Annotated in this window: 83 protein-coding genes and 9 pseudogenes (1 of these 92 running past the window's edge); 35 read left to right on the forward strand and 57 right to left on the reverse strand. The window is 70.7% G+C overall.

Annotated elements, in window-relative coordinates; all coding sequences use genetic code 11:
* The coding region (locus tag AC067N_RS25655; protein ID WP_478681230.1) for a type I polyketide synthase at window positions 1–1829 on the reverse strand (1829 nt) is incomplete at its 3' end.
* Window positions 1830–2221: 392 nt separating this feature from the next.
* Between AC067N_RS25655 and AC067N_RS25660 the strand changes: the two genes are divergently transcribed.
* Window positions 2222–2509: a hypothetical protein gene (locus tag AC067N_RS25660; RefSeq protein ID WP_478681231.1), complete on the forward strand. Its 288-nt coding sequence runs from the start codon at window positions 2222–2224 to the stop codon at window positions 2507–2509.
* Between the two features lie 105 nt (window positions 2510–2614).
* Here the strand turns inward: AC067N_RS25660 and AC067N_RS25665 are convergent, their stop codons facing one another.
* The gene (locus tag AC067N_RS25665; RefSeq protein WP_478681232.1) at window positions 2615–3193 is read right to left on the reverse strand and encodes a helix-turn-helix transcriptional regulator; all 579 of its coding nucleotides are present in this window, start codon (window positions 3191–3193) and stop codon (window positions 2615–2617) included.
* A gap of 914 nt (window positions 3194–4107) precedes the next feature.
* Window positions 4108–4317 (reverse strand): hypothetical protein, encoded by a 210-nt coding sequence (locus AC067N_RS25670; protein ID WP_478681233.1) that lies wholly within the window; start codon window positions 4315–4317, stop codon window positions 4108–4110.
* Between the two features lie 202 nt (window positions 4318–4519).
* Here AC067N_RS25670 and AC067N_RS25675 point away from each other — a divergent pair, with 202 nt between their 5' ends.
* On the forward strand, window positions 4520–4771 hold the full coding sequence (locus AC067N_RS25675) for a hypothetical protein (protein ID WP_478681234.1): 252 nt from the start codon (window positions 4520–4522) through the stop codon (window positions 4769–4771).
* A 66-nt stretch (window positions 4772–4837) separates the two neighbouring features.
* On the opposite strand, the pseudogene AC067N_RS25680 reads toward AC067N_RS25675, so the two are convergent.
* Window positions 4838–5598: pseudogene (locus AC067N_RS25680) on the reverse strand (transposase).
* A gap of 178 nt (window positions 5599–5776) precedes the next feature.
* Between AC067N_RS25680 and AC067N_RS25685 the strand changes: the two are divergent.
* Together AC067N_RS25685 and AC067N_RS25690 are read left to right on the forward strand one after the other, a co-directional pair.
* Window positions 5777–6265 (forward strand): GNAT family N-acetyltransferase, encoded by a 489-nt coding sequence (locus AC067N_RS25685; protein WP_478681377.1) that lies wholly within the window; start codon window positions 5777–5779, stop codon window positions 6263–6265.
* 230 nt (window positions 6266–6495) lie between these two features.
* On the forward strand, window positions 6496–6990 hold the full coding sequence (locus AC067N_RS25690) for a hypothetical protein (protein ID WP_478681235.1): 495 nt from the start codon (window positions 6496–6498) through the stop codon (window positions 6988–6990).
* Window positions 6991–7096: 106 nt separating this feature from the next.
* Here AC067N_RS25690 and AC067N_RS25695 read toward each other — a convergent pair.
* Both AC067N_RS25695 and AC067N_RS25700 read right to left on the reverse strand, forming a co-directional pair.
* Window positions 7097–7927 (reverse strand): annotated as a pseudogene (locus AC067N_RS25695) (transposase); the annotation flags it as partial.
* A 288-nt stretch (window positions 7928–8215) separates the two neighbouring features.
* Window positions 8216–8932, reverse strand: a complete 717-nt coding sequence (locus tag AC067N_RS25700; protein ID WP_478681236.1) for a TetR/AcrR family transcriptional regulator — start codon at window positions 8930–8932, stop codon at window positions 8216–8218.
* 102 nt (window positions 8933–9034) lie between these two features.
* Between AC067N_RS25700 and AC067N_RS25705 the strand changes: the two genes are divergently transcribed.
* The 3 genes and pseudogenes from AC067N_RS25705 to AC067N_RS25715 all read left to right on the forward strand — a co-directional run bounded on the left by AC067N_RS25705 (window position 9035) and on the right by AC067N_RS25715 (window position 11339).
* The gene (locus AC067N_RS25705; protein ID WP_478681237.1) at window positions 9035–10216 is read left to right on the forward strand and encodes an FAD-dependent monooxygenase; all 1182 of its coding nucleotides are present in this window, start codon (window positions 9035–9037) and stop codon (window positions 10214–10216) included.
* 184 nt (window positions 10217–10400) lie between these two features.
* A pseudogene (locus AC067N_RS25710) lies at window positions 10401–10562 on the forward strand (zinc finger domain-containing protein); the annotation flags it as partial.
* A gap of 78 nt (window positions 10563–10640) precedes the next feature.
* Window positions 10641–11339: a recombinase family protein gene (locus AC067N_RS25715; protein WP_478681238.1), complete on the forward strand. Its 699-nt coding sequence runs from the start codon at window positions 10641–10643 to the stop codon at window positions 11337–11339.
* Here AC067N_RS25715 and AC067N_RS25720 read toward each other — a convergent pair.
* Window positions 11259–12689, reverse strand: coding sequence for an endo-1,4-beta-xylanase (locus AC067N_RS25720; RefSeq protein WP_478681239.1), 1431 nt, complete (start codon window positions 12687–12689; stop codon window positions 11259–11261). The two genes, AC067N_RS25715 and AC067N_RS25720, sit on opposite strands and share 81 nt — an antisense overlap.
* A gap of 1050 nt (window positions 12690–13739) precedes the next feature.
* Between AC067N_RS25720 and AC067N_RS25725 the strand changes: the two are divergent.
* From AC067N_RS25725 to AC067N_RS25740, 4 genes and pseudogenes are all read left to right on the forward strand, one after another.
* Window positions 13740–13889: pseudogene (locus AC067N_RS25725) on the forward strand (non-reducing end alpha-L-arabinofuranosidase family hydrolase); the annotation flags it as partial.
* A 557-nt stretch (window positions 13890–14446) separates the two neighbouring features.
* Window positions 14447–16387 (forward strand): ATP-binding cassette domain-containing protein, encoded by a 1941-nt coding sequence (locus AC067N_RS25730; RefSeq protein WP_478681240.1) that lies wholly within the window; start codon window positions 14447–14449, stop codon window positions 16385–16387.
* Window positions 16388–16447: 60 nt separating this feature from the next.
* The gene (locus AC067N_RS25735; RefSeq protein ID WP_478681241.1) at window positions 16448–17587 is read left to right on the forward strand and encodes an NUDIX hydrolase; all 1140 of its coding nucleotides are present in this window, start codon (window positions 16448–16450) and stop codon (window positions 17585–17587) included.
* Window positions 17588–17889: 302 nt separating this feature from the next.
* A complete protein-coding gene (locus tag AC067N_RS25740) occupies window positions 17890–18972 on the forward strand; it encodes a DNA polymerase III subunit beta family protein (protein WP_478681242.1) in 1083 nt (360 codons plus the stop codon).
* A gap of 271 nt (window positions 18973–19243) precedes the next feature.
* Here the strand turns inward: AC067N_RS25740 and AC067N_RS25745 are convergent, their stop codons facing one another.
* The 20 genes from AC067N_RS25745 to AC067N_RS25840 all read right to left on the reverse strand — a co-directional run bounded on the left by AC067N_RS25745 (window position 19244) and on the right by AC067N_RS25840 (window position 47807).
* Window positions 19244–20320, reverse strand: a complete 1077-nt coding sequence (locus tag AC067N_RS25745) for a hypothetical protein (RefSeq protein ID WP_478681243.1) — start codon at window positions 20318–20320, stop codon at window positions 19244–19246.
* Between the two features lie 159 nt (window positions 20321–20479).
* Complete coding sequence (locus tag AC067N_RS25750) at window positions 20480–22141, reverse strand: hypothetical protein (RefSeq protein WP_478681244.1); 1662 nt, start codon at window positions 22139–22141, stop codon at window positions 20480–20482.
* A gap of 335 nt (window positions 22142–22476) precedes the next feature.
* On the reverse strand, window positions 22477–24183 hold the full coding sequence (locus tag AC067N_RS25755) for a VanW family protein (protein WP_478681245.1): 1707 nt from the start codon (window positions 24181–24183) through the stop codon (window positions 22477–22479).
* Between the two features lie 706 nt (window positions 24184–24889).
* A complete protein-coding gene (locus AC067N_RS25760) occupies window positions 24890–26428 on the reverse strand; it encodes a sensor histidine kinase (protein WP_478681246.1) in 1539 nt (512 codons plus the stop codon).
* Window positions 26425–27168 (reverse strand): response regulator transcription factor, encoded by a 744-nt coding sequence (locus AC067N_RS25765; RefSeq protein WP_478681247.1) that lies wholly within the window; start codon window positions 27166–27168, stop codon window positions 26425–26427. The genes AC067N_RS25760 and AC067N_RS25765 overlap by 4 nt, the downstream gene beginning before the upstream one ends.
* 51 nt (window positions 27169–27219) lie before the next feature.
* A complete protein-coding gene (locus AC067N_RS25770; protein WP_478681248.1) occupies window positions 27220–29427 on the reverse strand; it encodes an ArnT family glycosyltransferase in 2208 nt (735 codons plus the stop codon).
* 17 nt (window positions 29428–29444) lie between these two features.
* Window positions 29445–30734 carry a bifunctional glycosyltransferase family 2/GtrA family protein gene (locus AC067N_RS25775; protein ID WP_478681249.1) on the reverse strand — a complete coding sequence of 430 codons (1290 nt, stop codon included), beginning with the start codon at window positions 30732–30734 and terminating at the stop codon, window positions 29445–29447.
* 153 nt (window positions 30735–30887) lie between these two features.
* The gene (locus tag AC067N_RS25780; RefSeq protein ID WP_478681250.1) at window positions 30888–31715 is read right to left on the reverse strand and encodes a fumarylacetoacetate hydrolase family protein; all 828 of its coding nucleotides are present in this window, start codon (window positions 31713–31715) and stop codon (window positions 30888–30890) included.
* A gap of 44 nt (window positions 31716–31759) precedes the next feature.
* Complete coding sequence (locus AC067N_RS25785; protein WP_478681251.1) at window positions 31760–33361, reverse strand: sensor histidine kinase; 1602 nt, start codon at window positions 33359–33361, stop codon at window positions 31760–31762.
* A complete protein-coding gene (locus AC067N_RS25790; protein WP_478681252.1) occupies window positions 33358–34104 on the reverse strand; it encodes a response regulator transcription factor in 747 nt (248 codons plus the stop codon). Before AC067N_RS25790 ends, AC067N_RS25785 begins: the two co-directional genes overlap by 4 nt.
* Window positions 34105–34193: 89 nt before the next feature.
* Window positions 34194–35909, reverse strand: coding sequence for a CotH kinase family protein (locus tag AC067N_RS25795; RefSeq protein ID WP_478681253.1), 1716 nt, complete (start codon window positions 35907–35909; stop codon window positions 34194–34196).
* A complete protein-coding gene (locus tag AC067N_RS25800; RefSeq protein ID WP_478681254.1) occupies window positions 35909–36586 on the reverse strand; it encodes a DUF4956 domain-containing protein in 678 nt (225 codons plus the stop codon). The genes AC067N_RS25795 and AC067N_RS25800 overlap by 1 nt, the downstream gene beginning before the upstream one ends.
* Entirely contained in the window at window positions 36583–37425 is an 843-nt protein-coding gene (locus AC067N_RS25805; protein ID WP_478681378.1) for a VTC domain-containing protein, read from the reverse strand. The genes AC067N_RS25800 and AC067N_RS25805 overlap by 4 nt, the downstream gene beginning before the upstream one ends.
* A gap of 651 nt (window positions 37426–38076) precedes the next feature.
* Entirely contained in the window at window positions 38077–39507 is a 1431-nt protein-coding gene (locus tag AC067N_RS25810; protein WP_478681379.1) for a glycoside hydrolase family 43 protein, read from the reverse strand.
* A 58-nt stretch (window positions 39508–39565) separates the two neighbouring features.
* The gene (locus tag AC067N_RS25815) at window positions 39566–41212 is read right to left on the reverse strand and encodes a glycoside hydrolase family 27 protein (RefSeq protein WP_478681255.1); all 1647 of its coding nucleotides are present in this window, start codon (window positions 41210–41212) and stop codon (window positions 39566–39568) included.
* Window positions 41213–41494: 282 nt separating this feature from the next.
* Window positions 41495–42340, reverse strand: coding sequence for a carboxylesterase family protein (locus AC067N_RS25820; protein WP_478681256.1), 846 nt, complete (start codon window positions 42338–42340; stop codon window positions 41495–41497).
* Window positions 42231–42743: a carboxylesterase family protein gene (locus AC067N_RS25825; protein WP_478681257.1), complete on the reverse strand. Its 513-nt coding sequence runs from the start codon at window positions 42741–42743 to the stop codon at window positions 42231–42233. Before AC067N_RS25825 ends, AC067N_RS25820 begins: the two co-directional genes overlap by 110 nt.
* Before the next feature lie 389 nt (window positions 42744–43132).
* Window positions 43133–44590, reverse strand: a complete 1458-nt coding sequence (locus AC067N_RS25830) for a carotenoid oxygenase family protein (RefSeq protein ID WP_478681258.1) — start codon at window positions 44588–44590, stop codon at window positions 43133–43135.
* Between the two features lie 36 nt (window positions 44591–44626).
* Complete coding sequence (locus tag AC067N_RS25835; RefSeq protein WP_478681259.1) at window positions 44627–46090, reverse strand: benzaldehyde dehydrogenase; 1464 nt, start codon at window positions 46088–46090, stop codon at window positions 44627–44629.
* A 73-nt stretch (window positions 46091–46163) separates the two neighbouring features.
* Window positions 46164–47807 (reverse strand): MFS transporter, encoded by a 1644-nt coding sequence (locus AC067N_RS25840; RefSeq protein WP_478681260.1) that lies wholly within the window; start codon window positions 47805–47807, stop codon window positions 46164–46166.
* A 218-nt stretch (window positions 47808–48025) separates the two neighbouring features.
* Here AC067N_RS25840 and AC067N_RS25845 point away from each other — a divergent pair, with 218 nt between their 5' ends.
* From AC067N_RS25845 to AC067N_RS25860, 4 genes are read left to right on the forward strand one after another with little or no spacing between them, the layout of a single operon-like run.
* Window positions 48026–48520 carry a VOC family protein gene (locus tag AC067N_RS25845; protein ID WP_478681261.1) on the forward strand — a complete coding sequence of 165 codons (495 nt, stop codon included), beginning with the start codon at window positions 48026–48028 and terminating at the stop codon, window positions 48518–48520.
* Window positions 48521–48546: 26 nt separating this feature from the next.
* Window positions 48547–50262, forward strand: a complete 1716-nt coding sequence (locus tag AC067N_RS25850; protein WP_478681262.1) for a bifunctional 3-(3-hydroxy-phenyl)propionate/3-hydroxycinnamic acid hydroxylase — start codon at window positions 48547–48549, stop codon at window positions 50260–50262.
* Complete coding sequence (locus AC067N_RS25855; RefSeq protein ID WP_478681263.1) at window positions 50259–51101, forward strand: fumarylacetoacetate hydrolase family protein; 843 nt, start codon at window positions 50259–50261, stop codon at window positions 51099–51101. Before AC067N_RS25850 ends, AC067N_RS25855 begins: the two co-directional genes overlap by 4 nt.
* Before the next feature lie 55 nt (window positions 51102–51156).
* A complete protein-coding gene (locus AC067N_RS25860) occupies window positions 51157–51945 on the forward strand; it encodes an IclR family transcriptional regulator (RefSeq protein ID WP_478681264.1) in 789 nt (262 codons plus the stop codon).
* Between the two features lie 507 nt (window positions 51946–52452).
* On the opposite strand, the gene AC067N_RS25865 is transcribed toward AC067N_RS25860, so the two are convergent.
* From AC067N_RS25865 to mhpA, 5 genes and pseudogenes are all read right to left on the reverse strand, one after another.
* Window positions 52453–53205: an EthD domain-containing protein gene (locus AC067N_RS25865; protein ID WP_478681265.1), complete on the reverse strand. Its 753-nt coding sequence runs from the start codon at window positions 53203–53205 to the stop codon at window positions 52453–52455.
* Window positions 53206–53254: 49 nt separating this feature from the next.
* Window positions 53255–54310, reverse strand: coding sequence for a maleylacetate reductase (locus tag AC067N_RS25870; RefSeq protein WP_478681266.1), 1056 nt, complete (start codon window positions 54308–54310; stop codon window positions 53255–53257).
* Entirely contained in the window at window positions 54307–55176 is an 870-nt protein-coding gene (locus AC067N_RS25875) for a dioxygenase family protein (protein ID WP_478681380.1), read from the reverse strand. Before AC067N_RS25875 ends, AC067N_RS25870 begins: the two co-directional genes overlap by 4 nt.
* A 330-nt stretch (window positions 55177–55506) precedes the next feature.
* Window positions 55507–56283 (reverse strand): annotated as a pseudogene (locus AC067N_RS25880) (alpha/beta hydrolase family protein); the annotation flags it as partial.
* Window positions 56280–57836 (reverse strand): bifunctional 3-(3-hydroxy-phenyl)propionate/3-hydroxycinnamic acid hydroxylase MhpA, encoded by a 1557-nt coding sequence (gene mhpA / locus AC067N_RS25885; protein ID WP_478681267.1) that lies wholly within the window; start codon window positions 57834–57836, stop codon window positions 56280–56282. The pseudogene AC067N_RS25880 and the gene mhpA, both read right to left, overlap by 4 nt.
* Before the next feature lie 191 nt (window positions 57837–58027).
* On the opposite strand from mhpA, the gene AC067N_RS25890 reads away from it, so the two are divergent.
* From AC067N_RS25890 to AC067N_RS25900, 3 genes are all read left to right on the forward strand, one after another.
* Complete coding sequence (locus AC067N_RS25890; RefSeq protein ID WP_478681268.1) at window positions 58028–58675, forward strand: TetR/AcrR family transcriptional regulator; 648 nt, start codon at window positions 58028–58030, stop codon at window positions 58673–58675.
* Between the two features lie 1187 nt (window positions 58676–59862).
* The gene (locus AC067N_RS25895; protein ID WP_478681269.1) at window positions 59863–61815 is read left to right on the forward strand and encodes an alpha-L-fucosidase; all 1953 of its coding nucleotides are present in this window, start codon (window positions 59863–59865) and stop codon (window positions 61813–61815) included.
* Between the two features lie 159 nt (window positions 61816–61974).
* Window positions 61975–63405, forward strand: coding sequence for a glycoside hydrolase family 43 protein (locus tag AC067N_RS25900; protein WP_478681270.1), 1431 nt, complete (start codon window positions 61975–61977; stop codon window positions 63403–63405).
* Window positions 63406–63530: 125 nt separating this feature from the next.
* On the opposite strand, the pseudogene AC067N_RS25905 reads toward AC067N_RS25900, so the two are convergent.
* Window positions 63531–64112 (reverse strand): annotated as a pseudogene (locus AC067N_RS25905) (glycoside hydrolase family 6 protein); the annotation flags it as partial.
* Between the two features lie 666 nt (window positions 64113–64778).
* Here AC067N_RS25905 and AC067N_RS25910 point away from each other — a divergent pair.
* The 4 genes and pseudogenes from AC067N_RS25910 to AC067N_RS25925 form a co-directional block, all read left to right on the forward strand.
* Window positions 64779–65123, forward strand: a pseudogene (locus tag AC067N_RS25910) (cellulose binding domain-containing protein); the annotation flags it as partial.
* Between the two features lie 4 nt (window positions 65124–65127).
* Window positions 65128–65358, forward strand: a pseudogene (locus AC067N_RS25915) (glycoside hydrolase family 48 protein); the annotation flags it as partial.
* Window positions 65359–65599: 241 nt separating this feature from the next.
* On the forward strand, window positions 65600–66622 hold the full coding sequence (locus AC067N_RS25920; protein WP_478681271.1) for a LacI family DNA-binding transcriptional regulator: 1023 nt from the start codon (window positions 65600–65602) through the stop codon (window positions 66620–66622).
* A gap of 287 nt (window positions 66623–66909) precedes the next feature.
* The gene (locus tag AC067N_RS25925) at window positions 66910–68049 is read left to right on the forward strand and encodes a glycoside hydrolase family 12 protein (RefSeq protein ID WP_478681272.1); all 1140 of its coding nucleotides are present in this window, start codon (window positions 66910–66912) and stop codon (window positions 68047–68049) included.
* Between the two features lie 202 nt (window positions 68050–68251).
* Here the strand turns inward: AC067N_RS25925 and AC067N_RS25930 are convergent, their stop codons facing one another.
* Window positions 68252–69214 carry an expansin EXLX1 family cellulose-binding protein gene (locus AC067N_RS25930; RefSeq protein ID WP_478681273.1) on the reverse strand — a complete coding sequence of 321 codons (963 nt, stop codon included), beginning with the start codon at window positions 69212–69214 and terminating at the stop codon, window positions 68252–68254.
* Between the two features lie 725 nt (window positions 69215–69939).
* Between AC067N_RS25930 and AC067N_RS25935 the strand changes: the two genes are divergently transcribed.
* The gene (locus tag AC067N_RS25935) at window positions 69940–70629 is read left to right on the forward strand and encodes a hypothetical protein (protein WP_478681274.1); all 690 of its coding nucleotides are present in this window, start codon (window positions 69940–69942) and stop codon (window positions 70627–70629) included.
* Window positions 70630–70778: 149 nt separating this feature from the next.
* Here the strand turns inward: AC067N_RS25935 and AC067N_RS25940 are convergent, their stop codons facing one another.
* The 6 genes from AC067N_RS25940 to AC067N_RS25965 all read right to left on the reverse strand — a co-directional run bounded on the left by AC067N_RS25940 (window position 70779) and on the right by AC067N_RS25965 (window position 75850).
* Complete coding sequence (locus AC067N_RS25940) at window positions 70779–71501, reverse strand: PaaI family thioesterase (protein WP_478681275.1); 723 nt, start codon at window positions 71499–71501, stop codon at window positions 70779–70781.
* A 147-nt stretch (window positions 71502–71648) separates the two neighbouring features.
* On the reverse strand, window positions 71649–72020 hold the full coding sequence (locus AC067N_RS25945) for an ArsR/SmtB family transcription factor (protein ID WP_478681276.1): 372 nt from the start codon (window positions 72018–72020) through the stop codon (window positions 71649–71651).
* Between the two features lie 213 nt (window positions 72021–72233).
* Window positions 72234–72608, reverse strand: a complete 375-nt coding sequence (locus AC067N_RS25950) for a roadblock/LC7 domain-containing protein (protein ID WP_478681277.1) — start codon at window positions 72606–72608, stop codon at window positions 72234–72236.
* Between the two features lie 302 nt (window positions 72609–72910).
* On the reverse strand, window positions 72911–73753 hold the full coding sequence (locus AC067N_RS25955) for an RNA polymerase sigma factor SigF (RefSeq protein WP_478681381.1): 843 nt from the start codon (window positions 73751–73753) through the stop codon (window positions 72911–72913).
* Window positions 73754–74060: 307 nt separating this feature from the next.
* Window positions 74061–75296, reverse strand: a complete 1236-nt coding sequence (locus tag AC067N_RS25960; protein WP_478681278.1) for a PP2C family protein-serine/threonine phosphatase — start codon at window positions 75294–75296, stop codon at window positions 74061–74063.
* Between the two features lie 107 nt (window positions 75297–75403).
* Window positions 75404–75850, reverse strand: a complete 447-nt coding sequence (locus tag AC067N_RS25965; RefSeq protein ID WP_478681279.1) for an ATP-binding protein — start codon at window positions 75848–75850, stop codon at window positions 75404–75406.
* A gap of 212 nt (window positions 75851–76062) precedes the next feature.
* Here AC067N_RS25965 and AC067N_RS25970 point away from each other — a divergent pair, with 212 nt between their 5' ends.
* From AC067N_RS25970 to AC067N_RS25980, 3 genes are all read left to right on the forward strand, one after another.
* Complete coding sequence (locus AC067N_RS25970) at window positions 76063–76425, forward strand: STAS domain-containing protein (RefSeq protein ID WP_478681280.1); 363 nt, start codon at window positions 76063–76065, stop codon at window positions 76423–76425.
* A gap of 150 nt (window positions 76426–76575) precedes the next feature.
* Window positions 76576–76731 carry a hypothetical protein gene (locus AC067N_RS25975; protein ID WP_478681281.1) on the forward strand — a complete coding sequence of 52 codons (156 nt, stop codon included), beginning with the start codon at window positions 76576–76578 and terminating at the stop codon, window positions 76729–76731.
* A 226-nt stretch (window positions 76732–76957) separates the two neighbouring features.
* Window positions 76958–77545: a TetR/AcrR family transcriptional regulator gene (locus AC067N_RS25980; RefSeq protein WP_478681282.1), complete on the forward strand. Its 588-nt coding sequence runs from the start codon at window positions 76958–76960 to the stop codon at window positions 77543–77545.
* 53 nt (window positions 77546–77598) lie between these two features.
* Here the strand turns inward: AC067N_RS25980 and AC067N_RS25985 are convergent, their stop codons facing one another.
* The 10 genes from AC067N_RS25985 to AC067N_RS26030 all read right to left on the reverse strand — a co-directional run bounded on the left by AC067N_RS25985 (window position 77599) and on the right by AC067N_RS26030 (window position 95129).
* Window positions 77599–78579, reverse strand: a complete 981-nt coding sequence (locus AC067N_RS25985) for a LacI family DNA-binding transcriptional regulator (protein WP_478681382.1) — start codon at window positions 78577–78579, stop codon at window positions 77599–77601.
* Window positions 78580–78766: 187 nt separating this feature from the next.
* Window positions 78767–79696 carry an anti-sigma factor RsbA family regulatory protein gene (locus AC067N_RS25990; RefSeq protein ID WP_478681283.1) on the reverse strand — a complete coding sequence of 310 codons (930 nt, stop codon included), beginning with the start codon at window positions 79694–79696 and terminating at the stop codon, window positions 78767–78769.
* Window positions 79693–80052: an STAS domain-containing protein gene (locus AC067N_RS25995; protein ID WP_478681284.1), complete on the reverse strand. Its 360-nt coding sequence runs from the start codon at window positions 80050–80052 to the stop codon at window positions 79693–79695. The genes AC067N_RS25990 and AC067N_RS25995 overlap by 4 nt, the downstream gene beginning before the upstream one ends.
* Before the next feature lie 280 nt (window positions 80053–80332).
* A complete protein-coding gene (locus tag AC067N_RS26000; RefSeq protein WP_478681383.1) occupies window positions 80333–82840 on the reverse strand; it encodes a SpoIIE family protein phosphatase in 2508 nt (835 codons plus the stop codon).
* 124 nt (window positions 82841–82964) lie between these two features.
* Window positions 82965–87227: a HAMP domain-containing protein gene (locus tag AC067N_RS26005; RefSeq protein ID WP_478681285.1), complete on the reverse strand. Its 4263-nt coding sequence runs from the start codon at window positions 87225–87227 to the stop codon at window positions 82965–82967.
* A gap of 1204 nt (window positions 87228–88431) precedes the next feature.
* The gene (locus tag AC067N_RS26010) at window positions 88432–89271 is read right to left on the reverse strand and encodes a carbohydrate ABC transporter permease (protein ID WP_478681384.1); all 840 of its coding nucleotides are present in this window, start codon (window positions 89269–89271) and stop codon (window positions 88432–88434) included.
* A 2-nt stretch (window positions 89272–89273) separates the two neighbouring features.
* Window positions 89274–90632 carry an ABC transporter permease subunit gene (locus AC067N_RS26015; protein WP_478681286.1) on the reverse strand — a complete coding sequence of 453 codons (1359 nt, stop codon included), beginning with the start codon at window positions 90630–90632 and terminating at the stop codon, window positions 89274–89276.
* Window positions 90633–90637: 5 nt separating this feature from the next.
* Window positions 90638–91966 carry an ABC transporter substrate-binding protein gene (locus tag AC067N_RS26020; protein WP_478681287.1) on the reverse strand — a complete coding sequence of 443 codons (1329 nt, stop codon included), beginning with the start codon at window positions 91964–91966 and terminating at the stop codon, window positions 90638–90640.
* Window positions 91967–92016: 50 nt separating this feature from the next.
* Complete coding sequence (locus AC067N_RS26025) at window positions 92017–93663, reverse strand: glycoside hydrolase family 13 protein (RefSeq protein WP_478681288.1); 1647 nt, start codon at window positions 93661–93663, stop codon at window positions 92017–92019.
* A 197-nt stretch (window positions 93664–93860) separates the two neighbouring features.
* A complete protein-coding gene (locus tag AC067N_RS26030) occupies window positions 93861–95129 on the reverse strand; it encodes an ABC transporter substrate-binding protein (RefSeq protein ID WP_478681289.1) in 1269 nt (422 codons plus the stop codon).
* A 125-nt stretch (window positions 95130–95254) separates the two neighbouring features.
* Between AC067N_RS26030 and AC067N_RS26035 the strand changes: the two genes are divergently transcribed.
* From AC067N_RS26035 to AC067N_RS26045, 3 genes are read left to right on the forward strand one after another with little or no spacing between them, the layout of a single operon-like run.
* Entirely contained in the window at window positions 95255–95770 is a 516-nt protein-coding gene (locus tag AC067N_RS26035; protein WP_478681290.1) for a PadR family transcriptional regulator, read from the forward strand.
* Entirely contained in the window at window positions 95767–96516 is a 750-nt protein-coding gene (locus AC067N_RS26040) for an ABC transporter ATP-binding protein (protein ID WP_478681291.1), read from the forward strand. Before AC067N_RS26035 ends, AC067N_RS26040 begins: the two co-directional genes overlap by 4 nt.
* Window positions 96517–96519: 3 nt before the next feature.
* Window positions 96520–98811, forward strand: a complete 2292-nt coding sequence (locus AC067N_RS26045) for an ABC transporter permease (protein ID WP_478681292.1) — start codon at window positions 96520–96522, stop codon at window positions 98809–98811.
* 409 nt (window positions 98812–99220) lie between these two features.
* Here AC067N_RS26045 and AC067N_RS26050 read toward each other — a convergent pair.
* A pseudogene (locus tag AC067N_RS26050) lies at window positions 99221–99454 on the reverse strand (DUF5709 domain-containing protein); the annotation flags it as partial.
* 321 nt (window positions 99455–99775) lie between these two features.
* On the opposite strand from AC067N_RS26050, the gene AC067N_RS26055 reads away from it, so the two are divergent.
* A complete protein-coding gene (locus AC067N_RS26055) occupies window positions 99776–101047 on the forward strand; it encodes a cytochrome P450 (RefSeq protein ID WP_478681293.1) in 1272 nt (423 codons plus the stop codon).
* A gap of 326 nt (window positions 101048–101373) precedes the next feature.
* Window positions 101374–102498 carry an SGNH/GDSL hydrolase family protein gene (locus AC067N_RS26060; protein ID WP_478681294.1) on the forward strand — a complete coding sequence of 375 codons (1125 nt, stop codon included), beginning with the start codon at window positions 101374–101376 and terminating at the stop codon, window positions 102496–102498.
* 31 nt (window positions 102499–102529) lie between these two features.
* Here AC067N_RS26060 and AC067N_RS26065 read toward each other — a convergent pair whose 3' ends face one another.
* On the reverse strand, window positions 102530–103054 hold the full coding sequence (locus AC067N_RS26065) for a hypothetical protein (RefSeq protein ID WP_478681295.1): 525 nt from the start codon (window positions 103052–103054) through the stop codon (window positions 102530–102532).
* A 221-nt stretch (window positions 103055–103275) separates the two neighbouring features.
* Here AC067N_RS26065 and AC067N_RS26070 point away from each other — a divergent pair, with 221 nt between their 5' ends.
* Entirely contained in the window at window positions 103276–103839 is a 564-nt protein-coding gene (locus AC067N_RS26070) for a hemerythrin domain-containing protein (RefSeq protein ID WP_478681296.1), read from the forward strand.
* 67 nt (window positions 103840–103906) lie between these two features.
* On the opposite strand, the gene AC067N_RS26075 is transcribed toward AC067N_RS26070, so the two are convergent.
* Entirely contained in the window at window positions 103907–105085 is a 1179-nt protein-coding gene (locus AC067N_RS26075; RefSeq protein ID WP_478681297.1) for an aminotransferase class V-fold PLP-dependent enzyme, read from the reverse strand.
* A 323-nt stretch (window positions 105086–105408) separates the two neighbouring features.
* Between AC067N_RS26075 and AC067N_RS26080 the strand changes: the two genes are divergently transcribed.
* The 3 genes from AC067N_RS26080 (at window position 105409) to AC067N_RS26090 (ending at window position 111906) form a co-directional block, all read left to right on the forward strand.
* On the forward strand, window positions 105409–108564 hold the full coding sequence (locus AC067N_RS26080; RefSeq protein ID WP_478681385.1) for a glycoside hydrolase: 3156 nt from the start codon (window positions 105409–105411) through the stop codon (window positions 108562–108564).
* Between the two features lie 648 nt (window positions 108565–109212).
* Window positions 109213–111273, forward strand: a complete 2061-nt coding sequence (locus tag AC067N_RS26085) for a galactose-binding domain-containing protein (protein WP_478681298.1) — start codon at window positions 109213–109215, stop codon at window positions 111271–111273.
* A gap of 27 nt (window positions 111274–111300) precedes the next feature.
* On the forward strand, window positions 111301–111906 hold the full coding sequence (locus AC067N_RS26090) for a TetR/AcrR family transcriptional regulator (protein WP_478681299.1): 606 nt from the start codon (window positions 111301–111303) through the stop codon (window positions 111904–111906).
* Between the two features lie 17 nt (window positions 111907–111923).
* Here AC067N_RS26090 and AC067N_RS26095 read toward each other — a convergent pair whose 3' ends face one another.
* The 4 genes in view from AC067N_RS26095 to AC067N_RS26110 are tightly spaced (at most 48 nt apart) and all read right to left on the reverse strand, a layout consistent with a single transcriptional unit that may run on beyond the window.
* Complete coding sequence (locus AC067N_RS26095) at window positions 111924–112475, reverse strand: GTP-binding protein (RefSeq protein ID WP_478681300.1); 552 nt, start codon at window positions 112473–112475, stop codon at window positions 111924–111926.
* Between the two features lie 16 nt (window positions 112476–112491).
* Entirely contained in the window at window positions 112492–112848 is a 357-nt protein-coding gene (locus AC067N_RS26100) for a DUF742 domain-containing protein (RefSeq protein WP_478681301.1), read from the reverse strand.
* Between the two features lies 1 nt (window position 112849).
* Entirely contained in the window at window positions 112850–113278 is a 429-nt protein-coding gene (locus AC067N_RS26105) for a roadblock/LC7 domain-containing protein (RefSeq protein ID WP_055514289.1), read from the reverse strand.
* Window positions 113279–113326: 48 nt separating this feature from the next.
* Window positions 113327–115343, reverse strand: partial view of a sensor histidine kinase gene (locus tag AC067N_RS26110; protein WP_478681302.1) — the 3' portion only. The gene runs 425 nt beyond the window's last position; only the last 2017 of its 2442 coding nucleotides appear in the window; the start codon falls outside the window, past its right edge — the gene reads right to left on this strand; the stop codon is at window positions 113327–113329.

A 115343-nucleotide genomic window follows, 5' to 3' on the forward strand; every position in this document is an offset into this window, starting at 1 on the left:
GCCTCCATCGACGCAGCGAACACCGGCGAGACATCCCACAACTCCCGCCCCATACCAACCCACTGCGCACCCTGCCCCGGAAACACGAACACCACCCGGTCAGCACCAGCCGTCACCGACCCACGCACCACACCCGAACCGGCCACCTCACCAGCCGCCACCACACCCAACCCGGCAACAAGATCGGCAGACTCACCACCCAGGACCACGGCCCGGTCCTCGAACGCCGTACGCGTCGCCGCCAACGACCACGCCACATCCACCGGCCGGACATCCCCACCGACCGTGCTCAGACGACCGGCCTGACCCGCGAGCGCGTCCCCACCACGACCGGACACCACCCACGGCACCACACCACCCGCCACCAACACCGACTCAGCAGCCGACACCCCCAACCCCGAAGCCGAAGCAGGAGCAGGAGCAGGAGCAGGAGCAGGAGCAGGAGCAGGAGCCTCCTCCAACACCACATGCGCGTTCGTCCCGCCCATCCCGAAGGCACTCACTCCGGCGATGAGAGACCTGTCCGGGTGGGGCCACGGGCCGGTGCTGTCCTGAACGCGGAGCCGGAGGGCGTCGAGAGGAATGTTCGGGTTGGGGGTCCGGTAGTTCAGGCTGGGCGGAAGTTCGCGGTTCTGCAGTGCCAGTACCGTCTTGACCAGGCCGGCGATTCCCGCCGCGCCCTCGAGGTGGCCGATGTTCGTCTTCAGGGAGCCCACGCGCAGCGGTTCGTCGAAGGGCCGGCCCTCGCCGAGTGCCGCGCCGAGGGCGGCCGCCTCGACAGGGTCTCCGACCGGCGTCCCGGTGCCGTGGAGTTCGACGTACTGGACGTCGTGTGCGGCCGTCCCCGCGTTGCGCAGGGCGCGGCGGATGACGTCTTCCTGGGCGCGCGCGTCGGGGGCGGTGAGCGTGTCACCACCGCCGTCGTTGTTGACGGCGCTGCCCCGGATGACGGCGCGGATGGGGTCGCCGTCGGCGAGGGCCCGGTCGAGCGGCTTCAGTACGACGAGCCCACCGCCCTCGCCCCGGACGAACCCGTTGGCGCGGGCGTCGAAGGTGTAGCAACGGCCGTCGGGTGAGAGGGCGCCGAAGCGGTGGGGGTAGAGGCTGCTCTCCGGGGCGAGTTGCAGGTTCACACCGCCCGCGATGGCGATGTCGCTGTCACCGCTGCGCAGGCTTTCGCAGGCGAGATGGACGGCGACGAGCGATGACGACTGCGCCGAATCGAGGGTGAGGCTGGGGCCGCGCAGGCCGAGCAGGTAGGAAAGCCGGTTGGCGACGAGGGCGCGGTGCGTGCCTGTGAAGGACTGATGGGTGACCGCTTCGGGTCCGAGCGCGTGGAGGAGGGTGGCGTAGTCGTCATGTGCGGCCCCGATGAACACGCCCGCGCTGGTGGAGCGGGCGTGTTCGGGCAGGACGCGGGCATCCTCCAGCGCTTCCCAGGCGAGTTCGAGGACGAGACGCTGTTGGGGGTCCATGGCGTCCGCCTCGCGGGGCGAGATACCGAAGAAGCCGGCGTCGAAACGGTCGACCTCGTCGAGGAACCCTCCCCAGCGGGGTACGCCGTCCGCGGGCGTGCCCCCGGACGCGGCCGCAGACGCGTCTCCGGACGTGCCTCCGGACGCATCTCCGGACGCGGCCCCGGCGGAGGCGGCGGTGAGCAGCGGGCGATCGGCGGGAGTCGGACGCACCGCGCTGTCGCCGGCGCGCAGCAGGCGCCACAAGCCGTCGGGGTCGGGCGCGCCGGGCAGTCGGCAGGCCAGGCCGACGATGGCGATGGCCCGCTGGGGCGCGGCGTTGAGCCCGTACCGTGTGCGTTCTGACTCGCTCATTCCACTCCACCAGCTTGTTGGCCCAGCCCGTGTGGACCGCAGTCGACGGGTACGGCATGCGTAAGGCGCACGGCGTAGCCGGCGGTCCGCTCCAGCCGGTCAGGGGTCGGACAGCGGAGCGCGGAGCGCCGGGCCACTCACGCTAGGGGCGCATGGACTAGGGCGGCCCCTAGATTCATGCCGGGCCGCGCGATACCGGGGGCGTCCCGGGCGCGGTGTGTTTCGGGAAACGCCCAGACATGGGCGGGGGCACGGCATCGGGTGTTGCGCGTGCCGGGGTTCTCCCCTCTGAATGAGCAGCACCGTCCGCAGGGGCGGCGGTGATGTGTCCGGGTCTCGGGTCGGCGTACGCGGCTGCGCTTCGGCCGGTCCGGAGGAGGCGGAGGAATCTCATGACGAACGCGGAACTCGCGGACCTGCGCGATGCCCTGGTCAGGGTGCGCGGCAGCCTGGAGTCGCTGCGGCTGGCGATCGGTGATTCGCCGTACGTCCGCAGGCTGATGAACGATCTCGACCGGTTCCAACTGGACATGGAGGATGTCACCGGTGCCGGAGTTCGCTCGTCGGCGTTGCGCGGAGGCAGGTGCGGGCGGGAGGTCGTGCGGATCAGCGACGGCCCGTACGGGCATCTGGCGTGGCAGGACGCCGACGACGAGGGTGTCGGCGGTCATCGCCGCTGAGTGTGGGGGCGCGCCCTCGGTGGCCTCACCGGGGCCGCGGTCGCCCGGCTCCGAACTCCCCAGGTGATCCTGAGGAGTTCGGTGGCGGCACACAATGCCGCGACATCACTTCACGTACTCGGGTACGACACGGGGCGGCCAACTGCCGACCGTGAGGACGCCCGTCGAGTAGGCGCGGGAGACCAGCGCGGCGCGGTTGGGTGCCTTGAACCGGCGCAGCATCAGTCCGACGTGGTACTCGACGCCCTGGCGGCTGAGGTAGAGGCGCGAGGCGAGCTGGATGGTCGAGGCGCCGGTGGCCACGCCTTCCAGGATGCAGGCGTCCAGAGCGGTGAGCACCGGTTTCGGTTTGGCGGGGCGCTCCGCGGCCTCGGCCGGCTCGTCCTCCGGACTCATCAGGACGACGACACCTGACAGGTCGTCGCCCTCTCCCTTGACGGCTATGCCGGTGATCTCCGCGGAGAAGACACGGTCGTGCCCGCGCATGGCGACCACGCGCTCGACGAAACGGCTGCCGTGGCCGTTCGAGAGGCGGGTGAAGTGCTTGGGCAGGACGTTGCGGGCGCTCGGGTGCAGGACGTCGTAGATGCTGCGTCCGCAGATTTCCTTAGACGGCCGGGCCACATGGCGGAAGAAGTCGGCGTTCGCCGCTTCGATCCTGAGGCCGGCATCCAGACTCGCCATTCCGGTGACGTGGGGTTGGGCACTGTGCCGCCGGTCTCCTCCGCGTGTACTGCGCGATGCTTCGGGAAGGCCACTGACCATTGCCGACCTGTCGGCGTAGGGGAGCATGGAATTCCTCTCCTGAACGTCAACGGGAAATCTCTCTTTGACAGCGAAAGGCGGGGCAGAAAACTGCTGTCATTAATTTTCTATTTTCTTTCTTTCCGCGCCGCTGCCGGCGACATTAGGTCGGCCGTGCGCAATGAGTCAACGACGGTCGGGGCCGGCGGCGAAATACTGCGGTGCCCCTCACGGCGGGTTCGGTCATCGCGCGTAGCTTTGCGGGGCGGACCGGTTCGGTACGGTCACATCCGCACCACGTGGCGAAGTGTGCACAGCCGCCACCCGCGTTGCGCCGGTGCGTCGGGGATGTATCGCGGATGAGAACGGGACGGCGGACGCAACATTCCCGCCTGCGGTTTCAGCCGAAGACCGGACATCCGTAACGTGAGCACCCACAAGTGACAACATCGACTTCACCGACCCGTGAAGACCCGACATGACGATCCAATAACAACAGCAGACGCAGGGTTTAGAGACGGTAGAACGGGGAACGACATCGTCCCACATGGACCGGAGGCGAGGATTCCGCCCGACTTCATCGCTATTCCCTCAAAGGAAGACGCACCGCGCGGCCGACGCAGTCCATTACGTCGCCCGTGCGATGCGGCGATAAACAAGCCTTGCGGGGATGAATCACGGAGAACGCGACCAGGCCTCCCGCCCTCACGGCCACGGGTGTCTGAACGTCTCCGCGGACAAACGTCACGTCCCGGTCGTCACCCCGTTCGGCCCGCCCGCACCACTCCGGACGGATACCCGTGCCCGCGTGCGGCCGCGTGACTCATCCCGCCCGCCCCAGGTAAGGCGAGGCCTCACTCAAACAGGTGTCGGTGGGCTTGGCTCCATGCCGACTTGTCTTCGAGGTCCCGCAGATAACCGTCGGCCACCCGGGTTGCCTGGGGTTCGTGCCCGGCATCGGCCAGCCGCTGCACTCGTTCGGCGTTCTCCCGCTGCTCACGGATGACGGCGTCGACGATATCGGCGCTGGAGAGGAGGCCGTAGGCGGTGCAGAACCCCTGCATACGCCGACGGCGGTCGAGCGGTCGCGGATGGCGGAGCCGGCCGGTGCACTCGGTGTCGTCCGTGCGACATCCCGCGAGTTCCCCTGAGCCCCGCAGAGTCCTTGTCCCCGCGGCCAGGGTGTTCTGTCTCCTTGGGAGGCTCTTCGAGTTGGTGACGTAACTTCAGGATTCTTGAAGTGTTCTCACTTCGTCCGATCGATCCGTGATCGAGGTGAAGGTGAGGAGGCTCGGGTTGGCGCTGGCAGCCGTACGCGACCTGCGTGAGTTCCGGGATCCGGTCTCGACGGAGGAACTGGAGCAGTTCGAGACCGACGTGCTTGCCGGGTTCGCGCTCGCGCGAGCCTCGGCGGGCCTGGCGGACGGCACGATCCGCGGGGATGTCGGACACCTGGGCCAGATGCGGGCCTGGTTCGGCCGGCCGCTGTGGGATAACCGAGGACGAGGTGCAGCCTAAGGCCTGTCCCGTAACTGATCTTCGAATGGGTATGGGGGGAGGTCGCTCGTTGTCCTGCTCGCTCGTCTATCCGGTGCGAGCGAGGTTGTGGAGGCGGGCGATGCCGCTCATGGCGTCCTGGGCACCGTCGCCCTTGAGGCGGCAGTCGCGCAGGATCTTCCAGGTCTTCATCCGGGCGAAGACGTGCTCGACCCGAGCACGGACCTGCTTGTGGGACTTGTTGTGCGCCTGCTTCCAGTCGGGGAGGTTCGCCTTTGCGGCGTCGATGGGGCATCACGAGGCCGGTGCCCGGGTAGCCGCCGTCGGCGATCGTCATGGTGTTGCCGACGGCGGCCTTGGCCCCGGATTCCACCCATGCCTTGCAGTCGTTGCGGTTGCCGGGCACCGGTCGGCCGACCACGACGACCAGGCGGCTGTCGGCGTCGATGACGACCTGGTGGTTGGTGGAGTACCGGTAGTTTTTCGACTGCTCGGCGACCGTGTGGTCACGGGTGGGAACCAAGGTGCCGTCCACGATCAGCACGGTCTCCCTGCGGAATCGCTTGCGCTGCCGCAGTGCCAGTAACGGCCCGAGCTGATCGACGATCCGGTCCGCAGCCGACTTGGACACCCCGAACAGCGGAGCGAGTTGCCGCAGCGTCAGGTTCGTTCGCCAGTACGCGGTGACCAGCAGGACCCGGTCCTGCAGCGACAGGCTCCACGGCCGACCCTTGCGGACCGGGTCCGCACCTTCGCACCGCAGTGCGGTGACCAGCTTGCCGAACTGCCGCGGGCTCAGCCCACGGGGCTATCCAGGACGGCTCGGACGCCGTGATCACACCAGACACAGCAAGATCATCTCAACTGCCGGCCATTCGCGGTGGCCTCTCCGGCTGGCTCCGTGCGCTTTCAGTAGCAGCGTTCGTCTGCTTGCTTGAGCAGCGGTGGCCCGAGGAGTGGGGCCGAGGAAACGGCTTTGCGCCCTGTGTGATCGACGTGGATGCTGGCTCGCCGGAGGTACTCAAGATGATCAACGTTGTGTTGAAGCTGTCAGCCCGTGATTTGGTGCGTGCGGACCTGGCGTCGTGCGGGTGGGCAGGGTCTGACCACCACCTGGCCAGCGTCGCCAAGCAGTTGGAACGTGTCCGGATCGGCGAGGTCGACTACCTTGCGGTCTGTCCTGCAACGGACATCCCTGTGGCGAAGGGCGGCGTCGACTACCAGGTCAAGGAGGGTGTCGGCACTTTGTGGCAGCTGGCAGTCCACCCCGCATTGCAGTCGTGCGGGATCGGCACGTTCCTTGTTGAAGCGGCAGAACAGCGGATCAGGAACCGCGGTCTGCGGCAGGCCGAGCTTGGTGTGGAGGAAAGCAACCCCCGGGCACGCGCGCTATACGAAAGGCTGGGTTATGCCGCGTACGACCGTCAGCCGGACTCGTGGGACGTGCAAGCCCCTGATGGATCGTTGCGCCGCTACGAAACGATGTGCACGTTGATGCGGAAGGAACTCACGTAGGCTCATGTCACCTTCGCGGGATCTGTCAGCGGACGCGTCGTTCTTCGCCCTGCCCGCGCATGCCGCGGGCGCGTGCGTACTCGATGGAACGCAACCGGACGCTGTGGGGCGGCTTGCCCGACGGTGAGAGTGTGCGGGACGTGGCGAGGTAACCCGAGCGGTCACGAGCCAGGCATGAACTGCACATAGGTAGCTCGGCTCTCTCCGCAGCGAGTTGAGAGACTCACGTCATGGGATCTTGGGGAACCTTGGGGCCGGCGCTGTTGTCTCTGGCCGGTGTTGCGCTCGGCGCCGGCGGGTCGTTGTTCGGCCAGTACCTGGTGTCACGGGCGAGCACCCGGCAGTTGGAGATACAGGAGTCAGCCGCGCACCGTGCGGAGCTGAAGAACGTGATCCTGAAGTTCCTGAGCATTGCGTCGCAGGTGGAGAAGGCGGTGCTCACGTCCCCACATGTCGGCGTCAGCGCGGCCGATCCGGTGATCGACCGACTCGTCGACGACTTGTGGCTCGCGCACGCGGAGATCGACCTTTCGGCCAGAAGCGAGCCCCTGCGGGGTGCTGCCTACCGCTATGCGGCCCGCCTTGCAGAGGTGGCCCGAGGAGAGCTGGCCGACGCGTCCGCGCTGCGCGGGCCGCAGGTGCAGTTCTTTGACGCCGCGTATGACGACATGTGGCCCGGTCAGCGACGGGCAGCCGGGATTCCCTCACGCCCCGGTGAGACGTGACAGGGATGAGACGATCTTGCCGCGGTTGGTGTGATCACGGCGCCGGAGTCCTCCTGGATAATCCCGTTCCCCGGGCTGAGTCCACGCTGTTGCAAGCTGATCGCCGCGCTACGCCACGGCGGCGCGGATCCGGTGGCACGGTCGCCGCGTTGGGGGTGTTCCAGGTGGCCGGGTCACCGAAGACGAACTCGCCGCCGTGGCGGGGCGGACGGCCCCGGGTGCCCGGCCGGCGGGGCGGCGCCGCCCGGCGCAGGACCCGGTCCGAGCGCATCCGGCCCAGCACCTGCACCGGCAGATCCTTGAGCAGGTAGGCCGGCCGGGGCACGTCGTATCCGGCGTCCACCACGATGAGGACGTCCGGGTCGCCGTCCTTCCACTGTCCGGCCGCCATCAACCGCTCGATCAGCTCGCGCATCTGCCGGGCGGTGACCGTGGCGGCGTCGTCGCCTGGCACCAGACGCAGGGCGCCCAGCGGCGCGGTCCACGAGCTGCGGCCTGCTTTAAGCGCGCAGATCACCGAATACGGCCAGCCAGGGACGGGGATGTGCTGGTCCTTGCCGCGTCCGTAGGTGTGGCACAGGATCCGCTCGGGTGAGGTGTGAGCATCGGGGCGCAGCCAGCAGGTGATATCGGCGGCCAGCACCAGACGGCCGTCCGCCGCCCGCGGCAGCACCACCGTGGCCAGGGCCCGCCGCAGCCGGGCGATATCCACCCGGCCCGCGGCCAGAGCGTCGTAGAGACCGCCATGTCCGCGGCGATGCTCGCCCACCAGAGACAGCTCCACCAGTGAGCGGACCGGGCCATCTGCACACAGTACGGCGTCGGCCAGTTCGAACAGTGCATCCGAACGCCTGGTCAGGCACGAGTAGAACTCGCCCCGGAAGCGTGACAGTTCCGCGAACGGCTCCTGCCGGACAGCAGGGTGCAACAGACTCATCCCACGGCCTTCGTGCTGGGTGTGTGCGTTCCTTGGTCGGAGCACATGGTCAGCCGAAGGCCGCCTGCACGTACGGCAGTTACCAACCCGAGTGATCAAGTACGAGACACCGTTCGAGCCCTCAGGTTAAAGATCAAGTTAGGCAACGACGACCGCGACGCCGGAAGGGACGAGGACAGCTCGTACGAGTGCAGCAGGTGAAGAACGCACAGTTCATGGGCTCGACGGTGCGCACGTCACTGTGCGGCGCCGAGCAGGGAAGCCGGACAACTGTGATCCAGGCCGTGGTCACCGTGCGCGCTGGTCGACGAGTGCGGCCAAGCCGTCCAGGATCCGCTGCAGGCCGAAATCCCATGCCTGGTCCTGCCCGCGGGACTGGGCAGATGAAGCGAGGGCCGCAGTGAGCGCAGGGAATCGCTCGCCGTGCGCCTGCATCAGATCGCCGAGGATGGCGCCCAACTGGGCTTCGGGGTTGCCTGCGGGGCCTGCCGCACGGGCCTGTTGGGTGATGCCGCGTACGTGCCCGACCAGCAGGACAGCCGCGTCCATCCGCTCGGCACCGCTCAAACCGGTACCGTCCAGGGCGGACACGGCATGCTCCAGCCAGGACAGCTCTCCAGGCCCCATGACCCGCGGCCCGACAGTGGCGTCCAGCACCCAGGAGTGCTGACGAAAGACAGTGAGCAGTTGGCGGGCCCATTCCTCCAGCTGCGCACGCCAGCCACCGCGCCGCGCCTTTGCCGCCGGGTAGGCGCCGATCGCGGCGTCCACCATTAGAGCGACCAGCTCGGCTTTGCCCGGCACGTACCGGTACAGCGCCATCTTGGTCACGCCCAGTTGCGCGGCGACCCGCTGCATGGACACATCGGCCAACCCCTCCGAGTCGGCGATCTCGATCCCGGCCCGCGCGATGCGGTCCAGGTCGAGTGTCGGCCTGGGGCCTCGCGTGGGCTTGGGGTGCGGGCCCCATAGCAGCCGCACCACCTCGGCGTGCTCGCCACCCATGTCTGCTGCCCCTCCTGTCCTGCCTTGTCGAATCAACTGTGTCTAAGGTACACAGTAAATATCAGTGTCCATGGGACACAGTTTTTCGAGCGGAGGCAACCCGTGAACAGGAACGTCCTCATCTCCGGCGCGAGCATCGCCGGCCCGGCGCTGGCCTACTGGCTGGGACGCCACGGCTTCCAGCCCACCGTCGTCGAACTGGCCCCGGCCCTGCGCGAGGGCGGTCAGGCCGTCGACTTCCGCGGCGAAACGCATCTGACCGTGCTGGAACGCATGGGCCTGCTTCCCGAACTGCGCCGCATACAGACCGGCGGCACCCCGATGCGCTTTGTTGATGAACGAGGCCGCACGCTGCTGGACCTGCCAGCCCAGTTCGCCGGCGGTGAGATAGAGGTGCTTCGCGGAGACCTGGCCCGAGTGCTCTACGAGCACAGCCTCCCCCATGCCGAGTACATCTTCGGTGACTCGATCGTCAGCCTCACCGAGACCTCCTCCGGCATACGGGCCGACTTCCAAAGCGGAATCTCGCGCGACTTCGGCTTGGTCATTGGTGCGGACGGACTGCACTCCAACGTCCGTCGTCTCACCCTCGGACCGGAGGAGGACTACGTGAGCCACCTCGGCTACTACGCCGCGACGTGGCAGCTGCCCAACGACCTGGGAGCGGGAAAGGGTTCGGTCGGGTACAACGTGCCGGGGCGGCTGGCCTCCGTCGGCACCGACCACCGGGATCCGGCACGGGCGGGGGCATTCTTCGTGTTCGCCGCGCCGAAGCTGTCGTACGACCGCCACAACCCCGAACAGCAGAAGCGTCTGATCGCAGGCGCGTTCTCCGGCCTCGGCTGGGAGGTACCCCGCCTGCTGGCCTCTCTGCACCAGGCCCCCGACCTGTACTTCGACTCGATCAGCCGGGCGGACGCGGATACCTGGTCCAGCGGGCGCGTGTGCCTCGTCGGCGACGCCGCCTTCGGGGCCACCATCGGCGGCATGGGCACGGGAACCGCGGTGGTCTCCGCGTACGTACTGGCTGGCGAACTCGCGCAAGCCCAGGGCGATCACCGGGCAGCCTTCGCCCGCTACGAGAGCAGGCTCCGCAAATACGCCGAGGGCTGCCAGGCAGGCGGCGACCGCGCCGGGAAGTTCCTCGCCCCCGCCACCGCCACCGGCATACGTCTCCGCAACAGCCTGCTGTCCCGGCGCCTGTTCCTGAACGGCATGCTCAAGCTGGGCGAGAAAGTCAGCAGCACCGTGGCCCTGCCCAACTATCCAGCCGTCAGCTGGTGACTGACGCGGTCTTCACTGAGGGGAGGCCCTGTAGTGGTGGGGGGCCAGCGGCTCTCATATAAATGAGTAGTTCTGAGAGGCCACGGCCCCCGCCGGACCGTGTCCGGTTTGCCCCCGATCTTCGTTCTCACAACCTCTCGCAAAACAGCCTTCGCACAATGGCCCCTGGGAAAGCTTCTGCGACATACCAGCCCTCACCGAACCGGCCGCAGCCGTCGAACAGTTCGACTGCCCTACCTGTTCCGTCCCCGTCGGAAGCACCTGCCGCACCCGCGGCGGCAAGGTCGCCCCGAAGTACCACACCCCGCGCTTCATGCTCGTCCCCCAACTCCGCGCCGAGCTCGAAGTCCGCACCCCCGCCGACCACGGCCCCGGCCGCGCGTGGGAGATGGGCCCGGCCATCGACGCCGCCGTCCTGGAGGCCGTGACGAAGCCCACGAGGGTGGGTTACGCCCGTTGCAGCACAGCTCAGCAGGAACTCCAAAGCCAGCTTGACGCCCTCCACGAGGCCGGGTGTGACCCGGTCTTCTCAGAGAAGATCAGCACCCGGATCAAGGTACGGCCGGAGTTCGTCAAAGCGATGGACTTCGCCCGCACCATCAAGAAGGCCGTCCCGCACCAGCGGGTGATCTTCACCGTGCACGAGATGAAGCGGCTCGGACGCGGCGCCGCCGAACTGCTGACCACCGCCGAGGACTTGCGTCACCACGACATCCAGCTCGAACTCCTCACCGGCCCCCTTCAAGGGGTCTATGACCCGTCCGGGCACGGCGCCGCCCTGTTCGCGTTCTTCGTCGGCATGGCCGCGAACACCCCTCGGTCGCCACCGTCTACCGGGGCGCGGCCGCATCCGCCGCCACCACCGGACGACGGCTTCGGGCAGGCGCCCGGGAGGGCCGCCGCCATCACGGCGGCGACCCGGGACCAGCAGCGCCGCCACCACCGGACGACGGCTTCGGGCAGGCGATGTCGTCACGGAGGGGCAAGGGAAGCCGCGCCGTGGACCGTCATCGATTCACTCGTTCGTTTGCGGCAGGCCTTGTCAGGTGCGGCTCCAGCGCTGATTGCTGCCGTTCGAGCAGGAGTAGAGCTGGACCGAGGTGCCGTTGGCCGTGCCGCCTGAGACGGCGTCGAGGCAGAGGCCTGACTGGACGCCGACGATGGATCCGTCGGAGTTGAGGCGCCACTTCTGGTTGTCGCCGCCCCAGCAGCCGTAGATCTGGACTTTGCTTCCGTTGCCGGTGCCAGCGGCGTCCAGGCACTTGTCGCCGTAGACCCTGAGCTCGCCGGCGGCGGTGTACGTCCACTGCTGGTTGGTGCCGTTGTGGCAGTCCCACAGCTGGAGCTGGGTGCCGTCGGCGGTACTGCTGCCGGGCACGTCCAGGCAGCGGCCTGAGCCGACGCCCTTGATCGGTCCCGAATCCGACGGGGGCGTGGAGGAGCCGCCGTTGAGGGCGTTGAGGACGGCGGTGTAGGCGGGCTTCTTGCTGCCGTTGCCGTTGAACAGCAGCGGTGTGTGCTCCGGTCGCCAGGAGTCGCTGTCGCGCACGCCCCAGACGGTGATGCCGAGGCAGCGCGGGACGGCCAGGCAGTCGTTGATCACGTTGGCGTAGGTCGTGGCCGAGGCGCCCTGGATGTCGAGCTCGGTGATGGCCACGTCAACGCCGAGGGCCGCGAAGTTCTGCAGGGTGGTGCGGAAGTTGCTGTTGTAGGGGCTGTCGTTGTTGAAGTGCGACTGGAAGCCCACGCAGTCGATCGGCACACCGCGCTGCTTGAAGTCCCGGACCATGGCGTACATGGCCTGGGTCTTGGCCCAGGTCCAGTTCTCGACGTTGTAGTCGTTGTAGCAGAGCTTGGCGGCCGGGTCCGCGGCGCGCGCGGTGCGGAAGGCGACCTCGATCCAGTCGTTGCCGGTGCGCTGCAGGTTGGAGTCGCGCCGGGCTCCCGAACTGCCGTCGGCGAAGGCCTCGTTCACGACGTCCCACTGGGCGATCTTGCCCTTGTAGTGGCCCATCACGCCGTTGATGTGGTCGATCATCGCCTGGCGCAGTGTGCCGCCGCTGAGGCTCTGCATCCAGCCGGGCTGCTGCGAGTGCCAGGCCAGGGTGTGACCGCGCACCTGCTTTCCGTTCTGCACCGCCCAGTTGTAGACGCGGTCACCGGCGGTGAAGTTGAACTGGCCCCGCTGCGGTTGGGTGGCGTCTATCTTCATCTCGTTCTCGGCCGTCACCGAGTTGAACTCCCGGCCCGCGATCGCCGTGTACGCCGAGTCGCCCAGCCTGCCCGAGGCGATGGCGGTGCCGAAGTAGCGTCCGCTCTGCGCCGCCGCGGCGCCGAGCGTGCTCTCGGCGGCGTGCGCGGACGGCGGGGCGACCAGTGCGGCGGCCGCACCGAGGACGCCGACGAACAGCGCCAACAGCAGGCCGCGGATCTTCCGGCGGATATCGGGGCCGGGAAGGGCGTACAAGCCCATGACTGTGCCTCCAAGGTAGACATCACGGATGGACTGAAGCGCAGGGGAAGGCGTCGTCCGCTCCCACTCGCCGGACGTACGGGTCGGGCCGGAACCCTGGCGGCGCGGAACACCGCAGACCGCGGTCATGGGGCCGGGACGACCTCGACCGGCGTGGCCGGCACTCGGTCGGCCACCGGGTGGCGCGCGGTCGGCGGCAGCACTGTCTTTCGGCACGGTCACGGGGCACTCCGTAGCGGCTCAACCGGCGGACCGTCACGCAGCGTCGCGCATCTCTCCAATCGCACGAGAGCCCGGATGCGCTGGTGCGAACCTCACCGGAACGAAATGGGGTGGCGCGGGGTGGTTTGGTGCGCGGATCCGTCGTGCGGGGGTGCGTGGATCCGCTGTGCAGCACGGTCTTTACTCAGGGCCGACGCGGCTCGACATCACGGTCTGTGGTGGCCCTCCCAGACAGGGATGATTGAGGGATTGACGATGAATCGTCAATACTCCCCGCACAAAAAGTTTCAGTTCTTCGCTCGAAACATTCGAAGTTGCCTCAGGTCCGGCAGCGAGCCCCCGGGGTCACTGCCGACGGATGCCGCGAGCCCCCGGCCGGAACCGGGACAAGTGTGCGGACGCGGCGGGCATCGCTCACTCAACCGCCCTGACCTCACCTCTTGGACCGGCGGGCCGTATCGCGGCTTCCGGCGTGGCTCCGGTCGGAGTCGCACCCCGCCAAGCCCAAGGGGAGAAACCGTTTGTGGACGGATCGGCGACAGGCCTTGACCAGAGGGCCCCCTATTTCTAGCTTGTGGCGTCAAAGATTCTGAGAAACCTTCGAAAGTTTCGAGACTGCCCCTCCCCCGGTACGGCCGCTCCTCCGGTTCCTCGGCGTCACCCCACCCCGCCCAAGGAGGCATTCCGATGTGGTTTCGCCACCCCTCCCCGGTCCGCCCAAGACGCTTGCCGGCCGTCCTCTCACCCTTGCTGCTCGTGCCGCATTCCTCGGTGCCCAGCCCGCTGCCGCGGCGATCCGTGGACCCCTGCGCCTCGTATGTGCTGGTCAACGGCGAACTGATCCGCACCGGCCCCGATCAGACCATGACCGTCGATCCCTGCGATCTGCGGTTGCTCTACCAGGGGCGCAGCCCCGGCTCGGGCGCCGACCCCAGCCTCCTGCCCCACCGTCCGGGGCTGCTGACACTGCAGCGCTGACGGCACGAGGGGCGTCCGGCCCCGGCCCGGAGCCGGCGTGGCGGGCTCGGCGGAAGGCCGGGCCCGCCACGGTCACGCGACGACGTCAGCGCTCAGCGGCGCCGGAGCGCGGGATCGGCAACGCTCACGCACCAGCCCGGGGCCATGCCGTGACGCGGTGCCGCCGCCGGTGGCACCGCGTCACGGTCCAGGCGCACCGGATCTCCCGGTGCACCGCGGCGGACGAACCGGACAGTCGCCATGATGCCGCTGATACCTCGATGCCATCGATGCGGCTGATGCCGCTGCTACGGCTGCTACGGCTGGTCGGCCTCGACCGGCATCCGATGACTGCAGGCCGCGGTGCGGCGGCCCGCGGCTTGCTGCACGCGGCGTCGGCGTTTCGGCCATTTCCTGCCCGCAGGCGCTCCAAGCCAGACCAGGGATCCGACGCCCGCAGGGTTCCCTGACGCCGGAAACAGCGGGGTCCCCAGCACGACCGAATGACGTGTGTTCGATATCGAGGCCGCGTCGTTGGACCTCACGACTCCGCTCCAGCGACCGTCCTAGGGGGAACGATGACTTCGGCCATCACGCAGGATCAGCCGTCGCGACCACCGAAGGGCACCTTGCGGGACGACGAAGCGCCGGGGGCCGGTGTTCGAGAGGAGGAATTCCTCTACCGCGACGAGTCGAGGCTCCAGGCCGGCTCCCTGCTGACGTCCCGCACCATGGCGCGGCGCCTGCCCTCGCTGGTACGGCGCTCGGTGCAGATGGCCTGGCGGGTGGACCGCGGCGCGACCACCGGTCTGCTGGTGTGCCAGATCGGTACAGGCGTCCTCGCGGCTCTCGGCCTGCTGGCCGTCACGGGCACGATCACCGCGCTGGTCTCCTCGGGCGACCTCACCGAGCGGCTGTGGGACGCCGCTCCGCAGCTGGCCGTGATCGCCGCCGCCACCGGCCTGCGCGCGCTGCTGGGCATCACCGTCGTCTGGCTGACCGGACGGCTGCGACCCGTCCTCGGCCGGGCCGCGGAGCTGACGATGATCGAAGCCGCGCTCGGCGCGGAGCTGGCCGCCAACAACAAGCCCGGCTACAACGACGCCTACGACATCGCCGACCGCGGCGCCCAGGTGACCCCCGACCTTGTGGAAGAGGCACAGGACGTCCTCGCGGCGACCGCGACGCTCACGGCCGGCGCAGCCGTGCTGACCGTCCTGCACCCGCTGCTCCTTCCCCTTCTCTTCCTCGCGTGCCTGCCGCAGGCCGCCGCCTACGTCCGGTCCGCTCGGGTGATCTACCTCGCCGGGCTGGAGACCTCCGGGCGGCGCCGGATGCTGGGCAAGCTGCGCTGGCACATGGCCTACATGGAGTCCAGCGAGGAGATGCGCGCCTGCCTCGCCGGACCCTTCCTCATCGGCCGCTACCGGAAGCTGGCCGCCTCGGTCAACGCGGCCGAACGCAAGGCCGCGAACACCGGCGCACTGATGGGACTGGCCGGGGCCGTCGCAGGCGGAATCGCGTCGACCGCAGTGTGGGCGGCGCTGCTGTGGCTGCTGGCCTCCGGCCGCATGAGCCTGGCGGCCGGAGGCGGCGCCGTCTTCGCCCTCCAGACGGCCACCGGCTCGGTGCGCGGCATCATCAACGGCGGAGCCCGCCTGGTACGCACCGGCTGGTACGTACAGGACTGGCAGAACTTCCTCGACAACGCCCACGGCCAGGCCATGACCGACTCACGCGGCACCGCGCCCCTGCCCGCGGCCCCGGAGCGCTTCGAAGTCCGGGACGCCACCTACCGCTACGACGGCGCCCCGAAGGACAGCCTGCGCGGCGTCTCCCTCCACGTGCGGCGCGGCGAGATCGTGGCGCTGGTCGGAGAGAACGGCTCCGGCAAGACGACCCTCTCGCGTCTGCTGTGCGGGCTGTTGCTGCCCACCGAGGGCGAGGTGGCCTGGGACCACGCCTCCACGGCGGACCTGGACCCGTGGGGGGCGTGGGAGCACGTCGCTCTGGTCCCGCAGAAGTTCACGTACCTGCCGCTGACGATGCGCGACAACATCACCTTCGGGCAGGGCGACACCAGCGACGCGGCCCTGCTCGCGGCGTGCGACGCGTCCGGAGCCGCGGAGATGCTGCCGGGCCTCCGCTCCGGTCTGAACACCCTCCTGACCAGTGAGTGGTTCGGCGGACAGCAGCTCTCCGGCGGGCAGTGGCAGCGTCTGGTCCTCACCCGCGCCTTCCACCGGCAGGCGGCGCTACTGGTGATGGATGAACCCACGGCCGCCCTCGACGCCCGCGCGGAGCACCGGATCTTCGCCGGTCTGCGGGAACTGGCCAAGGACCGCGCCGTCCTGCTGATCACGCACCGGCTCACCAACGTGGCCGTCGCCGACCGGATCGTGGTCCTGGACGAGGGCCGGATCGTGCAGGAGGGCACCTACGACCAGCTCACCCGGGAGCCGGGGCTCTTCCGGTCCTTGTGGAAGCTGCAGCGCCGGATGAGCGGCGGCACCGCCTGATCACCACTCCCGGGCCCACGCCGTGCACACGCCCGCCCGCCGTCCTGAAAGGCAGAGCCAGTGACCTCTCCCATCTCCCCTTCGGATCACGTCGCACGGCGTGCCGCCCCGTCCGCAGTGCCGTGTGCCTCGTCCCGGCACGCGGTGTGGGTCGGCGCCGCAGCGATCGTCACCGACCAGATCGGCCGCGTCCTGCTGGTGCACCCCACCTACCGTGAGGACGACCGCTGGCTGCTGCCCGGAGGCGTCGTGGAAGCCGGCGAACACCCGCACATCACCTGCCGGCGCGAGATCGCCGAGGAACTGGGCCTGGCGGACCTGCCCCTGTCGAACGTGCTCGCCGTCCACTCCCTTTCGCCGCACTGCCCCGGCATCCCACCCGGTGCGTCCTGTCCCGGAGAGATCCGGTACGTCTTCGACGGCGGAACCCTCACCTCCGACCAGGTGGAGGCGATCCGCCTCCCGCGCGAGGAGCTGTCCGGGTTCGCCTTCCTGGAGACCCGGGACGCGGTGGAGCGGCTACGCCCCGTGGACGGGCAGATCATGCTCGCCGCCTACCGTGCCCGGCTCGGGAACACCGCCACCGCCCACCTCGCCGACGGCCGGCACATCCTCGACGTCCCGCCGCTGGACCGCCATGACGTCCACGTCCGCTACCGGCCCCTGTGGGACAGACCTCTCAACCGCGACCCGGTCCCCGAGCGGCTTCCCGTGCGGCAAGCCTGGGCGTGGTGCTTCGTTCCCGACGGCCGGGTCGTCCTCGTGGCCGACCCCGGTCCTCGGGGTGCGCTGCCGATGCTGCCCGGCGGCACCGTGGAGAAGGCCGACACGACGCCCGAGGACACGCTCCACCGCGAAGCGGCCGAGGAAGCCCAGCTCACCCTGACCGATCCGGTGCGACTGGGCTGGGTGCTGGACGAGACCGGCGAGGTCTACGGCGGAGTGGGGCCCAACGCCCGGCTCCGCCTGGCCGCCCGGGTCACTGCCATCGGGCCGGCGGCCGTCGACCCCGCCACCGGCCGCCCGTTCGCACGCCTGCTCACGACCCCCGCCCAGGCAGCCGCCCTGCTGGGATGGGGCCCGCCCGGAGCGCGGCAAGCCCAGTTCGCCACAGAGACAGCCCGGGAGCGCTGGGGCCTGCCCACCGCTCCCCCCGCCGCCGTCGAGGAGGTCCCCCGGGAGGGCATGCGGCTGAGCTGACGCCCACGCTCCGGCGAACGCTGGATCACGTAGTGGACCTGCAAGGTGTGGAGGAGGTCACCGTTGTCGTCGGCCGCGTGCGCGAGCCTCTCGATCAGTTCGACCGGGTCGGCACCATCCTCCTTGCCTGATACGTCGGACAGGAGGGCGGCTGGTCCACCGCCTGCCGCTGCGTCGATCTGCCCCGGGAGGTCACGCATGCGGCGAGGCGGACTGCCGTGCCTGAGGCGAGACTTCGAGCACGGGTCGGACTTGACCCTCGACCTTGTCGAGGGCTCAGAGTTCCGGGTGTGGAGAGCGAGATGCACAGCATCGGAGAGATGGCCCGGGACAGTGGACTGAGCGTGAGTGCGCTCCGGTTCTACGACCGCGCCGGTGTACTGGTCCCCGCCTCGGTGGACCCGGTCAGTGGCTACCGCTGGTACGCCCCGGGGCAGTTGGACGAGTCCCGGTTGCTGGCCCGTCTACGCCGGGCCGGCATGCCCCTGGCGGACATCCGGCTGGTACTGGCCGGCTGGTCCAACGCGGACACGGACCTGGTGCGCGGGCTCCTCCAGGCGCACCTGCGCCGACTCGAACGGGGCCTGGCCGAGGCCCGGGCCGAGTTCTCCACGCTCCGAGCACTACTCGACCACAGGGAGAACCCCATGACCTCGCTCGGCACGACCGCCGTCGATCTGTCCGTCCCCGCGCCTGAACTGGCCGCCGCGCTGGACGCGGTCCGTTTCGCGGCCGGAACCGATCCGGAGCTTGTGATACTCGGCGGGATCCTGTTCGACGTCGAGGGCGAGCGACTCCATCTCGTGGCCACCGACCGGTACCGGCTGGCCGTCGCGCAGGCACGCACCATGTCGCACCGCGGCCCTCGGACGCGGGTCGTCGTGCCGCTTCCGCTCGCCGACGCGATGCGGGCGCTGCTGACCGGTGACGAATCCGTCCGGGTCTCGGTGGGCGACGGCCGTGTGGCGCTGGAAACCGGGGACCGGCAGGTGGCCGGTCAGAGCCTCGCTGGCGACTTCCCCGACTACCGTCGTCTTGTCCACCTGCCGGCCGGTCGCCGGGCCCGTATCGACGCGGTGGCCTTCCGGGAGGCGCTGCGGACCGGTCCCGTGCGCGCGAGCGAGACCCGTGAGCGGGACGGCGGGCCATGCGACCTCAGCGTGCTCCGGGTGACCGAGAGCGGGACGGTGATCGTGTGCGCCGACGGTGACGACGACCCGGACAACGTGGCCGTGAACCGCGCGTTCCTGCTGCACGCGCTGGCCGCCGGCGCCAGGGACGAGCTGATCCTGGAAGTCGGCGCGCCCACGGCACCGTTGGCGATCCGCCGCCCCGACGACGAGAGCAGCTTCTCGATCCTGATGCCGGTTCGCCTGACGGACTAGCACGGCCGACGCGGCCGGCCCTGATCGGCCCACAACAGGGTGGGCAAGGCGTGCCGGATCTCGTCGGTGTCGAGGTCGCGAGCCAGGTAGGCCCCTGGTGCCCTTTCGGGGGCGGGGAGGTCACACAGATCCAGTTCCCGCAACAGGTGTTGTCGGAGTGGCGAGAGCCGGCCGCTGGGAACGAGCATGCCTCACGTATGCCCGTGCCGTATGCGACGACGGTGACGACGGCGAGAAACGCGAGACCGTCGTTGGCTGGGCACCGTGAGTCTCAGCAGATCAAGTCGCCCGACATCCCAGGCTCGTTGGCGCCCGTGGAGAGGGAGACCTGCTTGACCTTGCCGGTGTAGTCTCCGACGGCCCCGTCCTCCGTGGACCCGTCGGAGTAGTAGAGGGCGGACGCCCAGGGCTCGGGGTCCTTCTTCAGCCCGTCCAACAGTCCTTCCATCGTCGCCGTACGGAAGTTCGTGTTCAGGCAGCCGCCTTCCAGGTACGACCAGTCGGGGTTGACGCCCTCGGTCGGCTCCGTCGCCGTCGCGTCGGACGGAAGCAGGGAGAGCGCCGCCTTCCGCGCCCGGTCCTCGTCGACGGGGGACGAGAAGACGATGTCCACGTTGATGAGGTGCTTTTTCAGTGACGCGGCGGGCGGGACGGCGGCGCAGACGACCTCGTCCTTCGCCAGGCGGTAGGCCACGGGGTCCGAGTCGGGCATTCCCAGCTGTGCCGCGCACTCCTTGGACCACGAGACACGCGGATAGCGTTCGTCCCACCAGGTCACCGGTGAGGCGAGTCCCCGGCCGCTGCGGTCGTCCTCGGACGGTCCGCCGAGGGTCTGGTCGGGAAGAGCGGCTTCCTTCAGCGGAGCGACGCGGGGGCAGAACTCCGTGCGCAGGAAGTCGGCCATCGCGGCGGCCTGGTCCTCGGTCGCGCCGCCCGCCTCGTCCGAATACCGGATGCCTTCCCAAGTCCGATAGCCGACGGCCACGTTGCGGCAGGTGGTGACCTGGACCGTAGCGAGTCCGCGGCGGTCCTCCAGGCTGGTCTCCACGCCCGCACCGAGACCATAGTTGTTGGCGTCGCCGACCTCGCCGAGCCGGTTGACGAGGGCGTCGTCGACACCGGCGGCGGTCAGGAAGTCCTCGATCGAGGTGTCGTCCCCGGTCGCCGTCTCCACCGGCGCGTCCGCGTCCTCCTCGTCGGCCCGTGCGGTCGGCTCCGTCCCGCTCCCGTCTTCCTCCACGGTCGAGGTGCGGGCGTCGGAGGGCTCGGTGTCGCTCCCGCAACCGGCGACGGCGAGCACGGCGGCGACAAGCAGAGCGGCACCGGCGGGCCGGCGGTATCGGGACATGGGGCGACTCCGTGTGCGATGAACAGGCTGGGCAGGTTGGCTGGTTACATGAAGGGGCGGCCGCGGAACTCCGGGTCCGCGGACTCGGAGGTTCGTCCGATCACGTCTGCGGTGGTACCGCACCGAAGGACCCGAGGGCGGCGTTCGTGGCGCCGGCTCTCACCTCGGCCTCTTCTTCGGTCGGGCGTCGTCGGCTCCGGGCAGGGGACGCGCACCCTGCAACGGGTTCCTCGCTTTCTTCCCCTGGCGTGTCTTCTTCGCCGGCGACGACTTCTTCGCGGCTGCGGTCTTCTTCGCGGCTGCGGTCTTCTTCGCGTCCGCGGCCCCCTTGGCCCGCCGGGTCTGCCTCGGCTTCCCCGGCTGGGGGCCCGGTCGGCTGTCCAGCCAGCGGCGAGTGGTCGCCATCTCGGCCACGAGCTGTGTGCGTTGCGGTTCCGGCAGCCTCGTCAGTGCCTCCTCCGCCCGCGCCATGAGAGCCGCGGCCTGCTTCGTTCCCCGTCTTTGCCGCGCGCTGCGCAGAGCATGCCGAATCTCGGTATCGCGGGCCTGGGGAACACCGGCGAGATCCTTCGACTTCGGCTTCGGCGGGGACGCGGGCCATCGGACGAAGCCGCCCCGGACATGGACGATGGTCTCGCGCTGGGCGGGCTCCTCGCTCCGCCGCGCGGCGAGCTGACCGTCAGGCGTGAGCGTCAGCCGCGGCGGGGGCGTGCGGGACGGCACCCCGTACACGGCGTAGGCGCGGTCCGCCTCACGCTGGCACCACCGCTTGAGCACCGCCGCCGTCGCGGGCACCCCGCAACCGACGGCGGCGACCACGTCTCCCACATAGGGCGGCGGGTCGCTCTCCCCGGTCCTGATCAGCGCCGACAGCAGCGGGCTTCCCTCACTGCCGCCGGTCGTCTCCACGGCGACCAGCAGTGCGACACGGTCCGGGACGGGCAGAGCGAGCAGATCGCTTCCGGCGGTTCGGGCCAGCGCCTCCCAGGTGGGCAGGGTCCGGAACCTCGCGGCGCTCACCAGCGCGTCCCTCAGCGCGAGCACCTGCTCCTCGCGGGACCGCCGTACCGGCGCCGCCCCGCGCCCGGCTCCCGCCCCGGTGGCCGGACCCGCACCCGAACGGCGGCGCGGCTCCACTCCCGGGAGCCGGAGCCCCTCCGGGGTCATCGCACAGACGTCGAGGGGCACCCAGTCGGTACTGTGCCGGGGGTCCTCCGCCCGGAGCCGGATGCGGCGCACCGCCCCGTGCGTCTCGAAACGGAAGCGGAGCAGGTAGCCGTACTCGTCGTACAGCTCCTCCATGGTCTCCGGGTGGGCGGTGCCCGGACCGAAGACCCAGTCGAGGGTGGCCGAGTCCCGGGAGAGCCGCCGACGGGCCTGCTGCCACTCGGCGTGCGCGAGCCTGCTGAACTGAAAGCGCACATGCTGCTGCCCGGCCGCGCCGACCCGGAAGTCGACGGCGTCTCCGGGGCCGGTTCCGAGGTCGCGTGACGTGGCGCGGCCCTTCAGCCTGTTGCGTCCGGCCCAGGCGGCGAGGTCGTCCTTGATGAAGAGGTGATCCGCGCTGGCCGCCCCGGTGGCCGTACGGTGGCAGGAGGTGTGGGGCCGGTGGGCGAAGTGGCACACCTTGTCGCGGTACAGCCGATCCGACAACTCGTTGCCGCAACCGCCGAGCTGGGTGCCGCACCAGTAGGTGTAAGCGGGGTGGCGGCGACGCCAACGGGTCAGTTCGTCCGCGTCCGTCGGCAGGATGATCGCGCGCCCGGAGTTCCGGCCCCCGATCACCGCGGTCTGCACGAGTCTGCCGTCTGAGCCGTTCACACGTTCCCCCCAGGCCACACGCGCCTGCCTGCCGAGGCAGCGGGCGGACGGGCGACCGTTGATCGGCAACAGTATGTGACCCATGCACTGACTTCACAAGAGGTTCACATCCCCTTGGGGCATGCGAGCCGCCGCCCACGAGGGCCCCATGCCGCACCTCATGGAGGACGCCTCGGTGCGCGCATCCCCGGACGGGTCGCCGCCCCCGCTGTCGCCGGTGGTGCTCAGGGACAGCGGCTAGCTAGTGCCGGAACGAGGTCAGGCCCGGGTGTGATCTCGCGCCGGTTGCCGGCCCGGCACCGCCCACCGGACGTCGGAGCGGCCGGCGCAGGAACTCAGGGGGCTTCGCAGGTGATCTCGTCGCGGGGGGTGTAGTGGGTGCGGAACGGCTCCCGCTTCACCACCTTGCCGTCGTTGTAGAAGACTCGTTCGACGGTGACGTCGAAGCCTTCGAGCGGGGTCTGCGGCACGCACTTCTCGTCGGCGCTCACCCTGTGCTCCGGCGGCTTCACCTGCGTACGGGGCCCCTTCACCGACTCGATCTCGTCGTACTTCCTGGTGCCGAGGAAGGTGACGGTCACCGAGGTGTCGGTGGACTCGGCCTGGATGTAGATGGCGTTGCCTGAGTCGTTGGTGAACCTGAGGTCGAGGCTGCCCCAGGCGACCGTTGCCTCACGTCCCTCCGGGTAGCGCTCGATGTAGAAGGAGTGGGCGCCGTGCTCGACCGGCTTGACCCCGGCGAAGAACATCGCGTTGAACACGGTCGTGGCCATGGCGGAGACGCCACCGCCGGGTGCCTCGGTGAACTGGTCGTCGAGGATCATGATGCCGTCGACGAAGCCGTTGGCCTGGGTGCGCTCCCCCACGGTCCGGTTGAAGCTCCAGGTCTCGCCGGGCAGGACGACGGAGCCGTTGATGAGTTGCGCGGCCCGCCCGATGTTCTTCGTGCGGTACGCGGCCGGTTCGAAGTTGACGGTGAAGGAGGACATCTTCTCCGTCAGCCCCAGCCGAGCCGCGTTCTCGCGGGTCACCTCCGGCTGGATCCGTTGCACGGCCACTTCCCCGGTACGAGCAGCGCCCGCCTTCGTGAGCAGCGGCAGCACGGCCCTGCTCAGCGCCTGGTCGGTGACCCGCATGCCGGTGCGGGCATCGTCGGCCACCACGACCCGGTCGCCGTCCAGCCGCAGTCGGGCGTTCTCGGCCGTGGTGGTCAGGCCGGCCAGCGGGCCGGCCACCGCGGGGGCGGACCGCAGCCCCTTGCCGTCCAGCTTTGGGATCAGTTTCCCGGAGTCGTCCGGCCGCATCGTCAGGTACTCGCCCACGACGGCAGGGCTGATCGTGAACTGTCTGCCGCCCGTGGTGAGCGTGATGGGCGCCGACATGGCCGGCTGTGCGAAGTCGCGCACCGCCCTCCGCACCTCGGCCGCCGCCACCTTGGGCTCGGTCTTGCGTGCGGGCAGTGCCGTGATCGTGTCCGCCGGGGCGCGCAGGAAGGCTGCCCGCAGCGAGCCGACCGCGGCGTCCACGTCCAGTGTGTAGCCACGGCGCGGGGCGATCTGCTCGACCCGGCCCTCCTCGAAGGTCACGGCCCCGTCGCGCACCTTCTGGTCGAGGCTGCGACCCAGTTTCCCGAGAGCGGTGCGGGCCTTGCCCTCGTCGAGACGTACAACCGGCTCGATGTCACCGCCCTCGCGGAAGAAGGCGCCGATCACGCTGAACGGATCGGAGGTCGTGCGCGCCGCCCGGTCGACGGTCTGCTCGGCGTCGAAGGTGAGTCCGGCCTGGCGGGGGTCGACGGTGCCGCCGCGGTCTCCGACCTTCACGGCCAGCTTCCGCGCGCCGGCCATTGCCAGGCGGTCGTCCAGTTTGCGGATGGCTTCCGCGCGGCTGAGGCCCCCGATGTCCACGCCGCGCACCGTCGTGCCCGCTTCGATCTCGCCACCCGTGATGAGCAGCCCGGCCAGGTACAGACCGCCAATGCCGACGGTCAGCGCACCGCCTGTGAGGGCGAGGGGCGGCACGGAGGCTATTCGAGGGCGCATGGGTCTCCCGGACCGGGGATCGGCAGGCGGTGCACTCGACGAGGCAGCGCCATGGACGGGCAGCTCCCCAAGCTACCCATAACGGGTGAAGATCGCGTATGTCGCAGATCACTTCTGTTCTGGATCAATTCGGACAATCCACTGCGCGGTCGACAGACGGGCGGCGGCGGCCGATGATCCGCGCAGGGCGCGCACGACAGGCAGAGGCAGCCGTGACCAGGGGCGATGGCCGCGGCATGTGTCCGGGACGCGGCAAACCGGCTCTGCACGCAGTTCCGGCGAGCGGGCATAGGGCCGGGAGCGAAGGTGCCGCATGCGACACCCTGGCCAGATGGCAGAGAGCGACCGGGAACGCGCGGTGCGACAGCGCATGGCCAGACCCGGCACCTGCTCGACGAACGTCGTGCCCGCCCGAAGCACCGCTGAGCAGCGTCGGCGACGCCTTCCCCCGGGGCGAGCCGCCCCACACGGACTGGCACGGCCCACCAGGCAGGCTCCTGGCCCCCCAGGTCAGGAGCCGGACGCGCCACTCACACGCCGACCGCGCACCGGTGTCCCTCGCGGCCGCTGAACTCCGCCGCGCACCGGCCGTTGTGACGCTCCCCGGCGGCATCGACCGCGGGTGGTCCTCCCGGTCCCGGCCATACCTTCGGGGAGCCGCTGCCGTTCTCGGTCCCTGAGGGCCGCGCCCCGTACGCGCGCGGGATCAGCGGGGTTCATGACCGCAGTCGGCTGCGGGCAGGACCAGGCGGAAGGTGCAGCCGCGGCCCGGGGCCGTTTCGAGTTCGAGGCGGCCGCCGTGGCCTTCGGCGATGGTCGCGGCGATGGCCAGGCCGAGGCCACTGCCGCCGTGGATGCGAGAGCGGGCGGGATCGGCACGGTAGAAGCGCTCGAAGACGAGCTCGGCGTCGACGGGTTCGAGGCCCGGCCCTTCGTCCGCCACCTCGATCACGCTGATCGGCAGGCGCTCCGGCAGGGGCGGTGAGGCAGTGGTGCGTCCGGGCCGGTCCGTGCCGCCGGTTCCGGGCCCCGCCTCAGTCGTGCCGACGCGGACGTGGACGCGGGTGCCGGGCGGGGTGTGGATGCGGGCGTTGGAGAGCAGGTTCTCGAGGATCTGCCGCAACCGGTGTGGGTCGCCGAGGGTCTCCGCGACATCGAGTTCCTCGGCACCGGTGGGATCCGCGGGGGTGTGCAGCGGGCCGAGGTCGACGGGGTGGGACGCACTGTGGACGGCGGTCGCGGTGACGGCATCAGCCGCCAGGGACAACAGGTCGACCCGTTCCCTCCGGTAGGAGGGTTCCCTGTCCAGGGTGGCGAGGAGTTGGAGGTCGTCGACGAGCAGGCTCATGCGTTCCGCGTTCTGCGCGATGAACCGGTTTGCCTCCTGTAGTTCCCGAGCCGGGCGTTGCTCGGGGCGCAGTGCGAGCTGGGCGAAGCCCTGGATGGCCGTGAGCGGGGTGCGCAGTTCGTGCCCCGCGTCGGCGACGAACCGACGCATCCGGGCCTCGGAGGCCTCGCGGGCCAGCAATGCCTTCTGGAGGCGGTCGAGCATGGAGTTCAGGACCCGGCCGAGCCGTCCGATCTCGGTGCGCGGATCGGTATCGGGCAACCGCAGGTCGAGCCAGCCGGCGGTGATGTCCTGGGCGGTGCTTTCCATCCTGGTCAGGGGCATCAGGCCGAGCCGGACCACCCACCGGCCCAGGGCGAGCAGGGCGACGATCGTGACGGTAAGCAGGACGGCGTTCAGCCACAGGATCTTCGAGGCGGCGCCGTCGACGGTGTCGAGCGGCAGGGTGACCACCGCCTTCATACCCTCCGGGCCGGGGTTGAGCAGCACTCGCCAGCGACCGCCACCGCTCATGGCGGGCACGGTTTCCGGATGCCCGTCCCGCAGACCGAGGTTCTGCACGTCGTCGGCCAACTGCGGACCTGGCTTTCTTTCGGAGCCCAGGGAGTCGCTCAGACGGTGCCCGGAGGCGTCGTAGAAGTAGACGTGGAAGTCCGAGGGCAGCACGTCCGGGTGTTCCCCCGGCGCCGGGAGTCTCCCGTCGAGAGAGTCGTAGAAGGCCGGTGCCGGCGGGTGGAACTCGACGAGCTGCTCGTCGACGCGGTCCAGCAGCCAGGATCGCAGCACCACGTAGCCGATGGCCTGTGAGGCCAGGACGGCCGCGGTGGCGAGGACGGTGACGCCGAGGACAAGCCGTCGTCTCAGTGATCCGGGCGGCCGGGTCAGGAGGCGGATCACTGCTCCGGCGCCCCTCCGTGGTCGCGGGGAAGACGGAGGCTGTAGCCGACGCCGCGCACGGTCTGGATGAGCGGTGGACCGAAGCAGTCGATCTTCTTGCGCAGGTAGCGGATGTACGTCTCGATGATCCGGACGTCGCCCGCGAAGTCGTAGCTCCAGACGTGGCCGAGAATCTGGGTCTTGCTCACCACCTGCCCGGCGTTCGCCAGGAGGTAGGCCAGGAGCTTGAACTCGGTCGGCGACAGTGCGATGTACTGCCCCGCGCGGTGCACTTCGTGAGCGCCCTCGTCGAGTTCCAGATCGGCGTAGCTCAGGACGCGCGGCGGGGTCTGCGCTGTGATGGCCGGCGCCGTCCGGCGCAGGATGGCCTCGATGCGCAGCAGCACCTCCTCGATGTTGAAGGGTTTGGAGACGTAGTCGTCTCCGCCGGCGCTCAGGCCTCTGATGCGGTCGTCGGTGCCGGTGCGGGCGGTCAGGAACAGGATCGGACAGTCGTTGCCCGCCGCCCGCAGTCTGCGGGTCACTTCGAAGCCGTCCAGATCGGGCAGCATCACGTCGAGCAGCACCAGGTGCGGTTCCAGGCGTTCGACCTCCAGGAGGGCCGACTGTCCGGTGTCGGTGCTGCTCACCTCGTATCCGGTCAGGCGAAGCGTCGCCTCCAGCAGGGTGCGGATGCTGGGCTCGTCCTCGACCACGAGGAGCCGGTACCGCGGCCTCGCAGCTGCGGGCTGATCGGTCATGGCGTTCTGCTGGTCCGTTCTGCCGTCTGGCGGCGCTCGCTCCGGCCCGGGTTACTTCGCGGCGCAGTCGTAGAGCACGTTGCCTCCCATGAATCCCGCCGCACCGTCGTCGTCCGTCTGGGAGGACGTGGCACCGTACGACGACTCCGGAACCTTCGTGCAGTTGTCGGCGATCCAGTCGGAGCGCTGCTCGGCGTATCCGCCCGACATGCCCGGCCCGCCGCGGTTGGTGTCGGAACCCAGGATGTAGCGTAGTTCGCCGTTCTTGGTCCACTCCTCCAACCGGACCACCGACGGCGCGTTGTCGCTGTTCGTGAAGCCGCCCATCCCGATGACGGTCTCGTCGGTGCCGAGGATGAAGGCGCTGGCGGACAGGGCGCCCCCCTCGACGGCGAGCTTGACGCGTGCGTCGGGGGCGTGCTCGACGGCGTACTGAAGAATCTTGCGCTGGTCAGCGGTGAGTTCCCCGCCGCCGAAGCCGCCGCGCCCGCCCGGGGAACCCCCCGAGCCGCCACCGGGCGCACCGCTCGCTCCCTCCGTGGGCATGCCGGGAGGCATTCCGGAAGGCATCCCTGAAGGCATCCCGCCGGACGAGGGTTCATCGGACCGGTCCGAGGACCCGTCAGCGCCGGGGAGTCCCGGCATGTTCGACGGCATCCCGGACGGCATGCCCGACGGAAGCCCTCCGCCGTTCCCGCCCGGCCTGGGCATGCCGCCGCCTCCGCCGAAGCCGAGCGTCTGCGGACCGGCCGTCGGGTTGGAGCCGCCCATGTTGGTGGTGCCGGGCACGCTCACCGCCCAGGCTCCCGGGGCCACCAGAACCGACGCGACCGCCGCGCCCACGGCCGCCGTCAGCAGTCGACCGTACCGTCGGGACAGCACCAGCAGGACGACGGCGACACAGCCCGTGATCAGCACCGGCCACACCAGCCAGCCGTTCCAGTCGGGTTCGCGGCGGACCAGCACCACCGCCCAGGTCACGCTCACCACGACCCCCGCCACACCGACCGGGGGCGCCCAGCGCAGACCCGCACGGTGCGCGCGGACCAGGCCGGCCGTCAGCCCGCCGCACAAGGCGGCGATGGCCGGAGCGAGTTGAGTGGTGTAGTAGGGGTGGAAGATGCCCTTCTGAGTCGAGAACACGGCAGCGCAGACCACCAGCCAGGTTCCCCACAGCAGCCAGCCGGAGGAGGGCAGCAGCGCGGAGGCGGGCGACTTCCCGCGTCGGTGCAGTACCGCCACCGCGACGGCGACGGCCAGAGCCAGCGCGCAGAGGGGCAGCAGCCAGCTGATCTGACCGCCCACCTGTGTGTCGAACATCCGGCCAAGGCCGGGCGCACCGCCGAACCCGCCCGCGAACCCGCCTCCGCCCCCCATGCCCTGGGGTGCACCGTCACTGGAGCCGAAGACCCGTCCCAGCCCGTTGTAGCCGATCACGAGGTCCCAGGCCGAGCCGTCCGTGCTGCCGCCGATGTACGGACGGTCGCCGGGCCACAGGGCGACCAGGGCGACCCACCACAAGGAGGACGCCGCCAGGATGGCTCCCGCGCCCAGCAGACGCCGCACACGCGGTATCCAGGCGCCGCTTCCTCCCACGAGCCAGGCGACGGCGAACGCGGGAACGACCATCCAGGCGGCGAGCATTTTGGTGAGGAATCCGCACCCGATCAGGAAGCCGCTCGCGCACAGCCACCGGGTCGCGGCCCTGCCCTCCGTCTGCAGCGCGCGGGTGAGCGCGTACGCCGCGGACACCAGCAGCAGGACCAGCAGGGTATCGGGGTTGTTGTCCCGGTTGATGGCCACCGTGATGGGGGTGAGTGTCAGCACCAGGGCCGCGACCAGGCCCGCCGCCTCCCCCGCCCAACGGCGCACGGTGCGGTGCAGGACGAGGACCGCGGCCACGCCCTCGATCACCTGCGGCAGGAGCAGTGCCCAACCGTGCATCCCGAAGATCTTGCTGCTGATCACCTGTGGCCACAGGGCGGCCGGCGGCTTGTCGACCGTGACCACGCCCGCCGGGTCGAAGGAGCCGAAGAGGAAGTGGGTCCAGCTCGTCCCCATCGATTTCACAGCCGCCGAGTAGTAGCTGTTGCCCCAGCCGAGGGAGCCCAGTGCCCATCCGTACAGGACGGTCGCGAGCACGAGGACTGCGCCGAGTGCCGCGGAGGGAGCCCAGGTCGGCAACGAGCGGGCGGACGGACCCGTCCGGTCGGGTGCCGGGGTCGCCGATACGGACTGGAGGTGTGCGGAGTTGCTCATGTCGGGATTCGCTCTCGTCAGCGGGTACGGCCGCGGGGGCCGACGAAGACTGCCAGCCGCAGGGCGACGAAGCGCACGCCGGTGACGGCGACGGACGCCGCGGCGAGGACCGCGGTCTCGGCGGCCGGTGAGGCACCGGGTTCGAGCCACGTGAACCCCAGCACCGCCCCGGAGGTGACCAGGTAGCCGAGGACGAACAGGCCCCCGGCACCGAGGTGGGCACGGGCGGGCGGAGTGGTGGAGTGCCGGAAGGTGAGACGCCGGTTCGCCTCGGTGTTGAGGACGGTGAGGACGGACAGTGAGATCAGGTTGGCGACGGCCGGCGTCCACCACCCGCGCAGCAGCCAGTACAGCAGGGCCTGCCCGACCGTGGAGAGGACGCCGATCGCGATGAAGCAGCCGACCTCCCACGACAGCACGGCACGTCCCGTGGGGGGTGCGAGGACGGCGTCGGGGTGCTCGGCGGCCGGTGCGGGGCGCGGTCGTATGTCGACGCGGGCATCGCCGGAGGCCTTGAGGCGCGCCATACGCCACAGGCCCCGCAGGTCGTCCGTGGCGGTGCTCACCACGTCCACCCGGGTGTCGACGTCCTCGACCCAGTCGACCGGGACCTCGTGGACGCGCAGTCCATTGTGCTCGGCGAGCAGGAGCAACTCGGTGTCGAAGAACCACGCGTCGTCGCGGGTCACCTTCAGCAGCGGCCGGAGCACCTCGGTGCGGGCCGCCTTGAACCCGCACTGGGCGTCGGTGAAGCGGACGCCATGGGTGAGCCGGATGATGCCGTTGTAACAACGGGAGATGAACTCGCGCCGCGGCCCGCGCACCGTACGCGCGCCGGGCGCCAGCCGGGATCCGATCGCAATGTCGGAATGACCGCTGGCCAGCGGGGCGACCAACGGGAGCAGCCCGTCGAGGCCGGTGGACAGGTCCACGTCCATGTACGCGACGATGTCCGCGTCGCTGGCGCCCCAGACGGTGCGCAGAGCCAGCCCACGGCCCTTGCGGTCCAGGCGGACGACGCCTATCCCGGGCAGTTCGTCGGCGAGGCGGCCGGCGGTGGCGAGGGTCTCGTCGGTGCTGGCGTTGTCGACGACGGTGATCCGCCAGGGGAACGGGAAACCCTCGGACAGACGTGCGTGGAGGGTGCGCAGGCATCCGGGCAGGGCGCGTTCCTCGTTGTAGACCGGCACGACGATGTCCACCGTCGTGGTCCCGGCGTCCGGGAGAAGCGCACGGTCGACCGGCTGGAACGGGGCAGGCAGCTCCGTGCGGGCGGCGAGTCGGGTGAGGTGGGGGGTGGGAGTCATGGCTTCCTCAGGCATGAGGGGACGGCAGACTGCGGCTCACAGGCCCTGGTCCAGGACCGCGGCCTCACTGTCGCCGCCCCGCCTGTGGGGGTGGGGGGAGAACACCGAGAACTGACGGGTAGTCAGATCAATGGCCGAAAGCGTTCCCACGCTTCACGGTGAGCTCGGCCGCATCACCGCGTTGCGGAGTTCACCGACGCCTTTGATCACACTGATCACATGCGTTCCGGGCCTTGGTGGCACCTCGCGTGCACGGCTGGAACCCGCTCCGGCCGGCGTCCCGGTCGTGATGAGATCGCCGGGCAGCAGGGTGACGGCGCCACTGACGTGCGCGACGACGGTGGCGACGTCGAAGATCAGTTCCGAGGTGTTCGCCTTCTGCGTGACGCGCCCGTCGACGAGACAGCTCATCGTCAGGCCGCGACCGCCGATCGGCGCATCGTCGGTGGTGGTCATGACGGGCCCCGTCGCGGTGGCGACGGCGACCGACGGGCTGCCCTCCGGGCGGTCCCGCACAGCGACGTGGTTGACCACCGTGTAGCCCGCGACATGGCTCAGGGCCGATCGGGCCGTCACCTGCCTGGTCTTTCGCCCGATCACCACCCCGAGCTCCACACCCCAGTGCACCTCCCGTCCCTCGGCCGGCAGGCAGATGTCGTCGTCGGCACCCACGACGACATGACCGCCGTTCCGCACGGAGAACTCCGGCACGGCGGGGACGAGATACCCCAGCTCCCTTGCCCGGACGGTGTAGTTGGGGCCGACGGCGACTATCCTGCCCGGCCGGACGATCAGTGGTGCGTAGGACATGTCGTTCAGACTTTGACGCTCACCGGTATCAGCCCCGGCCCGGTCCCTCCAGTCGTCGCCGGACGCGATCAGCGCCCCGACGTCCGGGTAGGGCAGCAGCACGCAGTGCCTCTTCTCCAGACGTGCGGCGGCCGTACGGTCTCGTCCCAGTCGTACGGTGCTGAGTTTCACAGGTGAAAACCTTCAGTAGTGGTGAGGGCTTTGTCGGGAAGGGGTCATCCGCCGACGCGGGAAGCCGGGGCGGACGGCAACGGACGGGCCCGTCCTTCGAGGTGCGCCGTGGATGCGGCAGTGGGCCGGTTCGGCAGAAGCAAGCGGAATGTGCAGCCGCCCCCCGGCCGGGTGTCGAGCTCCAGACGCCCGCCATTGGCCTCCGCGGCCTGGGAGGCGATCGCCAGTCCCAGACCGGAACCGGCCGCGGCGGGCGGGGCGGAACCGGCGCGGTAGAAGCGTTCGAACACTCGCCGCGCGTCCGACGCGGCGAGGCCGGTCCCTCCATCGGTCACCTCGATGGCACAGGCGAGAGTGCCAGGGGCCAGGGGCGGATTGGCGCTGGTACGGCCGGGCACATCCGTGCCGTAACCGTTCGTGCGGATGCGGAGGGCGCCGACGCGCACCCGGACCCGTGTCCCCGGCGGGGTGTGGACACACGCATTGGTGAGCAGGTTCGACAGGATCTGCGTCAGCTGATGCGGATCACCGAAGGCATCGACGACGTCCAGTTCGGCCTCGTCGGGATCGCCCTCGGTGTCGGCGAGGGCACCCAGGCCGATGCTGCGATCGGGGTACTGCACGGCGACGGCTGCGATGCTGTCCGCGGCCAGGGACAGCAGGTCGACGGGCTGCCACTGCGTGGCGGGCACGTCCCCCAGCTTGGCCAGCTGGGACAGGCTGTCGACGAGACGGCTCATCCGTTCCGCGTTCCGTACGATCAGCTGCTGCGCCTCTTGGCGTCGCTGCGGACTCATCTCCGGCTCCTGGACGAGGAGTTCAGCGAAACCCTGCAAGGAGGTGAGAGGCGTGCGCAGTTCATGACCGGCGTCCGCCAGAAAGTGGCGCAGGCGCTGCTCGGACGCCTCGGCGCGGTGCAACGCGGCGCGCAGCCGGTCGAGCATGGTGTTCAGGGCACGGCTGAGGTGGCCGACCTCGGTGACCACATGCCGGTCCGCAACACTCAGCTGCAACTCGCCGTCGGCGATGCGCCGGGCGGTGCGCTCGACCCCGGCCAGCGGCCGCAGCCCCACTCGCACGACGAGGCTGCCGAAGAGGATGACGCCGGCGGCGACGGCCACCCCCACGGCGAGGCTGAACCACAGCATCCTGGCGGTCGCCTCGTCCACCTCTTTCAGGGGCAGCGCCACCACGACCCTGGTGTCGTCGGCGCCGGACCGGGCGATCACCCGCCAGGTGCTGCCGCCGTCGGTCGCGGCGACCGTGGCGGGTCGGCCGTCCCGCAGGCCGAGTGCCGACTCCGACCGGGGTAGCCGTGGCCCGGCACCGCCCGCGTCGCCACTCAGTGATCCGGCCAGTCTGTGTCCGTCACCGTCGTAGAAGTACACCCGGTAGTCCGAGGGAAGGGTGACGTTCCTTGTGGTCACCTCTGCGGTCGTCCGCCCGTCGGGCCAGTCCGGGGAGAGCTGGGCCACCGGCTGGAAACGGCCGAGCCGACCGTCGACCTGGTCCGTGAGCCAGGTGTGCAGCACGGCGAGCCCCGCCGCCTGGCAGAGCAGAACCGCCGACGTGGCCAGCAAAGTGGCGCCGAGAACCAGCCGTGCCCGCAAAGAGCGCGGTTTCAGCCGCCCCAGCCGCTGCCTCACAGCGCCGCCGCTCCCGATCCGGGGCGGGAGGCCCGCAGACAGTAGCCGACGCCGCGGATGGTCTGGATGAGCTGCGGCTCGAACCGGTCTATCTTGCGCCGCAGATTGCGTACGTATGTATCGACGATGCGGGCGTCTCCCGCGAAGTCGTAGTGCCAGACCTCGGACAGGATCTCCTTCTTGCCCACGACACGTTCCGGCTGTGCCAGCAGGCAGACCAGCAGCCGGAACTCGGTGGGCGACAGCTGGATCGGCCGGCCCGCCCGCCACACCTCGTGGGTCTGCTCGTCCAGGACCAGATCGGCGTACCGCAGGGGCGGCCGCCTGGCCCCGCCGCCCGGTGGCATGTCACTGCGCCGCAGGATCGCGCGGATGCGCAGCAGTACCTCTTGCACATGGAAGGGCTTGGTGACGTAGTCGTCCCCGCCGGAGCTGAGGCCGATGATGCGGTCCTCGACGTCGGTGCGGGCCGTCAGGAACAGTACGGGTGTATAGACGCCCTCCGCGCGCAGGTGCCGGGTCACCGAGAAGCCGTCGATGTCCGGGAGACCCACGTCCAGCAGGATCAGATCCGGTTGGCGGCGGCCCGCCTCGAACATGGCCGTCTGCCCGGTGTCGGCGGTGTTCACCGCGTATCCGGCGGCGTGGAGAGCGGACGTGAGCAGGGTGCGGATGCTGGGGTCGTCCTCGACCACGAGCACGTTGTGTCTGGGCGGCACGGGCACTGACGGCGCGACGGGCATGCAGTTTCCTTCGTTGGTGCGGGGCTCGGATTTCACCGAACGCCCCGGGCGGCGTCCCACGGGGGAACTGCCGGCCGGGGCGCCGAAGATCAGCCGGTCACCTCCTTGTTCTTGCTCAGCGCCTCAGTGCGCTCGGTGACCGTCTTGCGCAGCTTCTCGACGGCGGCGTCCAGCTCTTTCCCGTCGGCACCGGCCTTCCCCGCCTGTTCGGCGATGTCATCCAGCGCCTTCAGAGCGCTCCCGGAGCCGTAGAACTTCTCGTACAGCTCCTTGTAGGCCTTCTTGTGGACGGGATCGAAGGTGTCCGATTCCAGGAAGCGTTCCTTCAAGGGGTGGCCCATGAAGCTGCCACGCCCGCCGCCCTCGCCTTGACCGCCCGGCATCCCCGACGGCATACCCTCCGGCACGCCTTCCGGCATCCCCGACGGCATACCCTCCGGCACGTCCCCCGGCATCCCGGACGGCGCTCCAGAGGGGACGTTCTGAGCCTCCTGACCAGCTGAGCCCTGCCCGCCTTGGCCGCTCTGTCCGCCGGCAGCGCCCCCGCCGGCACCGAGAGCGCCGCCCATGCCCAAGTCGTCGTCCGGCCCAGAGGTCGCGTCGCCGCTGAAGGTGAGGTTGTAGTCCCACCCGAGGACCGAGAACCTCCCGGTGTCCAGGTCGTACCACAACAGGTAGTTCTTGCCCGGGCCGGCCATGTCGTCGAAGTTCATCAGCAGGTTCTGCGCGGCGAGGTACGTGGCCAGTGACCCGATGTCCACGTACTGGTCGAGTTCCTTCTCGAACTCCTCGTCCGATGCCTGGTTCGCCCACTTGATGAGCTTCATGACCGGCTCCAGGTCCTGGCTGCCGACCTTGTTGAGCTGTTCGAACGAGTTCTCGTAGTCGCTCGGGTCGTCACCCTTGTACTCGAAGCTGCCGCCGGCGCGCGCCTTGTACAGGACTCCGTTGCCGTCACCGATGGATCCGGCGTACTCCGTGTCCGGGCTCTCGACCATCAACCTGGTGGTGGACGGGCGGTTGTTGACCTGCACCGAGGTGAAGGCGTACCGCTCGTTCTTCTGGCCGGTGGTGTCCGTGAGACTCAGTGAGAGCGCCTCGTTCACCGGTACCTGGCCGTCGCTGCCGGGGCGCAGCGAGATCTCGCGCTCGCCCTGGTAGGCGCGGCCCTCGACGAACTCGTCCATCTTGATGAGCCACGGCAGTTCCTCCGGCTTCTTCTCGGAGAGGTCGTACTGCGTGATCCCGCCCATGGCACCACCGGCTCCGCCGGGACCGCCGCCGTCGGCCCGGCCACGGTCCCGGCTCCCCGTCCCGCCGTCCTGCGGCAGGTCCGGGACGCCCTGCGCGGCTCCTTCGGGCATGGTCCGGCCGCCACCGGGCATGCCCTGGCCGCTTCCGCGCAGGGACATCAGTGTGGAGTTGCCCTTGAGGCGGATCCCGACGTCTTCGAGGTAGACCCCGTCTAGGGTGAGGTCCGCCTCGATGTAGTCCTTGGTTCCGTCCTCGCGGAACTCCTTCATCATCTTGGTGAAGTCGGTCTGGTCGTAATCCAGTTGGATGGAGTGGGACACCGAGGTGTCGTACAGGTCGACCGTGCCTTCGACGTTCTCCGTGATGGTGTCCGCCTCCACGCGGGAGGAGGAGGTGACGTACGGCGAGATGCGGGCGTCGCCGAAGAAGTAGACCATCACCGCCAGTCCGGCGCACAAGGCTCCGGCCGGCTTCCAGTGGTGCCGCAACCGTACGGGGATCCGGTCCCGAAGCCGCCGTCGCCGAGGGGCCACCTCGTTGCTCGCGGGCATCACAGGTCGGTCGAGTCGTATCCGGTCAGGACAGTCACCCGCTGGCCCGAGGTACGCTCCTGGAGCGCGGTCACGAGATCACTGGGCTCGGTGCCCTTCTTCATGCGAACCGTGTAGAACACCTCGTTCAGCGCGCCGCCGCGGATCGTCTCGGTGCTCACCAACTCGAACTCGGTGGTGTACCGGATGAGGACGTCGCGGATGGCCGGCGAGTAGTCCTCGCCCGCGGGGACCTGGACCTTGACGACCTGACGCTGGACGTTCAGGGCGAACCAGTTGAACTTGAACATCACGACGACGACCACGCAGATCACGACGGCAGCGACAGCCGCGAGGGTGTAGAAGCGGGCTCCGCAGGCCATGCCGATCGCCATCGCCATGAAGACGAAGCCGACGTCCCTGGTCTCCTTGATGGCGTTCCGGAACCGGATCACCGACAGGGCTCCGACGAGTGAGAACGCCCGGGCGAGATTGGACCCGACCACCAGCATGATCAACGCGACGACCATGCCGACGATGATCAGGGTCTGGACGTAGGACTGGCTGTAGGAGACGTTGCGGTGCGTGTACCTGTACACATGGCCGATCAACGTGCTCAGGACGAACGACAGCGCCATGGCCACGACGACGTCGGTGACGCTGAACGTACCGCTCAGTTCCTGCAGTTCGAGGTTCACTGTGCTCCTGCTTTCAAGGGCGCGTGTGCGCCGGCTGCTGCTCCAGCAGTCGATGTAGGGGTGGGGGTGAGAGGCGGCAGCCACTCCCCCTCGGGGATGTGGAAGACGGACCGGGGTGCCATGCCGAACGCCTCGATGGACTGCACGTACTTGGAGACCCGGATGAGATTGAGATTCCGGCGGGCGGCCAGGTCGGTGATCCAGTACGGCGTGCGTTCATTGACCTTGATCTCCATCACCGACAGGTGCGGCGGGATGGTGAAGCGGTTCTCCGGGCTCGGCGTGCCGAAGTGGAAGTCCCGGTCCCGGCCGCGGATGCGGCGGTCGAAGGTCACCCGCAGTCCGGTGTCCGCGGCGCGGCCGACCAGGGCCTCACGCTGGTAACCGGTGATCGCGGTGGGCTGCAGGTTCAGCCGTACGACGAGGTCCAGCACCTCCTGGATGAAGGCGCTCTCCCTGGCCGAGTGCTCCACCATCTCCCGGTTGTCGCACAATCGGCGGGCGACACCGTACGGAAGGGTGATGCGGCGCTTCTGAGTGACTCGGTTGACGCGTTGCTTGATCTCCACGCACACCGGGGACTCGTCGGTGATTCCCTCCAGGTTCCCGTAGTGGCGGATGCGCAGCTTTCGCCGGAACTTCAGACCCTCGATCTTCTCCCAGTAGAAGCGCAGTTGCGGGGTGTCGTAGTACAGACTCCACACCCCGTAACCGCCGACCGGGCTGTTCAGATCCCGGTCCATCCGCTCGGCCAGCTCGTCCCGGATGTCGGCCGCCTCCTCGACCGGCACGAGGTACTTCAGCTCGAACCGATTGAACGCGTGCAACCTGCTGGCCACGTGCAACGGCTGATCCTCCGCCAGGTCTCGGTCCTCCGCCAGGTCTCGGTCCTCCTCCCGGCTCGGGGACTCCCGCTGTGTGGTCACCGGTAGCGCCACCATGCGCCTCCTTCGTCGTACGGCCCGATCGGGCGGCACAGCACACGAAACCGGCGGGACGTGAGAAGCTGCTGAGAATTGCGGGGTAATTCCAGGAGTATTTGAGATGGCCAAGAAGTGAACTGCTCGCGTTGACAAGCGGTCGCCGCCCCCTGCCGCACTGGAGGGGGCCCGTCAGCGCGGCGAGCCCCGCAGGGCGGCGCGGCCGGCTGCGACCTGTCCGTCCGGCCTGGACTGGCCGGGACGCGATCCGGCGGGCACCGACCGACTCAGAGCTCCGAACAAAAGTGGAGTCCGATCAGCTCGCGGCTTCTGGTGCGTGCGATCGCAAGGCGCCGGAAGCTCCTTGTAGCGGGGCTACCAGGGGCTTTCGGCAACGCGGCGAGCGTGCGTGCCAGGCGTCGCGAGCCGGGCTCCACTCTTGTTCGGAGCTCTTAGGACGCCTCCCCCGACGACAAGGGAGTTTCTTGTCGTCGGGGGCATCGCCCCCGTCATCCGAACAGTTGCGCCGCTCGAGAGCTCATTCTGCGGGACGACATCCCGCGCGGCGGGCTACCGCGGTGCGGTCAGGGCGGTGCCCGCGCCGAACCGCCACCAGTTCATGTTGAGCAGATAGCCGCTGCCACCGGTGAACCGCAGGTAGAGATCCCGGGTTCCCGTGGCGCCGGCGACCGGGCAGTTCACCGTCGTCCAGGTCTGCCAGCCTCCGGTGCCCGGCACACCGCACCGGCCCACGACCGTCCCGCTCGGGGAGTCCAGACGCAGTTCGACGGTGCCGCCGGCGCTGCCCGAGGCCACGCGCGCGGTGAACGAGGAGGCGCCCGACCCGAAGGCGACGCCCTTGACCTTGATGTAGTCAGCGTTGTCGATCCAGCCGACGTTCATTCCGCCTTCCCCGGCCGGTTCGGTTTCGATCCCGGAACCCCAGGCGATCGTCTCGGCCTCCTGGCGCACGTACGGGTTGAGCGTGCCGACCTGGGGAGCGCCCGCGTTCGTCATGGTGATCGTCGGGATCGTGCCGTCGGTGTTGTAGGAGAACCTCTCCACGGCGACGGAGCGGGTGAAGCCGCCACCGCCCGGGAGTGCGCCGTTGTGGTAGAAGAAGTAGGAGTTGCCCTTGAAATCGACGAGACCCGGGTGGTTGGTGAAGCTGCTGCCCTGGGTGGGCATGACCGTCCCGCGGTAGGTCCAGGGCCCGGTCGGGCCGGGCGCCGTGGAGTAGGCGATGAACTCCGAGCAGCACTTGGCCGCGAACACCAGGTAGTACAGCGCGTTCCGCTTGTAGACCCAGGGGCCTTCCTCGTACAGCGTGGGCCGGTTGGGGTCGCCGGTGCGGGTGCCGAACCCGGCGGTGGTGAGGGGGATCCTGGTGGGGCTGCCCGAGTAGGAGGTCATGTCGGCGTTCAGCCTGACGTACCACAGGTTCGGGTTGCCCCAGTAAAGGTAGGCCTGGCCGTCGTCGTCGATGAAGACGGTCGGGTCGATCTCGCCGTTCTCCACCAGTGGGTGGCCGAGGGCGTCCCGGAACGGGCCGGTGGGGCTGTCCGAGACCGCCACCCCGATGGCCATCCGGCCGGTCGCCCGGTTCTTCACCGGCACGTACCAGTAGAACCGGCCGTTGCGCTGCACGGCCTGTCCGGCCCACGCGTCGGCGGACGCCCAGCTGAAGGTGGCCAGGCTGAGCGGTGAGCCGTGGTCGGTCCAGTTGACCATGTCGGCCGAGGACCACACCCGCCAGTCCTTCATGGTGAAGTAGGTGGAGCCGTCCTCGTCGTGCCCGGTGTAGAGGTAGACCCGTCCGTCATGGACCAGCGGGGCCGGGTCCGCGGTGTGGATGTGCTGCACGATGGGGTTGTCGGCCCGGGCCACGGGGAGTTGCACCGCGGCGGGGACGACCGAGAACGTGAGCACGAGGCCCACCACCCAGGCGACTGCCCGGGGCAGGCTCACGCCGGTGGCGGACAACGGCCGGACCTGGATCATCATGACCTCCGGGGGATGCCGTCTGGGGGTGTGAGCCGTCGGCGGTGGGCGCTCTCCCTCACGTGCGGGTCCACTTCTGACTGTTCTGGCCGTTGCAGCTCCACAGGACCAGAGGGGTCCCGTTGGCGGTGCCGGCCCCGTTGGCGTCGAGGCACAGCCCGGCGTGGACGTTGCGGATCGTTCCGTCGGAGCCGACGGTCCACTTCTGGTTGTTCTGGCCGTTGCAGGACCAGATGATGACCGGCGTGCCGTTGGTGGTGCCCTGGTTGGAGGCGTCCAGGCACTTGTCGCCGAAGACCCGGATCTCGCCTCCGGCCCAGGTGGTCCACAGCTGGTTGGCGGCCGTGTGGCAGTCCCAGATCAGCGTCTTCGTCCCGGCGGCGGTGGCGGCGTTGTCGACGTCCAGGCAGCGGCCGGACCCGGTGCCGCGCAGCCGCCCGGTGGTGGCGGCCAGCGGGCTGCCGCCGGAGACCTTGAACACGGCCACGCCGTGCGCGGGGACGCTCGCGGAGATCTGGCCGGACGTGCTCGACGTGCCGCCGGTCCACAGGTCGGTGAGGGTGAACGGCCCTCCGGTGAGGCCGACCTGCGCGGCCGTGGTGGTGACGGTCGTGGTGGCGCTCCCCCGGTTGAACAGGCCCACGGCGACCGAGCCGTCGGACAGGGGCTTGGCGAAGACCTCGGTACTGCCGTCGTCGCGGACGCGGCGTCCGCCCGCGCCCAGCGGGTCCTGGTTCACGGCCAGCAGGCGGGGGTTGCGCAGGATCGCGCTCACGTCGGCGGACATGGTGCGGATGTCGTTGCCGGCCATGAGGGGGGCCGAGAGCAGCGACCACAGGGCGAAGTGGGAGCGGGACTCGGTCAGTGACAGGCCGGGTCGGCCGACGACCAGCATGTCGGGGTCGTTCCAGTGCCCCGGGCCCGACTGCGCGGCCAGCGGCGCGGTGACGTCCAGGACGTTGCCGACGCCCATCGGGTAGCTGTTGGTGTTGCCGTTCTGCCAGATGTCGAGCAGGTCCTCGGTCGTGCGCCAAAGGTCGGCGACCTCGCCCCAGTTGTACTTGTCGCCGGTGGGGGCGTGGAAGCTGTTGGGGTTGATGCTGTAGACGATCGGGCGGCCGGTGGCGCGCAGGGCGTCGCGCATGAGGGTGAACTGCGTTATCTGCTCGTTGAGGGTGCCGCTGCCGGAGCACCAGTCGTACTTGAGGTAGTCCACGCCCCATGAGGCGAACGTGGCGGCGTCCTGGGCCTCGTGGCCCTTGCTGCCGGTGGCGCCCGGGTAGGTGCCCACGCCCTGGGCGCACGTTTTCTCGTTGGGCGCCTGGTAGATGCCGAACTTCAGTCCCTTGCCGTGGATGTAGTCCCCGAGCGCCTTCATGCCGCTGGGGAACTTGGTCGGGTTGGCCCGCAGGTTGCCCGCACTGTCGCGCTGCGGGTCGAACCAGCAGTCGTCGACGACGACATACCGGTAACCCGCGTCCTTCATGCCCGAGGACACCATCGCGTCGGCGGCCTGGCGCACCTGCGCCTCGGTGATCCCGCATCCGAAGCTGTTCCAGCTGTTCCACCCCAGCGGCGGGGTGAGCGCCGGGCTGCCCGGTGCGGCCGTGGCGGTGGACGGAGCGGAGGCCGTCACAGACGCGGCGACCGTCAGTGCGGCGGCCGCAACGGCACGGAGCAGTCGTCTGCCTGATCGTTTGGGCACCGGGGATCCTTTCGGGGAGGGCGCCGTGAGTGCCACGCATGTCAGGCTCATGACACTTCAAGCCGCCAGGACAGAGAGGTGCGAAATTTCGAACAGCATTCGGAAACATGGGGCGTGACGGATACTAGAGAGACACCCGAACATGTCAACACCCTCCGCGGGCCGATCTCCGCCACCGACCGTCGGCGCCCCCGGGAGACCCCGTTGATCTGCAACGTCCGGGGTCCGGACTTCGACAGCCCGCCATCGATCGGTTCCGAATGTTTCGATGCGCGCCGCGCATCATGCGGCTCCCCGGCGCGGCCCGCAGAGCGGGTAAAGGTACTGGAGGTCGCTGGTGTGCGTGGCCCCGAAGTCGTAGTCGGTGTTCTGGTTACGGAGATTCTCGGCGGGCGGACCGGTCACGTCGGCGAACTCGTACTGGTACACCGGGGCACTCCGGGCGAGTTGCCGGCTGACCCGGGCGGTCGGACAGGAATAGTCCCGGTCGCCGCGGGCGGCGGCGTGCGCGAGCGTCGGGGTCGGGTGCCCGGTCAGCGGATAGCGCGCCAGCACCTCGTCGGCGATGTCCTCGCCGAACCAGTCGCGCACGGTCCGGGGGTACTGCTCCGCCGTCAGCGACTGTCCCTTGCCGTCGAAGTCGAAGTAGTCGAAGTACCGTCCCTCGGTGCGGGTGGTGCCGAAGAGGGCCGGTACCTTGGCCTGCCGACCGGCCGCGAAGGTCTCGGCAGGCTGGCGTGGCAGCACGCGGTCACCGACTACGGGTCCCCAGCCGCGACCGGACTGTGCAGCGAGAAGCTCCTGCGGAGTCTTGGCGCGCAGGCAGTCCAGCACGGCCTCCGAGTCGGTGTCCGTGCAGTCCAGAGAGTCGGCGTAGGCGCGACCGGTCGTCTCGGCACTCTTGACTGGGATGGCCGCGCAGTCGCGGTTGGAGGCGGACTGGCTGATCGCGGCGCGGAACAGCCCACGAGCGGTGGGCGAGGCCAGCTGGGTGCACACGGCACGGCCGCCCGAGGACTCACCGGCGATGGTGACCGCGTGCGGGTCGCCGCCGAAGCGAGCGATGTTGGCGCGTACCCAGCGCAGAGCCGCCTGCTGGGTCGAGCAGGCCGTAATTGCCCTGCACACCGGGCAGGGCGAGGAAGCCGGAGGCGCCGAGACGGTAGTTGACGGTCACTACGATCACGTTGCCGTCCGTGGCGAAACGGTCGGCGACGTAGTCCTTGCCGCCGCCCTGGATCATGCCGCCGCCATGGATCCGCACCATCACGGGCAGTCGCCGCGGGCTCGCCGGGGTGTAGACGTTCAGGTTCAGGCAGTTCTCGGTGTAGGTGCCCTGTTGCGGGTTCGTGCCCTGCAGGCAACGGGGAACGAACGCGGTGGCGTCGCGTGTGCCCTCCCAGGCCGGGTGGGGCTGCGGCGGCCGCCAGCGCAGCGCGCCGACCGGATCGGCGGCGTACGGAACGCCGAGGAACTGCCGCCCATCGGCGGTCGCCTGACCCCTGAGCGAGCCGGCAGTGGTCTGCACCACCGTGGGCTCGCCTAACGCGGTCCGCGAGGGACTGACAGCGGGACCGGAGGCGGAGGCGGAGGCAGGGGTGAGCACAGCCAGCAGCGTCGCGAGACACGCAACGGCAGCTGTGCGTCGGGCTCGGAACATGGGGGTTGTCTTTTCACCGCTCGATGTACTGCAGTCGTGCAGTAGGCAGCACCGAAAGGATATTGAACTCTCAAGGTCTCATGGTCGAAAGGACGCGCTCGACGGGCTGGATCCGGCCGCAGTGTCGTGCGGCGGACAGGTCCGAAGGGAACCGGCACGCGGCGTCGGGGGACGGATGACGTCGCGGGTGCCGAGGCCGAGTCTCCCTGACGGCCTGTGGGACCGGCAGGGAGGCCGTGCGAGCGCTTCGTTTCGGGCCGTCACTCACCGAGGCGGCAGGTCGCGACCGCCCTGTCCAGGGTCTGGTGGTCGGCCCAGTTGCCGTGGAAGCCGAAGGGCACCCGGCTGGGGAGCTTGACCCGGGCCAGCGGGGTCCGGCGCAGGTCGGCGGCGTCGTGGATCAGCAGTTCGCTGAGGTCCGTGGCGCGGTTCCACCACAGGGTGAGCAGGTATCCGTCGTCTTCGCCGCGGGCGTTCTCGCGTGCGACGAAGGCCGGTTCGCTGGGGCTGGTCAGGCCGTCCGGTCCTTCGACAACGGTGGTGCTGTCGAGGAGGTAGTCGTGGCGGGCGAGCCCGTCGGACATGGTGTCGTCGGCCAGGCCGCGTGTGGTGACGAAGTACCCGTAGCGGTGCGGCCGTCCCGTGCACGCGTCGTTGATCCTGGGGAACTCCCCCGCGATGCCGCTGATCATCTCCTCCGAGGCGCGCCCGGTCGCCAGGTCGACCCGCCATCGGTAGGGCAGGGCCGGCGGGAACCACTCGTGGGAGCCCAGCGGCGTGGAGAGGCGGTCGACGGGGTTGCCGAGGCGGTTGATGCGGTGCCCGTCGATGATCAGCTCGCCGCCCTGTTCGTAGGCGTTGAAGAAGTGGGTGTTGGCGAACTGCCCGCCGGCCTCGTGCCAGGTGACCTCATGGGTGCGGCGGTCCATGAGGACGATCTGCACGCCGTGCTCCAGGGAGCTCTCGTCCCAGACGACTCCCGGTCGCCCCTGGGCGATCAGATCGAAGCGGAAGTGGGCGGGTGTCACGAAGAAGACGGCGTAGTTGACGCTGACCGCGAAGTCGTGCATGAGGACGGGCACGCCGATGTCGAAGGAGTGCGAGTCGATGATCTCGGCCGTCTTCACATCGGCGCGGTACCAGGTGATGGTGGGGCCGGTGGCGGCGAAGAACAGCATGTCGCCGCTGCCCGGGTCGATCTTGTAGTGGGCGGTGCACAGGAAGTCGATACCGCCGTGGAAGTCGTACGTGCCGACGGTCCTCAGGGTCTCCGGGTCCATCGCGTACGGCAGTCCGCCCTCGTAGTAGACGAGAAGGCGGTCGTCGAAGATGCCGACGTTGGTGTTGGCGACGTTCTTGGCGGGCGGCGCTCCGTCGGGCAGCCGCCCGGGCGTGCCGCCGTTGACGAAACCGCTGTAGACGGCCTCTCCGGCCCGCACCTCGATCTTCATGGAGTCGGTGTCGACCCAGCGGGTGCGGTAGGCGGCCCGGCCCTCGCGCAGGTAGATGCCGCAGACCATGCCGTCACCCTCCCACCAGTGGTAGCGGTCGGTGTTGCGGGGCTGGAAGCGGGGGTTGGAGGTGACACGGAACAGCGCGCCCGCGAGGTCGGACGGTATCTCTCCGTCCACCTCCAGGTCGTACGCCTCGTTCTCCTCCGTCCACGGCGTGAAGGGGCCGCGCAGGAACTTGTTGTCGGTGGGCCAGTCGGTGCTCATGAGCGCTCTCCTGTGGATGTCTTCGAGCGGGCGGTGTCAGAACGGGTAGGCGGGCGGTTCGCCGCGTACGGTGACCCACTGCTGTTCGGTGAAGGCTTCGAGGTTGGCGGCGGCGCCGCCGTGACGGGAGCCGGTGCCGGAGTCGCCGACCCCGCCGAAGGGGATGACCGGCTCGTCGTTGACGGTCTGGTCGTTGATGTGGACCAGTCCGCTGGGAACGCGCTCCGCGAGGGCGAGACCCTTCATCACGTCGCGGGTGAGGACCCCCAGGGACAGCCCGTACTCGGTGCCCGCGGCGAGGGTGGCCGCCTCGTCCAGGTTCTGGAAAGGGACGACGGGCGCGACCGGCCCGAAGATCTCCTCGGCGTAGGCGGGCGCGGTGAGCGGGACGTCGGCGAGCACGGTGGGCCGGTAGAACAGGCCCTCGTAATCACCGCCCGCGGCCAGCCGGGCGCCGGCCGCGATGGTCTCCTGGACGATGCGGTGGACGTTGTCGCGCTGTCCGCCGTCGATCAGCGGTCCGACGGCGACGTGCTCGGTGGCCGGGTCGCCGACCGGGAGCGCGTCGGCGTGCCGGGCGAGCAGGGCGGTGTACTCGTCGGCGACCGAGGCGTGGACGAGGTGGCGGCTGCTGGCCATGCAGATCTGACCGGCGTGGACGAAGGACCCCCAGGCGCCCACCGAGGCGGCCTTCTCCAGGTCGACGTCGTCCATGACGACGAGCGCGGAGTTCCCGCCCAGTTCCAGGTGGACCCGCTTGAGGTGCCGGGCCGCGGCGACGCCGATGGCACGTCCGGCCCGGGTGGAGCCGGTGAACGCGATGACGGGGACCTGCGGATGCTCGACCATGGCGGCTCCGACGTCCGCGCCGCCGGGCAGGACGTGCAGCAGACCGGGAGGCAGGCCCGCCTCCTCGAAGACGCGGGCGAAGACCACGCCGCCGCTGACCGCGGTGCGGGGATCCGGCTTGAGGACGACCGCGTTGCCCAGGGCGAGCGCCGGGGCGACCGCCCGCATGGCCAGGACGATCGGCACGTTGAACGGGGCGATGACACCGACCACCCCGACGGGCTTGCGACGGGCGAACGACAGCCGCTCCTGCCCGGACCGCAGCAGTTCGCCGTAGGGCGCCCCGGCGAGGGCGGCGGCCTCGTGGCACTCGTCCGCGCCACCGCTGCTGACCTGCATGGCCGCGAACGGCCGGATCGCACCGGACTCGCGCACCAGCCAGGTCTCGATCTCCTGCTGATGGTCCTCGAACAGGCGCGCGGCGCGGCGCAGTACGGCGGCGCGGTCGGTGTACGGCCGGGCGGCCCACTCCCGCTGGGCCTGTACCGCCCGCTTCACCGCCTTGTCCACATCGGCCGGTGCGGCGGTGCCGACACGGCCCAGCGTCTTGCCGGTGGCGGGCTCGACGGCGTCGTACTCCTCGCCCGAGCCCGTGCTCCACTCACCGGAGAAGATCTGGCCTTCCCAGGTGCTGCTGTCCAGAAGAGTCATGGTGTCCCGTTCCATGTCAGGGGTTGTCGCTGCTGTGCTTTCGGGGCTGGGGCTGTGCTTTCGGGGCTGAAGGTCAGGCGCTGGGGAGCGGCTTGACGGAGGACGAGGTGCCGGCCGGGGCGGTGGCGGCCTCCCGGGCGGACGTGCCGACGGCCATGGCGGAAGCGGCTCCGCTGTTGCGCAGGGTGAGTGCGGCGATCACCACGCCTGCCAGGGCGGCGCCGGCACAGACGTACATACCGAGGTCGAGGCCCGATTCGAGGGCGTCGCGGGCGAGTGGGGCCACGGTACGCGACAGGCCGCCGAGGTCGGCGTTGGCGACCGCGAGTGCGCCTCCTTCGGTGTTGACGGCCTCGGCGACGCCCCGGGCCTCAGGGGGCAGGCCGGAGGAGGCGAGTTTGTCGGCCAGGGCGCCGCCTGCCGTGCCGAGTGCGACGGCGCTGACGATCGCGGGGCCCAGGGCCTGCCCGGTCTCGCGGACGAGGCTGGTGACGGCGCTGGCCATGCCGGCGTAGCGGATGTCGACCGTGCCGACGGCGACGGCCGTCAGCGACGAGAACATCGTGATGAAGCCGACTCCCATCAGGAGGATGGGTCCGGTCATCGACGTCAGGCTCGTCGCGTCACCCGGCAGCAGCGCCATCCAGAGTTCTCCCGCTGCGAGCGAGAGCAGTCCGCCGACCAGCAGGGTGCGGGGGTGCACGCGCTGGAGCAGTTTCGGCAGGACGGGCGTGAGCAGCAGCGGGACCGCCTGGATGAGCGCGAGTGGCAGTGCGGCCTGCAACGGGGAGACGTGGTTGACGGACTCCAGCTTGATGCTGAGCGCGTAGGCGGTGCCGATGAAGCCGAACAGGGCGAGCAGTCCGATGGCGGCGGCCCCGGCGAAGGCGGGGGTCCGGAACAGCTCCAGACGCAGCATCGGCGCCCGTGATCTGCTCTCCACGGCCAGGAAGGTCAGGAAGGAGGCGGCGGCGAGGACGAAGGCGAGCACGATGTGGGGCTCGGAGTAGCCGTCGCTCGCGCCCTCGATGACGGCGTAGAGCAGGGCCAGCAGGGACACGGCGATGGTGAGCTGGCCGGGACGGTCCAGGCCGCGGTCGGCGGTGGCCTGGCGGGAGTCGACGATCCAGCGACCGCTGACGGCCGCGGTGGCCAGGCCGAGCACCGCGAGTGGGACGAAGGCCCAGCCCCAGTGGGCGTGTTCGGCGATGAAGCCGCTGATCAGCGGGGCGATCATGGCCCCGAAGGCGAGGCTGAGCGCCCAGTACGACAGGGCCCTGGCGCGGGCTACGGGCTCCCTGGTGCCCGCGACGATCACCGCCAGCGAGGAGGGGAAGATCGCCGCGGCGCCCAGGCCGGCGACCGCCTGGCCGGTGATGAGCTGTGTCATCGAGCCCGAGGTGGCGACGACCAGGCAGCCCACGGTGATCAGCAGTCCGCCGAGGACGAGCAGGCGCTTGCGGCCGAACAGGTCGCCGAGGACGCCGAAATTCAGCTCCAGGATGGCCGTGGGGAGGATGAACGCGGCCGGGATCCAGGCCAGGGCGGCGGCCGACGCCCCGAGGTCCCGCTGGATCTCACCGATGAGCGGCGAGGCCAGGGGAATGCCGATCTGGGCCACGCAGATGGCGAAGCAGGCCGCCACCAGCGAGGCGCGGCTCAGCGGAGCGGGTGGGTTCGGGGAGGGCGCAGGGCTCTCGACAGCGGGATCGGTCATGAGGGATGCCTCCATGGTGCTCGGTGGAAGCCGTCGGCTTGATGACGCCCCGTACATCATGTCTCGTATAGCCGGACGGTGAGTTCACTAGGCAGGACGTTGCACCGTCCACTTCCGTCAAGTCAAGAGCTTGACAGCGGGAAACTGCGATTGACGAGCCCACTCCCCCTCGCTACAGTCCCGATTATCAGCTATGCAGTCCTGAATAAGGAGACATCATGAGCATCACCGGACTCGGACACACCGGCTTCTGGGTCGACGACCTCGAGAAGATGCGCGACTTCTACACCCGGGTCATGGGGCTGACCGTGACCGACGAGGACGAGGAGCGCCGCATCGTGTTCCTCTCGTCCCGTCCGGACGAGGAGCACCACGAGTTCGTGCTCCAGGAGGGACGGACCGCCCCGGCCGGGACCAAGCTCACGCACCAGGTGTCGTGGCGGGTGGACTCACTGCAGTCGATCATCGACTTCCACCACCGGTTCCGCGCCGAGAACATCGAGGTCCAGCAGGAGGTCACCCACGGCAACGCGATCGGGATCTACTTCTTCGACCCCGAGGGCAACCGCAACGAGGTCTACCTGCGCATCGAGCGCGATGTGCGCCAGCCGTTCCGCAAGACGCTGAACCTCGACCAGTCCCCCGAGGAGATCTTCGCCGATGCCGAGCGGCTGCTGACCGAAGGCGGCCCCGCCTACCAGCCCGTCCAGTGATCCCCGGCCCACGAGGGAGCGCCCCCATGACTGCACCACCACCGGCCCCCCGACCGAGTTCCCCGGCCCCCCACCAGCCCGCCGTCCTGGTCGTCGGCGCCGGCCCGACCGGTCTGACGGCCGCCCATCTGCTCGGCTCCCGGGGTGTACGGGTCCTGCTGGTCGAGCGGAACGCCACCACCAGCGACGCGGCCAAGGCGATCAGCCTCGACGACGAGTCCCTACGTACCCTCCAGTCGGCCGGTCTCGACGAGGCGGTGTACCCGATCATCGTGCCGGGCACCGGGACCAGGTACTTCGGCGCCGACGGACGCCCCCTCGTGCACGCCCGCGGCACCGGCGACCAGCGGTACGGCCATCCCTTCAAGAACCCCTTCGCCCAGCCCGACCTCGAACGGGTGCTGTGCGAGGAGCTGCGCGGCCTCCCGGACGTCGACATCCGCTTCGGCACCCGGCTGACGAACCTCGGTCACCACTCCGACCGGGTGCGTGTCGCCCTCCGAAGCGGCGGCGAGGCCGGCCCCGTCGAGGAGCTGGACGTCTCCTACGTGCTCGGCTGCGACGGCGGCCGCAGCACCGTGCGCGAGCTGCTGTCCATCCCCATGCGCGGGTGCAGCTTCCCCGAGGTGTGGCTGGTGGTCGACACGCTGGAGGACGGCCACGACCAGCGGTACGGCATGCACCACGGCGACCCCGAGCGGCCCGTCGTCATCGTGCCGGGCCAGGACGGCCGCTGCCGCTACGAGTTCCGGCTCAAGCCGGGCGAGTGCGAGGCGGGCTCCCCGCCTCCGTTCGAGCTGGTGCGCCGACTGCTGCGTCCCTACCGGGAGATCACATCCGAACAGGTCGAGCGTGCGGTCGCCTACAGCTTCCACGCGCTCCTGGCCGACCGGCTGCGCCACGGCCGATGCTTCCTGCTCGGCGACGCCGCCCACATGATGCCCCCGTTCGCCGGACAGGGCCTCAACTCCGGTGTCCGGGACGCGGCCAACCTCTGCTGGAAGATCGCCGAGGTCCTGGCGGGGAGAGCCGGTGACGCCCTGCTCGACACGTACGACACCGAGCGCCGCCCACACGCCCGGGCCGTGATCGACCTGTCCGTGCGGCTCGGCCGGATCGTCATGACCACCAGCCGCCCCCGCGCCCGTCTGCGCGACCTGCTGGTGCGCACCGCCATGCGCATCCCGCCCGGACGCCGGTATCTCACCGAGATGCGCTACCGCCCCGACACCCGCGTGCGCTCCGGAGCCGTCGTCCACCTCGACGGCCCGCACCAGTCACTCGTCGGCACACCGCTGCGCCAGCCACGTGTGCTGCGCGCACCCCGCCACGAGGTCACCCGGCTCGACGACGTCCTCGGCCGGGGCTGGAGTCTGCTGGGCATCGGCGTCGCCGAAGCCGACTGGGCGACCGTCACCGCCGGACCCGGCCTTCCGGACGCCACCCTCGTGGACGTCTGTCTCGACGACCGCACTCCGCGGGACCATGTCGGCCGCACGGGGATCGCCGACGCCGACGGATGCCTCGACGCCCTCTTCGCCGGGCTGGCGGGCCACTTCGTACTCGTGCGCCCGGACAGGCTGGTGGCCGCCGTGTTCACCCCCGACCGGGCCGGGCGCGTCGCCGCGAGGCTGCGGCAGTCGACCGGAGGCGCAGGCGACGACACCTCGGCGGAGCCGGTTCCCCGCTCCTCCCGTCCCGAACCCCAAGTCCAGCCACACATCCAGGGAGTACACCCATGAGGCTCAGCACCGTCCGTCCCAAGGACGGAGACGGCACCACGGCCGCCGCCCGGCAGGAGGGCGACGGGTTCGTCCTGCTGCCGTACACCGATGTCGGCGCCCTCCTCGCCGCCGGCGAGAACTGGCGGGAACGTGCCGCCGGGAGCGGCGACCGCGTCCCGCTCGACAGGGTGACCGTCGCGCCCGTCGTCCCCCACCCCAACAAGATCGTCTGCCTCGGCCTCAACTACGCCACCCACATCAAGGAGATGGGCCGCCCGACGCCCACCCATCCCACCCTCTTCGCCAAGTACGACGGCTCCCTGATCGGCGCCCACGACGACATCCACATGCCGCCGGTCAGCGACGACCTCGACTGGGAGGCCGAGCTCGGCGTCGTCGTCGGCCGCCCCGGCCGGCACGTTCCCCGCCGCCGGGCCCTGGAACACGTCGCCGGCTACACCGTCGCCAACGACGTCACCGTCCGCGACTGGCAGCACCGCACCCGCGAGTTCCTGTCCGGCAAGACCTTCGAGGCCACCACTCCCGTCGGACCGGCCCTCGTCACCCCCGACGAACTCCCTTCCGGGGCAGCCGGGTTGACCATCTCCTGCAGCGTCGACGGCCACACGATGCAGAAGTCCAACACCGCCGACCTGCTCTTCGACGTGGCCGACATCATCGCCTACGTCAGCACGATCATCACCCTCCGGCCCGGCGACCTGATCCTCACCGGAACCCCTGGCGGCGTCGGCGCCGGACGCGACCCCAAGGTCTTCCTGCAGCCCGGCCAGGAACTCCTCACCACCGTCGAGGGCATCGGCGAACTGCGCAACACCGTCGTCAAAGACAGCCTGTGACCGCGTGAAGGGCCCTCCTTCCGGGAACCCACGCCGCACGGCTAGAGTGTCCGGCATGTCAGGAACAGCGTCCCCCAGCTACCGCGAGCGCAACTCCACCGCCGATCGGGCACTGGACATCCTGACCATGTTCGACGACACGCATCTCGTCGTCTCCGGCACCGCGGTGGCGGAGCGGCTGGGTGTCGCGCGGTCCACCGCGTACCGCTACCTCCAGAGCCTCGTGGCCGGGCGCTTCCTGGAGGAGGCGCCCGGCGGCGGGTACCGGCTCGGCCTGCGGGTGCTGGAGATCGCGCGTCTGGCACGCCGCAGTTACGGCCTGTCCGAGGTCGCCCTGCCGTCGATGCAGGCACTCGCGGAGGAGGTGCGCGAGACCGTCCTGCTCACCCGCCGCACCGGGGACCTGGTCGTGTGCGTCGACCGTGCCGAGAGTGGAACCCGCGCGGTGCGGATCTCCTACGAGCGCGGCAGCACCCTGCCACTCAACGCCGGCGCCTCCGCCCTGGTCCTGCTCGCCTGGAGCCCCGAGGACGAAGCCCGTCACCTGCTGGAGACGGCGGAACTGCGCCGCTTCACCCCGGCCACCCTCACCGATGTCGACGCCCTGATGGAGCGTCTCGCCCGGATCCGTCGCCTCGGCTACTCGGTCACCCGCGGCGAACTCGACTCCGACGTCGTGGGCATCGCCGCCCCCATCAAGGCCCCGGACGGCCAGGTCACCGCGGCGGTGAGCGTGGCGGCCCTCGCTTCCCGCGTCTACCCGGAGGCCGAGGCGGAGTTCGCCGAGAAGGTCCGGGCCACGGCGAGCCGGATCAGCGAACGCATGGCCCTGACCACGGACTGACGTCCCCGGCGTCCCGGTTCGACGGGGGACACGTCGGCACGCCGTGCCCGCGCCGGGCCGGCCCGGCGGGAGTTCGAACGACGTGCGGGGGCGCGTCACGGGCCGGGATCCGACAGGCGACGGCCATGTCGTCGCTGGAGTGGAAGACATCCGGACATCGCCGGCTACGTCGCCACGACGCGCACCACGGGAGCGGACGAATGCCGCACCCTTTTCACCCTTGCCCCGGAGCCCCCCGGCACCACGGCTCACAAGGTGACCGGCCGCCGGGTGCTGCGCTCGGAATGGACGCCGGACTCGTCAGGGCCAAGCCGTAGCCCGGGACACGCGTTCACACCTGATCGCGAGAGGTGACCGTGCCTCGGCTCGGGGGTCCCTGCGGCGGTCGCCCGGGCCTCGGCCTCACTCCGGGTTGTTCGCCGCCGAGGGGTCCGTGGCAGGAGTCATGTACGGATACCGCGACGCTCTGGGCGGAACCGCGTGCCCGTGACGATCCGTCCTACGAGGTCACGCCCCGCCCCCGGCCAGGTCGTCGAAGATCACGACCTCGCGGGTGAGGAGGAAGAAGGACAGCGAGGGCTGGAAGTGGGCACCGTGCTTCTCCGCGTACCCTGCCAAGGCCTCCTGCCAGGCGCGGAAGCCGGTCAGTGCCTCCGCCTCCTCGAACCACAGGGCGGAGTAGGCGTCGTACGCGGGCTGCTCCGCCGCGCCTCCGAAGTACGTGGCCATGCCGTCCCCGGGCAGGGCCGTGTTCCACTCGTGGCCGCGCACATGCCGGGCGGGCCCGGCCGGGTCGGCGAGCAGGTCCTCGTACGCCCGTCGCAGGCCCTGGTGGAAGGCGTCCGGGGTGAGCCCGTCCGCGGCCTTGAGGAAGTGGAGGACCTTCACCGTGCCGGTTCCGGATGGGGGTGCCTCGGCCTCGCCCACCTCGGCGAGCAGGCTGAGTGCGGCAGGCTGGTCGCTGAAGTTGGCCCCGTCCGGGCCGACGACCTCGCGTGTGTACGGGTCCGCGAAGGTACGCCCCATGGACGCGAGGTCGTCGAAGTACAGCTCGGTCACGGAGTCGCGAGGCAGCGTCACCCGGTAGCCCACGTCCCCGAGCGCGCCGTAGGCGCCGTCGAGCACATGGTTCTGGACGTACTTGCGCACGGTCAGCCTGTCGGCGAGCGCTATCCCGCCGTGCACCTGCTCGAGGTACTCGGCGTACTCGGCGCGCGTCATCCCGGGGCGCCGCCGTCCGGCGGCCACCAACTTGATCATTTGAGTCTCCTTGTGCGGCGATGTGCGACAGCCGGCGGTGCCGGCCGGGTCAGGGTGCGAGGGTTCCCTTCAGGGCGTCCGAGAGCAGGGAGCGGAGGGCGTCTTCGGTGACCGGTTGCGGGTTGGCGTGGGGCTGGGCATGCGCCTGAGCGGTGATCTCGTCGAAGTCGCCCTCGGTCAGACCCAGTTCGGCCAGGGAGCGCGGGGCGCCGAGTTCGGCGGAGGTCCGCGCGAGGTGCTTCGGTACGTCGTCGGTGGCCAGGGCACGGCGCAGGGACTGCTCGGCGGCCGGTGCCGCGGGGAGGTTGAAGGCTGCGACGTACGGGAGCAGTACGGTGTGGGCGGCGGCGTGGGGCAGGTCGAAGGTGCCGCCCAGGATGTGGCACAGCTTGTGGTGCAGCGACATGGTCGTGGCTCCCAGGCATGCTCCGCACAGCCACGCTCCACGCAGCGCGTCGGTGCGGGCCCGCATGTCGCCGGGGTCGGCGGCGACGGCCGGCAGGGCGGCGACCAGCGAGCGCACCCCTTCCTCGGCCATCAGGGACACGATCGGCGAGGCGTCGGGCGCGTACAGGGCTTCCACGGCATGGGCGACGGCGTTGAAGCCGCTGGTCACCGACACGTCCACGGGGAGGCCGACGGTGAGTTCGGGGTCGTAGACCACGCTGCGGGGCAGGACGGCCCGGTCGCGGCCGGTGCGTTTGCGTCCGTCCTCGGTGAGTCCCCATACGGTGGTCATCTCCGAGCCGGCGTAGGTCGTCGGCGCGCTGATCAGGGGCAGGCCGGTGGCCAGGGCGATCGCTTTGCCCAGGCCGATGGTGGAGCCGCCGCCGATGGCCAGGCAGCCGTCCGCGCCGGCATCCCGGGCGGCCGTGCGGGCCGCTTCCGCGAGGTCGACCGGCACGTGCATCCGGGCCCGGGTGAACAGCCCGACGCAAGCGTCGCCCAGCAGGCCGGCCGCGTGCTCGGCGAGAGCGCGCTGCCCGGGTGTGGACAGCACCAGCAACCGTCGCAGGCCCGATCGTTCGGCCTCCTGGGGCAGTCGACGCAGGCTTCCGGCGCCGAAGACCACCCGCATCGGCAGGGCTTCGTAGGTGAAGGTCATCGTGTCGCCTCGGGTTCCGGGGCCAGCACGATGTCGAACCGGGCGAGCGTGAAGGGCACGGTAACCCCGAAGCGTTCGGCGTCCTGCTCCTCGTACGACTCGGTGAAGTCGGTGATCAGGCCCCGCTTGACAGCGAAGACCGCGTCGGAGTCGACGTACGGGCTGCCCGCGACGAACGCGTGCGTGGTGACCGGCCGGTGGTGCTCGGCACTCGCGATGAAGTGGATGTGGGCGGGCCGGTAGGGGTGCCTGCCGGTGGCTTCGAGCAGGCGGCCGACGGGGCCGTCGGTGGGGATCGGGTAGTGGGACGGGACGACGGTACGGAACCAGTAGCGGCCTTCGTCGTCCGTACGGAAGAGCCCGCGGCCGTTGCCCGGGGGCTGCACGTCGGGCTGCTGCACGTCGTAGAAACCGTCCTGCGAGCACTGCCACACGTCGAGTTCGGTGTCCGGCAGCGGGGTGCCGTCGGCGGCGAGCACTCGGCCGGACACCACACACGGGCGGCCGGTGCCGAGGAGGTCTATGGAGTCGCCGAGCCGGCGGCGGGGCGAGGCGGTCATGTGGAAGGGGCCGAGTACGGTGCTCTCGGTTCCCTCCTCGGACCCGTTCAGGGTCTCGACCAGCATGGAGACGCCCAGGACGTCGGAGAGCAGGACGAACTCCTGGCGGGTGTCGTCGCAGGTCCGGCCGACGGCGGTGAGAAAGCCGATCGCGGCTTCCCACTCCTGCATCGTGGGTTCGATGTCCCGCACGAAGTCATGGAGGTGGCGGGTCAGACTCTCCATGACCTGACGCAGCCGCTGGTCCTCGGTCTGCCGGAAGCTCTCCACCACCGCGTCGGTGGCGGTCTCCACGGTGAAGTCCACGTGGTGTTCCTGACGTTGCGGGACGGCTTGGCCGCCGAGGCGGTCGCTGAACCAGTCACCGGTGAGCGCGTCGCGTTCGGCCGCGTGGTTGTAGAGGGTGTGCTCGCCGTCCGGCCAGATCCGCACCGCGGAGGTGGCGGGGTCGGCGGCGCGGAGGAACGGCTCCTGGTCCTCGTAGCGGGCGAGGGGGTCGCGGCCACCGTGCAGCAGGAGCAGCGGGCAGCGGATGCGGTGCTTGTCCGGGTCGAAGCGCAGGCTGTCCATGACCTCGGTGACCCGGTCCCGGTCGTCGGTGCCGACCACGGCGGCCATCTGCTCGCGGGCGGTGCGGAATTCGGGGACCGTCGGTGTCGCCGGGGCTCCGTTGACCACCACGGCGCCGACGCGGGGGTCGGCGGCGGCCAGGTGGGCGGCGAACAGACCGCCGAAGCTGATGCCCTGGACGCCGATGGCGCCGCCGAGGCGGGGGTCGGCCTCGACCAGGTCGACGAAGCGGGCGAAGCCGTCGGTGACGTGCTCGTCGACGTACAGTCCGTGGCGCAGCCGCGACTCGCCCTGGCCGGGCCCTTCCGCGAGCAGACAGGCCAGACCGCGCCCGGTGTACGCCTTCGCGAGCGGCAGGTACGCCGCTCCCCAGCCGCTGAGCCCGCCCCACACGATCACGGTGGCGCGGGGCGGGCCGGCCGGCAGGCACAGCCAGCCGGTCAGGACGCCGCCGCGGTGCGGGATCTCCACGCGCTCCACGTCGGGTGCGAGAGCGGCGACCGCGGCAGTGTGGCGGGCGTACAGCTCCCGCTTCTGCGGGGTGTCGGTCTGGAAGGCCATCTGCGCGAACATCAGGGCCGCGGAAGCGAACCGGTACGCCTGCCGGGCTGTGGTGCCGTGGCCGGCGGCCTCCGCCGACCGCGCGCGCTCCAGTTGTACGTCGGCGATGGCGGCGGCTGCATCCTGCCACGGGATTCCGGCGGTGGTGTCGGCGAGCAGCCGTCGGGCGTCGGCGGGGTCCATGCCGCAGTCGGCGAGCCGGGTGAAGGGCATGGCCCGGTGCTGTGCGGCGACCAGCGGCGGCGGCGGTGCGGTCCCCGCTCCAGGATCTCCGGTGGTCATACGGCCCCGCCCGCCTTTCCGGACAGCGCGTCGTCGAGGTCGTCCACCAGAGCGCCCAGGCCCGTGCTGTCGACCGCCGTGCCGAACAGCACGAAGTCGGGGCGTGCCAGATACGCGACCGCGCCGAGCAGGTGGAGGTACTCCCGGTGCCGTCCGTCGAGGTCGTCGACCGTGTCGAGGGCGACCACGGAGCACCCCAGGCGCTCCAGCCGGGCGAGGCGCTCAGGCCCCAGGGCGTCGGCGGGATCCTCTGCGGTGACCAGGGTGAAGCCGTATCCGGTCAGGTCGTCGAGGCGTCCGGTGCGGCCGTCGGCCAGACGGATGCGGCCCTGCGGGGTGAGGGTGCCGACCGGCGTGCCGGCTTCCCTGCGCAGCACTCCGCCGCTGAGCGGTGGGAACGGTGGCGGCGGGGGCACTTGGCCGGCGAGGAAGGCCGCGTCCCGGGCCGCGGCGGCCTCGGCGTCGTGCGTGTTGGCGACCTTGCCGAGGCCGATCGCCGCGTGGGTGATCGCGGTGACGTGCGGGCGGCGCTCGCTCTCGTAGGTGTCCAGGAGTGCTTGGGGCGCCAGGCCTCGGAGCACGAGGTGCAGCTTCCAGGCGAGGTTGGTGGCGTCGCGCAGGCCGCTGCACGCGCCCTGGCCGAGGTACGGCGGCATGGTGTGGGCGGCGTCGCCGGCCAGGAAGACCCTGCCGGTCCGCCAGCGGGTGGCGATGCGCGCCTCGAAGCAGTACACGAGCTGCCGGATGATCCGTACGTCCTCCGGGCCCAGGTCGTGGTGGTCGCGCAGGAGCCGCCAGCCGGTCTTCGGGGCGGTCATCTCCTCGCGGGTCTCGCCCGGCAGCAGGGCGAACTCGAAGCGCTGGCGGGTCGCGCCGATGTTGATCGTCATGTGACCGCGCTCGGGATCGCAGTACTGGGTGCCGTGCGCGAACTCCGGGGGCTGGGGGCGCAGCCACTCGGCGTCCACGTTGACCCACTGCTCGTTGAAGCCGAGGTCCTGGCGCTCGACGCCGAGCAGTTCGCGTATGCCGCTGCGGCTGCCGTCGGCGGCGATCACATAGCGGGCCCGGACGTCGTCGTGCGGTCCGTCCGCGGACATGGCGTCGGCGTTCCAGCCGCGCAGCCGCAGGGTGGCACCGTCGTCGTCCTGGTCGAGGCCGGTGACCGCCCAGCCCTGCCGGACGTCGACCGTGCCGTAGCCGCGCACCCGTCTGTCGATCGCCTTCTCCACATCCGGCTGGTACATGGAGATGTGATCCGGAAACCCCATCGGGCCACGGGGGTTCGCCGGGATGTTCACCAGGGTCTCGCCTTTGCCGTTGACCCACACGTACTGGCACACCGACGAGTCCCGCAGCGCCTCGTCGACATCACCGGCCGCCTGGACGGTCCGGGCGGTCTCGTCGTCGATGTGGGTGAGTCTCGGCAGCCCGTAGAGGTCGGGCCAGCGCTCGCAGACCACCACCCGGTGGCCGAGCCGGCCGAGCAGGGAAGCGGCGGTGAGGCCCGTCGGTCCGTAGCCGACGACGGCGATGTCGTAGCCGGGAGCCATGAGACACCTCCAGGAACAGCCCCGCGCCGTTGCGAGGGGTGAGGTGGGCAGAGAGGGGCGCGGCTCGGCCGTGCACGCCGAAAGCCGCATGTGAAGCAGCCACACGTGAAGCTGGATTCACATTTGCATGTGAATGGAGATTCACATGTAAGCCGTATGGGCGTCAAGAGCCCGGTCGATAAACTGCGCGAGTGACCGAGTCCCCCACCGGCAGGCCCGCGGCCCTCCAGGAACGCAGCCGCCGTTCGCAGCAGGACATCCTCGAGGCCGGGTACGCCCTGCTCGAAGAGGGCGGAGCGGACGCGCTCACCGTGGCCGCCGTCGCCGAGCGGGCCGGCATGGCGGTCGGCAGCATCTACCGACGGTTCGGCGACAAGGAAGGCCTGCTCCTGGCCATCCAGCGCGCGTTCACCGAGAATCTCCAGACCGAGATCACGGGACGGGTGTCCGCGGAGCGACTGCGCGTCCTGCGCGATCCGGCCGTGGTGGTCGCCGAGGCGGTGGGCGCGATCACGGACAGCTTCCAGGCGCACGAGGCCCTGCTGCGCGTCTTCCTGCTGCTCGGCACTCGGCACGACGCGGTGCGAGCGGAGGGCTCCCGCGTCAGCGTCGAGGGCAACCGCCGCTTCACCGAGGCACTGCGTCACACACCGATCGCGCATCCGGACCCGGAGGCCGCGCTGGACTTCGCCTACCGCCTGGTCTACGCCACGGTCGCGCACCGCATCACCCAGGGCGAGTTCCTGGAGTCCGACCGTCCGCTGCCCTGGAACGAACTGCGCAGCCACCTCCAGACCGCGGTCGTCTCCTACCTCCTCGACGCCCCGGAGGGCCGCTGAGCCCGAACACGCCTCACACGGAGGTGCGCGCACAGCCGTCGACGGGCGATGCCGCCGTATGTGAGCTGCCCCTCCAGCCGAGCAGGAGTCATGGTTCACATTCAGGGGTCCGCCAAGGTCGCTGCATCGGCGGAGCCGAGGTGTCCTTCGTCGGCGTGCCGGGGCGCCGACCCAACCGGTGACAGCCCGGGTCTGCGTCAAGCTGTCGAGCGGCGCCGGCACGAGCCGCGGAGAGCGAGGGGGCCCGTGCAGCAGGCACGGGCCCCCTCGCCGGAACCCCGTCACAGGGCGTGCACGGGCCCCCTCGTCTCCTCGCTGCCGGCGGTGGCGGTTTGGCCCGCGGCGATGTCGGCCGGCGTTTTCGAACAACATCCGCGGAGAGATTCGTCGGTGCCCGGCGCCTCGCCACCACCCCCGACTCCGGCAGCCCGGACGGCATGAGCCAACCGCAAGGGCCGCGTCGAGGGCGCCGGATCACCGGTGGCACGGCTGAGGCCGGCATCCGTAGACCCCAGTCGCCCTGGCTCACTGGACCGCCCGAACTGCACACCTCCCATGTATTGACCTGCCAGATCCTGAGTGTCGAACACACCTGTCCGTATCAGCCCAGGGTTTGATCTGGCAATTTCTGTCGCGCGGCTAGACAGAGCATCGACTGGTGCCCGTTAATACATCCGATGTTGCTCCGCCGAACACGCGCTGTGTGCAGGGCCTGTCGCGACACCGTGCGCTGCTCCTCCGAACTGCCAGGGAGAGGACCTTGTGAGAGTCGGTCATCCGCCCGAGTGGCGCTCCTCGGTATGGCCATCCTCGACGGCAGGCTTCCTCCTTGAGTCCAGGGCGCCGCCGCGAAAGGAAGAGCTGCCGCCCGGCCAGCGCCGTAATGCTTGGCCCCGGCCGCCGCACTTGGGGAGTTCACGCCGCTCCCCCGCCTGCTCCGCGCCCAAGCCGCAGCTCACCCTGGGGCTCTACCACGCCCCGCGAGCGGCTCTCTCCCCGGACGACGACGCCGCGGGCCGTCAGTTCACCTCTCGGCCGGCCTGCGCGTCGCTCCGGCCGACACCGCTCGCGACTCCCGGGGCAGCATGGCTGCCGGGCCTCCCGGCACCCCACGACACCGGGGCCGGCGCGGAATGTCCGGGCACGTCGTCACCGCAAGAAATGCCATCGATCCGCAGGAGTGCCCCATGTCCTCATCAGGAATGTCTCGTCGCACGTTTCTCGGCGCGGCGGGTGTGGCGAGTGCCGCGACCGCGCTGCCGCTCGTCCCCGGATTCTCCGGCCTGCTGTCGCGGGCGTCGGCCGCGGACGCTCAGACCAACCTGAGCAAGATGGTGGACATGCGGTTCGGCATGTTCAACCACTTCAGCCTGGGCACCTTCACCAACGAGGAGTGGGCGGCGCCGAACCAGAGCCCCACTCTCTTCGCCCCGCCGAGCGTCAACTGCGCACAGTGGGCCGACGCGGCGGCCGCCGCGAAGATGAGCTACGGCATCCTGACCACCAAGCACCACGACGGCTTCGCCCTGTGGCCGAGCGCCCACGGCACTCAGAACGTCACGAACAGCTCCTACAAGCACGACGTCGTCCAGGCGTACTGCGACGCCTTCCGCGCGAAGGGCCTGAAGGTCGGGTTCTACTACTCGATCTGGGACCGCACCTTCGGCGTCGAGGCATGGGAGAGCCGGCACAAGGTGACCGGGCTCCAGATCACCGATGCCATCCAGCCCAAGCACATGGCCTTCATGCTCGGTCAGATCCGCGAGCTGCTCACCAACTACGGCACCATCGACATGTTCATGACCGACGGCTACGCATGGCAGATGGGCCAGCAGGCCGTCTCCTACCAGGCGATCCGTTCGCTGGTGAAGGAGCTGCAGCCGGACTGCGTCATGCTCGACATCGGCGGACTGTCGGAACCCTTCCTCAGCGACGCGATCTTCTTCGAGGAACCGCTGGGCGTCACGGCGCCCGCCGGCAACACCTACGCCGGAATGCAGGGGCAGACCATCAGCAACGGCTGGTTCTGGCACCCCTCCACCCCGACCGAGGGCCTCATGAGCAGGGACGCGATCCTCTCGCACCTGGCCGACCTGGAACCGAAGTACACCTCGTTCATCCTCAACTGCCCGCCCAACCGCAACGGCCTGCTGGACACCAACGTCGTCAACCGGCTCGCCGAGGTCGGCGCGGCATGGAGCCCCGACACCTCCCGCCCACCGCTGCCCACCCAGCCGCTGCGCGCCGAGCATCCCGTCACCCCGGTCAACGCGTACGCCACCGGCTTCCACACCGGCGAGGGTCCGCTCCACGCCATCGACGGGCTCAGCGACGTCCGCTACGAGACCTGCTGGTCGACCTGGGGACTGCCGACGCCGCTGCCGCAGTCCATCACCATCGACCTCGGCGGTGTGTGGAGCAACGTCTCCACCCTGGAGTACCTGCCCAAACAGTGGAGCCGCAACAACTCCACCGACGGCGACATCACCTCCTGCGCCATCCTGACCAGCACCGACGGAGTCAACTTCACCCAGGTCGCCACCGGCACCTGGGCCGGCAACCGCAAGACCAAGCTGGTCGAGTGGCCCAACCGGAACGTGGGCTTCGTACGGATCCAGGTCAACGCGGCGACCGGCGGCTACGCCAACATCAGCGGCGTCAGGATCGGCGGCCGGTCGGTCAAACCCGCACTCGTGTCCACGACACTGCCCGGCGACGGCACCGTCTACCGACTGGTCGCCCGCCACAGCGGCAAGGCCGCCGACGTGGAGGGCCAGCGCACCACCGACAACACCAAGGTCCTGCAGTGGCCCTGGCTCGGCCAGACGAACCAGAAGTGGACCTTCGTCAAGACCGGCGACGGCTACTACAAGATCAAGGGTGTGGGCAGCGGCAAGCTCCTGGAGATCCAGGGCCTCTCCCGCGCGGACGGCGGCACCGCCGGCATCTGGTCAGACGCCAGCGCACCCCAGCAGCACTGGGCCGTCACCCCCACAGGCGACGGACACTACTTCCTCATCAACCGCTACAGCGGCCTCTGCCTCGCCGTCGACGAGGCCAGCACCGCCAACGGAGCCGCCGTCGAGCAGCAGCCCTACACGGGCCGCCACGAGCAGCAGTGGCAGATCATCCCCTCCTGACCCTGCCCTCCGCCGCATCCTCGGTGGGCGCGGGGCGCCTGGGCACCCCGCGCCCACAGGAAGCACGCGTGCCTGACTCCCACCGAACATCTACTTCATCGGGCTTCGCCCAAGACCTTCACTCCCCTCCATGCACCCGCACAAAGACAGGGAACGCACATGTCCGCTGCTCTCGCACGGCTGTCGGCGATACTGGTCGCCGCCTGTCTGCTCTTCACGTCTCACATCCTGACCGCCCCCGAACGGGCCGCCGCCGCCGACCCGGGCTACCTGATGACGCACTTCACCGGGGACGGGTCGGACGGTCAGCAGATCTACTTCTCGTACAGCGCGGACGGTCTGCACTGGAACGACCTCAACGGCGGCGGGATGACCCTGCGCTCCACCGTCGGTACGCGAGGGGTGCGTGACCCCGCCCTGGTCCGCTCGCCCGACGGCAACAAGTACTGGATCATCGCCACCGACCTGTGCATCGGCTGCGGCCAGTCGTGGTCGGACTCCATGTCCAACGGCAGCCGCAACCTCGTGGTGTGGGAGTCGACCGACCTGGTCACCTGGTCGCAGCCGCGGCTGCTCGACGTCGCAGGCGCCATCCCCGACGGACGCAACGCCTGGGCGCCGGAGGCGATCTGGAACCCGGCCACCAACGACTACGTCCTGTACTGGGCTACCAACGCGACACGCGACGGCGTACTGAAGCACCGCATCTACTACGCCCGCACCACCGACTTCCACACCATCACCACCCCCCAGCTGTACATCGAACGTCCCGGCACCCAGAACATCATCGACACCCAGATCGTCGAAGTCCCCGCCGGGGTCGGCAACTACCGCTACGTGCGGGCCTCCAGCGCCGGCCAGATCACCCTCGAAGGCAGCAACTCGATCCTCGGCACCTGGACCGACCTCGGCGACCTCTCCGGCATCGGCCTGACCGGCTCCCAGGCCGAAGGCCCGATGTGGATGAGGTTCCGCGACCGCGGCGAGTGGACCCTGTACCTCGACCAGTACGCCTCCGGACGCGGCTACATCCCGGTCACGACGACCGACCCGTCCAGCCCCGGTACCTACAGACTCCCCACGGCGGGAAGCTACAACCTGGGCGGCACCCACAAGCGCCACGGCTCGATCCAGAACCTGACGGCCGCCGAGGACGCCCGGATCCAGACCCGCTGGGCCGACGTCCCGGGCAAGCGGCTGCAGTCCTTCAACTACCAGGACCGCTACGTACGGCACAGCAACTTCGACGTGCGCATCGACCAGAACGTCACCAGCCAGGACGCCCGGTTCCGGCAGCGCCCCGGCCTGGCAGGCACCGGCACCGTCTCCTTCGAATCGGTGAACTTCCCCGGCTACTACCTGCGCCACGACGGTTCCGACTTCCAACTGGTCCACAACGACGGCACCAGCCAGTTCGCCGCGGACGCCACGTTCCGGCAGGTCGCCGGACTCGCCGACTCGTCCTGGTCGTCGTTCCAGTCGTACAACCACCCCGACCGCTACATCCGCCACTACGCGTACCTGCTGAAGCTCGAAACGATCACCACCGCCACAGGACGCAGCGACGCCACCTTCCGGGTGACGAGCTGACCCGAGAGGGATGGCGGCGTTGCGCTTCTTGCGCAGGCGACTCTCGTCCGCGGGATCCGTCGGGATCCGTCCCTCGGTCCTGCCGAGCGGGACCGATCCCGGCGGTCACACACCGCTTCGGCGGGTTACGGCAGCGGCGGGTAGGCGTTCCGCATCAACTGCTGGAACTGGGCGGAGAACCAGTGTCCGGCAAGCGGCGAGTTCGGCAGCGACCCCGGGGGGTTGTTGCCGTTGCGGGCGTTGCCTCCGTAGGTCGGATCGCACATCCGGTCGAAGCCCATGCCCTCGTCGTTGGGGACGGGGGCGCTGTTTCCGTCCGACTCCCCCGGCGGCTTGACCCACACATAGGCGTCGATGCCGGCGGCCGGAGCCGCGGTCGGCCGTTCGCCGATGCCCGCGCCGCTCTGGTTGCACCAGTTGCCGGCGTGGATGCGCCGGTCGATGCGGCCGGCGTCGACATAGCCGTCCACGGTGGTCTGGGCTCCGGGACCGCTGGGCCGGGCGGAGCCGCCCCAGCCGTTGCGGGAGGTGTCGATCAGCATGCCGAGTCCGGAGTTGAAGCCGGCCGCGACGAGCTTGTCGCGCAACGCCTGGGCGAAGGACTGCTCGTCCACGTACTGGTTCCAGTCCACCCACTTCGACTGACGGATGGTCTGACCGCCCACCGTGTCGGTGACCTTGAGGTACGGCTCCTTGGTGGGGCTGTAGAACAAGCCGTCGGCGAGGGGGTACGACCAGGTGCCGACCCGAACTCCCCGGCTCATAGAGGTACTTCACACATCCGCTCGGCGGTGCGCGAAGGGATCACCCGCCGACGCCCGGCAGGCCGGGCGCGGGCCGCCAGGGCCCCGGCGGGGATGGACGGGCGCTGTCGAGGGGTTTGCGTCCAGGGCGTGATGCCGTCCGGTCGAGCTGGAACTTCGGCGGTGCGGTGGTGCGCGCCGGAGTCGCGGCCATCGATCGACCCAAAACGCTGGAAGAGGCTGCCCCACCGGCTGGTGACGGCGTGTCCCACCGTGCACGCGGCCGTGGCTCCCCGGGCCGAGAACACCGGCAGAGCAGCGCTCGGGAGAGCGTCGCTGACTAGAAGTACTGAATGCTGGGGGGGCACATGAGCGAGTCCTTACAGCTTGGCGCGCCGCTACGGACGCGTCGAGTGATGGAACCGCCCCCACTGGTGAGGAGGAAGTTAGCGCCAACTGAGGGGGTTTCATAGGGCCCTTGCGAAACTTTTCGCTCCATCAGCCCAGTTCGAACTTTGAACTCCTCCACGTCTTGACCGCATCCGTCTTCGTCCCCACGATGGGAGCGCTCCCACTGGATTCAGGCCCTTGGCATCTCCGCGAGCCGTGTGACGCAAGGAGGAACAGCACATGGATCCCGGACGCGGACGCAGAACCGTACGGCGGTTCTGGACCGCCGTCGCCGCCGTGTTCGCCCTGCCCCTGTCGATGCTCGCCACCGGCGCGACGACCGCGAGCGCGGCGTCCGTGCAGTGCAGCGTCGACTACAAGACCAACGACTGGGGTTCCGGCTTCACCGCCGACCTCACCCTCACCGACCGTGGCACCGCCGCCATCGACGGCTGGACCCTGACCTACGGGTACACGGGCAACCAGAAGCTCGCGAACGGGTGGAACGACAGCTGGTCGCAGGCGGGTCAGACCATCACCGTCAAGAACGCCCCGTACAACGGCACCATCGCCCCGGGCGCGGCCAAATGACAAGGTCTACGTGCCCAGCGGCTGGAGCGGCAGGATGCCGAACGGCGAGACCATCGACTCCTCCTCGACGTTCTCCTCGATCCGGTCCTTCTACAGGAACGACCCGGCCTGGTCGAAGATCGAGGCCTGCCTCAAGGGCGGCGCCGCGCCCGTCTTCACCTACCACCGGTTCTGGGCCCAGGCGGACATAGCCCTGGCCATGGGCTCGTACGCGGAACTCCTCGAGTAGCCCCCGCCGGCGCTCCGCGTACACGACCCCGTCACAGGAGGACGGGGTCACCCGGCCGGGCGGCCCCACCGCACCAGGGGCTGCCCGGCCCTCGCGCCCGCCCGGTTCCGCCACGACCGAGCAGACGGGAGCGCTCCCAGACTGCGGGGCGGAGCGACCGCCCGTAACCGTGCCACTGGCGAACTCATGTGCTCGATCCCCTCCGGCCGGTAAGATCGGCGATCTCGTGGGGGAGGTGGTCATGGGCAGGCGACGCCCGGAGACACCGACGCTGGAGGAGGTGGCCGCCCACGCGCGGGTGGGACGAGGCACGGTCTCCCGCGTCATCAACAACGCGGCGGGCGTGAAGGAGTCCACGCGACTGGCCGTACAACGGGCCATCGACGAACTGGGGTACGTACCCAATCTCGCCGCCCGTTCCCTGGCCGGGCGGCGGGCCGACGCCGTCGCCCTGGTGATGACGGAGCCGGACTGGCGGCAGTTCGCCGAGCCGTTCTTCTCCGAGATCGTCCGCTCGCTCGGGGACGCGCTGACGGACACCGGGATGCAACTGCTGCTGACCCTGGTCCGCTCGGACGCCGAGCGGCAGCGCTTCCTCGAGTACGCGCGCGGCGGCCGGGTCGACGGGGTCCTGCTGATGTCCGTGCACGCCGGTGACCCGCTGCCCGACATGCTCGCCGAGGCCCGGTTGCCGACCGTACTGTTGGGGCGCCGCTCGGGCGAGGAGTACGTCAGCTACGTCGACGCGGACAACATCGGCGGAGCCCGCAGCGCCGTGTCCCACCTTCTGAGGCGGGGCCGCAGAGTGATAGCGACCATCACCGGTCCGCTCGATCTGTACGCGGCGCAGTGCCGGCTGCGCGGCTACGAGGAGGCCCTGGCGTCGGCGGGCCTGGAGGGCGAACCGACCCGTGTCGCCGAAAGCGACTTCACCGCGGAGAGCGGGCGCCGTGCCATGGCCGAGCTCCTCGAACGGCATCCGGACATCGACGGCGTCCTCGCCGCGTCGGACACCACAGCCGCGGGGGCCCTGGAGGCGCTGCGCGCGGCCGGCCGCCGGGTGCCCGAGGATGTCGCCGTGATCGGCTTCGACGACTTCTCGCTGGCCCAGCGGACCGAACCACGGCTGACCACGGTGCGGCAGCCCATCGAGGAGATCGGGCGGGCCATGGTGCGGCTGCTCCTGGAGGAGATGGAGGAAGGCGCCGTGGCCTGGCGTCACGTCATCCTCCGTACGGAGCTGGTGGTACGCGAGTCGACCTGACCCTCACCGGTGCACCCGCCCGGTGAGCGCCGCCGGAGCCGACGCGGCGCTTCTCTGCGTGCCTGTCCGACGCGCCACTTCGCGACATCCCTGTCCGACGCCTCGCTTCGGCGCCTCGTCCGGCGGTGCCCTCGAAGCCGTTTCGACAGGTTCATGCCAGCAGTCTTGTCAGGTGCCTGAACCGCCCCTACAGTCCCTGCCGAGCCCAGGATTGGGAGCGCTCCCATCTACATGCTTGCGGGAGCGCCTTCCTCACCCCACACCTCATCCCTCCGCAGAGGATCCGCATGCGTCCTTCACCGCACCATGCCCACAGCGCGCGTGGCCTGCTCGGCGCGCTGCTCACCTCGCTCGTCTCGCTCGCCGCGCTTCTGACCACGGCGTCAGCGGCTCAGGCCGACACCTCGATCTGCCAGCCCTTCGGTTCCACGACCATCCAGGGTCGCTACGTGGTGCAGAACAACCGCTGGGGCACCAGCGCCACCCAGTGCATCACCGTCACCGACTCGGGGTTCAGGATCACCCAGGCCGACGGATCGGTCCCCACGAACGGCGCTCCGAAGTCCTATCCGTCCGTCTACAACGGCTGCCACTACACCAACTGCTCGCCGGGCACCAAGCTTCCCGCTCAGCTCAGCACCATCTCCTCCGCGCCCACGAGCATCTCCTACAACTATGTGAACGACGCGGCGTACAACGCCTCGTACGACATCTGGCTCGACCCCACGCCCCGCACCGACGGCGTGAACCGGACCGAGATCATGATCTGGTTCAACAAGGTCGGGTCCATCCAGCCCATCGGCTCCCCGGTCGGCACCGCCACCGTGGCCGGGCGCGAGTGGCAGCTGTGGTCCGGCAGCAACGGCTCGAACGACGTGCTGTCGTTCGTCGCACCGTCGGCGATCACCAGTTGGTCCTTCGACGTCATGGACTTCGTCCGGCAGACCGTGTCCCGGGGACTCGCGCAGAACAACTGGTACCTGACGAGCGTTCAGGCGGGGTTCGAGCCCTGGCAGAACGGTACGGGTCTCGGCGTGAACTCGTTCTCCTCCACCGTCAACACGGGCTCCTCAGGTGACCCTGGCGGTCCGGGTGACCCCGGCGGCTCCACGGCCTGCAAGGTGGCGTACGGGGCGAACTCCTGGCAGGGCGGCTTCACCGCCGACGTCACCGTCACCAACACCGGCACCTCCCGGGTCAGCGGCTGGAGGCTGGCGTTCACCCTCCCGTCCGGGCAGCAGATCACCCAGGCCTGGAACGCCAGCCTGTCCGGGTCGTCAGGAGCCGTCACAGCGAGCAACGCGGCCCACAACGCGGAGATAGCGGCCGGCGGCCAGGCGACCTTCGGGTTCCAGGGCACCTCCAGCGGCACCTTCGCCAAGCCCTCAGCCTTCAGCCTGAACGGCACCGCCTGCACCATCGGGTGACACACGCTCACCCTCCTGGGCCCGCCCGGTCTCCTCACCCCGACCGGCGGGTCCTCGAAGGCCCGCGCACACGCGCACCCCCGGCTCCGCAGTGCTCCGCCCCCGCCGGCAAAGCCGACGCCGTACCGGGACCGGCCTGCGCGCCCAGGCCGGTCCCGGTCGTCTGCTGGTTCGGAGGGGGCCCCACTGCCGACGGCGGGGATCAGTGCCGTGCGAACTGGACCCGCGTAGGCTGCACGACGTCCGGCCGCAGGGCGATCCCTTCGACGGTCAGTCGTTCTCCGTAGATGTCGGTGATCCTGATCGCCTTGCCGCACCCGCTGCCGTCGGGGGAGAGGAAGTAGTTGTAGTCGGTGCGCGCCAGTAGGCGCCAGCCGCCGCCGGTGCGGACCTCCAGCCGAGCGAGTGGGTTGCGGTGGCCGATCGCCTGGATTCCGCACCAGTAGGGGCTGGATCCGTTCTTGTAGCGGATCGAGATCGTGCCCGGCGTGCTCGGGCTCACCAGGCTCCAGGTGATCGCGATCCGGCCGGTCGACACGGGGGCCAGTTTGGCGAACGCCTGCTGGCTGAGGTCCAGTTGCCCCGGCGCACAGGGCAGTGGGCATTCGTTGGTGATCCGGACCGTGACGGAGGCGCCGTTCGCCGCGCGGACGCGTATGTATGCCCCGCAGGCCTTGGAGGTCTCGTAGTCGGTGGTGTTCATCGCCGCGATCATCATGTCAGGGCTCGGGCCGAACGAGCAGGCGCCGTCCCCCACCCCGGCCTCGTAGACCGTGGCGACTCCCCGGTAGGTGCTCTTGGGGCGGATCCGTCCGCCCGCGGGTGCCGTGTCAGGAGCCTTCCGCGGGGCGGCCGATGACGAGGACGGCGACGGGGACGGGGACGGGGAGGCCTTCCGCTTCTTGGCACCGGCCGACGGGGACGCGGAGACCTCGGACGGGGAGGGTGTGGGGGACTTCTCCTTCCCGGGCGATCTCGGCGGGTGCGTCTCCTGGGAGTTGGCGACGGCCGTGGCCGGGGCTCGTCCGGCGTCCTCCTCGCGGTCCGGCTGCATCGTCATGAGCAGGCCGAAGAGAAGACCTGCGACGACCAGCCCCGTGGTGGTGCCCACCATCAGCCGGCGTCTGTGCCTGCGCTGCCGGGCGGCCTGGCGTGTCTCTTGCATGTTCATCCGTTCGGAAGGGCGTGTCGGTGTTGCACTGCTCAGTGGCCGCGGGTGGCGAAAAGGTTGCCGCCGATTTTCGACGGGTCCGGTAGCTCGACAGGGCAGCCGGAGGCCGCCGTGTGTCCCTCGCGAAGCCCTCGGGTGGGACACACGGCCTGTTCGGAGGCAGGTCGGCGTCTGCCCGGCACCGTGGCGACAGCCCGCGGCCGGCCTCGGCCCCCCGCCGGACCGCCGACGGACGGCATCGCGGCCGCCACAGGCGCGGCGTCCGGCTCACTCGGTGGGGGGCCGAGGTCCGGCAGCCCCTCGTCGTGCGGCGAAGACACCGGCGGGTCAGCGTCGGGAACGCACCCTGTCCCGGGCCGCCGCTCGTGCTCAGAGAGCCCGGGTGATCGTCTTCTCGCCGGCGCGTTCGGCTCCCGCCGCGGCATCCTCTCCGGTTCCGTGTCCGACAGCGGGTGCAGGGTGTCCAGGAGATGACGCAGGCCCGCGTTCGCCGAGGGGCTGACTGGAGACGTCGACCTCCGCGCCGTGATGCGGGCGGATGAGGCTGATGTCGCGCCCCTATCCCCGCCCGGCCGGGAGTTACAGAACAAGGACAACTCGGTGCAACCGTGCACCACCCGCCTGCGTCTCCGACCGTGCCCAGCGGATAGGCCGGGCCATAGCGCTACCGGGAGTGACGAGTGAACCGATCCAGGGGATGTGCGAGACGGGTGTCCCAGATGGCCGCCGCAGGGCTGATCGCGGGGCTGGTCGTGGCCTGCGGGCCGAAGGACCCGGCTCCGGGAGAGGCGGGCGGGAGCGACAAGCCGGGCAAGGCCTCGAAGTCCGCGACCGCCGCGCCGTCGAAGACACCCGGCGGTCCGGCGAAGACACCCGGTACCCCGGCCAAGACCCCGTCCGCGAAGCCCAGTGGTACGCCGACCGGTGGCGCCAAGTCCTTGACGTGCGCGCAGTTGCAGAACGCGTCCCTGGACGGCGGTGGGCTGGAGGGGTACGGCATCGCGGGGGCCTCCCTCAGCGCGGGACGCTGGGAGGGGCCGGACGGGGTCGTGATCGAACTGCAACCCCAGTGCGCCGTCGGTGACATCACCGGAGACAGCGCGGCCGACGCCGTGGGCGCGCTGAAGATCTCCACCGGGGGCACGGGCAAGTTCTACACACTGGTGACGTGGCGCAACGACGGCGGCACTCCCGTCCCCGCGGCCGCCGCGGAACTCGGCGACCGCACCCCCGTCGTCTCCATCGACTTCCCGTCCGCGGGGACGCCTCGGCAGGTGACCGTCGTCTACCGGACCCGCGGCGAGGACGATCCGGCGGCCGTCGTCACCCTCACCCGTACCGCGGTGTACGAGGTCAGCGGGCCCTCCATGGTGGAACTGCACCACAGCGACGCCCCGTACACGCCGTAGCCGACGGCCCGGCCGGGACCGCCCGGGGTGAGTCCCGACGGCCGCCGTCGGACGGTCGGCGTCGCACGGGCGCCGTCAGACTGCCGCCGTCGCACGGTCGGCGGCGTCGGCCCGGCTCCGTTAGGCGGGGGCGGATTCGGGGGGCGGATTCAGGGGGCGGGCCGGGGGTCGATCCACAACGACTCCGACCTGGCGCACAGTTCGCCCTCCGTCGTGGTGACCGCGACGCCCATCGTGTGCTTGCGGCCGGACTCCGACAGCAGCCACGCGTACACGATGTGCGGCTCCCCCGCGGCGACCGGCCGCAGAATCGTGCCCGTGAGGGAGGCGGTGACGGCGCCCGGGCGCTGGGTGCCGAGGAAGCGGCCCGCCCAGTGTCCCGGGCAGTCCAGGGCGCCCCAGACCAGAGGGGCGGGGAGCAGGCCGTCCGAGTCGGCGAAGACCCGCGAGGGTGTCCACGCGGAGGCCACGACGTCGAGATCCGGCACCGGAGCGCAGTACACGCGCAGTCCCCGATCCGCGGGGCGCAGGCCGCAGCCGAAACAGTCGACCACACCCGGTGGCGGCGTCGCCCGGAACCTCTCCGTCGCGGCGGCCGCCTCGTCCCAGGAAGGCGCGGCCGGCCCGCCGAGCGGCAACTCGGCGGGGCGGGCGGAGGCAAGGGGCCGCTCCGCTTCGCCCAACTCCACACCGCCGTCCGCCGTTGCGGCGATCGGTACGGGCACGCCGACCGGTACCGGCCCGCGGAAGTCCACCCGTACCGTCTTCGCCGCGGACCTCTCCGCCAGCACGCCGGCGATGTAGCCCCCGAAGGCCACCCCGGGGTAGCCGACATACAGCTCCGGCACCACGATCGCGTCACTCGTCGTCATGATCCCCACTTCACCACACGCCGGGGACCCCGCTTTCCCGACCGGCTGTGCGGGGTGCCGCCGCACGGGGCCGGGAAGGTCACCGGCCGGGCTCCCGGGGACTCCCCGTCAGCACCGGAACCCCGTCAGCACCGGAACCCCGGCGAGTCAGGCGCGCCGGTCGGCCCCGCCCGGCGCGAGGGCGGGCTGGAACTCCGCCTGCTGGAGTTCCGCGAGCAACTCGCTCTGTCCGGCGAGTAATTCGGTGAGGATGCGGCGAGCCGCGCGCAGCAGGTCGGCCACATCACCGCCGGCGAGCGCGTAACTGACCGTGGAGCCCTCCCGGATGGAGACGACGATCCCCGATCGGCGCAGGACACCCAGCTGCTGGGAAAGGCTGGACGGCTCGATCTCGATCTCGCTGAGCAGGTCGCGAACGGGGAGAGGGCCGCTCTGCAGCAATTCCAGAACCCGGATGCGGACCGGGTGTCCGAGCATGCGGAAGAACTCGGCCTTGGCCTGGTAGAGGGGGACCTGCATGAGAATCGCTCGCTCCCTGCCGCGTTCGACGGGCTTTCTCTCGGTACGGCGGCCCGGACGCCACCGCGGACGGCTCGGCGGGGCCGACGCCGCGTGCTGCGCCAATCCTCGCCGATCCGGCCCCGCACACCCATGGCTTTGACCTCATCTGGATATTCCCAGTTGAAGAAGTCTTCAAGTCATGGGCGTGCGAGGCCGTGAATCGCGGCACTTCTATACGTGGAGGTCCGCTTCGACGCGCTTGAGTTGATGCCGGGCCATGGCGAGGTTCGATTTACCCCTGTCGAGCACGAGGTAGAGGAACAGGCCGTTGCCGCCGCGGCCCTTGAGCGGCTGGATGATGTGGTACTGGCTGCCGAGCGTGATCAGCATGTCCTCGATCTCGCCCGTGAGCCCCAGGTGCTCCATGGTGCGGGTCTTGGCGCGGATCACATCCGTGTTGCCCGCCGCCGCGACGTTCAGGTCGAGGTCCTTCCCGCCCCCCAGCGTGCCCAGCGCCATACCGCTCGTGTAATCGACCAGCGCGGTCCCTAAAGCGCCCTCGATCGACGTCATGATCTCCTTCAGCGAGATCTCGACATTGCTCATCCCGGCATCTCCTCCAAGTCACTGCGCGGATCGGACATCGCCCTCTCCGCCGGTGCACAGGACCCTACGAAGTGTCCGCGACGGGCAGCGCTGTTGTTCGATTGTTATTCGGTACTGAACGCGGGAGTCGCGCATTGACGAATGGCACACCGTTTTTGACCGGTCGCGCTCACGGAACGGTCGACGTTCTCATCCACTGTGAGAGCGCGGGGTCAGCAGCGGGGAATGGCGACCGGCCGGGCCCGGCGTCCTCGTGTCCACGTGGGCCGGCCATGCGCCGCCGGGGCCGCGCCCGACAGGTGTCACGCGCTGGTCAGCATGCCTTCGCGCAGGCGGGACAGGAGGCGGGAGATCAGCCGGGAGACCTGCATCTGGGAGATGCCGAGGCGTTCGCCGATCTCTGCCTGGGTGAGTTCCTCCACGAACCGCCAGTGAATGATCTTGCGGTGGCGTTCGTCGAGTTCGGCGATCATCGGGGCGAGGGCGTGGAAGTCCTCGATCAGACCGAAGGCGGCGTCCTCGTCCCCGATGAAGTCCGCCAGCGCGGACTCGCCGTCCTCGCTGCTGTTGATCGCCGCGTCCAGGGAGGCCGACTTGTAGCCGTTGGAGGCCAGACGGGCCTCGACGACCTCGTCCTCCGGCAGGCTCATCAGCTCGGCGAGTTCCTTGGTCGTCGGTGTCCGGCCGAGCCGGCTCTGCAGTTCCTCGTTGGCGCGGGCGAGCTGGGCACGGGCCTCCTGGAGCCTCCGGGGCACGTGGACGGCCCAGGAGGTGTCACGGAAGAACCGCTTGATCTCACCGACGATGTAGGGGACCGCGAAGGAGGTGAACTCGACCTCGCGGGACAGCTCGAAGCGGTCGATCGCCTTGATGAGGCCGATCATGCCGACCTGGACGATGTCCTCCATCTCCTCCGGCCCGCGGCTGCGGAAGCGGCCGGCCGCGTAGCGGACGAGGGACATGTTCATCTCGATCAGCGTGTTCCGGGCGTACTGGTACTCGGGCGTGCCCTCCTCCAGTACGGCCAGCTGGTCGAAGAACAGCTTCGACAGCTCTCGTGCGTCCTTCGGCGCGACCTTGGAGGGGTCCGCGATCTCCGGAACGTCCACGGTCCGCCCAGTGATCTCCACGGTCGTCGCCATCATGCGCCCCTCCCACTCGTCGACCTCGTCCTCGCCGGCCCATCGTCCGGCAAGCACGCGCATACCCCGGCCGTCGATCCGCATTCCTGCGACTTCGGGATTTTTCTCGGCCCCGCTCGGCCTCCCCCGGTCCGGTGGGGCGGGCACCGCGTTGGCGGACGGCGAGCCGAAGCCCGTCGCGGGCCGCGGACCACCGGCAGGGGCGGGATCCCGGCCGCCGCGGCCGATGTCAGGCGGGCGGTCACCGAGTCGGCGACCGGCCGATGTCAGGCGGGCGGTCACCGAGTCGCGAGCACGATCGTGAGACGTGTCACCTGCGCCGCACTGCCCGCTCGTCGGACGCCAGGCACGAAGCCGAGCGGGAAGCGGTCGCCCCCGGTGAGAGCCGGCGGCGGTTGCCGTGCCAGTCGAGTACCAGGACCGTGGCGTCGTCCGCGAGGTTGCCCTGGCAGGCGTCCAGCACCGCGCCGGTCAGACGTCGTACGACCTCTCTGGGATGCAGGGCGCGGGTCTCGTGGAGGAGTGAGACCAGGTCGGCGGCCGCGGCCCCGCGGTCCTGCATTCCGTCGGTGAGCAGGATCAGGCGGTCTCCGGGACGCAGGCGCAGTTCCTGAGCGCGGTAGGGGATGGGTGCGGCGACGCCGAACGGCAGGTTGACGGCGAGCCGGACCTCTTCGACGGTGCCGTCGCGCAGCCGCAGGGGCCAGGGGTGGCCGGCGTTGACCAGTTCGCAGACGCCTGTTCCGAGCTCGACGCACAGCAACTGGCCGGTGGCCAGACCGCAGTTGTGACGCAACAGCGCCTGGTGGGCCTCTTCGGCCTGTCTGAGGGCGTCACAGCCGCTGCGGCGGGCCCGCCGCAGCGCGCCGATGAGCAGGGTGGCCAGCAGGGCGGAGTCCGTGTCGTGGCCCATGGCGTCGGTGATGGACAGATGCAGGGAGTCGCGGTCGAGGGTGTAGTCGTAGGTGTCGCCGCCGATGTCGTCGGCCGGGATCAGCCCGGCCGCGAGGGTGAACTGTTCGGCCTCGCAGCAGGGCGCCGAGGGAAGCAGTTGGTGCTGGATCTCGGCGGCCAGGCTGGTCTCGGTGGTGCGTCGGCCCAGGTGGTAGAGATCGGTGAACCGGCGGTCCGTCACGATGATGTAGGCGAGCGTGTGCGCCGCGTCGCGGACCTGCCGCAGAGCGGTGGCGTCGGCGGACTGGAGGGTCACCTCCAACAGGCCGATGCAGTCTCCGCGGTTGGTGACCGGGGTGACGACGCGCAGTCCGTCCTGCCCGTCCGGTTCCACGTACTGGCGCTGGCTCCGGAGCACGGCGTCGTAGACGCTGCCGTGCAGGGCGATCGGCTCGGCGCGGTCCATGACCTCGTCGCCGGCCGCCGCCAGGCGTACCAGCCGCTGACCGATGAGGTCGGCGAAGAGGAAGGACACGCGCTCCGCACCGAACCGCTTCTGCAGATCGCGTGCCACCACGTCGACGGACTCACCGGGCGGCGCCGCCTCCGCGGCGGCCAGCAATTCGCCCAGTTCAAGATCTGCGCGCTCCACGACAACCTCCTATCGGCTGCCGCAACTTTTTCCCCGAGATCCCGCGACATCACCCGATGTGCGCCATGGCACGCCGGACGGCCATCCGCCACACCGCAGTCTCCCGTCTACGGAGCGTGACGTCCGGTGGCATCCCCGTCGTGATCGTCGGGCAGGGCGATGCGGACGGTGATGCGTTTGCCGACGGGCTCCCGCTGCACCTCGAAGCCGTGCGCCACGGCCATGACGATCTCCAGGCCGTGCTGCCCCACTCGTCCCGGGTCGGCGGCCCGCGCCACCGGGAGGACGGGATCGCTGTCCCACACGGCCACCTCGACCATGGCGCCGGAGACGCGCAGCTCCATCAGCACCGGGCCAGGAGCGTACTTGCGCGCGTTGGTGACCAGTTCACTGACCACCAGCTGGGTCAGCTCCATCGCGCGCGCGGACACCGGCAGGCCGTGCTCGACCCGGACACGGGTGAGGAAGTCGGCCGCGCTGTGACGCGCCTGGGCGATGCAGGACCCGTCGCCGTCCAGGGCGACGGTGTCCTGGATCGGAGCCGCGTCGGGCATCACACCGCCCTCGCCGTCAGGAACTGATTCCGCCGGGTCCACTTTGATCCCCCGTTCACCTGCCTGCGCGTACCCCGCACCATGACTCACATGCTCCCTGAGATCGACCCAGGCATTGAACACCTGTTCGCCGTACCATCGTGGCAGGGTGCCGATGTACATCCTGTCGGACCCCCAGCACCCACCAGCGAGAGCAGTCGAGGACACGAGCGGTGACAGACACCCATGGAGCAGCCCGGCCCGGCCGGCTGTCGATCGACCTCACCTCCGTCGACGGTGTCCTGGTGGTCACCCTGCGCGGCGAGATCGATCACACCGTCAGGGAGCAGCTCACCGAAGCCCTGATGCCCGACGGGGGCACGGCCGCTCGGATCGTGGTCGATCTCAGCGGGGTGACCTTCATGGACTCCAGCGGCGTCAACGTCCTCGTCGCGGCCCACCACGAGGTGAGCGCCGCACGGGGGTGGCTGCGCATCGCCGGTGCCCGGGATCCCGTACGCCGGCTCCTGCACATGGTCGCCCTGGACCAGGTCGTTCCCTGTCATCCCAGCGTCGAGCAGGCTCTCACCGCCTGACCCGCGGGCATCGGATCTGCGGACGTCGGCTCGCGGGTCCCGCTCCGGACGGCGCCCGTGGTCATGCGGTCCGCCGGCATCCGGCCCGTGACACCGCGAGCCCTCTGCGGGTTTCCGTCCGCCGAGCGAGTTCGGACGCGGCGAATTCGGTTGTGCGGCGGGCGGGCCGACGTCTCCGCCCTGGCGGGCCTGGCCCTGATCGCCGAGGGCGGCGCCTTCGACACCGAGGGAACGGCGGACGAGGGCCGCGCCCGGCGCTTTCCGGGGTGGAGCACCCACGGGCACTGGATGCGCAACCGGGCCTGATGCATCGCGGTGGACCGCGTTGTGGCACCGGTTTCAGCCCTGGGAGCGGGACTCGATCGTCGCACGAGGCGCCCCGCGCGGCAGGTGACCGGCGACACGCCGCGGCGGCCCCTGCCGACCGGAGGGTGCTCCCCCGCCGTCTGGCCGAAATCGTCATGGTGGAGGGTGACGGACGCAATCCGGTCAGGCGACCCGGTCGGTCGACCGAGTCGCCTATGATGCCGGTATGGCCCATGTACCCGCGGCGGAGCGCCGCCCCCAGCTGATCAAGGCCGCCATCACCCTGATGACCAGGGAAGGTGTCGCCGCCGGCAGCACGCGCGCCATCGCCGCCGAGCTCGGGGTGGCCCAGGCGACCGTGCACTACACGTTCGGTACGAAGGAGGAGCTGTACCGAGCGGTCATGGAGCAGCTCACCCAGGATCTGGTCGCCCAGGTCGAGAAGGCGGCGCCCACGGACGCGAGCTTCGAGGACACGATCGCCACCCTCACCGAGGCGTTGTGGCGCACCGTGCTCGAACAGCCCGCGTCCTACCAGCTGCTCACCGAGCTCACCCTGTTCGCCCTGCGCACGCCTCATCTCGAAGAGGCGCTGCGCAGCCACCACAGCGGCGTCTCCGCGGGGACGGCGAAGCTGATCACCGAGGCCGCCGAGCGCACCGGTCACCGGCTCGCCCAGCCCGCCGAGACACTCGCGAAGTTCTACCTCGCGAGCTTCGACGGGCTGACGATGCAACATCTGACCCAGCCGGACGAGGCGGCCGAACGGGCCTGCCTGCGGGCCCTGATCGCCGCCGTCCTGGCCATGGCCTGACGCTCGGCGGGTCGGCAGGGAAAGGTGGCGCGGGTCGGCGGCCCGGCCCCGGCTCACTGATCCTTCGGCGGAGCGGTGCTCTCCCGGACGGTGAGGGTGGTCGCGATCTCAAAGCCCATCTGGGGGACTTGCTCGCCGCGGCCGAGCGCGAGCGCCAGTTCGGTGGCCGCGGTGGCCATCTCGGCGAGCGGCTGATGGACGGTGGTCAGGGGCGGGTCCATCCAGGCCACGGCCGGTACGTCGTCGAAGCCCACCACGCTGAGGTCGTCCGGGATGCGCAACCCGAGCTCCCTGGCTGCCTGGTAGACGCCGACCGCCTGCATGTCGTTCGCGGTGAACACGGCGGTGGGTCTCCCGGGCCGGGACAGCAACTCCCGTGCCGCGGCGTACCCGTGCTCGCGGGTGAGCTGTGTCCTGACCACCAGACCGGGTTCCACCGGCAGGCCGGCCTCCGCGAGAGCGGACGAGTAACCGGACAGCCGGGCGAGGCAGAAGGCGTGGTCCGGTCCGCTGATCATGGCGATGCGCCGGTGCCCCAGACCGACCAGATGGCGGGTCGCCGCCTGCCCGCCCCTCCAGTTCGTGGCCCCCACGAACGGCACGCCGTCGGGCAACTCGTCGATCGGGTCGAACACCACGAACGGGATGCCCCGTGCCTTCAGCTGCTCGCGCTCCGCCTCCGAGAGCTGCGCCACCGAGAGGACGCACCGGGGACGCCGGCCGACGGTGTCGTCGATGGTCATGCCGGAGCTGTCGTGGAGCCCGAACTCCGACACCAGGACACCGATCCGGTTCTTCCGGGCCACCCGTTCGACACCGCGGATGATCTCCACGGCCCACATGCTCTCCAGCTCGCGGAACACCAGCTCCACGAGATTGCTGCGGTTCTTGGGGGGTTTGCGGTAACCGTGCTGGTGGATCAGTTGCTCCACGCGGGCCCGGGTCTCGTCCGACACCCCCGACCGGCCGTTGAGCACCTTCGAGACGGTGGGTACGGAGACGCCCGCGGACTCGGCGATGTACGCGATCGTCACCGACGCCGGTCCCTCGCCGCGCTCTTCGTGGCCCTCCGCCGAAGGTTGTCCCGCTCGGTTGTCCGGCACGGTCGCCCCTTCTCCTCCCCTGGCCTGCTGCCCCGACATTCTGGCACCTCGCGCCGAGGCGGGTGATCAGGCGGTTTCCCGGGCCGGCACCACCGTCGTCCCTCCCCCGGGGGCTGCGTCAGCGGTCGAGGTAGAAGCGGACGGTGGTGCCGTCATGGGCGGTGTGGAGGCGTACCAGGTCGGCGATGTGGTGGACCAGCATCAGACCGCGTCCGCCCAGCTGGTCGCGTGCCGGGGGCCGGCGGCCGGCCAGCGGGTCGGTCAGCCGTCCGTGGTCGTGGACCTCGCAGACGACCTGCCCGCCCTCGGTCCAGATCCGCAGCGTCCCCGATCCGCCGCCGTGCACCACGCTGTTGGTGGTCAGTTCGGCGACCGCGAGCGCCAGGTCCTGCAGCCGGACCCCGGTCAGGCCGAGTCGCCGGGCCTCCCGCACCGCGAACGCGCGGACCTCCGGGAGCGCGTCCGCGTCGAACGGCAGGGTCGCCGCCCCGGGCGGGCCGGTGAGGGGCTCGTTGTAGCGGGCGACGACCCGCTCGGGTGCGTAGGTGTCGCTGGGCATCTCGACGCCGGACTCGATGACGACGGGGTGCGTGGCGTGGGCGTCGGCGAGCACCGTCGGCGCCAGGGCGTCCGCGTCGTACGGGCAGAGGATCGTCACCTCGCGCCCCTGGAAGGCCTGGTTGATGAGGGCCTCGTGCTGGACGCACGCCGGGTACTCCGTCGCCGAGCGGGCGGCCCAGATCGGCTCCCCGATGATCCTCACCCGGCCGCCCCGGTGGGCGTCGGCGAAGGCACGCAGGACTCCGGGGATGATCCGCCCCGGGTTGCGGCCCGCCCGCGTCATGTCGAGGAACTCGACCCGGGCGGCGTCGGCGCCCATCCCGGCCCTGATCAGGTCGAGGTTGGGGCCGGGCACGGCGACGGCGACGGCCTCTCCGGCGGACAGGCCGTCCAGCAGGAACGGCACCGTGCCCGCCGTGTACTGATCCTCACCGCGGTAGAACAGCGCGGGGTGCCCGAAGGGTCCGCTTCCGGTGGCCGCCGTCATCGCCCCACCACCTCGATCGTCGGAAGACCCGGCCAGAACAGATCGAGGATGCGCGTCAGCTCCGGCGGCGGACGGTGCACGACGATGCGGCCGGTGGTCAGTCGCTGCGCGGTGACCGCCAGCGCCGCCGCGCCGCCGACGTCGATGGACATCAGACCCGACAACTCCACGTGGGAGACGTCCCCATGGGTGCTCGCCACATCATTCAGGGCCTGTTCCCAGGATGAACGCGTGATCACGTTGATCTCTCCAGCGGCACGGATCCCGGGGCGACCGCACAGCGAACGGATCTCCAGCGCGGCGCCCCCGGGCTGCGGTGCCGGGGCCGTACTGTCCCCACCGTCGGCGGCATCCACGTTCCCTCCCCTGCGTCATGCCGATGGACGACGCTCCACCCGCTCCCCGCTCACCGCGCTCCTGTAAACGGCAGACCAAAAGTCACGTCATCGTATATCCCGCCGCTGCCCCGGACTTCGAGGCCCCGAGGGCATGGTGTGCGCCCCGCCGGAGACGCACGCTTCGAGGCGGGGCGCACTGCCGGACCGAACGTGGCAGCGGTCCCCGGCATCCCCGGCAGGGCCAAGGGCGGGGGCTCCGGGAATCCAGCCACGTCCCCGCCGCAGGTCAAGGATCAAGTCAGTCGACCCGCACTCCCACGATGCAGGTGTCGTCGTCCGTGTCCGACTTGCTGTAGGTGAGCAGGCGGTCCAGTTGCTGGTCGAGGGTGGGCGGGACCGTGCGCGCGGCCGTCAGCAGCTGGGCCAGCGATTCCTCCACGGAACGGTCACGGCGTTCGATCAGGCCGTCCGTGTACATCAACAATGTGTCGTCGACGGCCAGTTGCACCTCGTGCTCCTCGTACGTCGCCTCGGGCACGGCACCGAGCAGCAGGCCCTTGACCAGCGGGAGCGGTGCCGCCTCGCCGTCGCGCACCAGGACGGGCGGCAGATGGCCCGCCCTCGCCCAGCGCAGGGTGCGGACCTCGGGGTCGTACAGGCCGCAGACCGCCGTGGCGGTGACGGCGCCGTTCAGATGGTGGGCCACCATGTTGAGCCAGGACAGCAGCTGGGCCGGTCCGGCGCCCGTCACGGCGAGGCCCCGCAGCGCGTTGCGCAGGACGACCATGCTGGTGGCCGCCTCGATGCCGTGGCCGGCGACGTCCCCCACACACAGCAGCACCAGCCGGGACGGCAGGACGACCGCGTCGTACCAGTCGCCGCCGACCAGGTGCTGGGTCTCCGCGGGCCGGTAGCGGACGGCCACCCGCAGTCCGGGGGCCTCCAGCGGGGCCTGCGCGGGGGGCATGATCGCGTGCTGGAGCTGGAGGGTCAGCCGGTTGCGTTCGCTCGCCTGCTGCTCGGTGTGGGCGAGCTGGTCACGGGTGGCGGCGAGGGCGACCTCCGTCCAGTGGTGGGCGGAGATGTCCTGGTAGGCCCCTCGTACGACGAACAGTCTGCCGTCGGAGTCGAGAACCGGCTCGGCCACCACGCGGATGTGCCGGGTCACGCCGTCGGGGCGCTGGAGCCGGAACGCCGTGGACGCGGGACGGCGGTGGTGCAGCAGGGTACGCAGGAACCTACCGATGGCGACGGCGTCGTCGGGGTGGGCGTGGGCGGGCAGGGCCTCCAGCGGGACCGGACCGGCGGAGACCGGCTTGCCGTAGAGGCTGTAGAGCTGGCCGTTCCAGGTGATCTCGCCGGTGAGCAGATTCTCCTCGAAACCGCCGATGCGGCCGAGGCGCTGGGCGTGCTGGAGCAGACTCGCGAGGCGGGCCGTCTCGTCCTCTATCCGCCAGATGAGCAGGACGCTGCCCCCGTGGCGGCTGATGTTGATGTCGGCGACCGCCGCCAGCGGGACGTCGTCCACCAGGGCGGTGAGCCGCATCCGGTGGGCGCGGAACGGCTCACCCGTGGCGTAGACGCGTTCGACCTGCTCGAACAGTTCGCTGTCGCCGGCGGCCATCGGGTAGGCCTCCAGCAGCAGGGCCCCGTTGACGACGCCCCGGGGCCGGCCCGCCGGGTCGAGGAAGCGCCGGTTGACGTGGTGGATGCGGAAGTCGACCAGTTCCCCGTCCGCGTCCAGGTGCGGGACGAGCACCAGCGCGGGGTCGTGGAGGCCGTCGGCCAGATCCATCAGTTCGGCTACGGCCGGCAGGAGCCCGGGGCGGGTGTCGCCGTCGGGCCGGCGCGGGAGGTACGTCTCCAGTGTGTGCGCGCACAGCTCGGCCAGGGCCTCCACCTGGCGGACGATCTGCGGTGGCTGGGGCTCCAGCGGTGTCGGCCAGACGATCTCCAGCACGCCGTGGATGCGGCCCCCGGTGCCCGCGGGGACGGCGGCGCGACCGCCGTCGGGGTGATGGTGCCGGCCGATGGAGGGCAGACCGGTCTCCGACAGACAGCCGATCCACTGGCCGGTCCGTTCGCCCAGTCCGCGACGGGCCACGGTCGCCACCCCCGGCGGCACATACCGCCAGCGGCCCGCCTCCGCCGCCGAGAACCCGGCGCTGCCCGCCAGGGTGAGGGAGCCGTCCGCGTCCAGCGCCCAGATGGCGACGGCCTCCGCGCCGAGCGGCGTCAGGGCGTGTTCCAGCAGGGAGTCCGCCACGGCCTGCGCGTCGTTCGCGGCCAGCGCTCCGCTCTCGGCGGTCCGCAGCCGGACGGCGAAGGAGCCGTCCCCGGCCGGGTCGGCGGTGTCGCCGCGGTTCGCCGTGGTCGCGAGGAACGCGGTCGTCACCTCGGAGAGCCGGTCGCGGGAAGCCTGGTTGATGACCTCGACGGCGAACTCGAGCGGCGTCACACCCGCTTGCTCGGCCAGCTCGGCGAGCTGCCGAGCCGCCTGGGCCGGTCCGCAGCGGAGGCGCTCGACGAGGATGCCCTTGGCCAGCTCGACCAGGGCACGGCCGTCGGCTTCCGCCTGGGCCGTCTGTACCTCGCGCCGCAGTCGCTCCACGGTCGCGGCGAGCCGCCCGACCGGGGACGGCTGTCCCTTGCCGTCCGCTTCTTCCGTACCGGTGACGGCCACCACGTCGCCGTCCGCGTCCCGGCCTGGGGCGGAACGGGCGACGGACACGGACACCTCCGGGGTCAGGCCGGTGGCGAGCAGGTCGCCGCCCGCCGTCGGGTCGCCGGCGGACAGCCGGCCCATCGGGGAGCCTGCGTCCGGTGGGTCGGTCGGCTGGTGAAGGTTGCTCACAGTTGGCCTGTTCCTCGGCTCGGGCGTCCGGGGACGCCAGGCGGTCGGCTGGTTCGCGCGGCGGGGCGGCGCCCCGTCACGTGGACAGCCAGCGTCGGACGCGGCCGATGAGGTCGTTGGTGTCGACGGGCTTGGTGACGTAGTCGTTGGCGCCCGAGGCGAGGCTCTTCTCCTGGTCGCCGGGCATGGCCTTCGCCGTGACGGCGATGATGGGCAGATCGGCGTACTGCTCCATCGCGCGGATCTCGGCGGTGGCGGTGTACCCGTCCATCTCCGGCATCATCACGTCCATCAGGACGAGCGAGACGTCCGGGTGGGCGAGCAGCATCTCGATGCCCTTGCGGCCGTTGTCGGCGTGCAGGACATGGAATCCGTGCAGTTCGAGAACCCCGCTGAGGGCGAAGAGGTTGCGCGCGTCGTCGTCGACCACGAGCACTGTACGGCCGACGAAGGCGTCGTCGACGACCTCGGCCGTACGCTGGAGGTCCTCGGCCCGCACCAGGGACAGGACGTCACCCGGTTCCTCCGCGGACAGGTGCAGGGTGATCCGTTCCCGCAGCTCGTCCAGGCTGGACAGGAAGTCGAGTGGGCGGGTGTCCGCGCGGGAGCGCAGCGTCTGCTCCTGGGCCAGGTCCACACGGTGCCCGGTGTGCACCAGGACGGGGACGCTGGCCAGCGCCGAGTCGCCCTCCATGGCCTCCAGCAGCCGTGCGCCCTCGCCGTCGGGCATCCCGAGTTCCAGGACGACGCAGTGGCAGGGGTCGGCGGCCAGGGTGCTCGCCGCCTCCTGAGCACCCACCGCCGTGATGATGTCGATCGCGCCGAGCGGATCGTCGGGGTCGGGCGCGATGTCCGCGACGGCCCGCTCGGCGACGAGGGTCAGCAGCCCGCGCGGACGCTCCTCGACGACGAGCAGGCGCCGCCTGCGCCGTTCCGGCGTCACGGCCGGGGCGGCGTCCGGCCGGGAGGCCGGCGGGAGTTCGACGGTGTGCGACTGCTCCACGGGCCGGCCGCCGCCTGCGAGCACGTCCTCGAAGTCGGCGCGTGCCACGGGGAGGTACAGCGTGAAGGTGCTGCCCTGACCGGGGGTGCTGTCGACCGTGACGGCGCCGCCCAGCAGATGGGCGATCTCCCGGGTGATCGACAGACCGAGGCCGGTGCCGCCGTACTTGCGGCTGGTGGTGCCGTCCGCCTGCTGGAACGCCCCGAAGATCGCCTCCAGTTGCTGCTGGGGGATACCGATCCCGGTGTCCTTCACCCGGAAGGCGACGACGGGACCGCCGCGGAGGACGCCCACGGGCACCTCCCGGTCGGCGGCGGGTTCGATGCGCAGTTCGACACCGCCCTGTTCGGTGAACTTCACGGCGTTGGAGAGCAGGTTGCGCAGGATCTGCCGCAGCCGGGAGTCGTCGGTGAGCAGGTCGGCCGGTGTGCCGGGCGCGGTGGCGACCGTGAAGTTCAGGCTCTTCTGCGTGGTCATCGGCCGGAACGTCGCCTCGACGTACTCCAGCAGCTTGCGCAGCGGGACCCGCTCGGGGGCGACGTCCATCTTGCCGGCCTCGACCTTCGACAGGTCGAGGATGTCGTTGATCAGCTGGAGCAGGTCGGAGCCCGCCGAGTGGATGATGCCCGCGTACTCGACCTGCTTGGGGGTGAGATTGCGCGAGGGGTTCTGCGCGAGCAGCTGGGCGAGGATCAGCAGGCTGTTGAGCGGGGTGCGCAGTTCGTGGCTCATGTTGGCCAGGAACTCCGACTTGTACTTCGACGCCAGCGCCAGCTCCTGGGCGCGGGTCTCCAGCTCCTGCCGGGCCTGTTCGATCTCCAGGTTCTTGGCCTCGATGTCGCGGTTCTGCGAGGCCAGCAGCGACGCCTTCTCCTCCAGTTCGGCGTTGGAGCGCTGGAGTTCGTCCTGCTGCACCTGCAACTCGGCGGAGCGGGACTGGAGTTCGGCGGTAAGCCGCTGGGACTCGTCCAGCAGCTCGTCGGTGCGGGCGTTGGCCACGATGGTGTTGAGGTTGACGCCGATGGTCGGCATCAGCTGGGCGAGGAAGTCCTGGTGGATCTGGGTGAAGCGGGTGACGGAGCCCAGTTCGATGACACCGAGGACCTGGTCCTCGACCACGATGGGCAGCACCACCAGGGCGCTGGGCAAGGCCTGGCCGAGACCGGAGGAGATGGTCACGTAGCCGGGCGGGAGTTCCTCGACGCTGATGGGCCGGCGGTTGCGCGCGGCCTGCCCGACCAGGGAGCGTCCGACGGGGATGCGGTCGGGCCGGTCGGTGTCGTCGGGGTAGCCGTACGAGCCCACCAGCCGCAGCTCGGGGCCGCGGGTGGTGTCCTCGGCGAGGTAGAAGGCGCCGTACTGCGCCGAGACCAGCGGCGCGAGTTCGTCCATGACGAGTTCGGCGACGACGGGCAGCTCGCGGTGGCCCTGCATGAGGCCGGAGATCCGGGCGAGGTTGGTCTTCAGCCAGTCCTGCTCCTGGTTGGCCCGCGTCGTCTCGCGCAGGGACTCCACCATGGAGTTGATGTTGTCCTTCAGTTCGGCGACCTCGCCGGACGCCTCCACGGTGATCGAGCGGGTCAGGTCGCCCTCGGCGACGGCGCTCGCGACCTCGGCGATCGCGCGGACCTGGCGGGTGAGGTTGCCGGCCAGTTCGTTGACGTTCTCCGTCAGCCGCTTCCAGGTGCCCTCGACGCCCTCGACCTCGGCCTGTCCGCCGAGCCGGCCCTCGCTGCCGACCTCGCGGGCGACGCGGGTGACCTCGGCGGCGAACGAGGACAGCTGGTCGACCATCGTGTTGATGGTGGTCTTCAGCTCCAGGATCTCGCCGCGCGCGTCGACGTCGATCTTCTTCGACAGGTCGCCGTTGGCGACCGCCGTGGTCACCAGGGCGATGTTGCGGACCTGGCCGGTGAGGTTGTTGGCCATCGAGTTGACGTTGTCGGTCAGGTCCTTCCAGGTGCCGGCGACGTTCGGCACGTGCGCCTGGCCCCCGAGGCGTCCTTCGGTGCCGACCTCGCGGGCGACGCGGGTGACCTCGTCGGCGAACGCGGAGAGGGTGTCGACCATCGTGTTGATGACGTCCGCGAGGGCGGCGACCTCGCCCTTGGCCTCGACGGTGATCTTCTGGGACAGGTCGCCGCGGGCGACGGCGGTGGCGACCTGGGCGATCGAGCGGACCTGGCCGGTCAGGTTGGACGCCATCACGTTGACGTTGTCCGTGAGGTCCTTCCACGTGCCCGAGACGCCGCGGACGATCGCCTGTCCGCCCAGGTTGCCCTCGGTGCCGACCTCGCGGGCGACACGGGTGACCTCGTCGGCGAACGCGGAGAGCTGGTCGACCATCGTGTTGATGGTGTTCTTCAGCTCCAGGATCTCGCCCCGCGCGTCCACCGTGATCTTCTGCGACAGATCACCCTGGGCCACCGCCGTGGCGACCTGGGCGACATTGCGGACCTGTGCGGTGAGGTTGCCCGCCATGAAGTTCACGGAGTCCGTGAGGTCGCGCCAGGTGCCCTTCACGCCCTTGACGTCCGCCTGCCCGCCGAGTCGTCCCTCGGTGCCGACCTCGCGGGCGACACGGGTGACCTCGTCGGCGAAGCCGGAGAGCTGGTCGACCATCGTGTTGATGGTGTTCTTCAGCTCCAGGATCTCCCCGCGCGCGTCCACCGTGATCTTCTGCGACAGATCACCCTGGGCCACCGCCGTGGTCACCTGGGCGACATTGCGGACCTGCGAGGTCAGGTTGCCCGCCATGAAGTTCACCGAGTCGGTCAGGTCGCGCCAGACGCCGGCGACGCCCGGCACCTGGGCCTGGCCGCCGAGGCGTCCCTCGCTGCCGACCTCGCGGGCGACACGGGTGACCTCGTCGGCGAACGACGACAACTGGTCGACCATCGTGTTGACGGTCTCCTTCAGCTGGAGGATCTCGCCCCGCGCGGGGACGTCGATCTTCTGCGACAGATCGCCCTTGGCGACCGCGGTCGCCACCTGCGCGATGTCGCGCACCTGGGTGGTCAGGTTGCCCGCCATGGCGTTGACCGAGTCGGTGAGGTCCGCCCAGGTGCCCGAGACCCCCGGCACCTCGGCCTGACCGCCGAGTGTGCCCTCGGTGCCCACCTCGCGCGCCACACGGGTCACTTCCGAGGTGAACACCGACAGCTGGTCCACCATGCCGTTGAAGACCGTGGCGATGTCGCCGAGCAGGCCCTCCCCGTCGGACGGCAGCCGGGTGCCGAAGTCGCCGTCGCGTACGGCGGTCAGTCCGGCCAGCAGTTGCCGCAGCTCCTGCTCGCCCGGGGCCCGGTCGGTGGCCTCGATCGTCCTGCTGCTCATGCGCACCCTCGTTCCGCTCCCCTAGAGCCCTCACCCCGAGGACTCGGAACCCGCGCCGGGCCCCGGGTGAGGCCCGCTCATCCTCGGCGTTTCCGCAGTTCACGGATGAGCCGGATGAGAAAATCCGGTGAAGGTTAACTCAGTTGTCGCGCCACGACCAAAGCCTCGTACGGAGATCCCGGCCGCCGCGAGAAGACCCCGGACCGAGGGGAATACTTCGACGATCGGGGGGCACTCGGCGTGGTTCGCCCGCGCCGTCCCGGGCCCGTCGTCCCCCGCTCATACTGCCGGGCCGTGCCGCGCCCGGGGAGCCCCGTGCGGCCCGGTTCGCGTCGTGTCCGTGGCCGGCCGAAGACCGGCCACGGCGACACCCGGGAGTGGTCCCGCCCGGCGCCGGGCACCTCGCTCGACGAGGCTCTGCGCGTCGCCCCCGAACCGGCGGGGCCGGGGACGCCCCGGCGTCATCCACAGGTCCGGCGCGGGGGCGCCCGGTCGGAAGGCTTCGGGCGGTGATGGCGCCGGGGGCCGTGGTCGCGCGTGGGCGGCCAGGCCGTCGGTGCCCTCGCTGGTCCTCGGCGCGATGAGGACCCGCCGGCAGGGGGTGCCGGCGTCCCGCAGAGGCGGAGACGCCGCGGTAGCTCCGACGGAGATCCCGCCCCGCGCGGTCCGCGGCGTCCCGTGGCACCGACGGTCTCGGTGACGGCGCTGTCGCCCTTCCGTGTGCTGATCTCACCGGACCCGCCCAGGCGGCCGGCCGGGACACCGCCGGCGAGGGCGGTGTGGCGGGCGCTCTCCGCCTCACCGAGCCTGGCCGGGCCCTGCGCGCCCTCGAAGGCGGCGTCGCCGAGCCGTCCGACGGCCTGGAACCCGACGCGCCCGCCGCCGTGCCCTCGGCGCGGAAGCGGGCGGACAGTTGGACGCTCACCTCGACGGATCAGGGTCCCGAGGAGCCGGCTCTTCGCCTCCGGGGCCCGGAACCGCTGAAAGCCGTCGGCATGCCCGGCCTCGGTCCGCTCCGCCGCCTTCACGTCGCCGCTCTCGGCGGCGTCAGCGGCCAGGACCCCGACCGTGCTGTCGGCCCGGCCGGTGGCGGCGAACCGGATGCGTCCGGCGGGGATACCGAGGGCGGCGGTCACGGGGGTCCGGGGGGCGTACGGGCGACGAGGTGGTCGCGCCCGGCCGTCGCCATGACGGGATGTGAACGCTACTTGACGGACCCGGCCATCACTCCCTGCACGAAGTGCCGCTGGAAGGCGAAGAACACGACCACCGGCACGATCAGCGACAGGAAGGCGCCCGGCGCCAGTACGTCGATGTTGCTGCCGAACTGGCGGATCTGCGACTGGAGTTCCACCGTCAGGGGCTGGGACGAGCCGTCGGCGAACAGCAGCGCCACCAGCATGTCGTTCCACACCCACAGGAACTGGAAGATGGCGAGGCTCGCGATCGCCGGCCGTCCCACCGGCAGGACCAGCCGGGTGAAGATGCGCCACTCGGTGCCCCCGTCCATCCGGGCCGCCTCCAGCATCTCCTTGGGGATCTCCGCGAAGTAGTTCCGCAGCAGGAAGACGGCGAACGGCAGTCCGTAGGCGACGTGGAAGAGGACGACACCCGGGATGGTGCCGAACAGCCCCAGCTGGCCGAAGAGTTTGGCCACCGGCAGCAGACCGATCTGCACCGGCACCACCAGCAGGGCGACCACCAACAGGAACAGCGCGTCACGTCCGGGGAAGTCCAGCCAGGCGAATGCGTAGCCGGCGAGCGCCGCGATCACCACCACGAGGACCGTCGTCGGCACGGAGATCAGCACGGTGTTCCAGAACGCCTGGGTGATCCCCGCGTTCTGCAGCAGCGCCGCGTAGTTGTCGAAGGACAGCTGCCCGGGACTGGTGAACGTCGTCCACCAGCCGCCTCTGGCCGTGTCCTCCGCGGACCGCAGGGACGACAGGAGCAGCCCGGCCAGCGGGGTGAGCCAGATCAGCCCGATGACCACCAGGAAGGCCTGGACCAGGCTGTTGCCCAGCCCGCGCCGGAGCGCGCCGATACTCATCGCTGACTCCCTCGGAAACGACGGACGTTGAAGACCATGGCCGGGATCACCAGCAGCAGGAGCAGGACCCCGAGGGCACTGCCCAGCCCCTGGTTGTTGCCGCCGCCGAAGGACACCAGCCACATCTGGGTGGCCAGCACGGTCGCGTCCTCCTGCACCGGTCCGGGCGCGATGATGTAGACGAGGTCGAACACCTTCATCACGTTGATGACGAGGGTCACGAAGACCACGGTCAGCACGGGCGCGAGCAGGGGCACGGTGATCCGCCGGAACACCTGCCACTCGTTGGCGCCGTCCATCCGCGCCGCCTCCAGCGTGTCCCGCGGCAGGGTGGACAGGCCCGCGCCGATCAGCACCATGGCGAAACCGGTCCAGATCCACAGATAGGCGCCGATGATCGCCGGGGTGACGAGCGCCGGGCCGAGCCAGGAGACGCCGTCGTAGGGCGGGGCGAAGTTCGAACCGGGGAGGCTGACGGTGTACGCGCCCTCCTCCAGGTCCGGGAAGCGGAAGGAGCCGTCGGCCGCGGTGGTCGTGCTCGCGACCGTCTTCCCGTCGCGCACCGCCTCGACGGTCATCCGGGGCAGGCCGCTCTCCTGCGGGTCGACCCGACCCGCCCGGCCGCCCCCGCCGCGGGTGAAGTCGAGGTAGACGACACCCCGCAGTTCACCGGTGGCCGCCTTGCGGGCGGCCGCCGCTCGGGCCGGTTCGGCGCCCTCGGGGAGGTCCTTGGGCGCGACGCCGACGAGGCCGAGGGAGACCGTGTCGCCGGGCGACACCGTCGTGCTGGTGCGGTACGAGCCGTCGGCGCCCCCGGAGAGGCCCTGGCCGTCACGGGCACGGGCCGTCGGGTACGACGAGGAGCCCTGGAAGGCGTCGTGGACGCCGACCACCGCCGCGTTCAGGACGCCCTTGTCGGGGTCCTCGTCGTACGCCAGCCGGAAGATGATGCCGGCGGCGAGGAAGGAGACGGCCATGGGCATGAAGAGCAGCAGCTTGAACGCGGTGGCCCAGCGGACCTTCTCGACGAGCACTGCGAGGATCAGCCCCAGCCCGGTCAGCAGGGCAGGTGCCACGACCACCCAGATCGCGGTGTTGCGGACGGCCTTGAGGGTGGCGGGGTCGCGGAACATCTCGGTGTAGTTCTCGCCGCCGACGAACCGGGTGCCGGTGGCGTCGAAGAGGCTGCGGCCCACGGAGAACAGCACCGGGTAGACGACGAGCGCGCCGAGCAGGAGCAGCGCGGGGAAGACGAAGAGCAGGGCGACGATCCGGCCCCGCCGCCGGGCGCGCCGTTTGCGGACGGCGGTTCCGGCGGCGGGGGGAGCGGCCACCTTCGTGGCAGTGGCGGTCATCGCGGTCAGCCCTTGTAGGCCTTGGCCGCGGCGGTCTCCAGCTGTGCGGCGGTCCCCTTCGGGTCGGACGGGTCGCGCAGGAAGTCCTGGAGGATCTTCCACTCACCGGCGCCCTTGGTCCCGCCGAAGGCGGCCGGGGCCTGGTCGGACATGTCGAAGCGGACGGAGTCCCCCGCCGCTATGAGGGATTCGGCGGTGGTGCGGGTGACGTCGTCGCCGTAGGCGGCGGGGTCGACCTTCTTGTTCGGGGAGAGGAAACCGCCCGCCTCCGCCCACACCGCGGCGGCCTCGGGGGTGGCCAGGTACTCCAGCAGGGCCATGCCGGCCTTGGTGTTCTTGCCGTCCTTGAGGACGACGGCCGCGTCACCGCCGCTGACCACGGGGGCCTTGCCGCCGCCGACCGGCGGGAACGGGAAGAAGTCGGCGTCCTCGCCGATCTTCCTGCCGAACTGGTCCTTGGCGACACCGGCGACGAAGTCGCCCTCGTAGACCATGCCGGCCTCCGGCTCGGGGCCGAAGACCTTCTCCACGGAGCCGGGGAAGTCGGTGTTGAGGGCGCCCTTCTGCCCGCCCGCCAGCAGCTGCTTGTCGCCGAACAGCTCACCGAGTGTGGTGAGCGCGTCGACCACGCTGCCGTCCGTCCACTTCAGCTTGTGTGCGGCGAGGGCGTCGTACTTCTCGGGGCCCGCCTGGGAGAGGTAGACGTTCTCGAACCAGTCGGTGAGCGTCCAGCCGTCCTGGCCGGCGACGGAGAAGGCGGCGAGACCCGAGTCGGAGACGGTCCGCCCGGCCTTCAGCATCTCGTCGTACGACTTCGGCGGCTTGACGCCCGCGGTGTCGAGGGCGTCGGGGCTGTACCAGACGGTCGACTTGTGGGCGGCCTTGAAGTACAGGCCGTAGAGGGTGCCGTCGACGCTTCCGTAGTCCTTCCACACCGTGGCGTAGTTGGCGTCGACGGACTTGCGCGCGGTGCCGGACAGCGGCTTGAGCCAGCCGTTCTGGGCGAACTGCTGGAGCACTCCGACCTGCGGGACCATCACCACGTCGGGGGCGTTGCCGCCCTCGATCTTGCTGCCGACGACGGTGGAGACGTTGTCACCGGTGGAGACGAACTGGGTCTTGGCGCCGGTCTTCTCGGTGAAGGCGTCCAGCACCTTCTGGAAGTTCTTCTGCTCGCTGCCGGACCAGACGCCGGCGACGGTGACCGTCTGGCCGTCGAGCGTCTTGTCGCCGCCGCCCGCGGAGACGGGGCCGCCGCCTCCGCACGCGGTCGTGCCGAGCGCCAGGGCGAGGGCGGTGCAGCCGGTGAGCAGGGTGGTACGTCGTCGCATCATCGTTGATGTCCCTTCGGAGCGGGGGAACGGACGGTGGAGGGGTGTGGGGTTCAGGAACCGGCGTCGTCGCCGATCCACCAGGCGGCCGTGGAGCCGGGGAGGACCCCGGCCGGGCAGGGGCCGCTGGACAGCAGGGGGGTGCCGGCGACGGGCGCGGGCGAGGGGGCGGTGCCGAAGTTGACGGCGCAGACCAGGCCGTCGCCGCGGACGAAGCCGAGGACGCCGGGCTGGGTGTCCAGCCAGCGCATCTCGCCCTCGCCCAGCTGGGGCAGGGCGGCGCGCAGCTGGAGGCCGTCGCGGTAGAGGTGCCAGAAGGAGCGGGTGTCGGCGAGCGCGCGGTCGGTGGCGTACTGGGCGAAGTACTCGGGCTGCGGAAGCCAGGGCTTGACGCCCTCGACGCCGGAGGTGAAGCCGAACGGCGAGGCCTGCCCGGACCAGGGCAGCGGCACCCGGCAGCCGTCGCGGATGCGGGCGCGGCTGCCGGTGCGGCGGAAGATCGGGTCGGTGAGCACGTCGTCGGGCAGGTCGACGACCTCGGGCAGGCCCAGCTCCTCGCCCTGGTAGATGTAGGCGGCTCCGGGCAGCGCCAGCATCAGCAGGGCGGCCGCGCGGGCGCGGGCCGCGCCGAGTCCGCTGCCCTCGACGGCGGGCTCGCCGTAGCGGGTGACCGTGCGGACCTGGTCGTGGTTGTTGAGGACCCAGGTGACGGTCGATCCCGTGCCCGCGATGTCCTGCATGGCCTCGGTGATGACCTTGCGGAAGGCGTCGGCGTCCCAGGAAGCGCTCAGCAGGTCGAAGAAGAACGCCTGGTGCAGTTCGTCGGGGCGGACGTACAGGGCGTGTTCGCGGGCCGTGGGGACCGAGACCTCGCCGACCAGGAGCCGCTCGCGGCCGTCCCGCTCGGTGTACTCCTCGCACACCGCCCGCCAGTGCCGCCACACGTCGTGGACCTCGGGCTGGTTCCAGGCCAGCGGGTTGACCGAGTCGCGGGTGCGGGCGTCGGCCTCGGGGTCCGGCGAGTCGGGCAGCTCGGGGTGCTTGAAGAGGCCGGCGGCGACGTCGATGCGGAAGCCGTCGACGCCCCGGTCCAGCCAGAAGCGCAGGACCCGGTCGAAGTGCGCGCCGACCTCGGGGTCGCGCCAGTTCCAGTCGGGCTGCTCGGGCGTGAACATGTGCAGGTACCACTGGCCGGGCCGGCCGTCCGCCTCGGTGACGCGGGACCAGGCGGGGCCGCCGAACATGGCGTGCCAGTTGTTGGGCGGCTCCGCTCCGTCCGGTCCCCGCCCGTCGGCGAAGTGGAAGCGGGCGCGGGCCGCGCTGCCCGGCGCGGCGGCCAGGGCCTCGCGGAACCACGGGTGCTCGGTGGAGCAGTGGTTGGGCACGATGTCGAGGAGCACCTTGATGCCGAGCCGCCGGGCGGTCGCCACCAGCAGGTCGAACTCGGCGAGGTCGCCGAAGAGCGGGTCGACGTCGCAGTAGTCGGCGACGTCGTAGCCGTGGTCGTGCTGCGGGGAGGGATAGAAGGGGCTCAGCCAGATGCCGTCGACGCCCAGCTTCTTGAGGTACGGCAGTCCGGCCCGGACCCCGGCGAGATCGCCGACGCCGTCGCCGGTGCTGTCCAGAAAGCTGCGGACGTACACCTGGTAGATCACTGCGTCACGCCACCAGTGACGTGACTCGATGCGCTTGGAGCTCACCCCGTTGACCTGTCTGTGCGGGCTGACTGTTATGCATGCATGTTATGTAGGCGTTTCACGAGGGTGTCAACGAGTGAACAGCAGGTATCTGGAATCCGGACCTTTATATGCGGATATTTCATCCCAAGAGACGGCGGGTCGATACGCGGGCGTTACCTAACATGTAAGTAGGGGGGTGGCGCGGCGGCGGGGAAGGGTCAGCCGCGGCGGGAGATGTCGGCCAGCTCCCGGGTGAGCCGCCGCACCGCGGCCTCGGGCGTCGCGTGGCCCGTCATCGCGTCGTGGACGACGGCCTGCACGACCATGCTGACCTGGTCGTAGTGCGGGCTCTTCGGGCGCGGCGCGGCCGCGAGGACGCTTCTGCGCAGCGTCGGCAGATAGGGGAACTGCCGGATCAGTTCCGGGTCCCGGTAGAGATCCGCGCGCACGGGGGGCAGCGCGCCCCGGGTGAGGACCTGCCGCTGGACGCGCTCGCTGGTGAGGTACGCGATCAGGCGCGCGGCGGTGTCGGGGTGTTCGGCGTGCGCGTTGACGGCGAGGTTGGAGCCGCCGAGCACGCTGGTGCCGGGCCCGTCCGGCCCGGGCAGCGGGGCGGCGCCGATCCTGCCGGCGACCGCGGAGCCGGGGGCGGAGGCGCCCACGTAGGCGTAGGGCCAGTTGCGCAGGAAGAGCAGCCGGCCGTCCTGGAAGGCCTGCTTGGACTCCTCCTCCTTGTACTCCAGCGCCTCGCGGGGTATCCACCCGTCACGTACCCCGCGGGCGAGGAATCCGATGCCCTCCCGGGCCGCGGAGCCCACGGTGACGCGTTCGCCCTCGTCGCCGAGGATCGTGCCGCCCGCCGAGTACACCGCCTCGGCCGCGTTGACGGTGAGGCCCTCGTAGGGCAGGAACTGGCCGGCGTAGCCGCCCAGGCCGTGCTCGGGGGCGATGGTCTTCGCGTAGTGCTCCAGTTCGGCCCAGGTGCGGGGCGGCGGGACACCCTCCTCGGCGAGGACGTCCTTGCGGTAGAGGAGCAGACCGGCGTTGGTGACGTACGGGACGGCGTACAGCTGCTCGTCGTAGGTCGCCGTGTCCACGACCGGCCGGAGGAAGCTGCCGAGCGGGAAACGGTTGCGCGGCAGCGGGCGGATCCAGCCGGCGGCGGCGAACTCCGAGGTCCAGGTGACGTCGATGTTGAGCACGTCGAAGCGGCCGCGGTCGCCGCCGCGCAGATCGGTGATCATCTGGGCGCGGGTCTCGTCCGCGGAGTCCGGCAGTTCGACGAGGCTGACCCGCTCCCCGGGGTGGGCGCGGTTCCAGCCCTCCAGGAGGGGGCCGAGGTAGCCGGTGAGGTCGCCCGCGGTGGCCAGGGTCAGCGGGCCGCGGCCCCGGAGTCCGCCCTGCGCCTGCGCGCCGGAGGCGCCGTAACCGGCGAGGATGACCGCGAGAACGAGGAGGCCCCTACCGGCGGCGCGTATCCACCGCATAGGTTCCTCCTTGTGCACCCGGCGCCGGGCACCTTCGCCGGGCGTCAGAGGCTATGTATACCCGTTAGGTATGGGCGATACTAGGGCCTGGAACACAATACGAGGCTGCGAGGAGGACAGCTCGAGTGCGCCTGCCCCTCCTGGCCTTGCTGGCGCGCGGCCCGGCCCACGGCTACGAGCTCAAGCAGGACCTTGAGCAACTCCTGGGTGCCGCGTACCCTCAGCCGAACATCGGCCAGATCTACGTGACCCTCGGCCGCCTCGAGAAGTCCGGTCTGATCGAGGGCGAGGAGGTCGAGCAGGCGAGCCGGCCCAACAAGAAGATCTACCGCCTCACCGCTGCCGGGCAGGAGGCGCTGCACGCTTGGTACGAGGAGACGTCGGACGAGCCGCGGGTGCGGGACGAGTTCTTCATGAAGCTCGCGCTCGCCCCGCAGACCGGTCTCGCCGACCAGGTCGCCCTGATCAACCGACAACGGCGCCACTACCTGAACACCATGCGCAATCTGTCGAAACTCGCCACGGCCGACAACAGGGACAACCGCATCGCCCAGCTGCTGATCGAGGGCGCCATGCTGCATCTCCAGGCCGATCTCGACTGGCTGGAGCGCTGCCAGGAGGAACTGGAGAAGCCGGAATGAGCGACGCTCCCACTGCCGTGCTGCGGGCCGAGGGGCTCGTCAAGACCCATCACGGGGAGGGCGCTCCCGCCCATGCCGTGCGCGGGGTGGACCTGTGCGTGCGGCGGGGCGAGTTCGTGGCCGTGACCGGCCCGTCCGGTGCGGGCAAGTCGACGCTGCTGCATCTGCTCGGCGGACTGCAGCGCCCGGACAGCGGCAGCATCTGGCTGGACGGCGAGCCCACGGACACCTACAGCGAGGCCCGCTGGGCCGTGGAGCGGCGGCGCCGGATCGGCATCGTCTTCCAGTTCTTCAACCTGGTCTCCAATCTGTCGGTCGCGGACAACGTGGAACTGCCCGCGCTGCTGGCCGGTGTCTCCGCCAAGCGGGCCCGCGCCGAGCGCGCGGAACTGCTGGCCGAGCTGGGGCTCGCCGGCAAGGAGCGGAGCATGCCGGGCGAGCTGTCGGGCGGCGAGCAGCAGCGGGTCGCGCTGGCCCGCGCCCTGGTCAACCGTCCGCCGCTGCTGCTGGCCGACGAGCCCGCGGGCAGCCTGGACAGCAAGGGCACCCGTGAGGTGATGCGGCTGCTCTCCCGTTTCCACCAGCGCGGCCAGACGATCCTCCTCGTCACCCATGACGCCCGGCTGGCGAGCGCCGCCGACCGGGTGATCAGTTTCTTCGACGGCCGGATAGCCGACGACGTCGAGCTGGACGGCGCCCCGTCGCCCGGCGCGGGGGTACCCGCCGTGCTGGAGCTGAGGGACTGACGGATGCGAGCCATGTTGCGCTGGGCGCACTCCGACCTGCGCGCCCACCGGGGCGAGGCGCTGTTCCTGGTGCTCGCCACCGTCGGCATCGTCACGTCCCTGCTGCTGGCGACGGCGCTCTTCGGGTACGCGACCAACCCGTGGCAGCGTCTGTTCACGCAGTCCCGTGGCGCCCATGTGTGGATCCACACCGCCCCCTCCGCCGAGGTGTCCGAGCTGGCCGGGCTGGCGGGCGTCGAGTCCGCCGCCGGTCCCTACGCGACCGCCGCAACCGCGGTCACCTCCCGTGGCGCCCGCGCCTCCGTGGAACTGCGCGGCACGTCCGAGCGGCCCGAGGTGGGCCGCCCGCTGCTCACCTCCGGCCGCTGGCTGGATCCCGGCAGGCCCGACGGCGTGGTCCTGGAGAGCAGCCTCGCGCGGGCGCTGCTCGCCGGCCCCGGGGACGTGCTCTCCCTGCCCGGTGACACCGGGAAGCTGACCGTGGTGGGCGTCGCCGACAGCGCCGAGCCGCGCTATCGCAAGGGCGAGCGGCCGGGGCTGGTCTGGGTCCCGCCGGCCGCCCTGCCGGCCGCCGCCGAGAGCGGCAAGGTGATCGGGCTGCGCCTGACGGACCCCGACGACACCGACTACGCCGTCCAGCGGGCCGTCACCCTGCTCGGCGCCGATGCGGTCAGCGAGGTCTCCGCGTGGCAGCAGGCGCGGGCCGAGGCGGAGGGCGACAACCGGCTGCTGGGTCTGGTGCTGGGCCTGTTCGGGCTGGGCGCGCTGGTCGCCGCCGGGCTGGCCGTGCACGGGGCGATCGGCACCCGCATCCGGGGGCATCTGCGGGACATCTCCATCCTCAAGGCGATCGGCTTCACCCCCGGTCAGGTCGTACGGATCTTCCTGCTCCAGCATCTGGCGTACGCACTGCTGGGCGCCGTGGCCGCGGCGGCGCTCACCCAGGCGCTGGGCCCGCTGCTGCCCGGGCGCCTCGGGGACGCGGTCGACCTGTGGCAGGGCATGCCGGGGCACACGGCGGCCCTCGTCGCGGTGCCGGTGGGAGTGGTGCTGTTCATCGGCGCGACCACCGGGCTCGCGGCCTGGCGGGCGGGGCGCGTGCCCCCCGTTCCGGTGCCGCGGACCGGTCTGCCGGCCGGCGGACCGTTGTCGGGGGCGGCGCGCCGGGCGCTCGGCCTCAGGCTGCCGCCCGCGCTGGTTCTCGGCTGGCACCGGGCGTTCACGCGCCGCCCGCGGGCCCTGGCCACCATCGCCCGCCTCGCGCTGCCGCTGACGCTGATCGTGGTGGCGCTGAGCGCGTGGACGACCATCGACCGCTTCCACAGCGAGCCGGAGCGGATGGGGCTGGCGGCCGCACTGACCGTACGCGCCGACGACGGCCCGGGCGACCCGACGGCCCGGACGCTCCTGGCACGCCACCCCGAGGTGGTCGCGGCGCATCCGGGTGTCGAGGTGGCGGCCCTGGTCTCGGGCCAGACGGCCACGATCGCGTTGCGCGGCCTCGGCACGGACGCGGAACCGTACCCGTTCACGCTGGCCGAGGGCCGTCCCGCCAGTGGCCCCGACGAGGCGGTGGCCGGGCAGGGCCTCCTGGACCTGCTGGACGTGGCGGTCGGCGACTGGGTGCGGCTGACCGTGGCCGGCCGACCGCAGATCCTGCACATCGTGGGCCGCAGCATCGAACCGGAGAACGCGGGCCGGGTCATCTCCACCTCGCTCGACACCCTGCGGGAGAACGACCCCGGGCTCCGGCCGACGCTCTACCAGGTGCGGCTGCGCGCAGACGCCGATCCGCAGCGGGTCGCCGCCGAACTGACCGCCGCGGCCGGTCCGGGCCGGCTGGACGTGCACACGGTGACGAACCCCGCCGACGGTCTGTCGCCGCTGCGCGGTGTCGTCGTCGGACTGCTGGGCGTGCTCGCGCTCATCGGGCTCGTCGAGCTGCTGACGGCCATCGGCGGCACGGTGCGCGAGAGCGAACGGGATCTGCTGGCGCTCAAGGCCATCGGGCTGTCGCCGCGGCAGATCACCGGCATCACCGTCACGGCCACCGGCTGCACCGCCCTCGCCGCGGCGGCGGTCGCGCTGGCGCTGGGGCTTCCGCTCGCCCACTGGCTGATCGACGCGCAGGGAAGGTCCAGCGGCATCGGGGCCGGGATCGCGCGGGGCCCCTCCCCCGCGGTCCTGGCGGTCTTCGCCGTGGCGGCGGTGCTGGGCGCCCTGGCACTCGCCGTCCTGCCCGCGCTCCGCGCCGCCCGCCGCCGTCTGGCGGACACGCTGGGCGCGGTGGCGTAGCGCGCGGCACCGCCGTGAGCGAGCCGACCGGACCGGCGGATGGCCCGGCGTCGGGCGCCCGGGGCTCACCGCCCGGCGTGGTAGGCGCCCGTCCCGGACACCCCGTACCGGCGCGTCGTGAAGGAAGCCGCAGGGCGGGGTGTCGCTGCTCGACACGTCCGGGGGCCCGGCGGCCGTCCGGACCGGCGATGCCACGGCGGGCCGGCGGATCGGCCTGTGGTCGACAACGGCCCCGCAGGCGGCCGGAACCCGGTCGGACCGCCGACGGGTTCCACCGGCTCCGGCCGGTCGGGAACACGAGCCCCTGTCCGACCGGCGCGTCCGCCGGCGCACCGCTCGCCCTCCTGAGCTCCCCCACGGACGGCTCGCAGGAGTGGGGCTGGTCGAGCGGATCGCGGGCCACGGAGAGTCAGTCGTCCGGCCCCGGGAGGCGGTCGTCGGGGACGATGTGCACGGCGGCCTCCTCGGCGCCCGCCGCTCCGCCGTCGATGCCCTCGTCCTCGGCGACGAGTTCCTTGGTGGTGTCCGTGTGCGCGCCCTCGTCCGGTGCCACGAGGCGGCCGGCGCGGTCCGCGCCCGCCTCCGGGTCGACGGGTTCGCCCTCGCCGCCCGGAAGGTCGCCGATTCCGTCACCGGGCGGGACCGTCACTTCTCGCCGGGGGTCAGACATGTGCGGCTCGGGATGTCCCGGCCCCGTCCGGGCCGTCCGCGGGCCGCGGCGTGCGACGCGCGCGAACGGAACGGGTGACGGGACGGTGGGACCGCGGCGCACGGGGGCGGAAGGAACGGGCGGCGATGCGGCGGCGTGGCTCCGGGGGGCCGGTCTTCGAGGGCTGGATCGCCGGCCCGGGTACCGCCTCCCGCCCGCCCCCGGCGACGGCCGATGGCGACACAGCCGTCTCGTGCGGTGGCGCGGCGTGACCGGCGGGCGTTAACGACGGCCTGGTGCGGGCACTCGCGCCGCATGAGTCAAAGTGGCCCCTCGCTCGTGGACAGCTCGCTCGCGGCACTCGCCAAGGGATACAACTGGCTGCCCGACCTCATGAGCCGCACCCCCGGACCCCTGGTGCGCGTACGTGTGATGGGACAGCACGCCGTCGCCCTGCGGGGCCCCGAGGCGGTGCGGTTCTTCTACGACGAACGGCATGTGGAGCGCGCGTCGGCGCTCCCCGGCCCGGTGCTGAGCACGCTGTTCGGCCGGGGAGCCGTGCACACGCTGGACGGGGCGGGCCACCGCGTCCGCAAGGAGATGTTCCTGTCGCTGCTCACCCGGCGGGAGGCGGTCGCCGGCCTGGTCGACCAGGTCACCTCCGCCTGGGACGAGACCGTGGACGCGTGGTCCCGGCGGCCGTCGGTGGTCCTGTTCGACGAGGCGAGCCGGGTGCTCACCCGGGGTGCCTGCCGATGGGCCGGGATCCCCCTCTACGACGCCGGGGAGACGGCCCGCGACCTGGTCGCCATGGTCGACGGCTTCGCCACCGCCGGACCCCGTCACTGGCGGGCCCGCCGTGCGCGCAACCGAAGCGAGACCTGGCTCGCCCGTCTGGTGGAGGACGTACGGGAGGGTGCGGCCACGCCACCGGCCGGCTCGCCGCTGGACGCGGTGGTGCGGCACCGGGACGCCGACGGCCGGCCGCTCGACCCGCACACCGCCGCGGTGGAACTGCTCAACATCATCCGGCCCACGGTCGCCGTGTGCTGGTTCATCGCCTACGCCGGGCACGCACTGCACTTCAGGCCCGAGATCCGGCAGCGGCTCGCCGAGGAAGACCCCGCGTACGCCGTGGCCTTCGCCCATGAGCTGCGGCGCTTCTACCCGTTCGCCCCCTTCGTCGGGGGGCGCGCCCTCACCGATCTGGAGTGGCAGGGGGAACCGATCCCGTCGGGCACGCTGATCCTGCTCGACCTGTACGGGCAGAACCACGACCCGGACCTCTGGGAGCGTCCCCTCGTCCTCGACCCCCGGCGCTTCCTGGAGCGCCCGCCCGGCCGGGACGAACTCGTCCCGCAGGGCGGCGGCGATCGCGCCGACGGCCACCGGTGCCCCGGCGAGGACGCCACGATCGCGCTGCTTGCGGCGCTGGGGCCACGGCTGGCCCGGCTGGAGCACGACGTGCCGGCCCAGGACCTGAGGATCCCGTTGTCCCGCATCCCGGCACGGGTGCGCAGCGGCTTCGTGATGGAGCGCGTCCGCGTGCCGGTGCCGGCCGCGGCGGCCGAGCGGGCGGCGGGGTGACGGGGCGTCGACCACTCGGCGGGCTGACGCCGCGGACGCCTCCCCGGGTCTCCGGGGTCAACGCCGTTCGCACCCATGGGGGAGGCACGCCTCCACCCGGGATCCACGCTGCCCTCGATCCTGTGAGGCGACCATGCCCCGAAGCGGCGCCTCACGCCTGCCGGAAGGGCCTGGGCGCGACCCGGAGGCCGTCCGTGACGGATGTCGCCCCGAGGGGTTGACGGGTTCCGGTGGGGCGGTCACCTTCGAAAGCGCATGACCTGGGAGCGCTCCCACACTCCGCTCCCCGCTCGCACCCATCCGTCCGCGCGCCGAAGGGATGCCACATGCGCACGTCTCACCCCCTACCCCCGCCGTCACACCTCTCCCGCAGGACCCTGGTCGCGGCCGCCGCCGCGGGTCTCGTCACCGCCGTCGCCCCCTCCCCCGCAAGGGCGGCGGCCGACGCGCGGGCCGTGTTCCACACCGTGGGCCGGGTGAAGGAGGCGGCCGACGGGATGGTGCAGTACACCTGGCCCGGCGTGTACTTCGAGGCGCGGTTCCGGGGCACGGGCATCGGGATCGTCCTCGACGACGCCGCCAACGACTACGACGTCCGGATCGACGGGACGACCGCCGCCACGCTGGTCACCCCGGGCCGGACCGTGTCCTGGGTCCGCGGCCTCACCGACACCGAGCACACGGTGCGGCTGGTCAAGCGCACCGAGAGCCCCTGGGCGGTGGGACGGTTCGGCGGGTTCACGGCGGCCTCCGGCGGGGCGGTCCTCGGCGCGCCCCGACCGCGGACCCGGCAGATCGAGTTCATCGGTGACTCGTTCACCGCCGGGTACGGCAATGTCTCGCGGACCAGGGACTGTTCGGGCAACGGCGGAGTGAACCGGAACAGCGACGCCGGCCTCTCCTTCGGCGCGCTGACCGCGCGCGGACTCGACGCGGACCACCAGCTCAACGCGATCTCCGGCCGCGGCATGGTCCGCAACTACAACGGCGGCGACCCGGGCATCAGTTACCGCACGTTCTACGAGCGGGCCCTGCTGAACGTGGACGGCGACGTCTGGCGGAAGCCCGAGAGCTGGCGCCCGCAGGTGGTGGTGATCGGGCTCGGCATCAACGACTTCTCCACCCCCCTGCGTCCGGGCGAGCGCTGGGCCACCCAGGAGGCGCTGGTCGCCGACTACGAGAGCGCCTACCACGGGTTCCTCGACAGGCTGCGTGGGCGCTACGGCCCCGGCACGTTCCTGGTGGTGTCCGCCACCCGGCCGTTCGCCGACGCCACCACGAGGATCGTGCGGGAGCGCAACCGGCGGGGCGACGACCGGGTGCGTCACTGGTTCTACGGCGACGCCGGCCTGGACCTCCTCGGCTGCGACTGGCATCCGTCGCTCAACGACCACCGGGTCCTCTCGAACCTGCTCACCGAGTTCCTCGCGAGGCTTCCGCTGCGCTGGTAGCGGGCGCGGCCGGGCCCGTCGCGGCCGGGGTTCAGGCCGTCAGGGCCTGCCCCGGCCGCAGTGCGTCGAGGAGGCCGGCGTGGTGGAGTCCGGCCACGGGGGCGAGGAGATCGGGGTGGCGCAGCAACGCGGCCGCCCGGCGCTCGTGGTCGTCCGGGGTGAGCAGCCGCCGGAAGGCGACGGGGGAACCGGCGGTGTGGTGGGTGCCGGCGAGAGCCGTCACCGCGGCTCCGGCCAGCACGGGGTCGGTGAGCAGACAGGCCGCCCAGCTGGCGACGACCTCGTCCACCCAGGTCCGCCAGGCGTGCTCGTCCTCGGACGCGTGGGCCGTCTCGCAGCCGGTGATCCAGTCGAGCCGGGCCGAGCCGCCGGGCCCCGAGAGGCCCACGAGTCCCGCGTCCATCGGCGTCGGGTAGCGCAGCCAGGCGGCCACGGTCACGGCCTGCCGGGCCTGTGCCTCGCAGAGGGCGGAGTCGAGCGCGCCGCCGCCCGCCGGGTAGGCGCGCGTCAGCCATTGGGCGGTCGCCGCGATGAGCGGGGAGAGATCTGCGTGCACTGGGCCATCCGGGGTACTGGGGAGCGCGCACCAAGAACGTAGCCGGGGACCGTCGCTGCGGGAATGGCGCAGACCACGGACGGGACGTGTCCTCGGCCACAGGGGCCGGTCGACCTGACCACCAAGGGATCAATACCTCAAAAAGCGGACACGGAGGGGTTTCACTGGCCCCCTCGTACCCGCCGGAGCGGACGGCCGGGACAGGCGGAAAGGAGCGAGTCATGGGACACGGCGGAAACGTCGTCGAAGAACTCAAGACCGATCATCGCGAGGTGGAGGAGCTGTTCGGCAAGATCGAGCAGCTGCCCTCGGGCAACGCCAAGCGCAAGGTGTACGCGGACCAGGTCGTCATCGAGCTGGTCCGGCACTCGGTCGCCGAGGAGGCGTACCTCTACCCGGCGGTCCGTGAGCACGTGCCCGACGGGGACGCGATCGCCGACCGCGAGCTGGCGGACCACGCCGAGGCCGAGCGCATCATGAAGGACCTGGAGCGGTGCGAGGCCGACGACCCCGAGTTCGACGGGCTGATCACCCGGCTGATGGCCGAGATCAGGAGCCATGTACGGGACGAGGAGAGCAATCTCTTCCCCCGGATGACCCGGTCCTGTCCGGCGGAGATGCTGGACCAGCTGGGCGACAAGGTGCGGACGGCCAAGAAGACGGCGCCGACGCGGCCGCACCCGTCGGCGCCGGACAAGCCCCCGGCCAACAAGATGCTGGCGCCGGGCATGGGTTTCGTGGACCGTCTGCGCGACGCGATGACCGGCCGGGGCAAGGAGTCCTGAGTCGCCGGACGGCGGCCGGTACGGACACGGGGGCCCGGGGCGGATCACACCGCCCCGGGCCCTCGTGTCACCCGCCGGCGGCGATGCCGGCCACGGCCTCGACGGTCAGGTCGAGTTCGGCCTCGGTGGTGTAGTAGTGCGGGGAGAGCCGCACCAGGGGGTGGACGCCCCGGTGTTCGGTGTCGAACGGGGTGTGCTCGGGGACGGTGTGGGTGACGTTGATGCCGCGCCGGGCGAGGGCGGCGGCGACCTCCGCGGCGGGCACGCCGTCGACGTCGGCGGTCACGATGGCGCAGCGGTGCGCGCCGAGGTCGTGGGTGGTGACGCCGGGCAGGGCGTCGAGGCGGTCGCGCAGATACGCGCCGAGGGCGACGGCCCGCTCGCCGATCCGGTCCAGGCCGAGGTCGAGGGCCTGGCGCACGGCGGCTTCGAGGCCCAGCACATTGGCGTAGCCGGTCTCCCAGGACTCGAAGCGCCGGGCGCCGGGCTGCCAGGTGAAGCCGCGCTCCCCGTCCCAGGTGGCCGACTGGATCTCGATCACAGGGGGGTCCAGGTATTCCAGCGCCTCGGGCCGCACCCACAGGAAGCCGGTGCCGCGCGGGCCGCGCAGGAACTTGCGTCCGGTGGCGGTGAGCAGGTCGCAGCCGATCTCGTGGACGTCGACGGGGAACTGCCCCACGGACTGGGTGGCGTCGAGCAGGAACGGCACCCCGGCGGCGCGTGTGATCCGGCCGATCTCGGCGGCGGGGTTGACCAGGCCGCCGCTGGTCGGCACATGGGTGACGCCGACCAGTCGGGTCCGCTCGTCGATCAGTTCGGCGAGGGCGGCCGTGTCGAGCTGCCCGTGTTCGTCGTCGGGGACGACGACGACCTCCGCGCCGGTGCGGCGGGCGATCCGGAGGTAGGCGAGGACGTTGCTGCCGTACTCGTCGCGGCCGGTGAGGACGCGGTCGCCGGGCTTGAACGTCAGGGAGTGGAAGGCAGCGTTCCAGGCGTGGGTGGAGTTGTCGAAGAGAGCGACCTCCTCGGGCCGCCCTCCCAGCAGTCGGGCGATGCGCGTGTAGGTGGCGTCGATCCTTTCCTTCTCCCGTGCCGCGGCCTCGTAGCCGCCGATGGCCGCTTCGAGTTCCAGATGGGAGGTGACGGCCGTCAGGGTCTGCCGGGAGAGCAGGCCGGCTCCGGCGTTGTTGAGGTGGATCCGGTGGGCGGTGCCCGGGGTGTCCCGGCGCAGTGCGTCGACATCCATGGGCCCATCCTTCCCGGCTCTCGGCGCTTGGTGAACCGCGCACGCCCCGACCCCGGCCGGTCGGCGTTCGGGGTGACGGTGATCCCGGTGCCGGCAGTCGCCGAGGTGGCGACGGCCGAAGCCCGCGCGGCTCGACGAGCGGAGCCCGCGCGACCCGCCCCGGGAAGCGCGAAGAGCGAAGGCGCCCAACCATCTTGACGTGTTCATTTCCGTCATCAAGCATGCCCTGAGCGCGATTCCTTCTGATCGGTTCTGTTCAGCTCTGTGTTGTGGAAGGGAGTGCCGTGCCCCAACGGCATCGCATCGTCCGGGCCTTGGCGCCCATGGTCCCCTTGGCGCTGGGCGCGGGTCTGGTGGCCGCGCCCCCGGCGGCCGCGGACGTGTCCGTGCCGGCGGTGGCGCCGAGCGGAGTCACCGTGCGGATCGACCCGTCGTACCGGCAGCAGGAGTTCGAGGGCTGGGGCACGAGCCTCGTCTGGTTCGCCAACGTGACGGGACGCTATCCGGAGCCCATCCGAAGACGACTCGCGGACATGCTGTTCGACGACGACGGACTCGCCCTCAACATCGCGCGCTACAACATCGGCGGCGGCAACGCCCCGGACGTCCGCAAGGACTACATGAAGACCGGCGCGACCATGGAGGGCTTCTGGAAGGCCCCCGAGGGAACCACCCGGCAGGACATGGAGTGGTGGGACCCGGACAACCCCGGCCACTGGAACCGGGACGCCGACGCCGGCCAGCGCTGGTGGGTGGACCAGGTCAAGGACAAGGTCACCAAGTGGGAGGCGTTCAGCAACTCGCCACCCTGGTTCCAGACCGTCAGCGGATACGTCTCCGGCGGCTTCGACGCGAACACGGACCAGATCCGGGCGGACCGCGTCGACGACTTCGCCGCCTATCTCGTGCGCGTCACCGAGGAGCTGGAGAAGGCGCACGGCATCGCCTTCGACACGATCGCCCCGCTCAACGAGCCCAACACCGATTACTGGGGCACCCAGATCGGTGCGAACGGCCAGCCCACCGGAGGGCGCCAGGAGGGCGCGCACGCGGGCCCGGCGCTCCAGCAGAAGGTCGTCCGCGCGCTCGACAAGGCGCTCGACGGGGCGAGGACCGACGCCGGGATCTCGGCGATGGACGAGACCAATCCCACGATCTTCACCCGGAACTGGAACGCCTACGACGCCTCCGCGCGGGCGGCCGTACCCCAGCTGAACGTGCACACCTACGGCACCGGGATGCGCACCAGCGCCCGCGACATCGCCAAGGGCGCCGACAAGAAGCTCTGGATGAGCGAGGTCGAGGGTACCTGGGGCACCGGCACGGACTTCACGAGCATGGAGCCGGGGCTCGGCATCGCCACGCGCATGGTCGACGACATACGGGAACTGGAGCCGTCCGCCTGGGTGTTCTGGCAGCCGGTCGAGGACTCGATCCCCCAGGCAGCGGCGGGCAAGAACTGGGGCAGCATCCATGTCCCGTTCGACTGCACCGCCGAGGACACCCTGGAGACCTGCCCCGTCCGGGCCAACTCCAAGTTCCACACCATCCGCAACTTCACCCATCACATCCGCCCCGGCGACCATTTCGTCAAGGTCGACGACCCGTCCAGCGTCGCCGCCGTGAAGAGGTCCGGCCGCGCGGCGACCGTGGTCCACGTCAACGGCGGCACGGCCGCGCGCTCCGTCACCCTCGACCTCTCGCGCTTCGCCAGGGTCTCCCCCCATGCCACCGTCACGCCCGTGGTGACCAGCGCCGACGGCGCCCTCGTCCGCGGCGCCCCGGTCCCGGTGACAGAGCGCTCGGCGACACTCGGCGTCCCCGCCAAGTCGGTGACCACCTTCCTGGTCAAGGGCGTCAGCGGGGTGGCGAAGGACGCCGCCCTGGTGCGGCCCGGTCACGTGTACCGGCTCAAGGGCGCCCAGAGCGGCAGGTCGCTGGCCCCTTCGGAGGACGGCACCGGCATCGTCCTCCGTACGAACGACCCCGGCAGCGCACGGCAGTTGTGGAAGGTGGAACAGCTGACCCCCGGCACCGGCAACCGCGAGCGGTACGCCCTCGTCAGCGCCGCCACCGGCCGGCGCCTCGCGGTGCGCGACGACCAGGCCGTCCTGGAGGACCCGGCGGACGGCGAGGTCCCCGAGGCAGCACGGTGGATCATGTCGACCACCGGCGACGGCACCTGGACCTTCGTGAACGCCGCGACCGGCCGTCTGATCGACGTCACGGGGCAGTCGTCCGCGGACGGCGCCAAGGTGTCGGCGTTCACGCCCACCTCGGCGGCGAACCAGCGCTGGGCCGTGACCGACGAGACGGTGCTGCGCACCGAGCGGGCAGAGGTGTTCACCGTGCCGGGGCTGCGGCCGACGATGCCGGAGACGGTGACGCCCGTGTTCCGGGACGGTGCCCGCGGCTCACTGCCCGTGGTGTGGGACCTGCCGTCGGACCGGAGGTGGAGCAGGCCCGGCACGGTGCGTGTCGAGGGCGAGGCGACCGACGCCCTCGGACGGACGGTCCGGGCGAAGGCGCTCGTCACCGTCGACACGGTCGCCTCGACGCTGCCCGGCCGCGCCAAGGCCTACGCCGGCGGTGTGCCGGACCTCCCCGCCACGGTCACCGGCGTGGGCAGGAACGGCGGCCGCACCGACCTCCCCGTGACCTGGGACGCGGCGCCCGACGGGGCGTACGACAAGGCAGGCGTCGTGACGCTCTCCGGTACCGCCCGGGTCGTCGACGGCGGCGAGGTCGAAGCCACCGTACGCGTCCAGGTCACCGAGGCCGCGCGGACGAACATCGCCCCCGACCCGGACGTCTCCGTCGCCGCCACGTTCACCGAGAGCGGCTACTCGGAGGAGCGGCTGCGCAACGGCGACCGGTCCGAGAAGGCCTGGTCCAACTGGAGGCCGGGCACCAAGAACTCGTCCGACACCATCACCTTCACCCTGCCGGAGGCCCGCGATCTGACGCGCGCCGTCGCCCACTTCCACCGCGACGGAGGCAACGTCTCCTTCCCGGAGAGCCTCAAGGTCCAGGTACGCGCCGACGCCGACGGGCCCTGGGCCGACGCCGGCGCCTCCGTCCCCGTGGGCACCGAGGGCACACCGGTGATCGACGTCCCCCTGGACGCGGGACCGGCGACCGCCGTCCGGGTGGTCATGACGGCCCGTCAGGGCGGCTACATCACCATGAGTGAGATCGAGGTGTACGCCAAGGCCCCCGGCGCGTCCTCCGACGCCGGCGCCGCCTCGATCGCGGTGGCGGGGAAGCCGGTCGTGCCCTTCGACCCGGACACGACCGGCTACCGCGTCGTCACCGGCAACCCGGCCCGGGCCACCGTCACGGCCACGGCCCGCGACCCCTATGCGACCGTCACCGTGGACCGCACCGGAAAGGGCGACCGGACGTCGGCCGTCGTCACGGTGACCTCGGAGGACGGCTCCCGGACCCGCACGTACCGGATCGACCTGGTACGCCGCTGAGCGGCCCGGTCCCGCCAAGGGGCCCCGGGCGGCGTGATCTTTCGTCGTTCCCCCGGTTCCGCGGGTCCGCGCCCGAGGGACCGGTGGGGTCTCGGCGTCCGCGACGGCTCCGCCCGCGGCGTCCACCCGGGCTGCCTCGGCTGCCGCCTGGCCGGCCGCCGGGGGCTCCGGACGGCCGACGCGCCCCAGCCCGCCACGCCGAACACGACCGCACCGGCCGCCACCGCCACACCCGTGGTCCCCGCGGCCGACTCGTCGCCCTGAGGCACCGAGGCACCGGGCGCCGGCGCCCCGGACCACGGGCGCGGCACGCGCACCGCGGGTCGACCGGCACGGATCGTCCACCGACCCGGGTGTCCGAGACGGCCGCCCTCGGCACGCGATCCGCCGACCCGGTCGGGCAAGACAGGCATAGCGGCCGACAACGGGCGTATAGAGGAACGAGTTTGACGACACGTCACCTGAGTGCCTGCCACCCGATGCTCATCAGGTCATCTGTCCCGGACTATTGACTCGCATCACCACAGTGGCGATTCTCGTCACATCGCTTGTGCCAGCCATGACAACCGGGCCATGGCGTCGTGGTGTGCGCGCGTCCCGCAGGGTCTGGCCGATCGACCGCGCTTCCCCCGACCAAGGACGTGAGTGATGACCCCGACCCGACGCGCCCACCACAGACGCAGACCCCTCGTGGTGCTGACGCTGTTCCTGACCGCGATGGGCATGCTGCTCAGCCCGTCGGCCAGTTCGGCGGCCACCGGCGACTGGTGGGTGCCCACCGCGCGGCCGGCGCCCGACTCCCAGATCAATGTCACGGGCGAGCCGTTCAAGGGCACGAACGCCTCGGGCGAGGTACGCGGATTCGTGGACGCGCACAACCACCTGTTCTCCAACGAGGCGTTCGGCGGCCGGCTGATCTGCGGCAAGGTCTTCTCGACGTCCGGCATCGCCGACGCGCTGAAGGACTGCCCCGAGCACTACCCCGACGGCACCCTCGCGATCTTCGACTACATCACCCACGGCGGTGACGGAAGGCACGACCCGGTCGGCTACCCGACCTTCAAGGACTGGCCGGCGTACGACTCGATGACCCACCAGGCCAACTACTACGCCTGGATCGAGCGCGCCTGGCGCGGCGGTCAGCGCGTCCTCGTCAACGACCTCGTCACCAACGGCATGATCTGCTCGGTCTACCCGTTCAAGGACCGCAGCTGCGACGAGATGACCTCGATCCGGCTCCAGGCCAAGCTGACGTACGACCTCCAGGCCTACATCGACGCCCAGTACGGCGGCACCGGCAAGGGCTGGTTCCGGATCGTCACCGACACCGCGCAGGCCCGTGAGGTCATCGCGCAGGGCAAGCTGGCGGTCGTGCTGGGCGTCGAGACCTCCGAGCCGTTCGGCTGCAAGCAGATCCTCGACATCCCGCAGTGCAGCAAGGCGGACATCGACAAGGGGCTCGACGAGCTGTACGACCTCGGTGTGCGCAGCATGTTCCTGTGCCACAAGTTCGACAACGCGCTGTGCGGCGTCCGCTTCGACGAGCACGGTCTCGGCACCGCCATCAACGTCGGCCAGTTCCTGTCGACCGGCACGTTCTGGCAGACGGAGAAGTGCAAGGGCCCGCAGAAGGACAACCCGATCGGCGACGCCGCGTCGAAGGCCGAGGCGGACCTGCCGGCGGGCACCGAGGTCCCGGAGTACGACGAGAACGCCCAGTGCAACGTGCGCGGACTCACCGACCTCGGCGAGTACGCCCTGCGCGGCATGATGAAGCGCAAGATGATGGTCGAGATCGACCACATGAGCGTCAAGGCCACCGGCCGCGTCCTCGACATCTTCGAGGCCGAGTCGTACCCGGGCGTCCTGTCCTCGCACAGCTGGATGGACCTGAACTGGACCGAGCGGGTCTACTCCCTCGGCGGTTTCGTCGCCCAGTACATGCACGGCTCGAAGGAGTTCAGCGAGGAGGCCGGGCGTACGGACGCGCTGCGGAGCAAGTACGACGTGGGCTACGGCTTCGGCACGGACTTCAACGGCATCGGCGACCACCCCGCCCCGCGCGGCGCGAACACCTCGAACCCGGTGAAGTACCCCTTCAAGAGCGCCGACGGCGGCTCGACCATCGACAAGCAGACCACCGGTCAGCGCACCTTCGACTACAACACGGACGGCGCCGCGCACGTCGGCATGGTCCCGGACTGGATCGAGGACATCCGGCTCGTCGGCGGCCAGGGCGTCGTGGACGACCTCTTCCGGGGCGCGGAGTCCTACCTCGGCACCTGGGGCGCCTCCGAGTCGCACAAGGCGGGCGTGAACCTCGCCAAGGGAGCCACCGCGACGGCGAGCGCGTCCGAGTCGAACCCCTTCACCAGCTACCAGCCCGGCCGGGCCGTGGACGGTGACGGCGGCACCCGCTGGGCGAGCGACTGGAGCGACGACCAGTGGTGGAAGGTGGACCTCGGCTCCACCCACACCGTCAAGCGGGTCACCCTCGACTGGGAGCGCGCCTACGGCAGGTCGTACCGGATCGACGTCTCCACCGACGGCTCGAACTGGAAGACCGTGTGGTCCACGACCTCGGGCGACGGCGGCCTCGACACGGCCGGGTTCTCCGCGGTCCCGGCGCGCTATGTCCGGATGCAGGGCGTCGACCGCGGCACGGACTGGGGCTACTCCCTGTACGAGGTCGGCGTCTACGGCGGCTGACCGCACGCACGGGGGAAAGGGAACCACATGGCACGCCTGCCGTCGGCCGAACGGCGCCGACAGCTGACCGAGGCGGCGATCCGCGCGATGACCCGGGACGGCGTCCCCAGGACGACGACCCGGTCCATCGCGGCCGAGGCAGGCGTGTCACTGAGCGTCTTCCACTACTGCTTCGCCTCGAAGCAGGAGCTGATCGAGTCCGTCATCACCACCATCACCGGGCACTATGTGACGCTGGTCCGGGAGGCCATCCGGCCCCGGGAGACGCTCAGGGAGACCGTGCGGGCCGGCTTCCAGGCGTACTGGGACCATGTGTCCGCCCACCCGGGCGAGCACATGCTCACCTACGAGCTGACCCAGTACGCGCTCCGCGAGCCCGGGTTCGAGCATCTGGCGCGGCGGCAGTACGAGATGTACTGCGGGACCTACACCGAACTGATCGAGCAGCTGCGGCGCTCCATGGGGTTCGAACTGGCCGTCCCCGTCCCGGTGCTGGCCCGCTACCTGGCCGCCATGACGGACGGCCTCACCCTCAACTTCCTGGTTCTGGGCGACGACGCGACCTGGACGGGCATCCTCGACACGATCACGGACCATGTGGCCGGCCTCGTCAAGGAGGAAGGCCGCCCCTGACTCCCCCGGGCCGTCGTTCAGCGGGCCGACGTCGCGATCAGCCGGTCCAGCAGGGCGATCAGCACGTCGCGGCAGGAGGCGCGTTCGCGGGCGTCGAAGAGCAGGACCGGCGTGTGCTCGGGCAGCGTCAGGGCCTCGCGTATCTCGTCCGGCTCGTACGGGTGCTCACCGTAGAAGCCGTTGACGCCGATGACGAACGGGATCTTCCGGCGTTCGAAGAAGTCGATCGCCGCGAAGCTGGACTCGGGTCTGCGGACGTCCACGAGGACGACCGCGCCGAGCGCGCCGATCGCCAGGTCGTTCCACATGAACCAGAACCGCTGCTGCCCGGGCGTTCCGAACAGATACAGCACGAGGTCGTCCCCGATGCTGATGCGGCCGAAGTCGAGGGCCACCGTGGTGGCCTGCTTGTCGGGGATGCCGTCGAGGTCGTCGACGCCGAGGCCCGCGGTGGTGAGGGGTTCCTCGGTGCGCAGCGGGACGATCTCGCTGACCGACCCGACCATGGTCGTCTTGCCGACGCCGAATCCCCCGGCGATGAGTATCTTCACCGCGTCGGGAGCCGGCATGCCCTGTGGGGTGGGGTCAGAGGCGGCCAAGGCCGTCCCTCACTTTCTTCAGCAGGTCCAGGTCGGGAGTGCGGGAGATCAGCCGCGGCTGCCGTACGGTGATCCGGCCCGCCTCCAGCAGATCGCAGAGCATGATCGCCACCACGCTCACCGGCAGGTCGAGCCCGGTGGCCAGCTCCGCCACCACGATCGGCTTGGCGCAGAGTCTGAGGATCCTGGTGTGCTCGGGCTGCGGCCGGGGCCCGCCGTCGGGCTGCGGGTCCACCGCCGTCACCGTGGTGATGAGGGTGAAGTCGCTCCGACTCGGTCTGGTCCGGCCGCCGGTCAGGGTGAACGGGCGAACCAGCCGGCCCGCCTCGTCGCCTCCGTTCACCTCACTCGCCGCTGTCAGCGACGACCACACCCGCGCGCGGGGCCGCGCTGAGGTGCTCGCCGATCTTCTTCACCAGCATGTTCATCTGGTACGCCACCACACCGACGTCCGCGCCCTGCCGGGTGAGCACGGCGAGGTTGGCGCCGGGCCCGGCGTTGGTGAGGATCAGGAAGGCGTTGCCCATCTCTATGAGCAGCTGGCGTACGGGACCACCGCGGAAGTCCATGCTGACGCCCTTGCTGAGGCTCATCAGACCGGACGCGGTGGCCGCCAGCCGCTCGGCGTCGTCACGCAGGAACGCCGTGGACTTGCTGACGACCAGTCCGTCCTCGGAGAGCACGACGGCGTGGTCGACCTCGGCGACCCGGTCCACCAGTCCGGTGAGCAGCTGGTCGAGCTGGCTGTGGGTGGCGGGGATGGGGCGTGTCATCTCTGTGTCCTTCATGAGCGGGCTGCGGCGGGGGAGTCGATGGGGACGTCAGGGGCCGGAGGCGGGGACGCGGTCTCCCGGGTCTTCGGATGCGGATTCCTCCCCCGGTTCGTACTCGGGTTCCGCTTCGTCGTCACGTGCCTGAAGTGTTCCGCGCTGGAAACCGGCGAGCGAGGCGGCGGCCCGTTCGGCCGTGAAGCCGTCGTCCCCGTCGGGGCAGGGCGTCGTCTCCTCCTTCAGCTCGGCCGCCAGGCTGGTCTGCGGAACCCGCCGGGGCAGCGGGAGCCGTCCGCCGTTCTTACGGGCGGCGGGCTCGCGGGCGGCGGGCTCGCGGGCGGCGGGCTCGCGGGCGGCGGGCTTGCGGGCGGCGGGCGCGGTGCCGTTCACGGCCGGGGTGTCGCCGCTCCGGATGTGCGCTGCCGGCCGGTCCTCCGGCTCGGGCTCCGGGTCCGTCCGTACGGGCTCGGTCCGGGGTCCGGGCGCGGCGACCCGCCTGGCCACGAGGGGGGAACGCGCGGGCGGTTCCTCCGCGCCGGTGCCGTCCGCCTCGGGTTCGGGCGCCTCGCGGACCACGATGTCGTGCGGGACCAGCACGATGGCGGTGGTGCCGCCGTACGGCGAGGCCCGCAGCGTGACGGCGATGCCGTGCCGGGTGGCGAGCCGGGCGATGACGAACATGCCGAGCCGGAGGTCGTCGGCGAGCGCCACGACGTCGAACTGCGGCGGCACAGCCAGCTGGGCGTTGAACGCTTCGTAGTCGTCCTCGGACATGCCGAGCCCCCGGTCCTCGACCTCCAGGGCGAGGCCCTTGGCCACGACGGCCGCGCGCACGCTGACGGGGCTGGGGGCGGGCGAGTACGAGGTGGCGTTGTCGATCAGCTCGGCGAGGAGGTGGATCACGTCGGCCACGGCCGGCGGGGCGATCCACACGTCGTCCTCGGTGTGCACCTCGACCCGCTGGTACTCGGCGACCTCGCCGACGGCGCTGCGCAGGATGTCGATCAGCGCGACCGGTTCGGTCCACGTACGGCCGGGACGCTCGCCGCTGATGATGACGAGGTTCTCCTCGTAGCGGCGCAGCTGGCTCGCGGTGGAGTCCAGCTCGTACAGGCCCTTGAGGATCTCCGGGTCCTGGTACTGGCGCTCCAGCTTGTCGAGCTTGCTGAGCTGGAGGTTGACCAGGTTCTGGCTCTGCCGGGCGATGCCGAGGATGACGCGCTGGAAGCCGCGCCGGGTGTCGGCGAGTTCGACGGCGGTGTGCACGGCGGTGCGCTGGGCGGCGTTGAACGCCTTGGCGACCTGGCCGAGTTCGTCGGTGCCGTAGTCCAGCGGAGCCGCGGCGGTGTCGACGTCGACCTTCTCGCCCCGCTCCAGGCGGGCGACGACGTCGGGCAGCCGCTCCTGGGCGAGGCTGAGGGTGGCGGTGCGCAGGCCCCGCAGCCGGAGGGACAGGGAGCGGGTGATGCGCCAGGACATCACGATGCACAGCAGCAGCGCGGCGAGCCCGGCGGCGCTGAGTGAGCCGGCCTTGATGAGCAGCCCGCGGGCCTCCTCGCCGCTGCGGTCCAGCAGTGCCCGGGTCTGCTCCCGGATCAGCTTCTCGTACTGGACGGCGAGGCTGGTCATCGCGGCGTCCCAGCGGTCCCGGGAGTCGGGCAGGTCGGTCCTGCGGGAGTCGCCGGTGCCGGTGGCGTGGGCCGCGAGGATCTGGTCCTCCACCGTCTGGAGGTTCTGCCAGTCCTTGCCCTGGACGATGCGCTCGACCTCGCTCTTCACCTCTCCGTCGAGGGAGGGCACGAGCTGGTTGTCGACGAGCCAGCGCCGGGCGTTGACCACCTGCGCGAAACGCTCCCGGGAGGCGTCGTCCAGTTCTCCGGCGGGCCAGTTCAGGGTGAGGAGCGCGTCCTCCTGGGACACCAGCTCCGCCGCCTGTTCGAGGGTGACGAGCGGGCCCGCCTGGGAGGTGAGGTCGCCGTCGTCGACCTGGGACAGCTCCTGGAAGGCGTGGATCTGGCCGTCGATGATCTCGGAGTACTGGTCCAGGATCTGCTCGGGGGTGATGTCG

Source organism: Streptomyces sp. NPDC042364 (assembly GCF_056437585.1).

Excerpts from the sequence above, each read along its gene's own strand:
- AC067N_RS25770 (WP_478681248.1), bottom strand. The coding sequence starts at position 29,427 with ATGAGCAACTCCGCACACCTCCAGTCCGTATCGGCGACCCCGGCACCC.
- AC067N_RS26005 (WP_478681285.1), bottom strand. The coding sequence starts at position 87,227 with ATGAGCAGCAGGACGATCGAGGCCACCGACCGGGCCCCGGGCGAGCAG.
- AC067N_RS25840 (WP_478681260.1), bottom strand. The coding sequence starts at position 47,807 with ATGACCGATCCCGCTGTCGAGAGCCCTGCGCCCTCCCCGAACCCACCC.
- AC067N_RS25855 (WP_478681263.1), top strand. The coding sequence starts at position 50,259 with ATGAGGCTCAGCACCGTCCGTCCCAAGGACGGAGACGGCACCACGGCC.
- AC067N_RS25950 (WP_478681277.1), bottom strand. The coding sequence starts at position 72,608 with ATGAGCAATGTCGAGATCTCGCTGAAGGAGATCATGACGTCGATCGAG.
- AC067N_RS26040 (WP_478681291.1), top strand. The coding sequence starts at position 95,767 with ATGAGCGACGCTCCCACTGCCGTGCTGCGGGCCGAGGGGCTCGTCAAG.
- AC067N_RS25925 (WP_478681272.1), top strand. The coding sequence starts at position 66,910 with ATGCGTCCTTCACCGCACCATGCCCACAGCGCGCGTGGCCTGCTCGGC.
- AC067N_RS25965 (WP_478681279.1), bottom strand. The coding sequence starts at position 75,850 with ATGCCCGACGCGGCTCCGATCCAGGACACCGTCGCCCTGGACGGCGAC.
- AC067N_RS25860 (WP_478681264.1), top strand. The coding sequence starts at position 51,157 with ATGTCAGGAACAGCGTCCCCCAGCTACCGCGAGCGCAACTCCACCGCC.
- AC067N_RS25685 (WP_478681377.1), top strand. The coding sequence starts at position 5,777 with ATGATCAACGTTGTGTTGAAGCTGTCAGCCCGTGATTTGGTGCGTGCG.
- AC067N_RS25665 (WP_478681232.1), bottom strand. The coding sequence starts at position 3,193 with ATGGCGAGTCTGGATGCCGGCCTCAGGATCGAAGCGGCGAACGCCGAC.
- AC067N_RS25730 (WP_478681240.1), top strand. The coding sequence starts at position 14,447 with ATGACTTCGGCCATCACGCAGGATCAGCCGTCGCGACCACCGAAGGGC.
- AC067N_RS25870 (WP_478681266.1), bottom strand. The coding sequence starts at position 54,310 with ATGACCTTCACCTACGAAGCCCTGCCGATGCGGGTGGTCTTCGGCGCC.
- AC067N_RS25775 (WP_478681249.1), bottom strand. The coding sequence starts at position 30,734 with ATGACTCCCACCCCCCACCTCACCCGACTCGCCGCCCGCACGGAGCTG.
- AC067N_RS25660 (WP_478681231.1), top strand. The coding sequence starts at position 2,222 with ATGACGAACGCGGAACTCGCGGACCTGCGCGATGCCCTGGTCAGGGTG.
- AC067N_RS26055 (WP_478681293.1), top strand. The coding sequence starts at position 99,776 with ATGAGTCAAAGTGGCCCCTCGCTCGTGGACAGCTCGCTCGCGGCACTC.
- AC067N_RS25850 (WP_478681262.1), top strand. The coding sequence starts at position 48,547 with ATGACTGCACCACCACCGGCCCCCCGACCGAGTTCCCCGGCCCCCCAC.
- AC067N_RS26015 (WP_478681286.1), bottom strand. The coding sequence starts at position 90,632 with ATGACCGCCACTGCCACGAAGGTGGCCGCTCCCCCCGCCGCCGGAACC.
- AC067N_RS25940 (WP_478681275.1), bottom strand. The coding sequence starts at position 71,501 with ATGACGACGAGTGACGCGATCGTGGTGCCGGAGCTGTATGTCGGCTAC.
- AC067N_RS25670 (WP_478681233.1), bottom strand. The coding sequence starts at position 4,317 with ATGCAGGGGTTCTGCACCGCCTACGGCCTCCTCTCCAGCGCCGATATC.
- AC067N_RS26075 (WP_478681297.1), bottom strand. The coding sequence starts at position 105,085 with ATGGATGTCGACGCACTGCGCCGGGACACCCCGGGCACCGCCCACCGG.
- AC067N_RS25945 (WP_478681276.1), bottom strand. The coding sequence starts at position 72,020 with ATGCAGGTCCCCCTCTACCAGGCCAAGGCCGAGTTCTTCCGCATGCTC.
- AC067N_RS25790 (WP_478681252.1), bottom strand. The coding sequence starts at position 34,104 with ATGCCCGTCGCGCCGTCAGTGCCCGTGCCGCCCAGACACAACGTGCTC.
- AC067N_RS25795 (WP_478681253.1), bottom strand. The coding sequence starts at position 35,909 with ATGCCCGCGAGCAACGAGGTGGCCCCTCGGCGACGGCGGCTTCGGGAC.
- AC067N_RS26060 (WP_478681294.1), top strand. The coding sequence starts at position 101,374 with ATGCGCACGTCTCACCCCCTACCCCCGCCGTCACACCTCTCCCGCAGG.
- AC067N_RS26105 (WP_055514289.1), bottom strand. The coding sequence starts at position 113,278 with ATGACACGCCCCATCCCCGCCACCCACAGCCAGCTCGACCAGCTGCTC.
- AC067N_RS25765 (WP_478681247.1), bottom strand. The coding sequence starts at position 27,168 with ATGACCGATCAGCCCGCAGCTGCGAGGCCGCGGTACCGGCTCCTCGTG.
- AC067N_RS25740 (WP_478681242.1), top strand. The coding sequence starts at position 17,890 with ATGCACAGCATCGGAGAGATGGCCCGGGACAGTGGACTGAGCGTGAGT.
- AC067N_RS26085 (WP_478681298.1), top strand. The coding sequence starts at position 109,213 with ATGACCCCGACCCGACGCGCCCACCACAGACGCAGACCCCTCGTGGTG.
- AC067N_RS25845 (WP_478681261.1), top strand. The coding sequence starts at position 48,026 with ATGAGCATCACCGGACTCGGACACACCGGCTTCTGGGTCGACGACCTC.
- AC067N_RS25935 (WP_478681274.1), top strand. The coding sequence starts at position 69,940 with ATGGCCGCCGCAGGGCTGATCGCGGGGCTGGTCGTGGCCTGCGGGCCG.
- AC067N_RS25690 (WP_478681235.1), top strand. The coding sequence starts at position 6,496 with ATGGGATCTTGGGGAACCTTGGGGCCGGCGCTGTTGTCTCTGGCCGGT.
- AC067N_RS25980 (WP_478681282.1), top strand. The coding sequence starts at position 76,958 with ATGGCCCATGTACCCGCGGCGGAGCGCCGCCCCCAGCTGATCAAGGCC.
- AC067N_RS25955 (WP_478681381.1), bottom strand. The coding sequence starts at position 73,753 with ATGATGGCGACGACCGTGGAGATCACTGGGCGGACCGTGGACGTTCCG.
- AC067N_RS26095 (WP_478681300.1), bottom strand. The coding sequence starts at position 112,475 with ATGCCGGCTCCCGACGCGGTGAAGATACTCATCGCCGGGGGATTCGGC.
- AC067N_RS26080 (WP_478681385.1), top strand. The coding sequence starts at position 105,409 with ATGGTCCCCTTGGCGCTGGGCGCGGGTCTGGTGGCCGCGCCCCCGGCG.
- AC067N_RS25830 (WP_478681258.1), bottom strand. The coding sequence starts at position 44,590 with ATGAGCACCGACTGGCCCACCGACAACAAGTTCCTGCGCGGCCCCTTC.
- AC067N_RS25835 (WP_478681259.1), bottom strand. The coding sequence starts at position 46,090 with ATGACTCTTCTGGACAGCAGCACCTGGGAAGGCCAGATCTTCTCCGGT.
- AC067N_RS25810 (WP_478681379.1), bottom strand. The coding sequence starts at position 39,507 with ATGATCCAGGTCCGGCCGTTGTCCGCCACCGGCGTGAGCCTGCCCCGG.
- AC067N_RS25755 (WP_478681245.1), bottom strand. The coding sequence starts at position 24,183 with ATGCGCCCTCGAATAGCCTCCGTGCCGCCCCTCGCCCTCACAGGCGGT.
- AC067N_RS26000 (WP_478681383.1), bottom strand. The coding sequence starts at position 82,840 with ATGGGCCGGCTGTCCGCCGGCGACCCGACGGCGGGCGGCGACCTGCTC.
- AC067N_RS25900 (WP_478681270.1), top strand. The coding sequence starts at position 61,975 with ATGTCCGCTGCTCTCGCACGGCTGTCGGCGATACTGGTCGCCGCCTGT.
- AC067N_RS25720 (WP_478681239.1), bottom strand. The coding sequence starts at position 12,689 with ATGGGCTTGTACGCCCTTCCCGGCCCCGATATCCGCCGGAAGATCCGC.
- AC067N_RS26045 (WP_478681292.1), top strand. The coding sequence starts at position 96,520 with ATGCGAGCCATGTTGCGCTGGGCGCACTCCGACCTGCGCGCCCACCGG.
- AC067N_RS25990 (WP_478681283.1), bottom strand. The coding sequence starts at position 79,696 with ATGACGGCGGCCACCGGAAGCGGACCCTTCGGGCACCCCGCGCTGTTC.
- AC067N_RS26030 (WP_478681289.1), bottom strand. The coding sequence starts at position 95,129 with ATGCGGTGGATACGCGCCGCCGGTAGGGGCCTCCTCGTTCTCGCGGTC.
- AC067N_RS25895 (WP_478681269.1), top strand. The coding sequence starts at position 59,863 with ATGTCCTCATCAGGAATGTCTCGTCGCACGTTTCTCGGCGCGGCGGGT.
- AC067N_RS25930 (WP_478681273.1), bottom strand. The coding sequence starts at position 69,214 with ATGCAAGAGACACGCCAGGCCGCCCGGCAGCGCAGGCACAGACGCCGG.
- mhpA (WP_478681267.1), bottom strand. The coding sequence starts at position 57,836 with ATGGCTCCCGGCTACGACATCGCCGTCGTCGGCTACGGACCGACGGGC.
- AC067N_RS25700 (WP_478681236.1), bottom strand. The coding sequence starts at position 8,932 with ATGGGTGGCGAGCACGCCGAGGTGGTGCGGCTGCTATGGGGCCCGCAC.
- AC067N_RS26070 (WP_478681296.1), top strand. The coding sequence starts at position 103,276 with ATGGGACACGGCGGAAACGTCGTCGAAGAACTCAAGACCGATCATCGC.
- AC067N_RS25920 (WP_478681271.1), top strand. The coding sequence starts at position 65,600 with ATGGGCAGGCGACGCCCGGAGACACCGACGCTGGAGGAGGTGGCCGCC.
- AC067N_RS26020 (WP_478681287.1), bottom strand. The coding sequence starts at position 91,966 with ATGATGCGACGACGTACCACCCTGCTCACCGGCTGCACCGCCCTCGCC.
- AC067N_RS26090 (WP_478681299.1), top strand. The coding sequence starts at position 111,301 with ATGGCACGCCTGCCGTCGGCCGAACGGCGCCGACAGCTGACCGAGGCG.
- AC067N_RS25745 (WP_478681243.1), bottom strand. The coding sequence starts at position 20,320 with ATGTCCCGATACCGCCGGCCCGCCGGTGCCGCTCTGCTTGTCGCCGCC.
- AC067N_RS25865 (WP_478681265.1), bottom strand. The coding sequence starts at position 53,205 with ATGATCAAGTTGGTGGCCGCCGGACGGCGGCGCCCCGGGATGACGCGC.